At 69.3% G+C, this 114777-nt stretch carries 105 protein-coding genes and 1 pseudogene (2 of these 106 only partly in view); 41 read left to right on the forward strand and 65 right to left on the reverse strand.

Translation table 11 applies throughout. The annotated features are described in order from the left end of the window. The 4 genes from B7P34_RS00520 to B7P34_RS37065 all read left to right on the forward strand — a co-directional run. A protein-coding gene (locus tag B7P34_RS00520; protein WP_146166664.1) for a hypothetical protein crosses the window boundary here: on the forward strand, positions 1–120 show its 3' portion. 834 nt of this gene lie to the left of the window's left edge; the window shows 120 of its 954 coding nt (coding positions 835–954); its start codon lies beyond the left edge, outside the window; it ends in the stop codon at positions 118–120. 1199 nt (positions 121–1319) lie between these two features. Beyond that, on the forward strand, positions 1320–1634 hold the full coding sequence (locus tag B7P34_RS00530) for a hypothetical protein (RefSeq protein ID WP_106673736.1): 315 nt from the start codon (positions 1320–1322) through the stop codon (positions 1632–1634). 10 nt (positions 1635–1644) lie between these two features. After that, positions 1645–2718 carry a M14 family metallopeptidase gene (locus tag B7P34_RS00535; RefSeq protein WP_106673737.1) on the forward strand — a complete coding sequence of 358 codons (1074 nt, stop codon included), beginning with the start codon at positions 1645–1647 and terminating at the stop codon, positions 2716–2718. A 603-nt stretch (positions 2719–3321) separates the two neighbouring features. Next, a complete protein-coding gene (locus B7P34_RS37065; protein ID WP_189382282.1) occupies positions 3322–3477 on the forward strand; it encodes a hypothetical protein in 156 nt (51 codons plus the stop codon). A 992-nt stretch (positions 3478–4469) separates the two neighbouring features. Here the strand turns inward: B7P34_RS37065 and B7P34_RS39595 are convergent. Both B7P34_RS39595 and B7P34_RS36565 read right to left on the reverse strand, forming a co-directional pair. Continuing rightward, positions 4470–4760, reverse strand: a complete 291-nt coding sequence (locus B7P34_RS39595) for a DUF4253 domain-containing protein (RefSeq protein ID WP_353620221.1) — start codon at positions 4758–4760, stop codon at positions 4470–4472. Between the two features lie 491 nt (positions 4761–5251). Beyond that, a complete protein-coding gene (locus tag B7P34_RS36565) occupies positions 5252–5698 on the reverse strand; it encodes a hypothetical protein (protein ID WP_146166665.1) in 447 nt (148 codons plus the stop codon). Positions 5699–6742: 1044 nt separating this feature from the next. On the opposite strand from B7P34_RS36565, the gene B7P34_RS00550 reads away from it, so the two are divergent. Next, positions 6743–7333: an SMI1/KNR4 family protein gene (locus tag B7P34_RS00550; RefSeq protein ID WP_106673740.1), complete on the forward strand. Its 591-nt coding sequence runs from the start codon at positions 6743–6745 to the stop codon at positions 7331–7333. A gap of 18 nt (positions 7334–7351) precedes the next feature. On the opposite strand, the pseudogene B7P34_RS39600 reads toward B7P34_RS00550, so the two are convergent. The 3 genes and pseudogenes from B7P34_RS39600 to B7P34_RS00565 all read right to left on the reverse strand — a co-directional run. Then, positions 7352–7849: pseudogene (locus tag B7P34_RS39600) on the reverse strand (IS5 family transposase); the annotation flags it as partial. Between the two features lie 52 nt (positions 7850–7901). Continuing rightward, complete coding sequence (locus tag B7P34_RS00560) at positions 7902–8555, reverse strand: hypothetical protein (protein WP_223267339.1); 654 nt, start codon at positions 8553–8555, stop codon at positions 7902–7904. A gap of 413 nt (positions 8556–8968) precedes the next feature. Beyond that, positions 8969–9520: a YciI family protein gene (locus tag B7P34_RS00565; protein ID WP_106673741.1), complete on the reverse strand. Its 552-nt coding sequence runs from the start codon at positions 9518–9520 to the stop codon at positions 8969–8971. Between the two features lie 203 nt (positions 9521–9723). Here B7P34_RS00565 and B7P34_RS00570 point away from each other — a divergent pair, with 203 nt between their 5' ends. After that, positions 9724–10944 carry a hypothetical protein gene (locus tag B7P34_RS00570; protein ID WP_223267340.1) on the forward strand — a complete coding sequence of 407 codons (1221 nt, stop codon included), beginning with the start codon at positions 9724–9726 and terminating at the stop codon, positions 10942–10944. Between the two features lie 696 nt (positions 10945–11640). Here B7P34_RS00570 and B7P34_RS00580 read toward each other — a convergent pair. The 3 genes from B7P34_RS00580 to B7P34_RS38090 form a co-directional block, all read right to left on the reverse strand. Further along, positions 11641–12165: a hypothetical protein gene (locus B7P34_RS00580; RefSeq protein WP_106673742.1), complete on the reverse strand. Its 525-nt coding sequence runs from the start codon at positions 12163–12165 to the stop codon at positions 11641–11643. Positions 12166–12406: 241 nt separating this feature from the next. After that, positions 12407–12955: a GNAT family N-acetyltransferase gene (locus B7P34_RS00585; RefSeq protein ID WP_106673938.1), complete on the reverse strand. Its 549-nt coding sequence runs from the start codon at positions 12953–12955 to the stop codon at positions 12407–12409. A gap of 10 nt (positions 12956–12965) precedes the next feature. Further along, positions 12966–13190 carry a hypothetical protein gene (locus B7P34_RS38090; RefSeq protein ID WP_223267341.1) on the reverse strand — a complete coding sequence of 75 codons (225 nt, stop codon included), beginning with the start codon at positions 13188–13190 and terminating at the stop codon, positions 12966–12968. Positions 13191–13516: 326 nt separating this feature from the next. On the opposite strand from B7P34_RS38090, the gene B7P34_RS00600 reads away from it, so the two are divergent. After that, complete coding sequence (locus B7P34_RS00600; protein WP_223267342.1) at positions 13517–13924, forward strand: spore-associated protein A; 408 nt, start codon at positions 13517–13519, stop codon at positions 13922–13924. Positions 13925–14262: 338 nt separating this feature from the next. Here the strand turns inward: B7P34_RS00600 and B7P34_RS00605 are convergent, their stop codons facing one another. From B7P34_RS00605 to B7P34_RS00645, 9 genes are all read right to left on the reverse strand, one after another. Further along, complete coding sequence (locus B7P34_RS00605; RefSeq protein ID WP_106673744.1) at positions 14263–14781, reverse strand: GNAT family N-acetyltransferase; 519 nt, start codon at positions 14779–14781, stop codon at positions 14263–14265. A 43-nt stretch (positions 14782–14824) separates the two neighbouring features. Then, positions 14825–16024 carry an MFS transporter gene (locus tag B7P34_RS00610; protein ID WP_146166666.1) on the reverse strand — a complete coding sequence of 400 codons (1200 nt, stop codon included), beginning with the start codon at positions 16022–16024 and terminating at the stop codon, positions 14825–14827. Between the two features lie 112 nt (positions 16025–16136). Beyond that, positions 16137–16568: an Rrf2 family transcriptional regulator gene (locus B7P34_RS00615; RefSeq protein ID WP_106673746.1), complete on the reverse strand. Its 432-nt coding sequence runs from the start codon at positions 16566–16568 to the stop codon at positions 16137–16139. 562 nt (positions 16569–17130) lie between these two features. Continuing rightward, positions 17131–17781, reverse strand: coding sequence for a hypothetical protein (locus tag B7P34_RS00620; RefSeq protein ID WP_223267382.1), 651 nt, complete (start codon positions 17779–17781; stop codon positions 17131–17133). A 118-nt stretch (positions 17782–17899) separates the two neighbouring features. After that, positions 17900–18271 (reverse strand): glutaredoxin domain-containing protein, encoded by a 372-nt coding sequence (locus B7P34_RS00625; RefSeq protein ID WP_223267343.1) that lies wholly within the window; start codon positions 18269–18271, stop codon positions 17900–17902. 111 nt (positions 18272–18382) lie between these two features. After that, positions 18383–19318 (reverse strand): hypothetical protein, encoded by a 936-nt coding sequence (locus B7P34_RS00630; RefSeq protein ID WP_146166667.1) that lies wholly within the window; start codon positions 19316–19318, stop codon positions 18383–18385. 304 nt (positions 19319–19622) lie between these two features. After that, entirely contained in the window at positions 19623–19814 is a 192-nt protein-coding gene (locus tag B7P34_RS36570; protein WP_146166668.1) for a hypothetical protein, read from the reverse strand. 468 nt (positions 19815–20282) lie between these two features. Continuing rightward, positions 20283–21482: an NAD(P)/FAD-dependent oxidoreductase gene (locus tag B7P34_RS00640; RefSeq protein ID WP_106673751.1), complete on the reverse strand. Its 1200-nt coding sequence runs from the start codon at positions 21480–21482 to the stop codon at positions 20283–20285. Beyond that, positions 21479–24487: a LodA/GoxA family CTQ-dependent oxidase gene (locus tag B7P34_RS00645; RefSeq protein ID WP_223267344.1), complete on the reverse strand. Its 3009-nt coding sequence runs from the start codon at positions 24485–24487 to the stop codon at positions 21479–21481. The genes B7P34_RS00640 and B7P34_RS00645 overlap by 4 nt, the downstream gene beginning before the upstream one ends. Positions 24488–24776: 289 nt before the next feature. Here B7P34_RS00645 and B7P34_RS00650 point away from each other — a divergent pair, with 289 nt between their 5' ends. Beyond that, complete coding sequence (locus B7P34_RS00650) at positions 24777–26156, forward strand: hypothetical protein (RefSeq protein WP_106673752.1); 1380 nt, start codon at positions 24777–24779, stop codon at positions 26154–26156. Between the two features lie 45 nt (positions 26157–26201). On the opposite strand, the gene B7P34_RS00655 is transcribed toward B7P34_RS00650, so the two are convergent. Together B7P34_RS00655 and B7P34_RS00660 are read right to left on the reverse strand one after the other, a co-directional pair. Continuing rightward, positions 26202–29075, reverse strand: coding sequence for a peroxidase family protein (locus tag B7P34_RS00655; RefSeq protein WP_106673753.1), 2874 nt, complete (start codon positions 29073–29075; stop codon positions 26202–26204). 182 nt (positions 29076–29257) lie between these two features. After that, positions 29258–30340, reverse strand: a complete 1083-nt coding sequence (locus tag B7P34_RS00660) for a ferritin-like domain-containing protein (protein ID WP_106673754.1) — start codon at positions 30338–30340, stop codon at positions 29258–29260. A 541-nt stretch (positions 30341–30881) separates the two neighbouring features. On the opposite strand from B7P34_RS00660, the gene B7P34_RS00665 reads away from it, so the two are divergent. Then, positions 30882–32291 (forward strand): Dyp-type peroxidase, encoded by a 1410-nt coding sequence (locus B7P34_RS00665; RefSeq protein ID WP_106673755.1) that lies wholly within the window; start codon positions 30882–30884, stop codon positions 32289–32291. 75 nt (positions 32292–32366) lie between these two features. On the opposite strand, the gene B7P34_RS00670 is transcribed toward B7P34_RS00665, so the two are convergent. The 4 genes from B7P34_RS00670 to B7P34_RS00685 all read right to left on the reverse strand — a co-directional run bounded on the left by B7P34_RS00670 (position 32367) and on the right by B7P34_RS00685 (position 37278). Beyond that, entirely contained in the window at positions 32367–33560 is a 1194-nt protein-coding gene (locus tag B7P34_RS00670) for a ferritin-like domain-containing protein (protein WP_106673756.1), read from the reverse strand. Beyond that, positions 33557–35500, reverse strand: coding sequence for a GMC family oxidoreductase (locus tag B7P34_RS00675; protein ID WP_106673757.1), 1944 nt, complete (start codon positions 35498–35500; stop codon positions 33557–33559). Before B7P34_RS00675 ends, B7P34_RS00670 begins: the two co-directional genes overlap by 4 nt. Beyond that, positions 35497–36132: a hypothetical protein gene (locus B7P34_RS00680; protein ID WP_106673758.1), complete on the reverse strand. Its 636-nt coding sequence runs from the start codon at positions 36130–36132 to the stop codon at positions 35497–35499. Before B7P34_RS00680 ends, B7P34_RS00675 begins: the two co-directional genes overlap by 4 nt. Positions 36133–36498: 366 nt before the next feature. Then, entirely contained in the window at positions 36499–37278 is a 780-nt protein-coding gene (locus B7P34_RS00685; protein WP_106673759.1) for a class I SAM-dependent methyltransferase, read from the reverse strand. A gap of 398 nt (positions 37279–37676) precedes the next feature. On the opposite strand from B7P34_RS00685, the gene B7P34_RS36575 reads away from it, so the two are divergent. Together B7P34_RS36575 and B7P34_RS37070 are read left to right on the forward strand one after the other, a co-directional pair. Beyond that, positions 37677–37910: a hypothetical protein gene (locus tag B7P34_RS36575; protein ID WP_146166669.1), complete on the forward strand. Its 234-nt coding sequence runs from the start codon at positions 37677–37679 to the stop codon at positions 37908–37910. Between the two features lie 314 nt (positions 37911–38224). Further along, positions 38225–38383, forward strand: a complete 159-nt coding sequence (locus tag B7P34_RS37070; RefSeq protein WP_189382284.1) for a hypothetical protein — start codon at positions 38225–38227, stop codon at positions 38381–38383. Between the two features lie 338 nt (positions 38384–38721). On the opposite strand, the gene B7P34_RS00695 is transcribed toward B7P34_RS37070, so the two are convergent. After that, positions 38722–39567: a class I SAM-dependent methyltransferase gene (locus B7P34_RS00695; RefSeq protein ID WP_223267345.1), complete on the reverse strand. Its 846-nt coding sequence runs from the start codon at positions 39565–39567 to the stop codon at positions 38722–38724. 556 nt (positions 39568–40123) lie between these two features. Then, entirely contained in the window at positions 40124–41539 is a 1416-nt protein-coding gene (gene gltX, locus B7P34_RS00700; protein ID WP_106673762.1) for a glutamate--tRNA ligase, read from the reverse strand. A gap of 676 nt (positions 41540–42215) precedes the next feature. Between gltX and B7P34_RS37075 the strand changes: the two genes are divergently transcribed. Then, entirely contained in the window at positions 42216–42383 is a 168-nt protein-coding gene (locus tag B7P34_RS37075) for a hypothetical protein (protein WP_189382286.1), read from the forward strand. A 73-nt stretch (positions 42384–42456) separates the two neighbouring features. Here B7P34_RS37075 and B7P34_RS00710 read toward each other — a convergent pair whose 3' ends face one another. Continuing rightward, positions 42457–42936, reverse strand: coding sequence for a diadenosine tetraphosphate hydrolase (locus B7P34_RS00710; RefSeq protein ID WP_106673763.1), 480 nt, complete (start codon positions 42934–42936; stop codon positions 42457–42459). 174 nt (positions 42937–43110) lie between these two features. On the opposite strand from B7P34_RS00710, the gene B7P34_RS00715 reads away from it, so the two are divergent. Next, positions 43111–43764, forward strand: a complete 654-nt coding sequence (locus B7P34_RS00715) for an HAD family hydrolase (protein WP_223267383.1) — start codon at positions 43111–43113, stop codon at positions 43762–43764. Between the two features lie 713 nt (positions 43765–44477). Then, positions 44478–44786 carry a hypothetical protein gene (locus B7P34_RS00725; protein ID WP_146166671.1) on the forward strand — a complete coding sequence of 103 codons (309 nt, stop codon included), beginning with the start codon at positions 44478–44480 and terminating at the stop codon, positions 44784–44786. Positions 44787–44840: 54 nt separating this feature from the next. Here the strand turns inward: B7P34_RS00725 and B7P34_RS37080 are convergent, their stop codons facing one another. The 3 genes from B7P34_RS37080 to B7P34_RS00740 form a co-directional block, all read right to left on the reverse strand. Beyond that, positions 44841–45317: a sporulation protein gene (locus B7P34_RS37080; protein ID WP_189382288.1), complete on the reverse strand. Its 477-nt coding sequence runs from the start codon at positions 45315–45317 to the stop codon at positions 44841–44843. A gap of 203 nt (positions 45318–45520) precedes the next feature. Continuing rightward, the gene (locus B7P34_RS00735; RefSeq protein WP_106673767.1) at positions 45521–45778 is read right to left on the reverse strand and encodes a hypothetical protein; all 258 of its coding nucleotides are present in this window, start codon (positions 45776–45778) and stop codon (positions 45521–45523) included. 136 nt (positions 45779–45914) lie between these two features. Further along, positions 45915–46961, reverse strand: a complete 1047-nt coding sequence (locus B7P34_RS00740; RefSeq protein ID WP_353620222.1) for a phosphotransferase — start codon at positions 46959–46961, stop codon at positions 45915–45917. 151 nt (positions 46962–47112) lie between these two features. On the opposite strand from B7P34_RS00740, the gene B7P34_RS00745 reads away from it, so the two are divergent. Next, entirely contained in the window at positions 47113–47634 is a 522-nt protein-coding gene (locus B7P34_RS00745) for a hypothetical protein (protein WP_223267346.1), read from the forward strand. Between the two features lie 102 nt (positions 47635–47736). Here B7P34_RS00745 and B7P34_RS00750 read toward each other — a convergent pair whose 3' ends face one another. From B7P34_RS00750 to B7P34_RS00760, 3 genes are all read right to left on the reverse strand, one after another. Next, on the reverse strand, positions 47737–48144 hold the full coding sequence (locus B7P34_RS00750; RefSeq protein ID WP_106673769.1) for a DUF1992 domain-containing protein: 408 nt from the start codon (positions 48142–48144) through the stop codon (positions 47737–47739). Between the two features lie 225 nt (positions 48145–48369). Then, positions 48370–48945: a hypothetical protein gene (locus B7P34_RS00755; protein WP_106673770.1), complete on the reverse strand. Its 576-nt coding sequence runs from the start codon at positions 48943–48945 to the stop codon at positions 48370–48372. A gap of 570 nt (positions 48946–49515) precedes the next feature. Next, positions 49516–50445 (reverse strand): LysR family transcriptional regulator, encoded by a 930-nt coding sequence (locus B7P34_RS00760; protein ID WP_106673771.1) that lies wholly within the window; start codon positions 50443–50445, stop codon positions 49516–49518. Positions 50446–50578: 133 nt separating this feature from the next. Between B7P34_RS00760 and B7P34_RS00765 the strand changes: the two genes are divergently transcribed. Beyond that, positions 50579–51478, forward strand: coding sequence for an NAD-dependent epimerase/dehydratase family protein (locus tag B7P34_RS00765; RefSeq protein WP_106673772.1), 900 nt, complete (start codon positions 50579–50581; stop codon positions 51476–51478). Here B7P34_RS00765 and B7P34_RS37085 read toward each other — a convergent pair. After that, positions 51459–51617 (reverse strand): hypothetical protein, encoded by a 159-nt coding sequence (locus B7P34_RS37085; RefSeq protein ID WP_189382290.1) that lies wholly within the window; start codon positions 51615–51617, stop codon positions 51459–51461. The two genes, B7P34_RS00765 and B7P34_RS37085, sit on opposite strands and share 20 nt — an antisense overlap. 7 nt (positions 51618–51624) lie before the next feature. Here B7P34_RS37085 and B7P34_RS00770 point away from each other — a divergent pair, with 7 nt between their 5' ends. From B7P34_RS00770 to B7P34_RS00805, 8 genes are all read left to right on the forward strand, one after another. Next, positions 51625–52506 carry an aldo/keto reductase gene (locus tag B7P34_RS00770; RefSeq protein WP_286157433.1) on the forward strand — a complete coding sequence of 294 codons (882 nt, stop codon included), beginning with the start codon at positions 51625–51627 and terminating at the stop codon, positions 52504–52506. A 218-nt stretch (positions 52507–52724) separates the two neighbouring features. Continuing rightward, complete coding sequence (locus tag B7P34_RS00775) at positions 52725–54071, forward strand: Dyp-type peroxidase (protein WP_223267347.1); 1347 nt, start codon at positions 52725–52727, stop codon at positions 54069–54071. Beyond that, a complete protein-coding gene (locus B7P34_RS00780; protein ID WP_223267348.1) occupies positions 54068–55216 on the forward strand; it encodes a catalase family protein in 1149 nt (382 codons plus the stop codon). The genes B7P34_RS00775 and B7P34_RS00780 overlap by 4 nt, the downstream gene beginning before the upstream one ends. 37 nt (positions 55217–55253) lie before the next feature. Next, on the forward strand, positions 55254–55811 hold the full coding sequence (locus B7P34_RS00785) for a hypothetical protein (protein ID WP_106673774.1): 558 nt from the start codon (positions 55254–55256) through the stop codon (positions 55809–55811). A gap of 380 nt (positions 55812–56191) precedes the next feature. Further along, entirely contained in the window at positions 56192–56929 is a 738-nt protein-coding gene (locus B7P34_RS00790; RefSeq protein WP_106673775.1) for a pentapeptide repeat-containing protein, read from the forward strand. Between the two features lie 228 nt (positions 56930–57157). Beyond that, positions 57158–59839: a pyruvate dehydrogenase (acetyl-transferring), homodimeric type gene (gene aceE, locus B7P34_RS00795; RefSeq protein ID WP_106673776.1), complete on the forward strand. Its 2682-nt coding sequence runs from the start codon at positions 57158–57160 to the stop codon at positions 59837–59839. Positions 59840–60075: 236 nt separating this feature from the next. Further along, complete coding sequence (locus B7P34_RS00800) at positions 60076–60708, forward strand: DUF998 domain-containing protein (RefSeq protein ID WP_189382296.1); 633 nt, start codon at positions 60076–60078, stop codon at positions 60706–60708. A gap of 91 nt (positions 60709–60799) precedes the next feature. Then, the gene (locus tag B7P34_RS00805) at positions 60800–61597 is read left to right on the forward strand and encodes a DUF1963 domain-containing protein (protein WP_106673778.1); all 798 of its coding nucleotides are present in this window, start codon (positions 60800–60802) and stop codon (positions 61595–61597) included. A 167-nt stretch (positions 61598–61764) separates the two neighbouring features. Here the strand turns inward: B7P34_RS00805 and B7P34_RS00810 are convergent, their stop codons facing one another. The 4 genes from B7P34_RS00810 to B7P34_RS00830 all read right to left on the reverse strand — a co-directional run bounded on the left by B7P34_RS00810 (position 61765) and on the right by B7P34_RS00830 (position 64851). Further along, a complete protein-coding gene (locus B7P34_RS00810; protein WP_106673779.1) occupies positions 61765–62046 on the reverse strand; it encodes a hypothetical protein in 282 nt (93 codons plus the stop codon). A gap of 196 nt (positions 62047–62242) precedes the next feature. Then, positions 62243–63187: an ATP-grasp domain-containing protein gene (locus B7P34_RS00815; protein WP_106673780.1), complete on the reverse strand. Its 945-nt coding sequence runs from the start codon at positions 63185–63187 to the stop codon at positions 62243–62245. 364 nt (positions 63188–63551) lie between these two features. After that, on the reverse strand, positions 63552–63734 hold the full coding sequence (locus B7P34_RS00825; RefSeq protein ID WP_106673782.1) for a hypothetical protein: 183 nt from the start codon (positions 63732–63734) through the stop codon (positions 63552–63554). A 217-nt stretch (positions 63735–63951) separates the two neighbouring features. Further along, entirely contained in the window at positions 63952–64851 is a 900-nt protein-coding gene (locus B7P34_RS00830; protein ID WP_106673783.1) for a helix-turn-helix transcriptional regulator, read from the reverse strand. Between the two features lie 104 nt (positions 64852–64955). Here B7P34_RS00830 and B7P34_RS00835 point away from each other — a divergent pair, with 104 nt between their 5' ends. From B7P34_RS00835 to B7P34_RS00850, 4 genes are all read left to right on the forward strand, one after another. Beyond that, entirely contained in the window at positions 64956–66422 is a 1467-nt protein-coding gene (locus B7P34_RS00835; protein WP_106673784.1) for an MFS transporter, read from the forward strand. Positions 66423–66608: 186 nt separating this feature from the next. Further along, entirely contained in the window at positions 66609–67364 is a 756-nt protein-coding gene (locus B7P34_RS00840) for a MerR family transcriptional regulator (protein WP_435693940.1), read from the forward strand. Then, a complete protein-coding gene (locus B7P34_RS00845) occupies positions 67361–68575 on the forward strand; it encodes a glycosyltransferase (protein WP_106673786.1) in 1215 nt (404 codons plus the stop codon). The genes B7P34_RS00840 and B7P34_RS00845 overlap by 4 nt, the downstream gene beginning before the upstream one ends. Positions 68576–68740: 165 nt before the next feature. Then, the gene (locus tag B7P34_RS00850) at positions 68741–69385 is read left to right on the forward strand and encodes a hypothetical protein (RefSeq protein WP_223267349.1); all 645 of its coding nucleotides are present in this window, start codon (positions 68741–68743) and stop codon (positions 69383–69385) included. A 68-nt stretch (positions 69386–69453) separates the two neighbouring features. On the opposite strand, the gene B7P34_RS00855 is transcribed toward B7P34_RS00850, so the two are convergent. Beyond that, the gene (locus tag B7P34_RS00855) at positions 69454–70329 is read right to left on the reverse strand and encodes a LysR family transcriptional regulator (RefSeq protein ID WP_106673787.1); all 876 of its coding nucleotides are present in this window, start codon (positions 70327–70329) and stop codon (positions 69454–69456) included. Positions 70330–70483: 154 nt separating this feature from the next. On the opposite strand from B7P34_RS00855, the gene B7P34_RS00860 reads away from it, so the two are divergent. The 3 genes from B7P34_RS00860 to B7P34_RS00875 all read left to right on the forward strand — a co-directional run bounded on the left by B7P34_RS00860 (position 70484) and on the right by B7P34_RS00875 (position 73737). Beyond that, on the forward strand, positions 70484–71191 hold the full coding sequence (locus B7P34_RS00860; protein WP_106673788.1) for an SDR family NAD(P)-dependent oxidoreductase: 708 nt from the start codon (positions 70484–70486) through the stop codon (positions 71189–71191). Positions 71192–71352: 161 nt separating this feature from the next. After that, positions 71353–72381: an AAA family ATPase gene (locus B7P34_RS38095; protein WP_223267350.1), complete on the forward strand. Its 1029-nt coding sequence runs from the start codon at positions 71353–71355 to the stop codon at positions 72379–72381. 93 nt (positions 72382–72474) lie between these two features. Beyond that, the gene (locus B7P34_RS00875) at positions 72475–73737 is read left to right on the forward strand and encodes a PQQ-binding-like beta-propeller repeat protein (RefSeq protein ID WP_223267385.1); all 1263 of its coding nucleotides are present in this window, start codon (positions 72475–72477) and stop codon (positions 73735–73737) included. 86 nt (positions 73738–73823) lie between these two features. Here the strand turns inward: B7P34_RS00875 and thpR are convergent, their stop codons facing one another. After that, positions 73824–74399: an RNA 2',3'-cyclic phosphodiesterase gene (gene thpR, locus B7P34_RS00880; protein ID WP_106673790.1), complete on the reverse strand. Its 576-nt coding sequence runs from the start codon at positions 74397–74399 to the stop codon at positions 73824–73826. A gap of 138 nt (positions 74400–74537) precedes the next feature. Further along, positions 74538–75002: a hypothetical protein gene (locus B7P34_RS00885; protein WP_106673791.1), complete on the reverse strand. Its 465-nt coding sequence runs from the start codon at positions 75000–75002 to the stop codon at positions 74538–74540. Positions 75003–75205: 203 nt separating this feature from the next. Between B7P34_RS00885 and B7P34_RS00890 the strand changes: the two genes are divergently transcribed. Beyond that, positions 75206–75685, forward strand: coding sequence for a hypothetical protein (locus B7P34_RS00890; RefSeq protein ID WP_106673792.1), 480 nt, complete (start codon positions 75206–75208; stop codon positions 75683–75685). 73 nt (positions 75686–75758) lie between these two features. On the opposite strand, the gene B7P34_RS00895 is transcribed toward B7P34_RS00890, so the two are convergent. From B7P34_RS00895 to B7P34_RS00935, 9 genes are all read right to left on the reverse strand, one after another. Further along, a complete protein-coding gene (locus B7P34_RS00895) occupies positions 75759–76292 on the reverse strand; it encodes an SMI1/KNR4 family protein (RefSeq protein WP_106673793.1) in 534 nt (177 codons plus the stop codon). 146 nt (positions 76293–76438) lie between these two features. Continuing rightward, entirely contained in the window at positions 76439–79783 is a 3345-nt protein-coding gene (locus B7P34_RS00900) for a DUF4132 domain-containing protein (RefSeq protein ID WP_223267351.1), read from the reverse strand. 141 nt (positions 79784–79924) lie between these two features. Further along, entirely contained in the window at positions 79925–80131 is a 207-nt protein-coding gene (locus tag B7P34_RS00905) for an HIT family protein (protein WP_106673795.1), read from the reverse strand. A gap of 40 nt (positions 80132–80171) precedes the next feature. Beyond that, positions 80172–80660, reverse strand: a complete 489-nt coding sequence (locus B7P34_RS00910) for an NUDIX domain-containing protein (RefSeq protein WP_189382300.1) — start codon at positions 80658–80660, stop codon at positions 80172–80174. A gap of 182 nt (positions 80661–80842) precedes the next feature. Further along, the gene (locus B7P34_RS00915) at positions 80843–81907 is read right to left on the reverse strand and encodes an NUDIX hydrolase (protein ID WP_106673944.1); all 1065 of its coding nucleotides are present in this window, start codon (positions 81905–81907) and stop codon (positions 80843–80845) included. A gap of 105 nt (positions 81908–82012) precedes the next feature. After that, positions 82013–82369 carry a hypothetical protein gene (locus B7P34_RS00920; RefSeq protein ID WP_106673797.1) on the reverse strand — a complete coding sequence of 119 codons (357 nt, stop codon included), beginning with the start codon at positions 82367–82369 and terminating at the stop codon, positions 82013–82015. Then, positions 82366–82809: an NUDIX hydrolase gene (locus tag B7P34_RS00925; protein WP_106673798.1), complete on the reverse strand. Its 444-nt coding sequence runs from the start codon at positions 82807–82809 to the stop codon at positions 82366–82368. Before B7P34_RS00925 ends, B7P34_RS00920 begins: the two co-directional genes overlap by 4 nt. A 732-nt stretch (positions 82810–83541) precedes the next feature. After that, positions 83542–84162, reverse strand: coding sequence for a hypothetical protein (locus B7P34_RS00930; protein WP_106673799.1), 621 nt, complete (start codon positions 84160–84162; stop codon positions 83542–83544). 482 nt (positions 84163–84644) lie between these two features. Continuing rightward, the gene (locus B7P34_RS00935) at positions 84645–85409 is read right to left on the reverse strand and encodes a GNAT family N-acetyltransferase (protein ID WP_106673800.1); all 765 of its coding nucleotides are present in this window, start codon (positions 85407–85409) and stop codon (positions 84645–84647) included. A 256-nt stretch (positions 85410–85665) separates the two neighbouring features. On the opposite strand from B7P34_RS00935, the gene B7P34_RS00940 reads away from it, so the two are divergent. Further along, positions 85666–86082: a contact-dependent growth inhibition system immunity protein gene (locus B7P34_RS00940; protein WP_106673801.1), complete on the forward strand. Its 417-nt coding sequence runs from the start codon at positions 85666–85668 to the stop codon at positions 86080–86082. A 163-nt stretch (positions 86083–86245) separates the two neighbouring features. On the opposite strand, the gene B7P34_RS00945 is transcribed toward B7P34_RS00940, so the two are convergent. Continuing rightward, positions 86246–87154, reverse strand: a complete 909-nt coding sequence (locus B7P34_RS00945) for a LysR family transcriptional regulator (RefSeq protein ID WP_106673802.1) — start codon at positions 87152–87154, stop codon at positions 86246–86248. Between the two features lie 140 nt (positions 87155–87294). Between B7P34_RS00945 and B7P34_RS00950 the strand changes: the two genes are divergently transcribed. Next, positions 87295–88347 carry a YncE family protein gene (locus B7P34_RS00950; protein WP_106673803.1) on the forward strand — a complete coding sequence of 351 codons (1053 nt, stop codon included), beginning with the start codon at positions 87295–87297 and terminating at the stop codon, positions 88345–88347. 100 nt (positions 88348–88447) lie between these two features. Here the strand turns inward: B7P34_RS00950 and B7P34_RS00955 are convergent, their stop codons facing one another. After that, positions 88448–89242, reverse strand: a complete 795-nt coding sequence (locus B7P34_RS00955) for an aminotransferase class IV (protein WP_223267352.1) — start codon at positions 89240–89242, stop codon at positions 88448–88450. A 269-nt stretch (positions 89243–89511) separates the two neighbouring features. Then, positions 89512–90150 carry an SRPBCC family protein gene (locus B7P34_RS00960; RefSeq protein WP_106673804.1) on the reverse strand — a complete coding sequence of 213 codons (639 nt, stop codon included), beginning with the start codon at positions 90148–90150 and terminating at the stop codon, positions 89512–89514. Between the two features lie 231 nt (positions 90151–90381). On the opposite strand from B7P34_RS00960, the gene B7P34_RS00965 reads away from it, so the two are divergent. Beyond that, positions 90382–91035, forward strand: coding sequence for a TetR/AcrR family transcriptional regulator (locus tag B7P34_RS00965; protein ID WP_106673805.1), 654 nt, complete (start codon positions 90382–90384; stop codon positions 91033–91035). Between the two features lie 251 nt (positions 91036–91286). Here the strand turns inward: B7P34_RS00965 and B7P34_RS00970 are convergent, their stop codons facing one another. The 6 genes from B7P34_RS00970 to B7P34_RS00995 all read right to left on the reverse strand — a co-directional run bounded on the left by B7P34_RS00970 (position 91287) and on the right by B7P34_RS00995 (position 99256). After that, the gene (locus tag B7P34_RS00970; protein ID WP_106673806.1) at positions 91287–91826 is read right to left on the reverse strand and encodes a hypothetical protein; all 540 of its coding nucleotides are present in this window, start codon (positions 91824–91826) and stop codon (positions 91287–91289) included. Positions 91827–92282: 456 nt separating this feature from the next. Further along, the gene (locus B7P34_RS00975) at positions 92283–92945 is read right to left on the reverse strand and encodes a M15 family metallopeptidase (protein WP_106673807.1); all 663 of its coding nucleotides are present in this window, start codon (positions 92943–92945) and stop codon (positions 92283–92285) included. Positions 92946–93132: 187 nt separating this feature from the next. Then, the gene (locus B7P34_RS00980) at positions 93133–93630 is read right to left on the reverse strand and encodes an NUDIX domain-containing protein (RefSeq protein ID WP_189382304.1); all 498 of its coding nucleotides are present in this window, start codon (positions 93628–93630) and stop codon (positions 93133–93135) included. Between the two features lie 183 nt (positions 93631–93813). Then, positions 93814–95973: a NucA/NucB deoxyribonuclease domain-containing protein gene (locus B7P34_RS00985; RefSeq protein ID WP_146166672.1), complete on the reverse strand. Its 2160-nt coding sequence runs from the start codon at positions 95971–95973 to the stop codon at positions 93814–93816. A gap of 248 nt (positions 95974–96221) precedes the next feature. Continuing rightward, a complete protein-coding gene (locus B7P34_RS00990) occupies positions 96222–98612 on the reverse strand; it encodes a protein kinase domain-containing protein (protein WP_106673810.1) in 2391 nt (796 codons plus the stop codon). Between the two features lie 218 nt (positions 98613–98830). Beyond that, positions 98831–99256, reverse strand: a complete 426-nt coding sequence (locus B7P34_RS00995) for a nucleoside deaminase (protein WP_189382306.1) — start codon at positions 99254–99256, stop codon at positions 98831–98833. A 448-nt stretch (positions 99257–99704) separates the two neighbouring features. On the opposite strand from B7P34_RS00995, the gene B7P34_RS01000 reads away from it, so the two are divergent. Further along, the gene (locus B7P34_RS01000) at positions 99705–100205 is read left to right on the forward strand and encodes a VOC family protein (protein WP_106673812.1); all 501 of its coding nucleotides are present in this window, start codon (positions 99705–99707) and stop codon (positions 100203–100205) included. Between the two features lie 149 nt (positions 100206–100354). On the opposite strand, the gene B7P34_RS01005 is transcribed toward B7P34_RS01000, so the two are convergent. Continuing rightward, complete coding sequence (locus B7P34_RS01005) at positions 100355–100885, reverse strand: GNAT family N-acetyltransferase (protein WP_106673813.1); 531 nt, start codon at positions 100883–100885, stop codon at positions 100355–100357. A gap of 472 nt (positions 100886–101357) precedes the next feature. Between B7P34_RS01005 and B7P34_RS01010 the strand changes: the two genes are divergently transcribed. Both B7P34_RS01010 and B7P34_RS01015 read left to right on the forward strand, forming a co-directional pair. After that, positions 101358–103835, forward strand: a complete 2478-nt coding sequence (locus B7P34_RS01010) for a discoidin domain-containing protein (protein ID WP_286157434.1) — start codon at positions 101358–101360, stop codon at positions 103833–103835. A 513-nt stretch (positions 103836–104348) separates the two neighbouring features. Beyond that, complete coding sequence (locus B7P34_RS01015) at positions 104349–104624, forward strand: RICIN domain-containing protein (RefSeq protein ID WP_353620225.1); 276 nt, start codon at positions 104349–104351, stop codon at positions 104622–104624. Between the two features lie 126 nt (positions 104625–104750). Here B7P34_RS01015 and def read toward each other — a convergent pair whose 3' ends face one another. Continuing rightward, a complete protein-coding gene (gene def / locus B7P34_RS01020; RefSeq protein ID WP_189382308.1) occupies positions 104751–105410 on the reverse strand; it encodes a peptide deformylase in 660 nt (219 codons plus the stop codon). A 105-nt stretch (positions 105411–105515) separates the two neighbouring features. Between def and B7P34_RS01025 the strand changes: the two genes are divergently transcribed. Next, positions 105516–106172 carry a winged helix-turn-helix domain-containing protein gene (locus B7P34_RS01025; RefSeq protein WP_223267353.1) on the forward strand — a complete coding sequence of 219 codons (657 nt, stop codon included), beginning with the start codon at positions 105516–105518 and terminating at the stop codon, positions 106170–106172. 250 nt (positions 106173–106422) lie between these two features. Then, on the forward strand, positions 106423–107634 hold the full coding sequence (locus tag B7P34_RS01030) for an MFS transporter (protein WP_223267354.1): 1212 nt from the start codon (positions 106423–106425) through the stop codon (positions 107632–107634). 179 nt (positions 107635–107813) lie between these two features. Here the strand turns inward: B7P34_RS01030 and B7P34_RS01035 are convergent, their stop codons facing one another. The 5 genes from B7P34_RS01035 to B7P34_RS39605 all read right to left on the reverse strand — a co-directional run bounded on the left by B7P34_RS01035 (position 107814) and on the right by B7P34_RS39605 (position 112593). Beyond that, positions 107814–108929, reverse strand: a complete 1116-nt coding sequence (locus B7P34_RS01035; protein ID WP_106673947.1) for a methyltransferase domain-containing protein — start codon at positions 108927–108929, stop codon at positions 107814–107816. A gap of 346 nt (positions 108930–109275) precedes the next feature. Next, positions 109276–109845 (reverse strand): hypothetical protein, encoded by a 570-nt coding sequence (locus B7P34_RS01040; RefSeq protein ID WP_106673818.1) that lies wholly within the window; start codon positions 109843–109845, stop codon positions 109276–109278. A 611-nt stretch (positions 109846–110456) separates the two neighbouring features. Beyond that, a complete protein-coding gene (locus B7P34_RS01045; RefSeq protein ID WP_106673819.1) occupies positions 110457–111203 on the reverse strand; it encodes an ATP-grasp domain-containing protein in 747 nt (248 codons plus the stop codon). Positions 111204–111344: 141 nt separating this feature from the next. Then, entirely contained in the window at positions 111345–111956 is a 612-nt protein-coding gene (locus B7P34_RS01050) for a hypothetical protein (RefSeq protein WP_106673820.1), read from the reverse strand. Between the two features lie 271 nt (positions 111957–112227). Beyond that, entirely contained in the window at positions 112228–112593 is a 366-nt protein-coding gene (locus B7P34_RS39605) for a 2'-5' RNA ligase family protein (RefSeq protein WP_223267355.1), read from the reverse strand. Between the two features lie 376 nt (positions 112594–112969). On the opposite strand from B7P34_RS39605, the gene B7P34_RS01060 reads away from it, so the two are divergent. Beyond that, on the forward strand, positions 112970–114777 hold the start of the coding sequence (locus B7P34_RS01060; protein ID WP_223267356.1) for an nSTAND1 domain-containing NTPase. The gene runs 2161 nt beyond the window's last position; 1808 of the gene's 3969 nt are visible here — the first part of the coding sequence; it begins with the start codon at positions 112970–112972; its stop codon lies beyond the right edge, outside the window.

Here is a 114777-nt window from a genome sequence, read left to right on the forward strand (position 1 = left end):
CTCGAACAGCATCGCACCGACCTAATGGCAGTGGCAGGAGTGCCTTTGGATCTGCAGACCGTCGCGCGGGTGAGCCACCCCCACCACACGATCGTCTCCACCGGCGTCCCCAGACCCTGAGCTGTGATGGCATCTCGGTCCGGGCCTCAAGCCGGAGATCCTTCGCATCGTGACCGGGTTTCCGATCGTGGCGGAGGCCGAGCACGGGGAAGCGGTCTTGGAGGGCCATCCCGAGCCGTTTCTGGGTCCGGCCGGTCACGGTCACCAGGGAGGCCGTCCAGGCCTTGGGGCTCAGTAGCTGTCCCGCCAGGTTCCGCGAGGACGACGGCGGGCTCCTCACAGGGGTATCAGCACCACGCCCTTGACAGTGAAGACAGCGGGGCCCGGGCGTAAAAAATGGGATGCCTATACGGCTGACGTCAGCTGAAACTGACACCCAGCACTGTTGCCAAGAGGAGTTACGCCAATGGGTGCTTACGTGTCGATCAGGGGATGGCTGGAGTGCGACGAGGGACAACTCATCGCTGCGCGAAAGATCATATCGTCCCACGAAGACGATCACTATTCGCACGGGTGGGGCGCGCCTCGCCGACACGTCAACTGGACCTATTACCTCTTCTACGGCGCCAACATCCGCGAGTCGGCCGTGAACTGGTTCACTGGCCAGCTCAGAGAGATAGCCCGGATCTCTGACGCCGACGGATACTTCGTCCGGGGTCTGTTCCTTGCCAGTCACGAAGTCGCTGGAATGACCGAATGGCAGGTCCGCGAAGGCTGGCTCTTCACCTCGCCAGCCGACACCATACCAGTACCTCGACGAATAGCCCGATCTATGAATCGTTGTCCGTCTGCTCGGCGACGCAGACAGTTGCCTTCACCGTACGCTCGGGGCGGGCAGCGCTCACCCCGAGCGTGATCTCGGAAACGGACTGCGACTCCTCCTGCCCGTCCAAGTACGACAGCAGGACCTGACTCCATATCGTTTCGCCCCGGCCGGCCTTCATCGATTCACAACGGCCGGCTCGGGTGGACGCCTGGGATGAGACTGCCGCGGCTCGCCGAGCACCGACGACGGGCAGGAACTGATCGCCGGACTCGACAGCCTCCTGAGCCGGATGCTCGAGACACCTCTTGACTCGTTCTACGGCAGGAGCGCACGCTGAGAATACGAGGTGTACACATCCGATGTATGTGTACATGCCGCGCATGCATGCGCCGAGGGCTACACGCTCACCCGTCCACTCGCCGCGAGCGCGCCGTCCCCGGCCGGGTCGGCACGGCCGATCTCCGAGTCCGACGGCGCCCGAGAGGGGCCCGTCATGTCCAGCGAGTACACCATTCTGCGTGTCCGCGTCACGGCCAAGGATGCCGACACCCTGCGCGCCCTGCTGCGCGACTCCCGCCCCGACGTCGGAGGCCAGATCCGTCAGAACGAAGACGGCAGCTTCACCTTCGACGCCTACGTGTCCCCCGAGCAGGGCGAAGCCCTGACCCGCGAGGGTGTGTCGGCCGAGGTCATCGAGGACGCCACCGCCACCGGACGTGCCCGCCAGGCCGAGGTGGGCGAAGGAGACCGGTTCGCCCCCGAGGACGCGGTTCCGCAGGGACTCGCCCTCAAGGTGCAGGGCAGCTAGGAGGGACGCCATGCCGTACCTGAACATCACCGAGGTCGAATCCGGTGTGACCAGCCTGGCCGCCGCCTTCCCGGCGACGGACCTCATCGAGCTGCCCGAGCCGACCTTCGAGGGCCGGACCTGCCACGCCCTGCGGATCGGCACGCACCGCCTGGAGCCGAAGCCCGCCGTCGTCCTGATCGGCGGGGCGCACGCCCGCGAGTGGGGCAGCTGCGAGATCCTGGTCAACCTTGCCGCCGATCTGCTGCACGCGCACGCCGGCGGCACCGGCCTCGCGTACGGCGGTACGAGCTTCACCTCCGCCCAGGTGCGCGCGATCATGGAGAAGCTCGACGTCGTCGTCTTCCCGCTCGTCAACCCGGACGGCCGGCACTACAGCCAGACCGTCGACCCCATGTGGCGGAGGAACCGCAATCCGGCCCAGTCCGGCGGCAATCCGGCCGCGGTCGGCGTCGACCTCAACCGCAATTACGACCACCTCTTCGACTACCGGACCGCCTTCCACCCCTCCGCTCCGGTCCAGGTCTCGGACAACCCGGCCAACCCCGACCAGGTCTACCAAGGCCCCGAGCCCTTCTCCGAGCCGGAGCCCCGCAACGTGCGCTGGCTGCTCGACCACTTCGTCCGCACTCGCTGGTTCGTCGACGTCCACAGCTACACCCAGAAGATGCTCTACGTGTGGGGCGACGACCACAACCAGTCCGTAGACCCGGCCAAGAACTTCCGCAACCCCCTCTTCGACGGCAAGCGCGGACTGAAGGACGGCCTGCTCTACGCCGAGTTCATCGAGAAGGGCGACGCCGACGACTCCGCCGTGCTCGCCGAGAGGTTCTGCGAGGCTCTCAAGGGCGTACGCGGCAAGAAGTACAGCCCCGAGCCGGGCTTCGACCTGTACCCGACCTGCGGAACCAGCGACGACTACACCTACGCGCGCCACATCGTCTCGGGCCAGGAGGAGGAGAAGATCCTCGCCTTCACGGTCGAGTGGGGAATGGACTTCCACCCACCGTGGGCGGAGATGGAGAAGATCGTCCTCGATGTCGACGCAGGCCTCGTGCAGTTCTGCCTGACTGCTCTCGCCTAGAGGGCGTGGCAAATGGCAGCCGGGTCGTCGGCGGAGTGGGTTGAGACGGCGGTACGGCGAGCCGGCACGGCCCGCCGCGGAGTCGCCGGAGGACGCTCCACAGTGCGCGTCGTCCCGGGCTCGGCGTCATCGACCGGAGAGCCATCGGCATCCCGGATTCCGGGGGTCTATGACGACCGTCACGTGCGGGAACGTTGCGATCGCGAAGGCTACGCGGGAGGGTGCGGGGGTGGGCCTACCGAATGTGAGTGGGCGTTGTCTACCAGGACCGTTCATGCCACTTTGGTGCCTGATTCCGGCTGCTGTTGGCGGGAACCCTGGACCGATTGCAGGGATTTTTTGATCGCTCGGGTCAGCCTGCCCATTGCGGATCGTAATGTTGGCGTATCGCAGGGTGGGGGCGGTAGCGTCCGGGGCAGAGAAAGGGCCCTGACGGCAGGTCAACCAGTTCAGGGCCTTTCACTGTTCGCTACGATCGTGGAGGGCGCAATGCCTCCTGACCGCATGCTGCCCACGTCCCGTACGAGGGGCGGGGAACAGCGAGATGACCGTAACACTTCGCGTGCCGGCTGCGCTGGAACACTGGTGGTCCATCACCTGACGTTGACGCTGTCGATAGGTGGATTCCTCGCGCTGGTGGTCCTGGGCGTGCTTCTGGTGTCGCCGCAGGTCGCTCCCATCGTGCCCGGCATCCTGCTGGCCGTCGTGCCGGCGGCGAGCAGATCCCGGCTGCACTATCGCTACCTGCGCTCTTCCTGACCAGCCAGTCGTCGGGCCGGTCGCCCACCGACCGGCCCGACGGCTTCCACGGCCGCCTGCCCCTGAGACCAGGAAACCTGTGCCCACACCAAGCCCTCGCGGTACCGGCCACCCGTCGTGCTCGGACCCTGGGTGTGGACATCGCCGGCGACACCGTTTCCTCAGTAGCACACCCCGAAAGGGCCACCTCGAATGACGAACGGCGCGGAGCACGTCTCCTGCCGCAACCCCGGCTGCCCGAACCCGGTCACCCCGTCCACGGGCTCCGGACGGCCGCGGAAGTACTGCAGCACCGATTGCCGCACCGCATTCCACCGCACCCGCGGCCAGCGACCCGCACCCGACACCACGCGTCATGACGACTACGTCCGCCAGATCCTCGACGAGGCCGTTGAGCGCCTCGAGGCACTGCGCGACCTCGCCCACGCGGATCGCACCGAGCTGACCGAGGCTGCCCTGCTGCGCTCCCACTCGCTTGCCTTGCTCAACGGTGCCGCCGAGCTGGGCAAGGACCTCTCCGACCTCGACGCGGCGATCGTTCAGCAGGCCCGCGACCGGGGCATGAAGGTCGCCGAGATCGGCCAGGCCCGCAACATCAGCGCGGACAAGGTCAGTCGCGACTGGCCCGCCGACAGCATCGACCGCCGCATGCAGCAACGCCGCTACCGGCCCCGCCCCAACCGCCGCCTGCGCCCAAGGATCAACGACTGGAGTGTGCTGGATGACTGCACGTTCCCACCCAGCTTCCTGACGGGGGAGCAGCCGGAGCCGGGCTCTCCTCCCGACAGGACCGACGCCACCGAGGGCCCTCCGCCTTGGTCGATTCTGAGGAGGCTGGGGGCATGTGTGAAGAGGACGGCCGTTATGCCGCTGTCGCCCGGCCGTCGATGCGACGGTTCGATCCGGCTGTTCACAAGTGGCGCCGGCCGGGATACACGGACCGCTTCAGGACCGCTTGCCCCGGGACGGGTACGCGTTTCCTGGGGAGATGATCAGTCCCACCAGAAGTCCCAGCGGGGGTGGGAACCGGTGATCCGCTCGGCGTATGCGGCCAGTGTGTGCGATCGGCCGCCCTGCCGAATGGCGTCCGGACAGAAGGCGAAGTGCTCGGCCGCAACCAGCGGAGCCTCGTGCTCGCCCACCGGTGGAGTGACGACACTGAGGCGAAGCGTGGAGAACCCGACTGCCATGACCCGGGCTCCGAAACGATGTTCCCAGTCACGGACGACCTCGGAGAACTTCGGGGTGTCATTGTCGTAGTCACAGGGCCCGGCCCATCCCACGGTCGTCAGCGCTTCGGCACCGGACGCCGCGGCGACCAGCCCCAGCCGTGTCTCCGCGCGGCTTGCGAGGAGCGCCCGTGCGTACTCGGCCGCCGATGGTCGGGGCTCGTCGCCGGCACGTCGCCGCCGGTGCCCCCTGTTCGCCCCAAGTCGGGGTCCGAGAGATCAACTTCTGGAATGGTCTGAGTGACGGACGCTAGTACGTCGTGTCGCCGGCCGAGCGGGTCCGGGGTGTGGGCGGTGGGGATCTCCTGCACCGAAGTGACGTCGTCGGGCAGGCGGAGGAGGAGTACGTCCTGCTCATGATGGCTTTCCGGACAGCAAATTGGGCAGCGATTACGATGAGTCATGTCAGGCTGATCTGATCTTTGGGCGACCGCGGCCGGAGCACTTCTGTAGGCGGCGGATTGCGCTGGCGAACCCGGAAGGTGCGGTGGACCGGCTCCTGGACAGTGTGGGGGTCGCGCGGGGCGACCGGCCGGTGAAGCCGCTCACGCGTCGGCGGGGAAACGACGTGAGCTTGGAACGGCTGGCCCGGTACCGCCGGGACGGTTCAACGTGACCACTGTCTCCGTGAGACACGTTGTGCCGACCCGGGATTCGGACGGGGCGAGTCTCAGGTGATGGCGCCGGGGGAGGGGGCTCCGTTTACGCCCGGGGCTGGTCACGGAGAGTGCGAAGGACAGGGTGATACCGGCCCGAGTGACGATCATGTGGCTTGCATCCTCGTATTGGGGGCGGCCTCCGGTGAGGTAGCGCGGAACGTCGAGGATCTTGATCCACTCCAGAACCGCTCCAGGGACCTGTTCGTGCAAGATCCCCGCGATGGAATCGCGCACTGCGACGGCGGGCTGTTCACCGAGCGAGTCCAGCCAGGACTTGGAATCCGTGAGCTTGGCGACGTCGTCCTTGGGCGGGCCGTAGTTCGGATTCTCCACGAATTCGCCGGTCAGCTGCCCGTCCTCGCCGACCTGCCGGACACCCTTGACCGCTTCCCCCGGGGACGTAGCCGTTGGGATCGCTGATGAGGTCAAGGCCGGTCACCGCGACCGACCCGGATTCGCTGCCGCCTTCGCGACGAGCTCGGGTGGAGTTGACTGCAGAGTGCGACGCCGCTCGGCTGATATGTCCCCCATGTGGGCAACCCTTTGCCTGGTTCCTCCAAGGAGGTCAGTACCACCCCGCCTGGGGCATATTTTCCGTGTGCGCTGTCGGTTGACGTCTCAGGGGCTGGGTTGAGCTGCTTCTCACTGCGGATCACGCGGCGGAGGCTGGTGCGAGCGATCCACGCCCTTTCCGCGGGTCCCTCGCTCGGCGCAACGCCGACCTCCCGCATTCGTAGTCCTATGGCTGAAGCATCCAGTAACCCGTGCGTCGTCCCCGAACGCGTCACCAAGGCCGGTCGCCAAGGCCGCCGCATCGACCTCTCGGGCGGGATCCTGGCGGACTACGAGCCGGAGGAGCTCGAGCAGGTGCGGGCCCGGATCGGCGAACCGTACGCGGTCTATGTGTCGTGCCGGTCCATGGACGCGGCCCGGGCCTTCCTCCACGACGTCCTGCCTGGTGTGGACGGTCTTGTCGACACCAACCACCGAGAGATCCTGCAGACGAGTGACTACGTCACGCTGACGGACCGTTACCCAGGATGGGACTGGCGTCGCCGATCGAGCGCATACCTCCATAGGCCGGCTCACATCAGTCTCCTGTCAGCTGCGGGTCCAGATGATGATGACGGCCAGGTGCAGTGCGGCCTGGTAGGCGACAGCAACGTTGTCCGTCCGCCTTGGCGAGGCCCGCCACGTTTGATCCGAGTGATGCAGCGACCCTTTTATGTAATCTGTCCGGTGAGTTTCCTCACCGGACAGCGGCAGGCGGGCACCCTGATTCCCGGCCGTGTCTCTTGGAGCAGCCTGACTCGGCCATGGCGCTGGGGAGCGCGTGAGCGGATCGATGGTCTGCATAACGCGGGCTAGGCTCGCCCCATGACAGAGCCGCCCCTCACTGAAGCCGAGATCGTCGAGGCCGAGCGTGAACTCGGTGTGTCCTTTCCCAAGGAATATCGGGCGTATCTGCGCGAGGTGAGCGCGGGTGGGGAGCTCTTCCGGCTTGAGCGGACCGGATGTGGTTGGTGGTGGGCCGGCAATGATGAGTGGCGACGGGAGCTGCTGGCTGTTCCCTTTCCGCATCCCGACTCCTATGCCGAGAGGGACGACGAACTGATGGCACGTGAGCCACAGGCTGAGGCATTCGAGGACGATGCCGCGTATCGAACAGCCTGGCGTGCCTGGGACCACGAGGCCGACAGGTTCGAGGACCAGAAGACGGCCGGTGCGGTCGTCGTCCAGGAGCACGGCTGCGGCTTCTCCACCCTGTTGGCGCTGACCGGCTCGCTGGCCGGCACAGTGTGGTGGGACGGACGGGCTACTTGTGATCGGATCGTACCGCTCTCTTTGGACCACGCCACTGGCGCCCGGCCCGTCCAATTCCGGGAGTGGTTGGAACACGGCTCGTGGGCTCTGTTGCCGCCGGGCTGGGGGCCACGCCTTGCGCCGGGCCCTGTTGTTCACCGCTAGGTTCTGTCCTTTGGCCGGCATGCGGGACATCACCGTCCCGAAGGCGGGTGCATCACCTGCCTGGCCTGCGGTAACGGTGAACGCGAGAGGCCATGCGCGGCCGTCTGCTGCCAGGTGGACCTTGGTGCTCAGCCCGCTGCGGGAGCGTCCGAGAGCGTGATCGGCGGGCTCGCCGGGGTGGCGCGCCCCCTTTTGAGTGCTTCGGCAGCGTGCTGGTGGGCCCGGACGACTGTGGAGTCCACTGCCACCGTCCAGTCGATGTCGTCGTCGGCGTCCGCAGACGCCGAAGCGGCGGCGAAAATCATCTCCCAGGTGCTGTCTGGCCCATCTGATCAGCCGCTTGTGAGCGGCCTGGAATGAGCCGAGCTCCTCGGGAAGGTCCCGCCAGGGCGAACTTGTGCGGTACTTCCAGGCGATGGCTTCCAGGGTGCGACGGTGGTCGGCCCATCGCCGCCCGCGGACCGGATCTGCCGGCATCAGCGGCTCGATCCGGTCCCACATCGCATCAGTAATCAATAATCGGACGGATATATCCGATCAACTGGCCAACCCAGCAAAGAGACATGCGCTATCCCCGGCGGCGGAACCAGCGGCGGACGCCGGAGCCGGAGGGGCCGGCATCGAGGTCGCTCGCAGAGACAAAGGGCGGCAGCGCTTTGAACTCCTCGTGCAGGGTCAGGGTGGGAGTTATTCGTTCGAGCGTGGTCCGTACGCGGGTGAGTGGATGGTCGGGGAAATGCGCGTCCCATTGCTCGTGGTCACCGACGTGGTAAGGCAGGCCGCCGGTGATGTCCGGGCCGTACGGGTGAGGACCGGAGCACTGCTCCGGTTCCGTCCGGCTGAAAGTGACGGCCTCACGCACACCAGTGATCCCGCCCTCGGCGGCCTGGACCTTCACCACGGTGCTGCACCCGGCTCTCGGCACCGTCCACGCCCCGAGGAACACCAAGCCGTGGCCGCCGGCCGGCGGGATCTTGATGAACTGTCGGACGGCCGGGAGGGTGTCCACCTCGCCGAGTACGGCTTCGATCAGACCGCCGCCGACCTGGACGGCGAATCGGGCCAGGCCGTACCGGAGCCGGTCCAGTTGTTCAAAGGGAGCGGGCAGGTCCGGAGCGATGTCGAAGAAGTGGACGGAGAGGACGAGGCCCTGCTCGTCGGTCCACACCCCGGGCTCTCGTTCCGTGAAGCCGGTGAGGTCCATGCCGGTGATCGGTGTCATGGGCCTCATCATCCGAGCCTGGTCACGATCGGACATTGAAGATCGAAAAACCTGTGCGTCGTCACGGCTCACCCGCGCCGAGCATCGGGGCCGTCGTCGGGTGCGAGACGCGTGTATCGAAGACGACCAAGCTACGGCGCTGAAACGACCCCGTTGGGTGCGGGACGACGTGTCACCAGGCGTTGAACAGGTTCCGGTGGCTGGACGGAACATCAGGAAGACGGCTCAGCAGGTGTCAGGCAGGCCCCGTGCAGCAACCACCGGAACAGAGTGGCAGCTGACAGTGGCCAGTTAGTTTTCCCCGCCCGCGGCCACTTCAGCTCCCCGTCGTGACCACTCGAATTCCCCACTGACGGCCACTGTGTCTACGGAGCGTGACGTCACGGCCGTGGCGTGGGCTTGGCTGCCCTCGTTCATGACGGCCGCCCACCGAACTGCCAGTTGTGCACCTCGATGTCGGCGTACCGGTCCAGTGTCAGGACGGCACGTGCCGCATCCGGGTCCTGCGCCCGGACCAACGCCGCCGTGCCCAGCCAGGTGGCGCCGTCGTCGGACAGCAGCGGCCCGTAGGCGATCAGCTCGTCCCGGTCGAATGGCAACGCGAGGTCGGCGGCCTGCCCCGTAGCGAGGCCGAGCACGAGGTACCGGTTGCCTCCGGTCCGGCCGCCGGGGAAGTCCCACATGGTGCGCCCCAGCGTGTTGCGCCACCGCCGCAGCAGCACGTCTCGGTAGGCACCGGCCTGGTAGTTCGGCTCGTCAAAGGCGAACGCGCGGGCAGCAGCGGGATCGGGCAGGTTGACGATGTGCACACTTCCGGTGAGCGTGTCGCCGTCGTCGGCGAAGGTCGGCCCCCGGGCGATCATCTCCTCCGCGTACCCGTCCATATAGGCCCAATGCTCTTCGAGCAACTCCTCACGCAGCGGCAGGGAGCCGGTCCGGTCGCGGTGATAGCAGAGGAAATCCATGCCCGCAGTGTCCCTTTAAGGAGGTGACAAGGGCGAGCGGGTTTCACTGCGATGACCGCTCGACGGCCTCATCCGAGGTTAGCCAGGACCGAGACTACTGAGTGTGACTGCCAGATGGGGAATCGAGCTGGCCGTACGCGGGGATTTTCCACTGGCCGCCGACAGGCAGCATCAATGTCAGACCCTGCAGGCATGCTGTGGCCATGCGGATACTCTTCCAAGGCGAATTCCACGTGGCCTACGGCCAGATGTACATCGATGGCCGGACCCGTGCCGAGTTGGACGAGGGGCCTGAAGCCGGCCTCCACGACTGTTTCATGGGGCAGAAGGCAGGGCTGTGCGGAGCGGCCGTCCCCGGGTACCTGCACCTGTCGACCGGTATGCACACCGGCTCCGTCCCCTTCACCGTCGAACTGCATCAGAAGGAGCCGCCTTTGGACTCTGACAACTGGGAGGACATCGTGGAGGCGTCGTTCCGTACAGCTTCCGATGACACGAGCCTGAACGACTGGGACGGAGGATGGCGGGACCTCGGCCTGCCCTCGGGTACGTACCGGGCTCGCTACCACTGCCGGGGCATGGAGGAGGCCCGGGCCTGCGTGCGCAGTGCCGGTGAGCCCGTGCTGGACGAGTACCTTCTCCAGTTCTGGCCTGCCATGCCCGAGCCCGACCGTGTCGTGAAGGAGACGACCCGCTCGGCCGCGTACTGGCACGGGTGGGCGAGCGAACTGCCCCCGGCGCCCACACCTGAGGAACTGGCCGAGACAAGGCGTCTCGCCCGCGAGAGGGAGGAGCGAGAAAGGCAGGAACTGATAGAGCGTGCTGAGAAGAGGCAATGGGGTGGGCGCCTGCCCAGCGACCGGCTACGGAACGTCGGAGGCAACGTGGCCGGGATGGTGGACCTCGACGTCGCCCTCGTGCACGCGATCGACGAGGCCGGCCCGGACGTCCAGCGCGCGATAGCCCGCTGGGCCGCACACCAAGCCTGCGACGTGGCCGGGCTCAGCAGCGTGGACTGGATCGCCCGCGGCCTGGCGGAGCTGGTCCAGGGCGTGTCCTTCACCCCACCGCTGAACGACACACAGCAGTCATGGGATCTCCTCCTTTCCGATCCCCAGGTTCCCAGCACCACCATCACGCTGCCCCACGGCACCCCTAACGCCTCTCAGCAGGCCATGGCCTTCCCCGCCCTGACCGGGGCGGCAGACCCCGACCCGCTCCGAGCCGCGCTGGACGCGCTGTACGCTGCCTCCATCGCCTACGAAACCCGGTGGTATGACCTCTTCTCCGAGGTCCGCACCGCGTTCCCGCATACCGCCCACGCTCCACTGCCACCAGAGGACCACCCTCAGCGCCACGCAGCGGCCGCCAAGGCGAACTGCATCGTGTGGCGGCAGTCTCATGAACCGCCGCACAAGCACTGACCCGCGGCCGCGACGCGTCAAAGACAGGCCGCCACGTCGTATGCGCTGCTTGGCGGGTCGTGTTACCCGGCGCGAGGTGAGTGACGGGCGTGGTCCCGGCTCGGCCGAGGCGGGGAGCGAGCCTCGGGTGCCGTCGCCTCGGCCGGCGTCCGCCGTCGACGAAGCTGGTGCCAGTTGTGCCAGTTGCGCCAGCCGCGCCGGTCCGCTGCTCAGAGGTTCTCGCCAGTGGGGTGGAGCACAGCCTCTGCGATTGTTCGCACGCGCTCCCACGCGATGCCCGTCCACTGTTCGACGGCGAGAGGATGGTCGGTGGGTTCGCGCTCGACGAAGGGGCGCTCATCGACCGGGCGGGCGTGGACGTCGGGTCTTCAGATTGAGGGTCGTGGGCGAGTAGGCCGGCAGCTCCGCGTGGCGCGCGCCGCAGCACGAGCAGGTGAGCCGAGGTCATTGGGCATGACGTGGAGCTTAAGGATCGACTTGGATCCCGTTCGTCCCGGTAGGTACGCCGGCTGGTAGCGCGTTTGTCAGGAAGGAAGAGAGATGCGTGTGGACCATGCGGGCCCGGGAGCGGCGCGGACGTCTGCCTGCCTGCCCTGTCGGCGATGCCGACGCACTTTCTTCTACCTGCGCACCGCGCCGTCGCGGCTGCGGCACACCGTGCTCCGCGCGGGAATGCCGGTGACGGGGGAGCACTACTCAGGGCTTGATCAGTGGGTTATAGGGCTCGCCCTCTGGTGTGAAGATCAGGGTGAAGTCCCTGCCTGCCTCGGTGGCGACCTTGTGCAGGCGAGCCAGGACATCGGTCTCGGGGGGAAGGTCAATGCCGAGGGCTGCGGCCGCACGGTCCCGCTGGGCTATCAGATCGGGCGTGTCCTCCAGATACTCGGCAGCCAGCTCGCCGCTCTCCTCCGCAGTGAACACGCGGCAGTCGCGCCACCAAGGGACGACCAAGAGCAGCTGAAGCAGCTCCTTCAGACCGATCGCGATCAGCGCCGCGCCGCCTTCAGAGTCCGCATACAGAACCGGACGCTCTTCACCGCCCTCGCCGCAGAAGAAGTACGTTCCCCCGGCACCGTCACCCGCGAAGCCCTCCAGTGCAGCACCCGAGGCAAGGTGGACATCTTCGACATGGTCGCTCCGGTCGAGGTCGAAGTCGCCCGGCCAGGCCAGGAAGTCGGCGGCTTCGTCGTGCGAGGCAATGGCAGTGATCAGTGAGTGCATGCGTCGCACCTTAGCGACCAGGACTGACAGTTACGTGCTCGCGGGCGTCGGCGGCCGTCCGAGACGGCGGCGCAGTCGTGCCGTGCGCGGACATCGCGGCCGGTCCGCATTCTTGGATCTCTGGCTTTCATTCCGTGCGGGCCTGCTTCAGGCAGACATTCGGCGAGATCCCGGGTGAGCCCTCGTGACGTTGGTGGGGGCGGGGGCGGGGGGCGAACGGACGCCGCCGCTGAGTACGAGCTCAACCGGACGGCGTGTCCGAGGACCATATGCCGAACCACTGCTCGGCGCCGTACTCCTGGAACCGCTCCACCTCGGTGAACCCCAGCTTCGCCGCGAGGCGCATTGCCCGGTCGTTGGCGGTCCGGGTGCAGAGCGCCACCGGCTCGCCGGGAAGAGCGTTGGCGAACCAGTCAAGTGCCGCTGCGCACGCCTCAGCGGCGTAGCCGCGTCCCCACGCCTCCGGCTGGAACATGTAGCCGAGCTCGGCCTCCCCGCCATTCGGACGAACGCGCCCCGGACGTTCTGCGTCGCGTCGATCGAGCGTGATCATGCCGATCATCGTTCCGTCGAGATCGATCACGAAAAGGCCAGGGCGCCGCCCAGGCACTTCGGGCACCGCGAGCTCAAGTTCATCACGCGGTCGCGGGCCACCGATGTAGGTGCCCACCTCTGGCGATGCGAACAGCTTGATGAACGCCGCACGGTCCCGGGCCCCGGACTCGCGGAGCACCAGCCGCTCGGTCCTGATCGGAGCAGGTGGCCATGCGACGGGGCCAAGCTCAGTCATGGCGGGCAACCTATCGCATGCCCGCTGGGCGATGCGTTCCCGTCTCGTTCCTGGTCATGAGCTCCGGCGCATACCTGGGCCGGCTTGCGGCGCCGATCGTGCTCGCCGTAATCCGCCGCATCCAGGGCCGCGCGCCGTCCGGTAACTGATCGGGATCGTCCGGCCGGTCCTCGTCGTGACGCAGCATCCGGCCCGCGACGCGGCCGTGCCGGGCGGAGTCTCCGATGGTGAACATGACGGCTCCGAGTTGTCCGAGTCGATCGCCTGACACGGGGTGAGGGGCAAGAACTTACCTACTGCCCCGCGGTCTGCCGCGGCCGTTCGCTCGGGTGGTGGGGGCGGACAGGGCGGGTCGCTGGGGCTGCGGGCCTGCACAGCCGTCCGGCGTGGTGGCCGGTTCTGCATTGTGGGGGTGAAGGGGCGCACAACTTCTTTGGGGCGTGGCGTGTCTGTGTGGGCACGGAGACGGCCGTCCCGCGCACATCCATCAACCGGCACCATGCGACTTCCACGGAGGACACAGTGAAGCGTGCTGTACGTACCCGCGTTGCGGGAGCTGCGGTGCTCGCCGCCACCACCGTCACCGCGCTGGCCGTGGGCACCGGAACGTCCGTCGCCGCTCCGGCCCCCGCCGCCGCCACGTACAACAAGGAGTGCGGCGCCGGATACGCGCACGTCAATCAGATCCCGATCCCGGGCCGCGGGACGGTCTTCCTGGCCTATAACGCCGCCGCGGGCAAGAACTGCGTGGTCACCAAGCGGGACACCTCGTCCGGCTCGCCGCTGTGGGTGGGTTCCTGGCTGCAGCGCAACCAGGAACTGAAGTCGAAGCAGGAGCAGTACGGCTTCTTCACCTCGTACTCGGGGCCGGTCTATCTGGACGCCAAGGGCAAGTGCGTCGACTGGGGCGGCGAGATCGACGGCTACGTCGTGGCCCGGTACAAGACAAACTGCGGCACCCTGGTCTAGTCGGCAATCGGCAATCGGCAGTGGGCACCCTGGCCTGGTCGGCAATCGGCAGTCGGTCCGCTGACCCGGGGCCGAGGCGGTGGGCGGAGCGACAGGCAGGATGTACGACCCTGCCTTTCGCTCCGCTCCACGCTCCCGCGCACGGGGCCGGGCAGGTGCCCGGCGGTCGGATCGGCGCCATGAGCGTGCCGGCCCTGGACCCGTCCGGAGGCGGCGTGCGGCGCCGGGGCCGCTCTGGTTGTCACCGTCGATCCCGTGCTCCTCTCGGCCGCCGGGCCGCGGATCGCTCCGCCCGCAGAGGCGGCAGGGCTCGTGCTGCGCCGCCCGCCCCGCCTGGGTCAGTGCCTATCGGGGGAGGGATGGTCGTCCCGGGCCAGGGCGTAGACGGTGCAAGGGCGGTTGAGGACGGAGTCCTCACGCAGGGGTGTGAATCCGAGGCGTCGGGCGACGGCGGACGAAGCGGTGTTGCCGTGATGGATCATGGCGGTGATCTGTGTGAGCTCCAGGGAGCCGAAGCCCCAGGCGAGAACGGCTTGGGCCGCTTCGGTGGCGTAGCCCTGTCCCCAATGGGCCCGGGCGAACGTCCAGCCGATCTCGGTCTCGCCGAAGTCCTCCCACCAGTGCAGGCCGCAGCGTCCGATCGTCTCTCCGGTGCTGCGCAGTGTGACGGCGCACAGTCCGTGGCCACGCCGCGTCCACTGCTGCTGTATGTCGCGCAGGCGCGCTGCGGCCTGCTCCCGGGTATAGCCGCCGACGAACCGTTTCACTTCTTCGTCGGCGTGGAGTCGCACCCACCAGTCGACGTTGACGTCGGTTTCGGTGAGCGGGCGCAGCCGGAGGCGTTCGGTGGTGATCACTGTGGCTTGGTCCTCGGTGTCGATAAGTGTTCGGGACGGAACGCTACTTGGCCGGTGACGGCTGCTGCGCCTGTGCTGTGAGGGCGGGCTGTGGCACGTGCCGGCGGATGACGGTGTGCGCTGCTTCTGCCGCACCGAGGCCGAGCGCGATGAACGCCGCGCCGACGGGGCCGAGCCAGTAGGGGCCGAACCACGCCATCGCGACTTGCCCGACCAGGGGGGCGACCGAGACGCCGACGTAGACCATCGCCGAGGCGAGGCCGGTGAGCAAGGGCGCCGCCGTGGGCAGGGCGGTGATCAGGCGGTGGGTCTGCGGTGCCAGCAATCCCCATCCGCACACGCCCCAGACGAGGAGTGCCACGACGGCGGAGGGCAGGTGTGCGCTCGTCCACGGCAGCAGGGCGAAGTCGATCGCTGCCACGGTGATCGCGACGTTGATGACGCGGCGGCTGCCGAGGCGGTCGATGAGGCTGCCGGAGCCGAGGGTTCCTGCGGTGGCGGCCAGGCCCCACACGAACAGGAGGGCGGCGAGGGTGGTGCCGCTGCCGCCGGTGGCGCGGTCGAGGGATGCGCCGATGAAGGAGTAGACGGTGAACAGGCCGGTGTAGACGAGGAAGGTGGTGAGCAGGGTCAGGCCGATGCGGCGGTCGGCGAGCGGGGCGACGCGGGTGCGCAGTGGGACTGCGGGTGGTGTGGGGAGGGCGGGCAGGAGCAGGGTGATGCCCACGGCGGCGAGTATGCCGAGTGCGGAGACGAACATCATGGTGGCGCGCCAGTTGCCGGTGAGGCTGCCGATCGCCGTGCCGATGGGTGCGCCGAGGGCGGTCGCGGCGCTGAGGCCGGTCATGACGGTGGCGATGGCGCGGCCGCGACGCTCCGGTGGCGCGAGCGCGGCGGCTGCGGCGACCGCGGCGGGGGTGACCATGGCGCCGCCGAGTCCGGCGAGTGCTCGCGCGGCCAGGGCGACGCCGAAGACGGGGACGAAGGCTGTGATGAGGTTGCCCGCGGTGAAGATCACGAACCCGGTGAGGAACAGCGTGCGGCGCGGCCAGCGGGTGGTGAACGTCGCCATGACGGGGCCGAGCACGGCGTAGGTGAAGGCGTACGCGGTGAGCAGCCAGCCGGCGGTGCCGACGGGGATGCCCAGGGAATCCGCCGCGTCCGGCAGGATGCCGGCGATGACGAAGCTGTCGGTGCCGATGGCGAACAATCCGGCGGCAAGGACGATGAGTGACCGGTACACGGGGGAGGGGCCTCCGGGAATTTGATGTAACAGAAATGGTTACGACAATGCTCCGAAAAGAGACCGGCCCTCAGGGACCGGCCGATGTGAACTGTGAATCGAACCGCTGATGTTAGGGGGCAACCGTCTCCCTCAGCACGTCGGCGATGGTGACGGCGGCCAGTTCGCGCTTCATCGACTCCTCCGCGCGGTCGTACGCCTCTCGCAATACGGGCGGGATGCCGATCCCGATGGGGCACTTCTGGTTGGGGGTGGCGGGGTGCAGGGCGAGGAGCGGCTCGTGTTCGACGGCGAGGTAGACATCCCTCAGGGTGATCGACTCCGGGGCGCGGGTCAGCAGCCAGCCCGCCCCCTGACCTCGCCGCGACTCGACCAGGCCCGCATCGCGCAGGCTTCCAAGGGTGCGGCGGATGACGACAGGGTTGGTGTTGACGCTGTCGGCGATCTGGTCGGAGGTGACGATGCCGTCCGTGCGCTTGGGGCAGACCAGGGCCATCCACGTCAGCGTGTGCGTGGCCACGGTCATGCGGCTGCTCGCGCCCATCGAAGTCCCCCGTCTCCCGTCCTCTGTGTCGCAACTGATTCTGTTACGACTCGGGGTCGTGTGTCCAGCCCGTGCGTGCCATCGCCGAACCGTCGCCGGGGATGGGCGGGCGCTGGTGCTGCGGACACGTCCTTCGCACTCAAGACGGTGACGCCCACGCCGGACGGCGGGTACGTGGTGCGGTGGGACCACCTCACAGTGTGCGTCACGACCAGACGCTGGCCTCGCTGACGGCGAGCGGGGTGGTTTCGGCTGAGAGCTCGCTGAAGGTCACGGGAGCGGTGATGGCCGAGAGCACGCTCGACGTCACAGGCCGAGAGCACGCCCGACGTGACAGGCACGCTCACGGCGCCGGTCCGTAAGAGGCGACTCGATCAAGATGTACGTCACCAACGACGACACGTCCATCTGGTTCAGCAAACTGGCCGTGCAGCTTCGGCGGCGGCCGTACGGGGAGGACTCGGGGCTCGCGGGCCTCAGCATGATCGCCGAGGAGTGACCCGGCCGGCCGGCGAAACGCATCGGGATCGTGCCTGTTCAGAGGCACGAGCCCAATGTCGTGTCAGAGTCGCCCCACTGACCGCGGCGGGCCCGGTATGACCGGCGCGGGAAGGTCGAGAACGCGGGCGAGGGCGGCTGTGAGGGGAGTGCAGTAGTCAGGCAGGCACTTGGCGGCCCAGCCGGCTGCAAGCGCGAGGAAGCCGGTCAGGTCGCGCTCGACACCGGCGAGCAGGGGACGGAGCTCGGTGGCGGACAGCTCGATCACCGGACTGTCGCTCTGCTCGGCGTTGACGGTGAGCCGGACGGTGTCGCCGAAACGCTCCGCAATCGGTGACACGGGGTCGTGGCCGAACCCGAGCAGGCTGCCGCTGTCGACGAGCTGGTGCCAGTCGCGCCAGTCCTCCAGCCCGTCGCAGCGCCCCGGCAGGAAGATGACGCCTGTGGAGCCGTCGGTGACTTGCAGGCCGCCCGGTGCGAGAGGGGCGTCGGAGGTCAGCAGTCCGTGAAGAAACGCGTCACGCGCCTCGGCCGGACGAGGCGGGCAGTCATCGTCGGGAGCGGCGTCGTTGTAGTCGGCGATGCGCATCACCGCCGCCCCGACCTCAGCAGGTGAGAGCTCACCGCTGAGAGGCAGGAAGCCGAACGACTCGATCTCGGCGACAGGCCAGAGGTCGAAGCCGTCGGGGGTGTAGATCTCCAGGACGGGCCGCATCACAATCACCGGCGAAGTGTTCCGCACTCCCCGCCGCATCGCATCCCGGTTTCGCGGGGCGCTTTCGGTCTCGCTCGCGCCCGGAGATGCCGGGGAACCCCGGCTGGTGGCGCGTTCGTCAGGAGGAGAGCTGCGCGAGCACCCATTCAGGACCGGGGTTGACATGCGGACGGCCCGCCACCACGACGGTCGGCACCGTCTCATTGCCGTCGTTGGCCGCCCTCACCGCCTCCGCCCCGGCCGGATCCCGCCAGATGTCCACCCAGTGCAGCCGACGGGCGTTGCGGCCCAACCGGATCCGCAGCCGCAGGCAGTACTTGCAGCCCGCCCGCCAGTAGACGACCGGCCGTCCGTCGATCGCACTGCGCTCCTGCGCCTCCTGTGCACCGATCGACCGTGGGAACGCCAGCGGCGAGTGCAGCCCCGCGAGCAGGGCGAACACCACCAGCAAGGGAACGGCCACGCCGGGCGAGCCCCTGGCGACCAGCATGGCTGCAACGAGCAAGCCGCACGCCACGAGCAATATCGGCAAGGTCCAAGAGCGCGTCATGAGGCCGCAGGCTACCGGTGGCACAGACCGATCTGACCGACGGCCCCGCGTTCAGGCCCGCCCGTCGAACGCCGGCCCCAGCAGAACCTGGGCCCAGCGTGCCGGTCCCGGGCCGGGGCCGCTGACGCAGAACCAGAGGGTGCAGGTCCCTGCCGGGTCGTCGAGCGCGGTGAATTCACCGGCCTGGCCGTTCTTGGGGAGCCTGGGGCCGCGCTGGCGTTCGTTGACGAGAACCGCCTCGGGCGTGGTCGGCACAGTCGGGCCAAGGGGACTCATTCGGCGGGGAGTGAGCCGCAATTGCGCCCCCTTCTCCGACTCGAACACCCCGCCGTTCCCGCTCCCAGGGCCATTGCCCATCACGCCGGGAGATCCCTCCCCGAAGACGCCGGCGGCCCGTTCGCTCGCACCGCGGACCCCGGAGGCAAGGGTGCTTTTCCCTTCGACCCCGAAATTGTTCTCGCTCTCCCCGCGGACCCCACCGTCATCGCCTTTCCCGCGGACGCCGATGCCTGTGGCGCGCCCGCACACAGCCGACGGATCGGCTGCCTCCCAGGCGACGTCCCTGGCCGCGTCCTGCGAGTAGCCGACCACCCCGGGAGCGCCGCGGCCGAAGACCCCGGGCGAGGCAGTGGTGCCGGCGCCGAGAACGCCCGCATGTACTTGCTGCTCCTGCAGCTTGTCGCGGGGTGCGTCATGTACGTAGCCGACCACGCCGTTCGCTCCGACGGCGACGAGGCCGTTGCCCGGCGGAAGGGTGCCCAGAGCCCCGCCGGTGGGCAGGGGGACGGTGCCTGACGCATGAACGGCATCGACGCCCTCCGGTACGTCCCTGAGAACCCGGTCGTTCTCGATCGCCACACGCAGCACGTAGTCCTCGCCGTAGCCGTCCTCGTCACCACCTTTGGCGACGAGGACGGTCCGCTCTTCGCTTTCGTTCGTCCGGCCCACGACCATTTTGTCGCCGGCGTTGTCGGCTCCTGCACCCATAAGGGGTCCCCCTCCTCAGGACGGCCTGGATTCGATGGTCCCATCCATCGCCCGGCGAGGCGGGGCCGTTGCGCAGGCGGAGTCCTCCAACCCGTGCCGTTCGGGGAAGCGGCCAGGGATACATCGATCAGAAGCGCCTGTCACAGGGGAGTCCCCGGCCTGTCGGGCAGGTCCCTCCACGAGCTCCGGCGGGAACAAGATCCACGTGTCTGATGCTGGTACTGGCATGACTATGACATTGCACTGGGTGGCAGGCTTCCGTTGCGCTCTGATCAGCCCTTACGAGACCTACCGGCTTTTCCCGTCAAGGAACTTCACCGACCAGACCGTACGCCAGGTCCTGCGTCTGGACGGCGGTGGCGAAGCCGTTCGCATCCACCTGAGCAATAGATAAAGCGAGTTCACCCTCGCAGCCGGAGAGGAAGGCGTGAGCGACCCGGTGCCGGGCCGGGTGTCCGCCGGGGAGGAGCTCGCCCTCAGCCTGTACTTCCCGCACGACACAGGGCTCGCGGCCTTCTCCGCGATGGCCTCCGAGACCGGGTTCCTCGCCTCGGGCGACGTGACTGCTGCCCGCTCCCTGGACGGCGCAGAAGAGCTGGGGCTCTCCCGCTACTTCGTCTCCGGCATCGATGTCCTCGCCCCCCGAGGGCACCGCGGTCGCGGTGGCCTCCATCGACCCGCACTCCCGCAGCCGCTACCCACTGCCGATGAGCTCATCAATGGATACATCGAGTTGTCCCGCAGGCTGTACGAGGCCGGACTCACCGTCATCGCCCATACGATCGGCCCCTACGCGGGCACCGTCTTCGAGGGCTACGACACCGAGGAGGGCCGGGCCGTCCGCCGCAAGGTCAACGAATGGATCCGCACGACCGACGTCTTCGACGCCGTGACGGACGTCGCGGCAGCGGTCGAGGATCCGGCCGGCCGAACCGGCGGGCGGGCCCGGGCTGTCTCCGGTTTGTCATGCCGGGCGTTGCCCGGGAGCCATGGGGGAGTGGGAGGAGTTGGTGCGGCGCTTCCAGAAAGGGTGCGCCGTCCAGCGACGTTCCTGGCCGTAGTAGTACGCGTGGTGGCCGAGGTAGGCGTCGGCGATGCCGTCGAGGAACGCGGTGTACTCGGTGAGGGCCTCGGTGACGGTGCCGCGCAGGCACAGGTCCACGGTGCGGCCCGCGTGGGCCCCGGTGTGCAGGGCGGTGAGGATGCCCTGGGAAGAGAGCGGGTCGAAGGCGAGGGCGGCGTCTCCGGCGGCGAGCCACCCCGTCCCCGCCGGTGGCGAGAGGCGCAGGCCGTGAGCGGCGGTCCAGCGCGGGGCGGCCGGGGGCGGGGCGTAGCCCTCCAGCCGGGTCCGCAGGTGCAGGGTGCGGGAGGCGTGGGCCAGGAATCCGGTGGGCGTGCGCAGTGCGGGAGGGGCGAGGTCGGCGTCGGTCAGATGTGCCACGAGCCGGCCGGCGGGGATCCTGACGGTGTACCACCAGCCGCCGGGCACCGCCTCGACGAGCGTCCGCAGGTCATCGTCCGAGCCCCGGCCGTGCGGCAAGCGGCGGTCGAAGAGGGTGTAGGCGGCGACGAGCCGGTCCTGGCGGTGCCGGACGGCCCGGCGGCGGCCGATGACGCAGCGGCGACCGGTCGCGTCGACGACCCAGTCGCAGGGCAGTTCCTCGACGGCGCCCTCCCGGCGCAGCAGGACATGCCGGCCGGATGCATGGGCGCGGTGGCCTACGACGCCGGCCCGGCGGAACTCGGCGCCGGCTGCGAGGGCGGCACTGCGCAGCGAGGCGTCGAAGCGAGGCCGGTCGAGATGGCGGCCGTGGCCGTTCGGGTCGAGGACGTCACTGCGGTCGTAGAGCTCCGGCGATCCCCAGGAGGCGAGGATTCCGGTGGACCGCAGGTGCCGGTCGGCCGTGACGTGCGGCCACAGGCCCAGGTCGTGCAGGAGCGGCCGGGCTGCGGGTGGGAGGGTCTCTCCGATGGTGAACCGTGCGGTGGCCTCGGTGGCCTCGGTGGCCCCGGTCGCCCCGGTCGGGTCGGCGTGCTGGTCGACGAGGAGGACGCGGCGGCCGGCCCGGGCCAGGACCAGGGCCGCCACGGCGCCCGCGGGGCCGCCGCCGGCCACGACCACTTCGAAGTGCCCGCTCGCCGAGGGCGCGGTGCGGGTGTTCATGGTCGGTCCTGGTAGCGGACGATCTTCTCGAAGTAGCCCGCCAGCACCTCCTCGTCGGGGCGGTCCACCGTACGCAGGGCGGCGTCCACCGCTTCGTCCCGGTGGGCGGGGTCGGCGGCCTCGGGCACGTGCAGGAACACCAGGTTGCGCCGGTCGGGAGGGGGCGTGCTCGGGGTGAAGCTCACTTCGGACTCCACCAGCACGGCCCGGGGCAGCTCCGGGTCGTCGGCCGGTCCCTCGCGCCGTTCGACGAGGCCGAGCTTGCCGAAGTCCTTGACCATGGCGTTCATCTGGGCGGCGGGGCTGGTGGCGGGCAGCCACCTGTCCCACACGGCGCGGTTCTCGAAGGCGGTCCGGCGCTCCTCGGGGGTGCGTGTGGTGTCGATGACGGTCTTGTAGTCCGCTTCCGTGAGGACATGGTTGGGGACGCGCGCCGGCCAGAAGGTCGGCAGGTAGAGGTCGTAGCGGTGGTTGTAGCCGGAGCGGCAGCGGGCGGTGTCGGTCTGCCAGGGAACGGCCATCCACCGGGTGAGGTCTCCCGGTCCCTGTGCGTGCAGCGGGCCGTCGTCCGCGACCGCCTGCTGGGGCGTGAGGGTCGGACCGTACGAGGGTTCGGGTTCGGCGGGGTCGCGGTGCCGCAGCCGGAAGGGTGCGGCGTACATGGTCAGGTGGCGCATCGGCCAGGTGAACTCGCAGCCCGGGTGGAAGGCGTCGGCCAGGCAGAAGGACAGGGCGGCCCGGTCCAGAGCCCGGGGCCGCTCGGTCAGTGGCAGGTCGTCGAGGGACGCGGGCGCCGTGGCGGCCGGGTCGTAGTCGGCGTGGAAGTCCCCTGCGGCCCAGCGGTCGAGCAGCCGGTACTGCAGTGGGGTGAGCGCCAGGTGCTGCCGCGGGGAGGGAGGGCGCGTGCCCATGGCGTCCCCGTAGATCGCGGGCCACGGAACGGGAGAGGCGGCGTCGCGGTCCATGTCCCGCATCGTCGCCCAGATCTGGTGGCGCAGTTCGGCGTTGCGGTCGCCCGGGTCGCCGGGGTGGTCGCTGGGGGAGGCCAGCCTGGCGAGCCGCTCGGGTGCGAGGAGGTGCTCGCGTCCGGCGTGTCCGAAGTGGGCCGCGAAGCCGTGGTTGACCCATTGGAGGTCGCACAGGCGCCGCAGCAGCGGCAGTACTTCGCGGGTGAAGGAGACCTCCTTCGGAGGTGCGAGGGTGCCCGCGGACACGAAGAGGTCGCGCAGCAGGTCGTACATCGTGCGTACCGACTTGAGCTCCGGCGCGTAGTTCGGGGGAGCGACCACGACCCAGGCGGGGTCGACCGGTACGGGGCGCCCGTCGATGCGGACCTCGGCGGTCACGGGGCCGTCGGAGACGTCGTCGTGCCAGGTGTCGTTGTTGGCGAAGTGTCCCGCGGGGGTGTTGGTGATGGAGGCGGAGACCCCGCGGCCACCGAGGAAGAGCAGCCGGCCGGCGGCATCCGTGCGCAGCTCGCCCAGGTAGACGGGTCTGTCCATGAAGGTGCCGGTGTCGAAGACGTACTCGGGCTTGCCCGAGCGGTTGCTGCCGCGGATGGACCGGGGTCCGGGGTCGATGACGAGGCGGTGCCGTTCGGTTTGCGGGACGTCGGCGTTGCGCAGGGTGGTGGCGGGGGCCTGGGCCGCTTCCGGGATGTCCAGTGCCAGCTGGAACTGGTACCAGGCGGCCTTCTTGTTGGCCACGTGCACGGTCCACTTGAGGTCGGCGCTGTCCGAGGTGAGCTCGGCGACCACGTCGCCGGCGGCGTTGTAGCCGTACACACGGAAGCGGGCCGCCTGGCGTTTGAGGGCACCGGTCGCGTCCTTGTAGCTGCCGGTCGGCAGCGGAGGGGCATCTTCCATCTCAGGGCCGAGGAAGAACTCCTCGGTGCTGTCGCCGATCCGGGCCACTCCGATCGCGGGGTGGATCGCGGCACGGACGATCCGGGTGTCGCGGCCGGGTGCTTCGGCGGACGCCGGACGCGCCGGGCCGGGCTCCACCACCGGAACCCCGTTCGCGTCGCGGCGGCGGGCGGCGGAGGCGGCGTAGACGATCTTGCGGGCCTCGCCGAGGCTGCCGACCGGCTGGTGCTCGGGCAGGCTGTGCCAGGGGTTGCAGGCGAAGTTGTCCCCGTAGGCCTCCTGGCCGCGGGCCGTGACGTCCTGCCGGTGCAGGGTCAGCCTCGCCACCTTCACCGGCGCGCTCAGCGATTCTTCCCAGCGCACGGTCGCGCGGTCCAGCGGCATGCTGTCCGGGTCCGTGCGGAACTGCAGCAGCAGGTCGAAGGCGGCCTCGCCGGTGGCCAGCCGGTAGTGCAGATCACCGCGGAGGAAGGAGGGGTTCTCGTCCGCCGGAGTCGCGTGCGGGTCGCCCTGCGCGCAGCCGGCCGGTACGAGCTTGTACTTCACGTGCCGGTCCGTGCCGAAGGCGTACGGGAGCACACCCCAGTACGTGGCGGTCAGTACGCTCTCCTCGGGCTTGCGCATCTCCCGCAGGATCCGGTCGGTGGCCGGATGGTCGCGCCGGTAGGCCACGGGGTCCTGCTGGAACTCGCACATGTCCCGGGCGGTGTCGACGAAGAAGACGTCGTGGTTCTGCAGGACCAGGTCCTGGGTGTCCGCCCGGCTCTCCTGCTCCATCAGCTTCGGGCCGGGCACGCCGAACAGTTTGATGCCGGCGCCGGCAGTCCTGCGCAGGTCCGGCCGGTCCGGAAGGACGTCGCTGGAGAAGCGCACCCAGGCCGCGAGGCCCTTCTGCTCCTTCGCGGCCCGGAGGAATCCGATGCTCAGGTCGGGTGGGAGAGCAGGGTCGACCATGAGTACGCCGCGGGCGGCACCATGGAATTTGACGAAGACCGGCCGCAGGACCGGGTCCTGCCCCTGGGCGATCCTGCCTCCCATCCGCTTGTCCACGAACTCGGCCACCAGGGACGTGACGGGATCGGTGGCACAGTCGGGGAGCGCCTCCGGGGAATCCCCGGGGACAGCGGACGTCCCGCTCATGGTGTGGCCCTCCTGCCGGCGGAGTCATGGGCTGTGCGGGTGACTTTCGGCATCCGTACGGGTGCCCTCGCGTCGGATGCGACCGGAGCGACGTGTTCCGACGACTTCGTCCTGCTTATCTCATAAAGTTCAGCATGAAATGCTCCTATGTGGCATAAATCGCCCCCATGGGTCAAAGTAAGGTCCGATGCGCGACCGGCAGGGTCTCCAGGGCATGAACGAGGAGCGCCGAGGAGGGTTTCGAGGCCGTTCAATCTGTTCTCGACCCATACCAAGGAGGACCCGGCCCATGCAGACATACGGCCACGCCGGTCTCGACGCCCTCATGACCCGGCCGCTGCTCACCTCGGTCTGGCATCGCCGCACCCACCGGGTCAGCCGCGGCAGTTCGGTCGAGGCCGGCTCGATGAGCTGGGCCTCCACGCAGCCACGCACGCCCCTGACAGAGCTCGAAGAGGCCGTCCTGATCGCCATGACGGGATGCACCGGCCTCACCATGCCGGACCGCCCGTTCGCCGACCCCCGTGACGGCAAGCCGATCATGGCCAAGCCGAACCTCAACATGGCCGGACGGACCGCGGGCAGCCCCGACAACGCCCAGGGCACGCACTTCTTCCTGATCAACGACACCGGCACCTACTTCCTGCGCAAACTCCCTCCTCCCGCCGACGGCTCACCGGCGGTGTCCGACACCGAGACCCTGTGCGCGCGTGCCGCCGAGGCGAAGGTGCGGCTGCTCGACCACCGCATCGACGTGCCGCACGGGAACCGGGACTTCCCGGCCTACCTCGACTCCAACCGGTTCCTGTCGAACCTGCCGGGCACCACTGTCCTGTTCCCGGTGGTCGACCTCTCCCGGCAGTACATCAACGGGATGATGTACCTGCTGACCCAGCCCGAGGGAGCACGGCCCACCATCGTCGACGATCGCAACTTCTACCGCCCCGCGGGTGTGAAGAAGTGGATGAAGTCGGGATTCCTGAACAAGGACATCAAGCTCCCCCTCGGCGCCATCTGGGCGATGCGCACACAGATCGAGGCGGACCTGCTGCTTCAGAACCTCATGCTCACCGCCGACGCCATGGGCCTGGGCGCTTGGATCCACGCATCGCTCGCCCCACCGGTCATGCTGGGCGACCCCAAGTTCCGCAAGACCTACGGTGCGATGCTCGGTTTCGACTGGGCCACCCCTCGCTGGAAACCCGCGGACCTCCTGCGGTGGCACGTGCCCCTGCCCCGCTTTTCCGGCCTGCGAGCGACCACCGTGGGCCTGCGCCACGACGGAGAGCACCTGATCAAGGCGATGTGCCCGCCGAACTACGCCTCGATGGCCGACGCGGTCGACGCCGTCGTGGCGGACAAGTTCGGGCCGAAGGGCATCTACTCCGACGAGGGGCTGTTCGCACGCATCTACCGAGGCGAGTTCGGGTCCCAGTACCTGCGCCAGGCCAGTGACTACTCCGCCGACGTCATCGCGTGCACACGCGACATCTGCACCTACATCTACGAGACCCACGGGCGATTTCCCGCGCACTGCGACACGATCCACGCCCCGGGGGTCTGGCTGCAGGCGCATCACGTCGAGAACGACTACTACGAGCGCTTCTTCCGCAACGGGCTGACCGAGGACCACCGGCTGCACGACCAGCGGTGGCACACAACCGGGTGAGCCGTGCGCAGCCGTCAGCCGCCAGTGGCTGGTGACCGTGCCTTCTCAGTCGCTGCCGGGCCCGGAGTTGTTCCGGGCGGGCTCGACCGGGCGCCACGGCGCGAACGCACTGGCCGAGCGGGGCAGGAAGCTCGCCAGCTCGGGGCAGTGCCGCAACAGGACGCTCGTCATGCCGTTGCGCTCGATCCAGTCCATGCCGAGGGGCGTGTACACCTCGGGGCGGAAGTCGACGGTGAGGAAGCGGTCGCTCTGCAGCCGTCTGCTGGCCATCACGATGAAGATGCGGAAGGCCGTGTCGCTGAAGCCGAAGCCCCGGGGCGGGTTCTCGGCGAAGAGGCCGACCATGGTGTCGACGTCGTCGACGGTGCGGTAGACGTCCTTCAGCCGTGCGAGGGTCTCCGGCTCGGTGGTCAGCTCCTCGAACCGCTTGATGCGCGGCTTGTGCAGGCCGCTGCGGAAGTCGTTGTAGCGAGGGACGCCGCGGCGCCGGGTGCGTACCAGATCGACCACGGACAGGTCGATCACCTCACCGTCCCGTTCGAAGGCCTGCAGCGCGCGGGGGAAGTTGTGCAGGGTGATCGCCCCGGGATTGGCGATCCCGAGTGAGTACAGCGCGTTCGCCAGTCCGGTCTTGCGGATGAGGGGCTCCGCGGCGGCACCCTGTACGGCGTTGAAGTCCAAGGTGTCGATCCGGTGACCGAACCTGTGGTCGACGATGTCGAAGTCGTCCGGGATCAGCGGGTGCATCCGGTAGACGGTGACGAAGTCCTCGGTGAGGGAGTAGGGCGCGGCGTGGTGGTCCGGCAGGGTCTTGGGGATGCCGGTGAGGGAGTGCGCCTCGAACATCCAGAGACCCAGCTGGGTGAGCCAGTTCTTCGGAGGGCCCTGCCAGTTGGTCCGCAAGGAGATGTCGATCGTCTCCGTCGCCAGGATCGCCGGGGTCCATTCCACGGTGTGGATCTTGGCGATGAGGGCGGAGACGATGAGGCGCGCCGTGTGGTACACCCGGTTCTGGTCCATGTGCGGGTATTCCCGCCGCAGCGCTTCGCACACGGCGTTGTGCTCGCGCGCGAAGACGGTGTGCATGGCACTGAGGCCGAGCCACCAGCTCTCCCTGAACCCGGTCAGCGGGATGCCGTCGGGGCCGAGCGGCAGGTGTCCGTCCTCCAGGCGCAGTGCCGCGCCACCGCCCGGCTCGCGCAGCGACATCGCGGCCTGCTGGTCTCCGCCGTAGACTTCCGAACCGTCCCACCAGTGGGACGCGACGTTGCCGAAGAGAGCCGGCGGTGCGAGGCCGCCGGGCGGCTGCACACCCTTGTTCTCAGCGAACCGCATGACGTTCTCGGGCGGTCCGCCGGGGGAGTTGCGCCAGGTCATGCCGGGCGGGAGCGGCACTTCCACGCTCCGCGTGCCGGCGGGGTGGCGCTGGTGGTTGACCCAGTCGTGCACCTGGAACTGGATCCACGCGGCAGCGAGGATGTTCAGCGACCGGGCGGGGATGAAGGCGTCACGGTGGAGCAGCTGCCTGCTGACGGTGACGGGATTGGGGCTGTCGAACAGGTCGGGGCGGTAGACCGGTGCGAGGTTGCGGCCGAACGTGGCGCCGACGGCGCCCATCTTCGGAGCGGACAAGTCGTTGTACGTACCGTCGTAGCTGCGCTCCACCCGTAGCCGTTCGTCGATGAGCGGAGGCACCGGCTGCGTCTTCGGCGGAGCCTGGTGGACCTCCGTGTCGATCAGGTTCTCGCGGCGCAGGGTCTGGCGGAGCGCGACGAGGTTGAGCAGACCGAGCCGGGTCGGCAGCCGGTACCAGGGGACGAACCGGTTGAGGGCGCGGAAGCCGGCGCGCAGCGGGACGCCGAGCACGGCGTTGCGACGGGGTTCCTCGGTGACGAAGCGATGCCCCAGGCGCAGGGCACTGCCGGCCTCGTAGGCGGCTTTGCGGGCCCGGTTGAGGTTGCCCAAGGGCCGGAAGGCCTCGGTGGTGTTCCACGGGTTGAAGGCGAGCTGCTCGACCCGGGTGGCGGTGGCACGCGCCGGGGAGGCGTCCAGGTCCTGGCGTGGGATGGTCAGCGTCGCCACGGGGATCACCGGCGTGGCGGACTCCTTCCACTCGGCCGCGCCGTCCTCGATGGGCGTGAGCCTGCTGTCCACGTAGCGTTGCACGCACAGCTCGAAGACGACGTCCGCGGTGCGCAGGCGCTGGGCGAGCTCGTGCCGCAGGTGGTCGGGGTCGGTGCGGGAAGGGGGCGGTGCGGCTGCCGAGGGCGCGTCCGGGTCGGGGCGGAGCTGATAGCGCACGGGCCCGGCGTCGCCCCAGAGGACGGCTCCACGGCTCCAGTACGTCTCGTGTGCGAGGCTGCGCACGGTGTGCCGGGTTCCGGCGCGTACGTTGCGGCGCATGCGCCTGGCCGTGGGCCTGCCCACGGCCAGGGGCAGCCTGACGAACAGAGCGAATGCCTTGCGGGGCATCGAGTCGGCCCCGGCCATGGCCTTCGCGAACGCCACGAACTCGTGTGCGTTGCGGGCGTGGGAGGCCGGGAAACTGGTCATCAGGAGGTCGTGGGACTCGTCCGGCCCGGTCCGGATCCGCAGCGCCGCCCCTCGCAGATCGGGGGCGTGATCGGGTTGCCGGGCCCCGCTCGCGTTGGACAGCCGGACGGTGACGGGATAATCCGCTCCGGGCCGTACGAAGCCGGCCCGCAGATCGGCGGGGAGGTCGTCGCGGATCGTCAGCCGGGCGTTCTCGATGCCGAGCGCCGCCTTCGCGTGGAAGGTCCGCGCGATGCCGGCGGCTCCGCTGCGCTTCTTGACCTTGATCTGCACCCGCATCAGGTCGTGGACGAGCCGCTCGACGAGGATGCGCTCGGCCTCGGGGGACCCACCGGCGTAGCGTTCGTACTGCCCGGCATCATGCATCGTTGCTTCTTTCCGAACGTGACGCCCTCGGATGAGGGGGGAGGGGAGAGGCGGTCACGTGTATTGATTCTGCACTCCAGTGGTAGCCGATGCCGAGCGTTGCGGGGCAGACGGGTGCATGGGCTCTCGACGCCCGGCGGCTGGGCCGCGAACCGCACTGCCACGACAGGCGTGTCCCTCTGTCACTCCACGGCCTCGACGTACCGGAATTCCGGACCAAAGGTCCTCCCGCTGCTACCCGGCAGCGGGAACTGCATCAGCTGCCGCGCCGGATCCTCCAGCTGGAGCATCTCCCCGACGGCTTTGTTCAGCAATTGTGCCGGTGTCGGCGTGCTTGACTGATCCGCCTGCCAGGCCTTTTCGAGGAACCGAAGCATGGAGCTGTAGTGCTGATTGAAGGAGTCGAGGGGCACACGCACCTCACTGGAGACGGGAACCCCTCCCTGCTCCCAGCCGCCGCTGGGGACAGTTCCCATGCGGGAGGTCCGTGGCATGGGAATGTCGGCGCCCTGGAAGTCGAAGCGCTGTGGGTCACTCGACACCTGGATCAGTTTTTTGCCGTGGAAAATCTCCCGGAAGGAGTAGAAGTGGGCCAGCTCCCCGGGCTGTCCCGGGAAGGGGTTGTCCGGTGACGCGGCAGTTCCTTCGCCCTGTTCCTTGATGATGGTGATGGCGGCCTCTACGTCTGCCAGTGATGTGAGTGCGACGACGTCGTTCCCCTTGCCGTGGGACGACATGTTCCTGGTGATCTGCTTGGTTCCCTTGATGAGCTGCGGCTGCTTCCGGAATGCTTCAAGGATTTGCGTGTAGAAGGCCCCGATAGATGTGTGGACTTCCGCATCCTCGACGACAGGGTCGTCGGGCCTCTCGATCTGGGAGTACATGTCGAGCGCCTCCTTGCTCAGTCCGGTGAGGGAAACGCAGAGCTCAGGCCGTACGCCGCCGGGCAGTGCTCCGGGGTACTTCGGCACCAGCGCCGCGTCGGCGAGCCGGGGGGTGCCGCCGATGGTGGTGAGCATGTTGCAGACCAGGCCCATGTGGGACATCTCGTCGAAGATGATTTCCCTGATCGTTTCGGAGACTTCGCCGTCACGGTCCGGATCCTCGATCGACCAGAGACCGCACAAGTAAGGGGGGAGCGTCGCCAGCTCCAGCAGGACTGCCTGCTGCAATGCGTCTTTGAGCCACGCCTCGTCGTGTTCCTCGGCGGGCATCCGCATCAGTTCGACGATCATGTTGCTTCGATAGTTGAGGACTGTAGACATGGCGCTCTCCTTCTCGCATGCGGGAATCCTGATGCATTGTGAAACACGGCGCGTGCGCCTCACCGGAGGCGGAGACCGGGCCGGCGGATTTCATTCATATGGTCGGCGTGGGTTGCGATGCGCCGGAGCGGTGCTCGGGAAGGGGGTTCCTGTAGTCCGGTGAGAGTTCCCGTGGTGGCCGCCATTGCTGTCACCTGTTTGGCCGAGGTTCGTCGGAGCGCGAACCGATGCGAATGGATCGGCGAGCGTTGTGGGTGCCGCCGCACAGCGGGAAACAGGCCTCGTGCCCAGGTGAACGCAATCCGGCAGCCGGGAGTAACCGAGTACGTGATGGCTGCAGCGCAATGGCCAAGTCGCGCATCACCAAAGAATCCACCAGGCTGTACGTCGGGTCCTGCATCGCCCATGACGACCTACCGCTGCCTCCGACTGATCCGGATCGGACGGCCCCGTCCACGGTGAGGGCTCCTGTTCCGGCACCGGCCACCCTGCAGGCCGGCCCGGAAGACGTCACATTTCAGGCTCGATGAAAGGGGCCGGCATGCCCGTAGATCTCCAGAACCCCCTGTCGTTCAAGAACGCCACCGGTGATGCCGACACGATGCTGCAGAATCTGCAGGCCAACATCCTGAAGGGCCATGTACGCGAGCATCTTCACATCCTGCTGCTGCAGTTCGGCCAGGGCACGGAAGGCACTGCGGAGGCACGGGCGTTCCTGACCGGGCTGGCCCCGCTGGTGAAGTCGGCCAAGACGCATCTTCAGGAAGTGAAGGCCTTCAAGGAGAACGGGCCGAACGACGCGTCGGACGTGCCCTATGTCGGTGTGGGGCTGACGTTCGCGGGCTACGGCCGGCTGGAACTGGCCGACCGGGCCCCCTCCGACGAAGCCTTCAAGAGGGGGATGCAGGACGACGCGACCCGGCAAAAGCTCGGAGACCCGGAGGTCGCGCAGTGGGAAGCCGGCTTTCAGGAAGCGATCCATGCCGTCGTCCTGGTCGGCGGCGCCGAAGCCGGCACGGTGACCACCAAGCTCCAGGAGGTCGAGGGCCTGCTGACGGGCTCGATCCGTGTGCTCGGCAGGGAGGAGGGCCGCGGCATGCACAACGCGAACCATGACGGGATCGAGCACTTCGGCTATGTCGACGGCCGCAGCCAGCCGCTGTTCCTCACCGAGGACCTGGAGGAAGAGCGTCGCCGTACCGACGGAATCTCCGTATGGAACCCGGCCCAGCCACTGGAACGCGTACTGGTCGCGGATCCGGCCGCCCCCGACCCCGCGACGGACTTCGGCAGCTACTTCGTGCTGCGCAAGCTGGAGCAGAACGTCCGGGCGTTCAGGCAGGCCGAGGAAGCCCTCGCCGATGCGCTGAAGCTTGAGAACGACGACCGCGAGCGAGCCGGTGCGATGCTCGTCGGCCGCTTCAAGGACGGTACTCCGCTCACCCTGCAGGCCACGCCCGGAGCACACGGCCCGGTGATGAACAACTTCACCTACGACAGCGACAAAGACGCCCACAAGTGTCCGTACCAGGCACACATCCGTAAAACCAACCCGCGCGGGTCCGGCGGCTTCGGGCAGCCGCCGGAGGCCGAACGGCGCCACTTGATGGCGCGGCGCGGGCAGACCTACGGCGAGCGGACCGAAGGCGACCTTCCCGAGACCGGTGTCGGCCTGCTGTTCATGGCATTCAACTCCGACCTGAACAAACAGTTCGAGTTCACGCAGCACACCTGGGCCAACAACCCCGGCTTCCCGCAGCCCGAAAAACAAGATGATCCGGACCCCGGCCTCGACCAGGTCATCGGGCAGGGCGACCGCCCCCCGGCGACCTGGCCGAAGGTGTGGGGCGAGGAGGAGGGCCAGGAAGTCCCCGCCATGGCGCAGGCCGTGACCATGAAGGGCGGCGAGTACTTCTTCATGCCCTCCCTCCCCTTCCTGCGCGGTCTGTGACCGCCGCGCACCACCATCACGAGAGGCGGCCCGCAAGGCCGGCGCAGGTGGCAATCGCGTGCCGGCTGCGTCCGCTCAGGCGAACGTCTCGCCGGTGGCAGGGGTGAGGGCGGACAGGTCGACGGGCTCGCCGGTTTCGAAGCCGGCCAGGGCGATGTCGGTGTCGACCGCTTGCGCGGCGGCGTCGAATTGGGGCCGGCCGAGCTCGAAGGTGGGGCTGGCGAAGACGCCGAGCGCCGCCAGCGCCGGATCGGGGTGGGGGTTGTGGTGGAGCTGTCCGGCCCGGTCGCGCAGCTCCAGCATGGTGGGCACCGCCAGCGCCATGACGCGGGGCTTGCCGTTGAACGCACGGTCCAAGCAGGTGAGCAGGGCCGCGTACCGGGAGTTGAACTCCACGGCCCGGGCGTAAACGTCACTGGTCGAGGCGAACCGCTCGTAGTCGGCGACCTTCGAGTCGCCGTGGATGGGACGGGTGTCCTCCCAGCTGACGTCGATCAGGGGTCCGCTGGGCAGGTCCTTGGGCCGGTCGTGCGGGCCGTAGCTACGGCCTGTGCAGATCTCGTTGAAGCGGAAGTAGTGGGCGAGCGTCCGTTCCTCCTTGAAGATCAGATCGTTGCTGTCCCAGATGGTGTCGCTCACCCCCTCGCCCTGCTCGCTGATCACCCGCAGCGCCAGGAGCGCGGACTTGGTGTCGTGGACGGCGAAGACCTCGCCACCGGAGTTGTAGAAGTCGTCCGGGCCCACCTGTAGGTGCTCGCGGCCCGGAGGGAAGACCGCGCGCTCGCCCTCCCTGTCCACGATCTGCAGCACGCCCTGCCGCAGGGCGTCGTAGAACTGCCCGATGGAGGTCCAACCGGAGCCCTCCTGCGGCGGGGGTGTCATCGAGCGGGGTTGCTCGATGCGCAGGAACGTCCTCAGCGCCTCGGGGGAGAAGTGCTGCAGTGGCACCGGAGGCAGGTCGTCGCTGCTGAAGGGGAGCTTGGCCGGGTACTTCCCCACGAACTCGGCGCGGCCCACCCGGGGACGGCCGCCGACCGCGTTGAGCAGGTTGGCGGCCAGCGTCATGTGCAGCATCTCCTCCATCAGGACGCTGCGGATGGCGAAGTAGGCGGTGCGGTTGGTGCCGGGGCGGATGGTGTACATCCCGGTCATGTAGACGGGGATGGTCAGGTGCTCGACCTCCATCGCGGCCTGGAGGAAGGTGCGCAGTTCGCCGAGGTTCCGCGGGACGTGGAAGCCCTTCTCGTGCAGTTCGGTCGCGGTGATCACGCCGTCGCCTCCGTCGTGTCGGGGGTGCGGATCACGACGGGCCGGCGGGCGGTGGCCAGGGAGTCGTGGATCCGTTCGGCGCTGCGCAAGGCCAGCGCCATCATGGTGAGCGTGGGGTTGCTGGTGCCGACGGACGCCATGCTGCCGCAGCCCACGGCGTAGAGGTTGTCGAACTCGTGGGTCTTCTGGTCCGCGTCGACCACCGAGGTCGCCGGGTCGCTGCCCATGATGTGGGTGCCGGCCCCGTGGCCCGCCCCGCTGTAGGCCAGGTCCGTACCCTTGTGGACGAAGTGCCCCAGCGGGGGGACACCGTCCCGTGGAGCGTGGTTGGTGAAGTCGTCCGCTCCCATACGGCGGAAGATCTCCCCGGCCACCGCCCGGGCGGCCAGTGCGCCATCGCGTACGTGCTCGCTGAGGTCATAGGTGATGACGGGGCGCGGGTTGCCCATGGCGTCGCGGTGGCGCCCATCGAGGGTGACACGGTTGCCGGGGTCGGCCGGCTGCTCCACGGCGAGCTGCAACTGCAACTGGCGGCCGACGCTGGAACCCAGCAGCCGGCGCAGCTCCGGGCCGAAGACACCGTCCGGCCGCACTTCGCCGTGCTCGTCGCCGCCGATGCCCAAGGCGGTGGCGACGTTGCTCATCGGCGCCCCGGTGGCCCAGCCCCAGCCCCAGTTGCCGATCTCGATGCGGAAGGGAGCCCGGCGGCGGCGCCCTTCGCCGAAGCGGAAGACCTCCCAGCCGGAGGTGTGCCCCGGCCCCCGGAACGGCCCGACCGGTCCCTTGCTCTCCGCACCGAGGGCCCAGCTGAGCACGGTGGGGTGGTCCATGAGGTTCCGGCCCACCTGGCCGCTTCCGTTGGCCAGCTCCGAGAAGAGCAGCAGCCGGGCGTTCTCGATGGCGTGGGCGGCGAGCACCACCACGTCGGCCTCGACGACGTACGAGCGGCTGACGGGCGAGGCCGGGTCGGTGTACGTGCGGTACTCCACCCCGGACACGCTGCGCTCACCCGACCTGCGCACCCGGGTGACCACACAGCGGTTCGCCACGGTGACGGAGCGCGGGAAGGCCGCCTGGATGCGCAAGGGCAGGGACTTCGCCTGCACAGGGCAGATCGGTACGCAGCTGGCGTTGCCCACGCAACGCTCGCCGAAGTTCGGCAGGCCGACCGCGCCCCGGACCCGGAAGGGGGGATCGGTACGGTAGCGGGGGTTGGGCGTGGAGTTGCGGGCCTGCGGCAGGCCGTAGAGGGTCAGCGTGTAGTCCCGCTCGGCCACCGGATCGGTGATGACCTCCCCCTCCACCGCCTCTTTGCAGTACCGGTCGATGTAGCTGCGCGGGATCTCCTGCATCGGGTACTCGTAGCGGGAGTCGTGGACGACGCCGAGGTCGTACTGCTCCTGCCCGTGCCCGGCGGCGCCCAGAAGCCGTTCGGCCTCGGCGTACCAGGGCTGGAGCTCCGCGGCGCCGATGGGCCAGTCGCGTCCGTACCCGTAGCGCGTGCGAGTCTCGAAGTCCTCGTCCCGCATGCGGGGGACGGCACCCAGCCAGTGCATGGCGGTACCCCCCAGAGCGCGCAGGTAGTCGGTGCCGTACGGCAGCGGTCCGTTCTGGACGAAGTAGCCGCCCGCGGTGAACTCGGGCTCTCCGGGCCGGGGGTTGCGCACCGGTGCGAGATCCAGGACGTTGGGCGAGGGTGCTGCGGCGTTGGGCCGGTAGGCGGAGTTGGGCACTTTCGCGACGGCGGAGCGGAAGGTGGACAGGGTGTCCAGGAACCCGGGCCAAGTGTCGGTGTCGCCGTTTCCGGCCTCCAGGACGAGGACCTGCCAGCCCTTGTCGCCCAGCCGCTGGGCGAGCGCGCTGCCGGCCCAGCCGGCGCCGACGATGACGATGTCGTAGCGGCGCCGGGCCGCGGCGTCGGCAGTGACGTGCTCCGTCATACCCTGCCCTCCTCGATCGTGCCGGGGACCGTGGCCACGGGGACCTCGGACGGGGGGACGTGACGCCCGGACCGGAAGCCGGGCAGCAGGTGGGCGGGGATGTCCTCGGGCGAGACCTCGGCGTCGAGGCCGGTGCGGTAGGCGACGTCGCGCACGCCGAGTCCGGCGCGCAGCTCCTCGACCTCGGGCGGTGCGGGCGGTCTGACTCCCCAGGTGCCGAAGCCGGGCGGTTTGGCGCCCGAGGGATGGCCGTGGAAGGTCCGCCACACCAGCCCCTCCACGTAGGCCTCCGGTGCCACGACGAACTCCGTGTTCGCCTGCTCGCGCCGCAGGTCGGCGTGGGCGGCGGGGGCCAGCCGGGGCCAGGCGCCGGTATACCAGAGGTAGACCAGGGCGCGGGCCACCTCCCGGTGGGTGGGCGCCAGGTCCTGCGGCCCGCCGCCGCCCGTGACCGCCTGTTTCCACGCGGTCCAGAACGTATCGAAGCGCTCCGGCCCCACCTGGCGGCGCGCGGTGTCCAGATATGCCCCGGCCATATCGGTCGCGTACAGGTCGAATGCGGTGAAGCCGGTGAGTGGCACACAGAACTTCACGAAGTCCTGTACGTCTGCCGTCGCCGCCGGATCGGCCATCGCGCTCCTCCTATCGGGAAAGCCCGGTCCCGGGTCCCATTCAACTCTGCCAGGGGCGGGAGAGCGGTCTGTCCCGGCCGCCACCAACGGGTGAATGCCGAGGGTGTCTTTCCAGCCAGTGTGGGCAGAGCGTCGCCGAACGGTGAGAATCCTTGCCCTGCACGAGGGGCTATCAGGGAGCCCTGTGACCAAGCCCTGTCACCGGCATGTGCGCGCGTACGGAGTCGCCGATGTGGCGACGGGGTCACTGGACTGGCGGGACGACTGGCGACCGGCATCCTTCACGCCTTCCTCAGATTCCTCGGATTCCTCGGAACGCACGCCCAACCGCGACGCGCGGAAGCGGAGACCGGGCGATCGAGGGCTTCACAGCTGCCGGGTGCGCAGCACGCCGGTCCGCATCGGCAGCGTGAACTCGCCGCCGGCGGTCTCCGGCGTGCTCGCGAGGAACGCGCGGATCCGCTCCAGTGCCGCCTGTTGTTCCTGTTCCGGCATGACCAGCATCCCGGCGCGCGTCGCGAGGGTCGCGACGAGGGAGTCGGCGGTACGGCGCTGTCCGTGCGGGAACTCGGCCTGCTCCGGCGAGCCGAACCGGGCGGCCGCTCCGGACTTCGGAAGGTGCATGCCGGCCGTCTCGGTACGCCAGCTGGAAGGCGTGTCGCGCGGGCCGATCGCCGCGCTCCCACCGACCCGTGCGAGCCCGGCAACCCACTCGACCTGGTCGTCCATGAGGTTCCACAAGCCGGCCAGAATGCCGCCGGGCGCGAGGACCCTGGCGATTTCGGGTCCCGCGACGGCCATGTCGAACCAGTGCATGGCGTTGCCGGCCAGCACGGCATCGACGGAACCGTCCGGCAGCGGGATCTCCTCGGCACTGCCCGACAGGGCACGGACACCCGGCAGCGAACGGCGCAGCTCGGTCAGCATGGCCGGGTCGGGCTCGACCGCGATGACGTCGGCACCCAGCGCGACCGGCGTGGCGGTCAGCATGCCGGTTCCGGCGCCGAGGTCGAGCACGCGCGGACCGGGCGCGGCTTCGAGCGCCCAGCGCACCGCGGCCTGAGCGTAGTCCGGGCGGTGCTCGGCGTAGGCAACCGCCGCTGCACCGAACGACGGGGCGTGCAGCGGCGGTTCATCGTGATCCATGCGGTCACCATAATCTGTAATCTGTGCCGAATGCGGAGAGCTGGGTGATCGTGAATCCCGGGTGATCGTGAACCTCGTGATGCCTTCATCGGCTTCCAGACCGCGGCTCCATCGTCCCGGAATGCGGTGCATCAGCGTCCGGCTTCGGCTCGAAGGGGGGCTTGTCCGCGCAGGCCGTCGGCCGCGCCTTCGCACCGTCGACCGTCGTCGACGACGAGCGCACCGGTCGGGGAACGGGCCCTGGCCATGCTGCCCTCCGGCTGGGAGCGACCCTTACGGGCAGCTGTCGTCACGGGCAGCACGTCGTCCGACCACCCGGATTCATCGCCTTCGGGTTCATCGCCATCCGGCTCGGCAAACGCACCATGTCCTGGATCACGCACCTACGGTTCCGATGCATGACCCCAGCGGACGTCGCGCATGACCGGATCGCTGATCGAGTGCGGCAGAGCCACCACCGTGCAGCCCATGGGGACCACGACCTCCTTGAGGCTTTGGCCTCAGGAAAGCACTCGCTCGACTCCTTCGTGCCGATCTCCCTCGACGTCCCCGTATTGGAGGTCGACACCTCCGACGGCTACCAGCCGGGCATGGAGGACATCGTCTCCTTCGCTCAAGGCTCCACACCGTGACTCCGATCATGCCCTCTCCCGGGGAACCTGATCCTCGCCCGAACGAGAGGAGCGGGCCCTTTGTTCTGGTTGAGTGCATGGTCCGGACGAGTGGGTATGCGAGCAATCCGGTGCTGCGCGAGCTGGACGAGAGAGGGCGTACCGTCAGGCGATCGCCTCGCGGCACCCGGTGCGGGCCCCGCTCGCCCGGCAAGGGATCGCGGCGGCGGGCTGTGAGCTGCTGGAGTCGGCCGCCGCCTCGGACTCGCCGGAGGCCCTGGACATCGCCCGGCGCCAGCTGGGGAAGATGGCGGCGGACGCCTCCGACCTGGCCCTTGGGCAAGGCCCGCCTGGCAGCGGTACGGCTGAGCCGAGGGGACACGGCAGCGGCGCTGGAGCTGTTCGCCGAGCCGCTGACCCCCGAGGAACCCGAGGGCCTGACCGCCGCCTTCCTAAGGTGCGGCATGGAGCTCGTGGACGCCGGCGAGATCTGAGCCGCCGAGCAGTACCTCGGCGGTGCCCTCGGCTTGGACGAGCCGGACGTCACGCCCGGGCGCGGGCGGGCTTGGGCGTGGCGCGGCTCGCCCGCCGCGAGTTTGCCCCGGCCCGGCCCGGCCCGGCCCGGCCCGGCCCGGCCCGGCTGGAGCAGGCCCTGCGCGAGGCGTTGACGGCAGGGGACATGCCCGTGGAGTGCCTGGCGCGGCGTTACCTCGGCAGCGCGCTCGCCCGGCTGGAAGGCGGAGTCGGTGCCGTACGCCGAGGCGCGGCAGGCAATGGGACGGTGGCCGCAGAACAGCGCCACAGCTGGAGGCTATCCGGCGCCCTGGAAGCATCATGGCTTGCTGGCGATACAGATGTTGTACCGCCATGTCTCCTGGTGCCGGTACATCTCCACCCCGCTCATCGCGTTGACCAGCCTGTCGCCGCGGCCCACGGCGCGCGCGAGCGCATAGGGCAGCCGTCCGAGCACCGAGAAGCACCGCAGCATGGGCAGGACCTTCTCCGTCGCGTCATAGGCCGATTCGACAACGAAACCGGCCTGCTGGAGAAGCCGCTCCAAGTGGCCGTGGGTCATCGTGAGCATGCCCGGCATACCGGAGAGCTCACAGACCCTGATCAGCGCGGACCGCGCCTGCGGCAGCAGATGAGCCTGTGGAGTGCTCGAATACTCGGACATCACCAGCCTCCCGCCAGGGCGCAGGACGCGGAAGAACTCGGCGAGTCCCTGCCGAGGGTCGGGGGAGTGGACAAAGGACTCCATCGTGTAGACGCCGTCGAAGGAGGCATCGGCGAACGGCAGGGCGTGATAATTGGCCAGGAGGAAACGCGTGCGCCCGCCCAGCTCACCGGCACGGGTCGACCGCTGCCGCGCAATGACGACGTCCGGCTCGATCCCGTCGATCCCAGTGACGTACACCCCGCTCGCCCGTGCAATCGTGCGCGCCGTGTCGCCGACCCCGCACCCGGCATCGAGCACCGACGACCCCGGAGACAGGGCCAGCTTCCGGGCCAGGACGAGCTCCATCCGCCGCATGGCTGCCGCGAATCCCCAAGGGGAATGGCCCGGCTCGTACCAGCCGAAATGACGCGTGCGACCGAGCAGCGCCGCATACCCGAAGCGTGACTCGAACGCCCGGTAGTACGGCATGACGTGCTGCCGGTAATGGACATCGGTCACGTGAGTCATCACGCCGCCCCCCTAGCCGGTCGCCCCGTGCCATCCGAGATCTTCACGGAGAGCAATGACCGGGTGTTCCCGCGAGTCGGACCGCACCACCTTGAAGGTCAGGCGAGCACCGACGCCACCAGTGAGGTGCCGGCGACCAGGGCCTGCACGGTGGCTCTGACACAGCCCCCTGTGAGTCTTTCCCTGCCAGTGATGCATGAACCGTGCGAGCGCGGTGCGCTGGAGTGCCCTCATGCGCCGGGTCGGGCATCTTGCCCTCGGCGGTTGCCGGGTGTGTCAGCGGAAGCCATGACCGGACCTCTGCCTCGCACCGTGGTGATGGCGCCTGGGCTCTGCCGGTGCTCGGCCACGGGCTGTGACTGCTGCGCGGTCCGCTCACGTTGCTGACGTCCCTGGCCGGCTGCATCACGACGGACCGGAGAATGAACGGGCTCACGCACTCGGAACCAATAGCGAGGTCTCTCCCGTACTCACGAAGAGACCACATCGCCTCCGAGCCCTCCGAGTGCGAGCTCCAGATCCTTACCATCCGCCCGCCGTGGCCCCCTCACGCAGTCTCGGACAACCGCTCGATCGCCGCCTCAATTCGGGAGAGGGCGCGCTCGCGCCCCAGGATCTCCACCGACTCGAACAGAGGCAGGCCCACCGTGCGGCCGGTCACCGCCACACGCACCGGAGCCTGCGCCTTCCCCAGCTTGAGTCCGTGCTCCGCTGCCACGCTCTCCAGCGCCGCCTTGAGCCCGTCCGCCGTCCAGTCGCACGCACCCCACTGAGCCCGGACCGACACCAGGACCTCTCGGGCCCCCGCCTTCATGGCCTTGGCCCACGACACCTCGTCCTCGGGCGGTGCCTCCAGGAACAGCCAGTCCACGTACTGCGTGATCTCAGAGAGCACCGTCAGCCGCGTCTGCGCCAGGCCGGCCACGGCCTCGAACGCCCGTTCATCGAACCTCTCGGGCGCCCACGGCGCATACGGGGCCTGAAGCCACCGACGGCACTCGGCGACGAACCGCTCCGGAGAAAGGCCGCGGATGTATTCGCCGTTGAAGGCCGAGAGCTTCTTCACGTCGAAGAACGCCGAGCCCTTGTTCACGTCCTCCAGGCGGAACAGGCCCTCCAGCTCCTTGAAGGGCCGGATCTCCACATCGTCGCCCGGGCCCCAGCCGAGGAGCATCAGGTAGTTGACCATCGCATCCGAGAGGTAGCCCTCGGCCAGGTAGTCCTCCAGCGCCACTTTGTCGCGGCGCTTGGAGAGCTTCTGACGCTTCTCGTTGACAATCACGGGAAGGTGCGCCCATACCGGGGGCTCGGCCCCCAACGCATTCCACAGGAGCTGCTGTTTCGGGGTGTTCGACAGGTGCTCCTCACCGCGGATGACGTGCGTGATCCGCTCACGGATGTCGTCCACGGCATTGGCCAGCACGAAGACCGGCGAGCCGTTGCCCCGTGCGATCACGAAGTCCTCAAGGGACGCGTTCGGGAACTCGGTCCGCCCGCGGACCACGTCGTCGACGACCGTCGCCCCGCCATCCGGAGTGCGGAAGCGCAACGCACGGCCCTCCACGTACGCCAAGCCCCGCTCGCGGCAGAAGCCGTCGTACCCGAGGTGCTGCGACCTGGTGCGCGCGACCAGATCCTCGCGCCGGCAGTCGCAGTAGTACGCCTTGCCCTCGGCGTACAGCCTCAAGGCGGCATCGCGCTGCGCTTCGGCGTTGTACGACTGGAAGTGCGGTCCCTCGAACGCAGGATCGTCCTTACTGATCCCGATCGCCGTCAAGGCGCTGATGATGCCGTCCACCCACTCAGGACGGTTGCGCTCGGCGTCCGTGTCCTCGATCCGCAGAACGAACCTGCCTTGCTGCTGTCGCGCGAGAGCCCAGTTGAACAGGGCGGAGCGAGCGCCGCCGACATGGAACATGCCCGTCGGTGACGGAGCGAATCGGACGCGGATGGTGTTGCGCATGGCCCAAGGCTAGTGGTCTCAGCCTGCCCACCAACCCCTTTTACAGGCTGCGACGGAGGGCGTCTCGCGCGGACCTGCGCGATCGCCGGCTTGCTCCGATTGGAGGCGGCTTTCTCCGTCCGTGATATCCCCCAAGGCATTGTGCGCGTCCCGTCCCGGCGTCCAGCATCGAGGCGCTCCAGCAGCATCGTTGTCTGCGGGGCACTGAAGACCCCGAGCCGGCCGTCGTGCAGCGCGAACGCCTCGCCCGTCGGGAGTCCGTAGGCACTCAGGCAGGGGGCATGACCAGACAGGCCCTCGGCGTGAAGGAGTTCGTCTGAGGGCACAACCACGCGGCCGCGGTCACACGGCTCCGTCGTGCCCCTGGGAAGGTGCGTGAATGCCACGCCGAGCGTGTTCGCAGGCCTGCCTGGTTCGTCGCGCGCGGATGATCTCCGACGAGAGGGACAGCGCAGTGGCGATGACACCGAGAACGGCATTGACGGATAAGAGGATCGTGTCCATGGCAGTGGTCCGATCTCCGGGCCTTGCCGGCACATGGACACCAGCCCGGATGCGACGTTCCGCGTCGACGGCCCCCGGGAGGTTTCCCTGGACTTCATGATGCCGATCCCGGCCCGCTCGCGCCACCCCCTGCCGGCTGCTGCAGCAGCTCTGCAGGACGGTAGGTGCGGCCGTGCAGACATCGGCCGGGCGCGCGATGCAGCAGCCGTATGCGCTGTCAGTGCTGGACGCAGGCCTGCTGCTGCTCGCGCAGGACCGCGACCGTGCGCTCGCACCAGTCGCGGTTGCCTTGTTCGAAGGCGAGCGGTCCTGGCCGGGCTCGACCAGGACGGCCTGGTGAAGGCCGAGGGCTAGCAGGGGGGTAGAGGGCAGCCGCCGTCGGCATGACGAGGCCTGGGGGCCTCGCCCGACCATCAGGAATCGTCGCGGCCGAGCACAGCATCGAGCTCGGCCGTGATCGCTTCCCGCATCTGCTTGTGCTCGGACCCGAGGGTGTGCTGCGGGTCGTGCCAGCGACCGCGCGGATACGCCCACACCGGACGCGCGATCATGTCGGCGGGCTCCCAGTCGTAGCGGGGCCACACGTGGGCATGGACGAAGTGCTCCGCGTTGCCGAGGATTTCGAGATTCAGACGGCGGAATGCAGGATCCTGCTTCCGGCAGGCCAGTTCGACGGCCTCGGCGAGGGTGTCCATGTCGGCGAGGAACGCCAGCCGGCGAGCCTTGGGCAACTCGGAGAACTGCTCCACGCCGGGATCGTCGAGGAGCAGGACGCAGTACCCGGGCAGGAACTGCACATCCCCGATCGCCGCGAACGAGGTGTGCAGGCGGCGCAGGACCGTGGGGTTCTCCCCTCGTCGTGCACTGCCGATCCGGTCTGCCTTGTACGTCATGGGCGGACCCTACAGGCGGAGCGCGGTCCGCGTCCGTCATCCATTCGGACCACCCCCGTACTGGAGTTCAGTGGCGGCCATCCTTGCCCGCCCCGGCTGAACACCGCGGTACTTTCGACACGACGTTCTTCACCGGGGGAGAGGGGTCGCTTCGTGGAGGCTGCGAGGGTGACCATGGCTGACTTTGTAGGGTTGTTCGACCTGGACGACACCCTGGTCCGGCGCCGGGAGACGTTCGGACGGTGGGCAGCAGAGTTCGCTGACGATCACGGTGTGCCGCTGGAATGGCTGCTGAAGACGGACCTGGCGTACTCGTCGCGGCGGGTGGAGTTCTTCGAGCTGGCGAAGGCCGCATTCGGTTTGAAGCCTCCGGTGTCGGAACTCCACGCCCAGTACCGGCGTCGGATGCCGGAGCTGGTCGAGCCGGACCCACAGGTGTGCGCAACGCTCGCCCGTCTACGGGCGGCGGGCTGGCGACTGGGGGTTGTCACGAACGGCATGGTGGACAACCAGACCAACAAGCTCCATCGCGCCGGGCTCTACGACTTGGTGGACACCGTCGTCATCTCCGACGCCGTGGAGATCCGTAAACCGGACGCGCGGATCTTCCGCCACGCCATCACGAGCCTCGGCGCCGAACCGGGACCACATGTGGTCATGGTCGGCGACAGCCTCGAGAGCGATATCGCGGGCGCCCAGCGTGCCGGCCTCACTACGGTGTGGGTCTCCCACGGCCGACCGCTCCCCGACGTCGAGGCGCGCCCCCACCACATCATCCAGACAGTTACTGAAGCAGCTGCTGTCTTGATGGAGATGAAGACGGGTTGATGAGCCACCGGTCGATGTTGAGTTTTAAGATCGCCGACCTTAAAACTCAAACGTCAACGGCAGCCTCCACGTCCCCTTCGTAGCTTCCGAGAATTCCCAAGGACACGGCCGTCAGGTTCCCGAAGCTGCCCGTCGGCGGTGACGGTCTCCGGATGGTGATCGTCCCGTGATGGCTTGTGTCCTGGACGTACCGTTCGACGATTCAGGTGCACTGGAATTGCCGGTCCAAGCAGGCTGCGAATCGGTCGGGGCGGTGCGCGGCCGCACGCCGCGGTTCCGGCGCCAGGACCCCCTTCCCGCCTTGGTCGGATTGCCCGGAAGGGGCGGGCATGGCCACTCTGACCGTCATCCAGGACACGATCCGCACCGCCGCGCCCGGGCAGCGGACCGTCTTCACTACGAGACTGCCCATGGCGTCATTACAGGCAAGCTCAACCACCGCCTTGGGTGTGCGTGCGCCCGGATCGGGATCGATCACCCTGAGTACCGCACCCGCGCGATCGACATCGGCGAACGCCTACAGGTGCTCAAGGACTACCCGGCGTCCCCGGGCTGCACGTCTCCGTTCGTGCCCGTCTGGGTCAATGAGATGGTGCGCCGACAGCACGAGAAATAGACAGACACGAGAAATGGGTAAATAGGACGGTCCGTGCCGACGCCCGTGCCAGCGAATGGGGCGTTGTGGTCATCAAAGCCCGTGCGGGCATCGGCAGGTGTACGACGAGGGCCAGGAACATGACCTGGCAGGGGTGGTGCCCTTCGGCCCGCTCGATGAACGCGATGAAGAGGCGCCGTGCCCGTTCGCGGACGGCGGGGTCAGCGGTGTGCAGTGGTTCGGCGAAGCCGTAGTCCAGGGTGCGCCGCCAGGCTTCGGCGAGGTCAAGCAGGGACTTGGATGCCTCCCATGCCGCCCGCTGGAGGCCCTCAGCCACCGGCGCACCGACCGCCACCTCAGCTGTGACTCCACCGACCTGGTCAACCCCACCACCCAGGCCACCTGGCGTATCGATCGAACTTTCTGAGACCCGCAGCAGCGGAGGCGCAGATGCGGTTCCGGCCGCCCGAGGGCGACCTGCTCACCCAATACGGCGCTTGGTGAGGCGACGCGCGAGGAGTGGAAGGGCGGTGCCTGCCAAGAGGGCGGCGACCGGTAGCGCGACATCCACCCAGGGATTCCGGAGTGGTCTGTACGCGGCGGTGCCGTCCTTGATTTCGATGAAGCCGCGGGGCCGGGCCATGACTCCTCCTCCTCCGCCGCCTCCTCCGCCGCCTCCGCCTCCGCCTCCGCCTCCGCCTCCGCCTCCGCCTTCGCCGGTCGTGGCTGCGGCTCCGACCGTGCGCGCCGCGCCACCCCCGAAGCCGAACCCGATGCCGATCTCGGCGACCGGGATGACGGTGATGCCGTCGGTCGTGACGGGCTCGCCGTACACGATCGTCTTCGAAGCCCGGCTGCCGAGCTCGCCGGCCAGGCGCTCCAGCAGGGCGGCGGAGGCGTGGGCAGCAGGCGTGTTCTCGTCCGGGACGGGCCGGGCGGTATCTTCCGGGGCAGTCATCGGTGCCTCCTTCGGCGCTGTGTGCGGCGGTGCTGAGGATAACGAAGCCCATCGAGCCGTCTACTGCTCACCGCCGGGCCACAGCCTGACGCCCGTCTCGGCGGTACGCGCCCGAGGGGAGGCCACGGTGCTGTCGGGGGCGCCGTCGATCGTGCGGTCCTTCGCCGTGATCTGCAGGTCGTCGGTGCGGCACAGGCCGCGGTTTATCCGGTGGGCTTGAGGGCGTGGCCGCAGATGGTGACGACCAAGCCCACGGCCAAGAGGATCCAGGAGTAGGTGAGCAGGCTTGCCACCTGGAACAGGAGGCCCAGCCCCCACAGCCGGGGATTGCGCACGATGCGGCGCAGCGGCCGGCCGGGCACACGATTGCGGGTGAAGGCGTAGATGCCCAGCGAGCCCACCCCCACGGAGACCACAGCGGTCAGGCCCATGCAGAACAAGAGCAGTGAACCGAATGCCATCGCGCCCTCCCCGCCCCAGGTTGTCCTGCTCGGGATACTACGTCTGACCGGGACCGTGTTGTCCGCCGGGCGAGCATCAGGGCGAAGCACCCTCCTGGTGCCGGCGGACAACCCTCTAAGGCCGGCGGAGAACCCTCTAAGGTCGCTGTGCAGGCAGTGGCTGAAGTGCGGGCCATCGGGTGAGCATGCTCTCGCGCATGGCCGCGGCCAGCTGTCCGAGCCGGCTGAGCCCGCCGCCCTCTGCAGTCATCCGGCTGACAACCCCAAGGCGGTGCACCAGCCGCTGACGAGCGGTCGCAGTGCCCCATTCCCAGTCACGGTCCGGGAGCTCGCCCAGACGGTCGGTGACCCCGCGCTCGGCCCGCTGGACCAGAGCGTCACCCCGTAGCAGCCAGCCGGCGCACGCATCGGTGAGATCGCCCGGGACCTCGGTGCCGGTTGCGGTACGCCATGCCGAGCGGTACGCACTCTCTGCCGCGTCCAGCAGCTCCGGAGCCGGAGCCGTGGCGCACCAGCAGGTCGGGAAGCCGATACGGAGGTAGGCAAGCTCCGTGATCCCGCTGCCCAGCGCGGCCTGTTCGAAGTCGATGAACCTCACGCCTTCGCTGGTGTGCATGTCGTTGCCGGGACAGGGGTCGCCGTGCAGCAGGGCATGGCCCGGAGCGCCGGCCAGGCGGTCCACAAGGCCCTCCAGCTCGGTTCGCACGCCGGACGGCAGCACCACGCCGAGCGTTCTGGCGAGCCTGAGGAAGGAGCCGATGTCATCCAGCGGCGGGCCCGACCAGGTCGGAAGACTGCCCACGGTGTCGGCAACGGCAGCCGCATGGAGCCGGGCCAGCGCGTCCGCGTAGTCGACCACCCAGCCCTCGCACGGCTTTTGGCGGTCCACGTGCTCGAGCACCAGCACCCGCTCGCCCGGATCGGTGCCGAGAAGCTTCGGCACCACGGGCGGGTCGACCCGGGAGGCAATCTGCAACGCAGCCGCCTCCCGGGCGTAACCGTCGGCGGCTCCCGGGCCGCCGACGAGCTGCTTGACCACCACAGGCGTTCCGGACAACTCGGCCCGCCACACGCGTGAACGCGGACTGCTGCTCAGCCTGCGCACCCGCCGGGGCGAACCCAGTTCGGCTTTGAGTCTCTCTCCGAACGGCAGTTGTGACCACATGGACCGACCTTTCCACATGCCCGAGCGCTATTGCCGGCGAGATTGGTTGCTGGACAGCTCACGTCGCGGGCTTCGGAGCACTTGACCCCGAAGCTGCGGAGGGCGGCCCGCGCCGAACTCGCCGCTCTCCACAGCCTTCGCTCATGGTCGGCCGGACGGTTTTCCGGACGTGGTCAGCGCATGGTTCCGGGCCCGGGCCACGGCCACCCGCAGCACCCAACCCGGCGGACCGGCCGTCGCCACAGCCGCAGCGCACTACCGCGCCGACGACGACGCCCTCAAGACCGCCGGACTGCCGGGGCTGCACCGCGGACTGCGCCCACTCGCCCTGCCGGGCCTGCGCCTGCTGCACGACCGGCCCATGCCCACCGACCCGCGCCTGGACTGGGGTCCGTACCGCCCATGGGCCCAGCCGCTCGTGCTGCTCGCCCAGGACCGTGCCGACGAGGCCCGTACCGCCCTCGCCACGGTGCCCGAACCACCGCGTGATCACTTGCAGGAAGCGCTCTGGTGCCTCACCGCCCGCGCCGCCGTGCGCCTCGGCGAGCCCGAACTCGCCGCCCGTGCCGCAGCGGCCCTGCGCGATGCCCGCACCGAAGACGCCGGCGCCGCCAGCGGCATGCTGACCCTGGGTCCGGTGGCGCGATACCTGGCAGAGGCGGAGGAGGAGGCATGCGCGGGGGCGGAGTGAGCCGCATCGGGTCGGGCGCCGGAGGCTGATCGCAGGGCGTCAGCGCAGTGCGGCGACCGGCGGTCTGCATGCCGCCGGCGCCGTACAGCATCCGCCCCAGCCCTACGAGAGGCCCTGCTGGTTCTCCCGCCACGTCGTGAGGACGGTCTCGATGTCGTACGGGGAGAGGTTCAGCGGTGGGCCGGGCGGAGGCATGCGCAGGGCAGCGGTGATCTTGTCGTTGATCTCGGTGATGATCTGCCGCACCTCACGCTCCGTCCTGGCCTCCACGGCGGCGGCGAGGGCGTCCTCGGCCTCCTTGCGCAGGGCGAGCGAGGGCGGGAGGAAAGAGACCTTCTCGCGCCGCATCTTCTCCTTGATCCACCAGTCCTCGTCGTAGGGGCGCTCGAGGCCGGGCAGTGGCTTGCCGAACCCCGGCAGGTCCTTGAAGCCGCCGCGCTGTTCGGCTTCCCGGATCTGGCGGTCGGTCCACGTCTCGAAGTCGATTCCACGGGGTTTGCGCTCGGTCACTGGTCGCTCCTCCACCGCTCGGCCCTTCCTATTCCTCCTTTCCAGGATCGCAGACACCGGTCCGCCCCCACCCCGGCCGAGGCGGCAGTGCCTGCGCCTCACGGCAACGGCTCGGCCGGCGCCGCCTCGCCGCCCGCGCGCTGCTCCGGCACCGGCAGGACGACCTCGACCCGACCAAGGCACTGCCGCTGCTGGAGCGGGCCTGCACCGCGCCCGGCAAGCGCCCTACGCGCCGGTACGGGGCGGCATCCAGTGGGGGGTAGTGAAGTCGCCCTTCTCCAGGGTTTCGAAGGGAGCGCTGCTCACGCACTTGCCGACGCTGTTGATCGGGAGTCCGTCCATGGCCCAGCTGTAGCCGAGCCGGTCCTTCTTCCCGCCTTTGCCACCGTCGAGGATCGTGAAGCCGAACCGTTTGCCCTTCAACTCTTCGGCGGAGGGCATCGGGATCCCCGGTGCGACCTTGACCTGGGCGTCGGTGACGATCCCCGTCGCCACGGCGACCGGTCCGCCGGTCAGCAGGCAATCGATGCGGCCCTTGAACCGCACGTCGAATTCCTTGCCGTACTGGTGGCTGACGTCGAAGGTTCCCCGGGCCTTGTCGGCGAACCCGTGCGCGTCGATGGCAAAGTGGACGTCGTCACCGGGACTCCGCTTCAGCTTGCCGGAGCCGACGACAGAGGGCTCGTCCTTGGTCTGCGCTGCGGCTGTTCCACCGGCTGTCGTCACGCCGGCGACAGCAGCGGCGCACACGCCCAGCGAGACAGCGGCGGTGGCAAAGGAGCGGCGGCGTATGCGGGACATTGATCCTCCTGCTCGTAAGAGAACTCGTAAGAGAACTCGTAAGGGATGGGGCCGGGTCCGTTTCGGTCCGCGTTTCGCGTGGCCTCCCGGCCGCTCACCTTCAGCCTGCCGTTCCGCACAGCCCGACCACATCACCTCTCGGATGGTCTTGGCTCCGCCGCGCGGTGGAACGGCGTTCCTCCTCCGCGACGACTCCGGATCCACGACAGTGCGGGCCCTGTCCTTCGGCGCCGCCGCGGCCGCCTACCAGCGCGGACGCCCGCCGTATCCGGCTCAGGCGCTTGACTGGATGGTCCCGGCAACCACGCGCCGCATCCTCGGCCTCGGCGTCGGCATCGACGCCGTCCAGCCGCCCTTCGCGCCCCCCAACACCGCACCGTCGAATGGTGCGCCGACAAAATCACCATGCCGTACATCACCCACTGCTACCGCACCCACCTCTGCTGAGCTCGGCAGTCAACCTGGACTGCCGGGCGGCCGCCTGGTCGTCCGCGGGGAGTGGCGATCCGGGAGCCGGGACGCGGGCACAACGCCGACCGAGGAGTTGCAAGGCGGCCACCCGCCGTTCGATCACTGGCGCGCCGTGCCCTCCGCCTGTTCGGCGATCAGGGACGCCAGCTGCTCGGCCAGTCGTGCGGCGGGGCCGCGACGGCGGCGGGAGAGGGCCAGGCCGAGATGCCGGCGAGGGCTCGGTTCGGCGAGGGGGAGCGCGACCAACTCCGGGTGACGGGTCAGGCCGATCTCGGGGATCAGCGCGACACCGATGCCGGCGCGGACGAGGGACTGGGCGAAGTCGTAGTCCGTCGCCGTGCACGAGATCTGCAGTTCGACACCGGCCAGGTCGGCGTGGCGGGCGAGCTGGTCGGCGGACTTCCGGCAGCCCAGGATCCACCGCTGGTCGGCGAGCTCGGCCAGATGCGGCGGCTCGGGCCGGGCCTGGTAGCGGACCGCGGCGGGGTGGAGGTGACCCAGCACGACCCGTAGCGGATCCGTGCCGAGGGGCGTCCAGTCCAGACCGGACCGGTCGCCGGGCCGGGCGGGCGGCGGCCCGTCGAGATGGTAGGCGAGGGCGAGGTCGGCCCGCCCCTCGCGGACGTCGGGCAGGCTCTCCTCCGGCTCCGCCTCCAGGATCGTCAACTCTACTTCCGGATGGTCGGCGACAAAGGCGGCCAGGGCCGCGGGCAGCAGCCGCCGGCCCGCACTGGCGAACGTGGCGACGGTGAGGGAGATCCGCTCGGCGGCCAGCCGCTCGATGCGCTGCTGAGTATCGGCCAGTTCGGCCGCTATCGCGTCGGCAGCCTCCACCAGCAGGCGGCCCGCGTCCGTCAGCGTCACCCCTCGGGTGGAGCGTTCAACGGCGGGCGCGCCCAGGCTTCGCTCCAGCGCGGCGATCTGCTGTGAGACGGCCGAGGGCGTGCAGTACAGCGCCTGCGCCGCCTGATTGAAGCTGCCGTGGCGGGCCACCTCACGCAGTACGGCCAGCCGCTGTACGTCGATCAACAGTTCTCCTTACGACGAGGCACAGCAATCGATACTACTGCTATTGATCAACATCGAGCAGGCTGATCACCGCAGACGCAAGGAGCGTGGCCGGCGCGAAAGCGCGAGGAGACGGACCAGGAGGGCCGACGGCATGGACGTGTGTGTGATCGGAGGGAGCCGCTACTTCGGGCGGCGGCTGATCGAGGAACTGCGGGATACGGGCGCAGCGGTCACCGTCATCAACCGCGGGTCGGCACCCGCCCCGCAGGGCGTGACCCACCTGCGCGCCGACCGTGACGACGAGTCCGCGCTGCGCACCGCACTCGCCGGCCGGTCCTTCGACGTCGTGATCGACCAGGTCTGCTACTCGCCCCTCCAGGCGGCCATCGCCGCCCGGGTCTTCGCCGGACGCACCCGGCGCTACGTGCTGACCTCCACGGTCGAGGTCTACGCCGAGCTCGGCCGGCCGGGCGGGGGACCGGGGGCGGCCCTCCCGGAACAGGCCGTCGATCCCTCGACCTGGCCGGTGGACCTGACACTGCCCTGGACGGAGCCGCGGTTCCTGGAGGGCCACTACGGCGAGGGCAAGCGCCAAGCGGAGGCACTGCTGACCCGGGAGGCGCCCTTCGACGTCGTCACCGTCCGCACTGCGCACGTCCTCGGCGGGGCCGACTTCACCGGGCGGCTTGCCCACTACATCGAGCGGATCGAGAACAGCCTGCCGGTCTCCGTCCACGCCGCACCCCGGCCCGCGTCCTTCATTCACGCGCCGGAGATCGCCCGCTTCCTGGCCTGGGCCGCGACGGCGGACTTCGCCGGCCCCGTCAACGCGGCGTCCCACGGGACGCTGGACGCACGCCAGTTGTGCGAGGCGATCGGCCGTGCGGTCGGTACGGAGCCGACGCTGGTCACCGGGACGGGGGAGCCGGTCTCGCCGTTCTCCTTCGAGCGCAGTTACGTCATGGACACCGGCCGGGCGGCGCGCCTGGGTTTCCAGTTCTCGTCGGTCGACAAGTGGCTGCCGCTGGTTCTCAAGGAGGCCCGGGCGTGAAGGGCTTGATGAAGAACGCGATGAAGAACGCGATGAAGGACGCGACGAAGGACACGACGAAGGAGATGGCGATGGAGATGGCGATGGAGACGATGACGGAGACGACGATGGAGAGGACGAAGGGCACGATGAAGGACATTCCAGTAGTGCACGCCGCTGCCCGCACCATCGGCGGCGTTGCGGTGGGCTCCGTCGGACTCGGTGCGATGCCGCTCTCCGTCGAAGGGCGCCCGGACGAGGACCAGGCGATGGCCACGATCCACGCCGCGCTCGACGCAGGCGTGCGGCTGATCGACACCGCCGACTCCTACCACTGGCACGCCGGCGAAGTCGGCCACAACGAACGCCTGATCGCCCGTGCACTGGCCGCCTACGGCAGAGGCTCGGAAGAGGTGCTGGTGGCGACCAAGGGCGGTCGTGGCCGTCCCGGCGACGGGTCATGGACGGTCAACGGCGACCCGCGCCACCTCCGGCGCGCGGCGGAGGCCTCGGCGGCCCGGCTCGGTGTGGAGGCGATCGGCCTCTACCAACTGCACAAGCCGGACCCGGCCGTCCCCTTCGCCGACTCGGTCGGCGCGCTGCGGGACCTGGCCGACGCCGGCACGATCCGGATGGCCGGACTCTCCAACGTGGACCGTGAGCAGATCGGCATCGCTCAGGAGATCCTCGGCCCGTATCTGGTCTCGGTGCAGAACCGCTTCTCCCCAGCGCACCAGTCCACCCGGGACACCCTCGACCTCTGCACCGAGCTCGGCCTGGCCTTCCTGCCGTGGAGCCCGCTCGGCGGGATCTCGCTGAGCGCCGTCGACGATCCGGGAACCGGCGCACCGACCCCGGACTCGCCCTTCCACGCTCTCGCCCGCGCCCGTGGCGTCAGCCCGCAACAGGTCTGCCTGGCCTGGCATCTGGCCCGGTCGCCGGTCGTGGTCCCGATTCCGGGCGCACGCCGACCGGCTTCCATCCGCGACTCGGCCGCGGCGGCCGGGCTCACCCTGTCAGCGGAGGAGGTGGCGGGGCTGTGCCTGTAGGGCGGGTTGGCTTGCTTCTGTTCGGCTTGCCTCCGTTCGGCTTGCCCCCGTCCCCCTTCGCGACACAGCAACCGGATTGCCGCGGAGGCCGACGACAGTGATGCATAGTATATGTGCGTTTATAACGATACGAAGGAGCCCGTCATGTTCCTGATCGTGTGCCAGTTCGAACCGCTGGGCTGAGTGGGTCTCCCGTGTGCGCGGTGCCGAGCCTGGAGTTGGACGATATCCAGGGCACGGTGCTGCGCCGCCGCCCGGACGACTATCAGGGCGCCTACCTGCTCTACCGCATCGACGACCCGGCCGCGGCAAAGCGGTCGTTGCGCGAGGTTCTGCCGAAGATCACCAGCGCAGCGGACTGGGAGCTGCCCCGTCCGTTCACCCTCAACGTCGCCTTCACCTACCGCGGGCTGGCCCGGCTGGGCGTGCCGCAGGAGTCACTCGCTTCCTTCTCCGAGGAGTTCCGGGCCGGCATGGCCGCCCGCAAGGAGGTGCTCGGCGACCTCGGGGCCAACGACCCCAGTAGCTGGAACCCGCCGCTGGGCGGCCCCGACGTCCACATCGGGGTGATGATCATCGCGAGGTCGCCCGCGGAGCTTCGCGAGCCGGTCGAGACAGCCGGGCGTCTGGCCGGGGTGAGCCTGGTGTACCGGCTCGACGTCGGTGTCCCGGTCACCGGGCGCGAGCACTTCGGGTTCCGGGACGGCATCTCCAGCCCCCACCTGCTCGGCAGCACCTGCGAGCCGCTGCCCGGCCAGGACAGTGTCCAGCCCGGTGAGTTCCTCTTCGGCTACCCGGACGAGTCCGGGGCACCGCCGAAGGGGCCGGTCCCGGACGCGCTCGGCCGTAACGGCTGCTACCTGGCCTTCCGCCAGATGCACGCGGACGTCGCCGCGTTCCGCAGGTTCCTGCGCGATACCGCCCGCTCTCCCGAAGACGAGGAACTCATCGCCGCAAAGATCGTCGGCCGCTGGCGCAGTGGCGCACCGCTCGCGTTGACGCCGGACCACGACGATCCGGAGCTGGGCGCCGACCCGATGCGCAACAACGACTTCCACTATCAAGACGACCCACAGGGCTTGCGCGTCCCGCGCGGCGCGCACATCCGGCGCGCCAACCCGAGGGACGGTCTCGCGGACACGGTGGTCGAGACCCGCATCCACCGTGTGCTGCGGCGCGGCGCGGCCTACGGCCCGGTGCTGCCCGACGGGGTCCTTGAGGACGACGGTGCGGAGCGCGGGATCATCTTCGTCTTCCTGGGCGCCAGCCTGTCCCGGCAGTTCGAGTTCGTGCAGCAGGTGTGGCTCAACGACGGTGACTTCGCCGGCCTCGGCGCCGAGCGTGACCCACTGGTCGGCGACAACGGCGGTACGGGCAGTCACACCATCCCGGCCCGGCCGGTCCGCCGCCGGCTCACCGGCCTGCCCCGGTTCGTGACCGTGCGCGGCGGCGAGTACTGCTTCCTGCCCGGCCTGGCAGCGCTCGAATGGCTCACCGCGCTGCCCGACCCGGCCGGGGCCCCGGCCGCCACGCCACACTCGCCGAATCCGGAGGACGACAGGTGACACCATCCGAGACGACCTTCACGCCTGTGCGGTACTCACCCGACGTCGCGCCACCGGAGCCGGACTTCGACCGGAATCTGCAGCAGGTCATCGACATCGTCGAGGACTTCGAGAAGGGCTCGGTGGAGGGAGAGGGCGAACACCGGGCGGTGCGCTTCGCCCACGCCAAGGCGTACGGACTGGTGCGCGGCACGTTCGAGATCCTCGACGGCGTTCCGCCCGAGTACGCCCAGGGCATCTACGCCGGACCCGGCAAGCACGACGCGCTGGTCCGCTACTCCAACGGGCTGTCCCACCTGGGCGCCGACCGGATGCTGGGCAACGTCGTCGGCATGGCCACCAAGGTGTTCGGGGTGGATTCCACCACCACCCTGCCGGACGAGTCCGCGAGTCACACCATGGACTTCAACATGATCAACGGGCCCATCTTCTTCTGCAACACAGCGGCCCACTACACATTCCTGGCAAAGCTCTTCATCGACCTGCCCCAGTACCGGCTCGCAGGCCGCCGGGGCAGCCACCAGATGTTCCACGACTGGGTCACCGGCTACGGCACGCTGCCCGCGTCACAGTGGGCTTGGGACGAGCTCGGCGCGATGCTGCGACTGGGCGAGCGGGCCCGCTGGCAGAACCTCCTTCTCAGCTCCTTCTTCTCGATGGGAGCGGTGCGGCACGGCGACTACATCGCCAAGCTGCGCATCCGCCCGACGAACGAATCGGCGGCCGGCGTACAGGCCCGTGACCTCGACCCGAAGAGCGGCGACGAGGTCTTCCGTCCCGCTCTGGTCAGTGAACTGGCAAGAGCAGAGCACGAGTTCGACTTTCAGGTGCAGCTGTGCGCGTCCCTGGAGACCATGCCCGTCGACGACCTCACCGTCGAATGGGAGGAGCACGAGTCTCCTTTCGTGACGGTCGCCAGACTGCGCTTCGCCCGCCAGGACATCGGAGGCGAGAGCAACCTCGCCGCCGCCGACGCGCTCTCCTTCACACCATGGCGTTGCCCACCGGAGCACGTGCCGATCGGTTCGATCCAGACCGTGCGCAAAGAGGTGTACCGGCGCTCGTCGTTGCTGCGCCACGAGCTGAACGGGCAGCCCCGCACCGAGCCGGCGTCGGCGGCCGACGTCCTCCCCGACCCGGCCTGACGCGGCCCGGCCTGACGCCTCCCCGGAAGGAATCCCGATGTACGAATTCGTCCCGTCCACCTACCAGCCGATCTCCCCGGACGTGCCGGTCGAGGAGATCGCCAAGCACTTCCAGAGCCCCCGCCCGCAGACCGACGGCGTCGGCCTGCGAGCAGTGAACCGCAGCGAGTTCACGCTGGTGGCGCCGGTCATCCAGCCGACCGGACCTGCCGTCTTCCTGGAGCGCGCCGAGAAAGCCTGCATCGAGGCCCCCTACTGGGAGAACCGGCTCGGGACGGTTCACGACCTGCGGGTCGCGCTGATCAACGATGGTCAGCAGGTTCTGTTCTGCGCGACCTACAGTGACGAGTTCAAGCCCTACGTCGTCGACGTCATCCGCTTCGCCACCCCCTGGATCGACTACATGTTCACCGACGTCGCAGTCGGATACCCGGGCCTGGCCTCCGACGACGCGATCGCCTACATCGCCAAGCACCAGATGCAAGCCAACGTCTGGTACGGCGGGCCGAACCCGGAGGCCAGCCCCAGGGACATCGCCAAAAGCATCGCGGTGGCCACCGCGCTCGACAATCTGCTGGATGCCACCCAAGGCTGACAAAGCCCAGGAGGCTCTTCTCCGGCAAAGCCATCGACACGTTTGTCCAGGACGGCGCGTGAGCGAGATCCGCAGATCCGGCGATCATGAGGTGAAGCGCAGAATCAATTTCAGAGAACTGCGCTTGCGGGCAATGGCCGGCCGCCGGTCCGTAACCGCAGGCACCGCAAGTCCCCGGCCCAGTGGTCACCTTGGCGTCCGGAAAGAGGCCGGGACAGGGATCCCACCGCCCCGCGGGCCGGAAAAACATCACAACGGCAACGTGATTAGATGTCCCATTTCTTGCTATTTATATAGCTTCCGAGGCGAGGCTCGATCGGCTTTCGGAGCGGTCTCCCGACCTCGCGCCGATTGGGCAAAACCAGGGGAGCGGCGTCAGCATGAGGCCCTTCCCCTCGCAGCAGGCCCCTCAGGGTCGTAGCGAGGGCTGCCCACCCGCGCCGCCCTGGAAGGAAACCCGTGCGAGTCCGTACCCCCGTGACCTGAACGCCCTGCCCTACGCGCAACACCTTGAGCCCTTCACCGGCGAGCTCGAACCCGCGGGCGCCTACGAATGGCTGCACTTCGACGGCTCCGCCTTCCAGGGCGTGGAAGCCGGCAGTTCCCTCTTCAGCCAGTCGGCCTTCTCCTCGGTCACCTTCGACCGCGGCCGCCTGCGCCGCTCGCGGTTCGACGAGGTGTGGCTGCACACCGTCCGCATGGTCGGCACCAACCTCGCCGAGACCACCTGGCTGGACAGCGAGTGCACCGCCGGCGTCTTCGCCGGTACTGAGGTCCACGGCAGCGAGATGCGCCGCATCGTCTTCCACCAGTGCAAATTCGACTCGGTCAACCTGCGCGCGACCTCGCTGAAGGACATCGTCTTCGTCGACTGCCTCCTGCGCGACGTGGACTTCGGCGGAGCGAATCTGGCCGACGTCAGCTTCCCCGGCTCGGCCCTGGACCGGGCGCGGTTCGACAAGGCCACGCTGACCAGGGTCGACCTGCGCGAGGCCACCGCGCTGGGCATCGTCTCCGGGATCGGGTCCTTGAACGGCGCGACGATCAGCACCGCCCAGCTGTTCGACCTTGCACCCGTCCTGGCGCAACACGTCGGCCTCACCGTAAGCGATCGATGATCGATCATTACTGGCCGGTAGGTGTTGACCGCATTGACTTCCCGCTCCTAGCGTTGTGGGTGACGGAAGTAAGGTTCCATCACGCGGAATCGCAGTGGAATCAGAGCAGTGGAATCAGAGGTGCCCGGCCGTGCGCCACCCACCGCCCGAGGGCACCACGCGCCCGAGGGCACCACGGCACACACGCAGCACCCCGTCCCCACCCGGGATCGTGAAAGGGGATCACCCGTGTCCCAGCTTGACCAACTGCCCGACAAGGACCCGTCAGAGGTCGCCGAGTGGCGCGAGTCCCTGGACTCCGCCGTCCGGTTCGGAGGAGCCGACCGGACGACGTACTTGCTGCGCCGCCTGCTCGAACACGCCGAGCGGTCCGGGCTGGACCTCCCTCCGCTCCTGGAGACCCCGTACCTCAACACCATCCCGACCTCTGCCGAACCCGACTATCCGGGCGACGAGGAGATGGAGGCCCGGATCACCGCCTGGGCCCGCTGGAACGCGGCCGCCATGGTCACCCGCGGCAACCAGCGCGCGGGCCTCGGCGGCCACATGGCGACGTACGCCTCCGCGGCCTGGCTCTACGAGACCGGCTTCCAGCACTTCTTCCGCGGCAAGGCGGGCCTGGGGGACCCGGCCGGGGGAGGATCCGGCGATCAGCTCTACATCCAGGGCCACGCCTCGCCCGGCATCTACGCACGCGCCTTCCTGGAAGGCCGCCTGACAGAGGGGCAGCTCGACCGCTTCCGGCAAGAGGCCGCCGGCGACGGGCTCCCCTCCTACCCCCACCCGCGCCGGCTGCCCCGGCTGTGGGAGTTCCCGACCGTCTCCATGGGACTGGGCCCGCTCTCCGCCATCTACCAGGCACGCTTCAACCGCTACCTCGAACACCGCGGCATCAAGGACACCTCGCAATCCCGCGTCTGGGCCTTCCTCGGCGACGGCGAAATGGACGAGCCGGAGTCGACCGCCGCCCTCGCCCTCGCGGGCCGGGAACGCCTGGACAACCTGACCTTCGTCATCAACTGCAACCTCCAGCGCCTGGACGGCCCGGTCCGCCCCAACTTCAAAATCGTGCAGGAACTGGAGGCCCAGTTCCGCGCCGCAGGCTGGAACGTCATCAAGGCGCTGTGGGGCACAGCCTGGGACAAGCTCTTCGCGCAGGACACCGAGGGCACGCTGGTACGGCGCCTGCGCGAAGTGCCGGACGCGCAGTTCCAGACCTACGCCACCGCCGACCCGGCCTACCTCCGCACCCACTTCTTCGGGGCCGGGGGCCCCGGCTCCCCGCTGCACGCGCTCGGCGCCGGCCTCGGCGACGATCAGCTCCTGGAGCTCTTCCGCACCTCCCGAGCAGGCCACGAGCCGCGCAAGGTCCACGCCGCCTACCGGGCCGCCGTCGAACACCGCGGCGCGCCGACCGTCGTCCTCGTGCAGACCGTCAAGGGCTACACACTCGGCCCGGGCTTCGAGTCGCGCAACGCCAACCACCAGATGAAGAAGCTCACCGGCAAGGAATTCCGGGCCATGCGGGACCTGCTCGACCTCCCGATCCCCGACAGCGCCCTCGACGGTGACATGGTGCCCTACGCCCACCCCGGCGAGAACTCCCCGGAGGCGCGCTACCTGCACGAACGCCGCGCAGCACTCGGCGGCCCCGCCCCGGCCCGCAAGGTCGTCGCCAAGCCACTGCCCGAGCCCTCCGCCAAGCCCTTCGAGGCCCTCCACAAGGGCTCGGGCAGCCAGGAGATCGCCACGACCATGGCCTTCGTCCGGCTGGTCAAGGAGCTCATGCGGGACGAAGAGACCGGCCGGCGCTGGGTCCCCGTCGTCCCCGACGAGGCCCGCACCTTCGGCATGGAGTCACTCTTCCCCTCCGCCGGCCTGTACTCCCCGGCTGGCCAGACCTACGACCCCGTCGACCGCGACCAGCTCCTCTACTACAAGGAGGCCAAGGACGGCCAGATCCTCAACGAAGGCATCACCGAAGCGGGCTCGCTGGCCGACTTCACGGCGGCCGCCACCTCATACGCCACGCACGGCGAGCCGATGATCCCGTTCTACATCTTCTACTCCATGTTCGGCTGGCAGCGGACGGCCGACCAGTTCTGGGCACTGGCCGACCAACTGGGCCGCGGCTTCGTCATCGGCGCCACCGCCGGCCGCACCACCATGACGGGCGAAGGCCTCCAGCACGCCGACGGCCACTCCCATCTGATCGCCTCCACCAACCCCGCCGCGATCTCCTACGACCCGGCATTCGCGTACGAGATCGCCGTCATCGTCCGCGACGGCCTGCGCCGGATGTACGGCCCCGACGCGGAAGACGTCTTCTACTACCTCACCGTCTACAACGAGACCAAGATCCAGCCGCCCATGCCCGAAGGTGCCGAAGAGGGCATCCTCAAGGGCCTCTACCGCTTCAAGGAAGCCGCCGACGCCCCCGCCGAGGCCCCGCGCCTCCAACTCCTCGCCTCCGGCACAGCCGTCCACTGGGCCCTGGACGCCCAGCGGTTCCTGGCCGACGACTGGGGCGTGGCCGCCGACGTATGGTCCGCACCTTCCTGGACCGAGCTGCGCCGCGACGCCCTGTCCTGTGACGCGGCGCGGCTCAAGGGCGAGGACCGGATCCCGTACGTCACCCAGGCGCTGCACGGTGCGCCGGGCCCGGTCGTCGCCGTCAGCGACTGGATGCGGGCGGTCCCGGACCAGACCGCCCCCTGGGTCGAGCAGGACTGGACCTCCATCGGCACGGACGGCTTCGGCCTTTCCGACACGCGGGAAGCGGCGCGGCGCCACTTCGGCGTCGACGCCGAATCGGTGACGGTGGCGGCGCTCGCCGCGCTGGCACGACGGGGCGAGGTCAAGCCGGAAACGGTACGTGAGGCCGCACGGCGCTACGGCCTGCAGGACTGACCCTTACCTCCCACGAGACGCGGTGAAGGCCTGACAACGGCCGCAGAAGCCCATGGAGCACACCCGTTCGTAGGGTCTGCCCCACCCCGCTCCGGGGGCTCACCGGAGTGCCTGCGGCCAGAGCTTCATGATCCGCTAGCCCGTACAGGAATCGTGCGGCAGAAGGCGGACAGGTGAAGGCTCGGATCGGACATCGGACCGGACATCGGATCGGATATTGGGCATGGATCGCGGGAGTGGTGCAGTTCTTCGTGATCCACGGGATCGTCGAGTCAGCCTGGGCAAAGCCGTACAGCTGGGCCCGGAACAACATCAGTGACCTGGGCAACGCCCACTGCGTCATGCAGCAGGAACCCGAGCTCCGGTATGTCTGCTCGCCCGAACACGGCCTGATGAACGTCTCGTTCGTCGTCCTGGGAACGCTTCTCGTCGTCGGCGCTGCCCTGACCGGCCCCCTCTGGCGTCGGGGCGCGACCGCCGCCGCGGCCCGGGTCCTCCTGGCCGGTGCCGGCCTGGGATTCGCGCTCGCCGGGCTGGCGCCTGCGGACGTCCACGAGAACCAGCACGTCCTGGGCGCCCTGCTCATCATGGGAGCGGGCAACGTAGGACTTCTTCTGGCGGGGGCCGGCCTGTCCGACGACGTTCCGGCTCCGCTGCGGTGGGCCACCAGCCTGCTGGGAATCACGGCGATCACGGCCTTGGGCCTGTTCCTGTCCCGCCACTACCTGGGGCTGGGCATGGGAGGCATGGAGCGGGTCGCGGCATTCCCCGTCCTGCTGTGGACGCTGGCTGCCGGTGCCCGCGGTCTGTTCCGGCGGGCAGCCCGCAGGCGGGAGGCGAGCACTTCCGTGACACTCATCGTGGGGTGACGGCCGGAGCCGGTACGCCCGGGCCCGGGCAGGGCCACCGCACAAGTGCCCTGGCGAACCGACGGCAAGTGCGCGCTGAGAAGATCCCGGCATGCAATTCGATGATCCCGCCGGCATGCGCCGGGTGTGTACGGAACGGCTCGGCGAGAAGGCCGGCCGGCAGTTCGCGGCGATGGCCCGTCCCGGCTTCCGGCTGACCCAGCCGACGGACGACGCCCCGGCCGCCGGCCGGTCCCGGCTAGGCGGCCCGGCCCTGCTCGAACCCGGCACCCCTTGGCCCGGCATCGACGGCGTCCCGCTGTCCCTGCACGCCGTACTCGACACCGATGCCCTCGCCGCCTGGCTCGGGAACGATCTGCCGACGCGCCCGGGCCTGCTGAACTTCTTCTACCTCGATCCGGACGTGCCGTACGAGGAATACCGCAAGCTCGACGCATCGAGCCCCGAGGCCTGCCGTGTGCTTCCCGCAGATCCTGCCCGGGCCCTTGAGACAGCGGCACCCGAGCCGGCGCGGAGATATCCGGCTCGACCCGTTCACGCAGCTGAGGTGATCATGCTTCCGGACTGCTGGGACGTCGAGGACGACGACGTCGAGTTCGACCCGGACGAGCACTGGGGCGCGCCGTCGCTCATCCTCAGCACGATGGACGACTTCGACGGGAACACCGCCGGCCACCACTGCGCGTTCGGCTGGCCCGACACCTCCTACGGGACCGGGGTGTCCTACCGGGACGCCGACGGCCCCGCGGTCCATCTGCTCCAGCTCGCGGGGGACGAGGACCTCGGCTGGGGCTGGGGCGACGCCGGAACGATGTACTTCACGATCCCCGCGAAGGCGTTCGCGGCAGGGGACTTCAGCAAGGCCGAGGCGCAAGGGCGCTGCTGCTGAGCCGCACACGAAATGTCGTGTGCGCCCAGCCACCCGGCGATGGCCATGGCCTGCCCGGGCGCCGTGGTGCGCCCCCAGGGCCAGGCATCCGCTCCGGCAGTAGCCGGCATCAGCCGACACACGCGGGCAGGCTCGGTGCCGGCCGTCGCCGAGTGCGGGTCGGGCCATCAGACCTCGTCCTCCAACACAGCGTCGCAGGCGCTGCAGACCCGGTCGGCGTATTCCGGGGCGTACCACGAGGAACCGGGGTGCTCCGAGGGTTTCCACGAGGCCGCCTCCATGGCGAAGCTGTCCTTACCGCAGAACGTCCGGGGACCTGGAGCCGATGAGCCGGGGGCGGCCGGCGTCGCATGCACCTGGCGGACAACCTGAGCTCCTTCACCAACGGACGCTCCGCCGGACACGGCCGGAGCCCTGTCGAACTCGTACACCACGATGATCTCCATCATGTGTCCGACGGTAGACCGCCGCGCGGGAGAACGCCGTGTGGACGCCCACTGGACGACGAATGCGGATGCCCTGGGTGTGGCCTCCGGGATGCGGCCGACCACCTGCCCGAGGCCGACGCGACCGCACGCCTCCGGCAGGGTGACGGGACGGCGGCCTGTGTGCCGGCCTGCTGCACGATCACCGCCGTGAAGCTTCTCACCGCCGTGAAGCTTTTGCGCTGGACAGGAGAAAGTCGAAGAAGTGGTCGGCCAGCGGTTCCCCCAGCAACGGCTCGAGGAAGAGGAACTGCCCCTGAGGGTTCACTTCCAGCCATACGGGTTCGCCGTGTGGTGTGAGCTTGATGTCGATGATCCCCATGCGCAGGCCGAGTCGTTGCAGCACTGACACGACTCGCCGGGCCACGTCCGTCGGAACGCTCCACCTGGAGATGGGGACATTCAGGTCAGGGCGCCAGTCAAGGCTGTCCGTCTCGATCAAGGCGGCGTAGAAGCGGTCACCGAAGCAGTTGAGCCTCACGTGCCGCCGACCGGGAATGTACTCCTGGTACACGGCAGGGCATGCGGTGAAGGACTCCTCGGGAATGGCGGACGGGTCGTCGATGTACTGCGTGAACATCAACGGGCCGCTCGCACCCACCACTGGCTTGACGATGATCCGTCCCACCTGCCGAGCGAAGTCAATGACGTCCTGACGGGATTGGGAGACGAGGGTCCGTGGAACGCGGAATCCTGCTTCCTGCGCCACGGAAAGCTGGTACAGCTTGTCCGCGGCGCGGTCGGTCGCTTCCGGTGGCGATACCCACAGGCCTCGATACGCCGCGGCGAGGATACCGCCGAGAGCGCCACGGCAATCGTTGTTGACCAGGCGTCGCTGAAAGTCGTCCGGCGTCTGGGCCGAGACCTGCTGGTTCGCCCGCATTCTCCGCCACCACAGCACCGAGACATCCGTCAGAGGCAGGGCAACCCCATCGGATGTCAGGACCGTTGCGGACGAGTCTCCGTGAGAACTCCATGCCAGGCTGCGCCGCCCGCTGATCCGGTCGCACTCCATGATGTGGAAATCAGCGTACCCACGGCGGGCGGCGGCTTCGCGGACGGCAAGGGTGTGGAGATCGTCCCTGACGGAGACCGTGAGGATCATTGCTCAGCGCAGTCCACGCAGCAATCGTCGCTGCAACCGCAGGAACAGGACTCGGACGCCGACCCCGCCATGTCGCGGGCATCGATCCTGAGGCCGGTGGTGGCGCGAACGGCCTCTTCCCATGCCTGGAGTTCCTCGGGAGTCTGCAGGCGAACGTAGGAATCGGGCTGTGCTCTGAGCACGACCGGGGGAGGAGCCGCAGAACCGATGCTCGTCAAGCCCTTCCTGCTTACGGATTCCCCGAGTTGGAATGTTGCCATCGAATTCACCTCCGGGGACGGTGTGAGGCGTGGCTGGGATGTTCCCCTGAGTCCATGACAGCACCATCGCTGTGCCGCTGCACGTTTCGCTGTCGTGGGATCGGTCAGTCGGGCGGGTAATCCTTGCGGTGGCCCCAGCCGAGGACATCCTGCTCGGGCGGGGTCTTGTAGACGTCGTCTTTCGTCTCTTCCCTTGCCTTCTTGGCTTGTGCCGCCTCGTCCCGCCGCCGGTGCTTGTCCTCGGCGGAATGGGCCTCCTTGTGCTTCCTCTTCGGCAGCCAGGTCATGGCTCCCATCTCATCTCTCTCTTGCACTTCCTCATGCACTTCAACCCCGTTTTCAGGTTCACACGCGCACCCGGAACCCGCATCCGCCCCGATGCCCTCCAACCCGGCATCGTTGCAGTCGGGATTCACTGAGCGACTGAGAGTGACTGACCAGTCCGGCGCTTTGGGGGAGGCGGCATGGGACAGCGCATCGTCACTCGTCAGCCATCGGCAGCCGCTACCTGTCCAGATGCTGGGCCGCCCCGGCGTGGACGGCCTCCGGCTTCTGCTGATCGACGACCTGGTCGGACAACAGCCGCAGCGCGTCGGCCGAGGCGGGGTCGTTGGGTGTGTAGACCTCGAGTCGATGGTCAGGGCTCTCGGGCTGCAGCCACACCTGGTAGTCGACGTCGGCTCTCCCGACGGTCGGGTGCTGCAGCCGCATGGTTCCTACGGTGCAGTCGGCGACGTCGCCCTTGGCCCACAGCGCGGCGAAGGCCCGGCTGCGCATGGCGAGTTCGCCGATCAGTTCGGCCAGGCGGGCGTCGGTGGGATGGCGGCCCGCGGTGAGTCGCAGGTAGGCGACGTGGATTCGGGCGAGTTCGTCCCAGTTCCGGTGCAGGTCGCGGGTGAGGGAGTCGAGGAAGAACATGCGGGGGATCGACGGCCGTCGCGCGAGATCGTGGGGCGCGTCGAAGTCGACGTGTTCTGCGACGAGGGCGTGTCCCGTGCGGTTCCAGGCCAGCACGTCACCGCGGCGGCCGAGGATGACGGCCGGCATGGCCTCGCCCAGAGATGCCAGGAGCGTGAGTACCCGCAGGTGCGGTCTTTCCGGGCGGGGGCGGATCAGGCGTGGGGTGGCGGGCTGCCGGGCGAGGTTGTGCAGGTGAGCCGTCTCGGCGGGATCGAGCCGGAGCACACCGGCGAGTGCGTCGAGGACCTGCTGGGAGGCCGTGCCGGCCTGTCCCTGCTCCAGTCGCGTGTAGTAGCCGGCGCTCACGCCGGCGAGCTGGGCGAGCTCCTCGCGGCGCAGTCCCGGTACGCGGCGGGCGGTGCCGTAGGCGCGCAGTCCGACGTCGGCGGGGGTGACCCGGTCTCGGCGGGTCTTGAGGTAGGCACCGAGGCTCTCCAGCTCCATGACTTCGAGCGTAGGCGACACAGATGGTGTCCGGGTGTCCCTGTCAGGTGTACCCACGACGCGGGGATGGTTGCGGCCGCCGGCGGTGCCGCACCGTCGGGGCCATGAACGAACAGTGTGTTCCTCACTCACCGGGCTTGCGGGCGTGGCTGGGTCTGCTGGTGGTCCTCGGCCCGGTCCTGCTGGTCGCGATGGACGGCTCGGTCCTGTTCCTGGCGATGCCGAAGGTCTCGGAAGCGCTGTCGCCGACTGCCGGTCAGGCGTTGTGGATCCTGGACGTGTACGGGTTCGCCGTCGGGTCTCTCCTCATCGCGTTCGGCAACATCGGTGACCGGTACGGCCGCCTGAAGCTCCTGACGACCGGTGCGGCAGTGTTCGGCGCCGCCTCGGCAGGAGCGGCGTTCGCCCCCGGGCCGGGATGGCTGATTGCCGGCCGGGCCCTGATGGGCGTGGCCGGGGCCACGCTGTTGCCGTCCGCCCTTGCGGTGATCAGTGAGCTGTTCCCCGACCCGCCTCAACGGGCGAAGGCGATCGGCATCTTCGCGGCCACCTTCGCCGCGGGCTTCGCGATCGGCCCGGTCATCGGTGGGCAGCTGCTGAACAGCTTCTGGTGGGGATCGGTCTTCCTGATCAATCTCCCTGTCGTCGTGGTGTTCCTCGTCCTGGCCCCGGTCCTGCTTCGCGAGGTGCGCGCCACCGGGACCGGACGCGTCGATGTCCTGAGCGTTCTGCTTTCCGCCGCGGGCATCCTGCTGACCGTCTACGCGGTCAAGCACGTTGCCGCGGCGGGGCTGACCGGGACACCGGTCGCCACCGGTGTCATAGGCGTCACTGTCCTGGGGTGGTTCGTCCGGCGGCAACTCCGCCTCGGACATCCGCTGATCGACTTCGGCCTCTTCCGCGACCGGGTGTTCACCGTCGCGGCCATCACCGGGCTGCTGCCGCTGGCCGCATGGTCGGCGACGGCGTACCTCGGCGGCATCTACCTCCAGTCCGTCCTCGGACTGTCCGTCCTGGATGCGGCTCTCGTCGCACTCCCCGGCGCCGCCGTGCTCACCGTCACCTGCATCGCCACACCGGCCCTGGCCGTGCGCGTCGGCACCCGGGCGGCGCTCATCGCCTGCCACTTCCTCATCGCTGCAGGCGTGCTCCTGCTCTTGGCCACCACTACCTCCGGGGGCGTCGGCTGGTACGTGGCCTCCACCGTCATCGCCGGCACCGGCTACGGAATCTCCTTCAGCGTTGTTGCCGACACCGCCGTCGCCGCGGTTCCTGCGGAGCGCGCCGGGTCCGCAGCAGCGATCGCCGAGACCAGCAACGAGGTCGGCAACGCCCTCGGCATCGCACTCCTCGGCTCGCTCGCCGCCCTGATCTTCCGGCTCCAGGGGCCCGGCCTCGCCGGCACCCTCAACGAGACACTCCGGATCCCTGGTCTGGGGACCGCGGTGATCGGCGAAGCGAAGGCCGCCTTCGTCACCGGCCTGCACGCCGCTGCCGCCATCGCAGGACTCCTCCACGCCGCACTCGGCGCCTTCGCCCTGCGCCACCTGCCGAGGGCGTCCACACGGTGAGCCGGGCAGGCGGGCGAGCCAGGGTTCTCGGCTGGACGGGAGAGCCGGAGCCGAGCAGCAGGCCGCCCCGCCGGCCGTCCGGCGAACTTGACCCTCCCCTTACGTCAGGCTTAAGGCTGATGCCGACGAAAGGGCAGGTGGATGAGCTACTCCGTGGGGCAGGTATCGGCTTTCGCCGGGGTGACGGTGCGTACTCTGCATCACTACGACAAGGCCGGGCTGCTCTCGCCCAGTGAGCGCAGCCACGCCGGATACCGGCTCTACAGCGACGCCGACCTGGCGCGACTCCAGCAGATCCTCTTCTACCGCGAGCTGGGCTTCTCCCTCGACGAGATCGCTGCGATCTTCAAGGAGCCGCAGGCGAACGCCGTGGAGCACCTGCGAGCCCGCCAGCGGCAGCTGAGTGAGGAGATCGCCAGGCTGCAGCGCTTGGCCGAGGTCGCGGAACGAGCCATCGAGGTCCAGCAGACGGGCGTGTCCCTGACTCCCGAGGAACGCTTCGAAGTCTTCGGCGAGATCACCTTCGACCTGAGCTACGCCACCGAGGCAGAGCAGAAATGGGCGCACTCGGAAGGCCGGCGCGAGGCGATGGCGCGCGCTGCCGCCCACACCAAGGAGGACTGGCGCCGGCTCATGGGAGAAGCCACGGCCTGGCGCGCGGAACTGCTCGCGGCCTTCGACGACGGGGAGCCGAGCAACGGCGAGCGCGCCATGGACCTCGCCGAAGAGCACCGCCTGCACATCTCCCGCTGGTTCACCACCTGCCCACCTGACATGCACCGGCGCATCGCGGACGACTTCGTGGCCGACCCACGAGCCTTCGCTCTGGTCGTGCCGCCGTCACAGCAGCGCCCGGGCCTGGCCGCCTACATGTGCAAGGCGGTCCACGCCAACGCCGCCCGCCACGCAGGCGGCCCCACCGACTCCGAGGAGCACCGATGAGGATTCTGATCGCGGCGGCCGGATCGCGCGGCGACGTCGCGCCGTATACGGGCCTGGGCGCCGCGCTGCGCCTGGCCGGTCATGACGTGGCCCTCGCCGCCACGGATGCCTTCGCACCCCTCGTACGCGCCGCCGGGCTGGAATTCCGCAGCCTCCCCGGCGACACCCGGGCGCGCGGCGACATCACGGACAGGCGTGAGCTGATGCGCACCGCCGCCAGGTTCATCACCGAACTGGGCCAGGGGTTCGCCGACGCAGTGGACGACGGGACGGATCTGCTCCTGCTGTCGACCACCACGGCCCCGCTCGGCTGGCACCTCACCGAAGCCACGGGCATACCGAGCCTCGGCGTGTACCTCCAGCCCACTGCCCCGACCGGCGACTTCCCGCCCGTCGTCACGAGCTCCCGCTCACTGGGCCGCCTCGCCAACCGCGCGACCGGACGCTTCGCTCTCCGCATGACCGACCGTGTCTTCGCGCAGGCAGTCACAGAGCTGCGCCACCGTCTCCAACTGCCCCCGCTCTCTCCCTCCGCGGTGCGCCGACGGCAGGAACAGGCGAACTGGCCCGTCCTGCACGGCTTCAGCACGGCACTGGTGCCCCGCCCTTCCGACTGGCGTTCCGGCCTGGAGGTCGTGGGCAACTGGTGGCCCCACCACGATGCGGCCCAAAAGCTTCCCACGGAACTGGAGGACTTCCTTCACGCCGGTCCCCGGCCCGTCCTCATCGGCTTCGGGAGCATGGCGGCCGGGGACGGGGAACGGCTGAGCGAGATCGCCGTACGAGCCCTGCGCCGCGCCGGGCTGCGCGGCATCCTCCAGGGAGGCAGCGCCGGACTCGCAGCCGACGCCGACGACGTACTCACCATCGGCGACGTACCGCACGCCCTGCTGTTCCCACGGCTGGCGGCGGTCGTCCATCACGCCGGAGCAGGAACCGCGGCCGCCGCGCTGCGCGCAGGAGTCCCCGCGGTCACCGTGCCGGTGACTGCGGACCAGCCGTTCTGGGCGGGACGGCTTGCCGCCCTCGGCGCCGCCACCGACCCGATCCCCTTCCGGTCCCTCACCGCCGAACGGCTCGCCGACTCACTCACCCGGGCAGTGAAACGGCAGACATACTCGCGAGCCGCTGCGAAAGCGGCGCAACACATGGCCACCGAGGACGGGGCAGGCCAGGCCCTCAAGGCCATCGAGCGGCTGACGAAAGGCTGATGCCGGCCCATCCACTCGGCGCTCGTCATCAGGCGGGGCGCACACCTGGCCTTGCCGGGTGAAGCCTCGTCGTACGGTTGCCTCGTCGTACGGTTGCCACGTCGCCTGTCCGACCACGAGTGCCCCGCGGACGGCCCACGCCTCCCGGCTGCCTATGCTGCACTGATGGCTGCAGTGAACATGAAGAAATCGCAAGGTGGGACCGTGGACCGGGGTGTCTACCTCCTGCTCACGTTCGTCGTGGTGGGACTCGGATGGGTCATCGCCGCGGCCAATACGGGCATCTCCTACCTCGTGCTCAGCATGGACTGGATCGCGATATCCACCGGCCTCCTTGGATGCGTCGTCTTTGCCATAGTGCTGCGCTTCCTCCACTGCGCGTGGTGGCTCGCCGTCGTCTCCCTCGCGCCGGCGGTGTTCGTCCTCGTGGGCTCGGTCCAGTACGCCCCCGAGGAAACGCTCGACGGCCGGGGCATCCGCGAGAGCGTCCTGATCACCGGGGACAAGGCCGCCGAGGGCGGCAAGAACCACCGCTTCATCCTCAACGGCCGCTCGGGAAGGCTCAAGGAGACACTCGACTACAACGGAGACTCCCCCCAGTGGAAGGCAGGCGACCGGGTCGAGGTCATCTACGACCCGAAGGGCGTCGTCCCGCTGGCAGTGGCCTCCGACGTTGATCCGGACTCGAAGCTGGAGATGCTCGCCATGGGCCTCACCGGATGGACCGGCATCACCTTGCTCGCCGGCCGGCGCGGATTCGTACGGCGCAGTGCCGGCCGCCGCCCAGTATTCGACGACACGGGTCTCTGAGCCGGATTCTCCAGCTGCTCTTGTCCTCAGGCCCGGTGCGCGGAGCACAGCTCTCGGTCAGTTCGCGGTCAGTTCGCGGACGCCGCGGGCGTCCGGCTCGTGGCCCCGGGCATCTCCTCCGCCTCCGAACCGCCGGTGTGCCGGCGCAGCGTCGCGGTGGCGATGTCCAGGAAGTCCGGTGCGAGGCCCGGGCAACTGCTCTCCGGCACTGCCAGGCACGTCTCGACGGGCAGGGCGTCGGTGACGGTCCGGTAGACGAGGTCGGGGCGGGAGTACGAGTTCGCGATGCTGACGGGGACGAGCGCGATGCCCTGCCCGGAGGCGATGAGCTCGAACTTCTCCTCCAGCGAGGATGTCCGCCGCGTCTTCGCGTCGAGGATCGGCTCACCGTCGAGATCGGCGGATGCGAGGGCGCGGCGGCCGGCCAGCGGATGCGTCACCGGCAGGCACGCGACCTTGGTCTCGTGACCGATGGGGACGGTGCGCAGCCCCGAATCATCGAAGGGGCGCCGGAGGTACGCCACATGCGCGCGGCCGTCGCGGAGCGGCGCGTCCCGTTCCCACCAGCGCAGCGGAAAGACGTCGATGACGACCTTCGGGTGGCTCGCCGTGAACGCCCGGATCGCGTCCGACACGTGCAGGCCGGGCGAGAAGGCGACGACGAGCCGCTGCTCACCCCGCTGGGCTTCGTACACGCGCTGCAGCGCCCCGTCCACCACCGTGGTGATCCTTGACGCCTCGTCATACAGCTGTTTCCCCGCGGGGGTCAGCTCCACGCTCCGCGTGGTCCGCGTGAACAGGGGGCATCCCAGCTCCTGCTCGAACGCGCGGATCTGCCGGCTGAGGACCGGCTGCGCGATGAACAGCGCCTGTGCCGCCCGGCCGAAGTTCCGGTGCTCGGCCACCGCGACGAAATAGCGGAGCTTACGCAGATCCAGATCCATGCCGTAACGGTATCAATGCGGCCCGAAGGGTATTGGACGCCCGGCCGAACCGCTCGGAGACTTGCAGCGTGATCGCCACACTCACTCCGGCGGCCGACACCGCCGGCCGATTGCTGTGCCCTCCGGCGGGCCGCTTCAATTCTTAAGGAATCACGTGAATAGCACGCCCAATGACACCCGCAAGACGGCCGTCATCATCGGAGCCTCACGAACCCTGGGCCTCGGGCTCGCCGCCGAGTACCTTCGTCGCGACTGGGACGTCATCGGCACGGTCCGCGGCAGCCGGCGCACCGGCCTGCACGACCTGGCCGAAGCATCCGGAGGGCGGCTGACCGTCGAGTCGCTGGAGATGACCGATCCGGAGCAGATCTCGGCACTGCGCGACCGCCTGGCTCAGCGCACTCTCGACCTGCTCTTCGTCAACGCCGCCATCACACGCGGCGACATCCCGATCGGCGAGGTTCCGACGGACATGTTCACCGACGTCATGATCACCAACGCACTCAGCCCGATGCGCGTCGTGGAGACCCTCCGCCCGCTGGTCGCGCCGACCGGAACCATCGGCGTCATGTCCTCCGACCAGGGAAGCATCACGTTGAACACCGAAGGCGGACAGGACCTGTACCGAGCCAGCAAGTCCGCACTGAACCAGCTGATGCGCAGCTACGCCGCCCGCCACGCCGGGGACACGCGGACACTGCTGCTCATGGACCCGGGCTGGGTCCGCACCGAACTCGGCGGGCCCGAAGCCGATCTCAGCGTGGAGGAAAGCATTCCCGGGGTGGCGGAGACGATCGAACGCCACCAGGGCAAGCCCGGTCTCCACTTCGTCGACTACCAGGGGCAGGTTGTGCCCTGGTAGACCGTGGTCGTGTTTACCTTCAGGCCGGCGGAGACCGCTGGCACAGCGGACTGATGAACAGCGACTACGATCCACTCAAAGCGCACTGACCAGCGGCGGGGTGCGCACCCCGCGGCCGTCCGCAGGGCCGATGCCGCCCTGATGGGCGAAGGGAGAAGGCCATGCCGGTGACCGGCACCCCGTGTGGCGGGCGCCCGGAGCTGATCGTGCTGGTCGGCCTCCAGGCGTCGGGCAAGTCCACCTTCTACGCCCGTACCTTCGCCGGTACGCACGCGCACGTGAGCAAGGACCTCTTCCGCCGGGCCCGGCACCGGCAGCGCCGCCAGATGCGCCTGGTCGAAGAGGCCCTGGCGGAGGGCGTGCCGGTGGTGGTGGACAACACCAACCCCTCGCCGCACGAATGGGCGCCCCTCATCGCAGCCGGCCGCGCCCATGGCGTCCGTGTGCTCGCCTACTGGTTCCCGCCCGACGTCGCGGGCGCCCTCGCCCGCAACGCCGCACGGCAAGGCCCCGAACGAGTTCCGGACGTCGGCGTGTACGCGACGCTGAAAAAGCTCCGCAGGCCACGACGGTCCGACGGCTTCGACGCGGTGTACGAGGTCCGATTCGACGGCGAGGGCGGATTCCTGGTGGATCCCGCGGAGGAGCCCGGGCCCGGACATGAGGCCACATGGGGCCTCGACGTGCCCCTCTGGCCCGCCCCCGGCACGGAGCCACGGCCGCTCGCCGTCTTCGACCTGGACGGCACGCTGGCCGACGTCCGCCACCGGCTGCATCACCTGAAGAGCCGGCCGCGCGACTGGGACGCCTTCTTCGCCGCCGCCCGGCAGGATCCCCCGCTCGCCGAGGGAGTCGCCCTGCTCACGGCCGCCGCACAACGGTGCGAGGTGGCTTACGTGACCGGTCGCCCGGAGCACTGCCGCCAGGACACCCTCGACTGGCTCGCCCGGCATGACCTGCCCGAAGGCCCGCTCCTCATGCGCAGCCGGGGCGACCGCAGACCGGCCCGGGTCTGCAAACCGGAGCTGCTGCGCGGGCTCGCCCGCGACCGCGCCGTCGCGGTGGTGGCCGACGACGACCGCCAGGTGTGCGACGCCTACGAAGCCGAAGGATTCCAGGTGCTGCGGGCCGCCTGGATGGCCCGGCAGCCTCTCCTGGAACGGGTCCAGGAGAGCGAGGGCCGCACCTGAGCGGCCACGGGCAGGGTACCTGGATCGGTTGACGTTCCGGATGTTGCTGAGACGAGCTCACAGAGGGCGTTTTTCTGCCACTCTTTGGTGTTCATGAAGTCCATGCGTTCCGCGAACGGGCGCAACGCCGTGCGGTGCCCACTACGTCTGCTATCGGTCGTCCTCGCCGTCCTGTTCGCCGTGGCCGGGTGCGGAGGCGGACATCCCCACAGCGGCAGTAGGGCAGTTGACCCGAAGGCGCCGCCCGAGGCCTTCCCACAGGACCCCACCGCAACGATTCAGGGTGATTGGCCTTCTCCGGGCACCGGACACGATCCCGCCGACGTGGTGGCGTTGGGCGCGCGCCTTGCCTACGCCTACGACCAGGACGACGACACCGGCATCACCGCTTTCCGGCTGGACAACGGTGACGCCGCCTGGCACACCACCGTCCCGGAAGGGAGCTCCGTCGCACAGGCGCCCCGCCTCACGGGCAACACAGTGATCGGAGCCTTCGCCACCACGAAGAACGGCTCAGGGACGTACGCCGACCGGCATGGCATCAGCGTCGCCGCCATGGAGGCCGACACCGGAAAGACTCTCTGGACGCGAGAAATCGCCACTGACAGCGTCTCCGACAACACGGCGGGGACCGCCGTACCCCATGTGGTCGGGGCGGATGCTCAGCATGTACTCGTCGCCTCGTACGAGCAGGGCTTTTCGGAGACGCCGCCGTTGTCCGTCCTCCTCGACACGCGCACGGGCCGGGTCATCTGGACCGACACCGACTTCAAGGGAGTCGACCTGGAAGAGTCGGTGGCGGTCGGTATCCGCGACGACGGCGACTTGGCGGGCAAGTCGACCTCTGACGGCAGGCAGCAGTGGAGCCGCGACCTTCGGCTCGGCGAGATCAGGACCATGGATCCAGGCCCCGGACTGACCTTTGCCGACGGAACTGCCGCGGGCGGAACCCTGCTCATTGACGCCGCGACGGGCACGACCCGCCTGAACTCCGGAGACACGTCGCTGCTCGATTGCCACTACGACGGATGGAACACGACGATCTGCGCGGGAGCCGACGGATCCGGCAACGCCGTTGTATGGGCGGTGGACGTCCGCACTTCGCACGTCCTGTGGCGGCTGCCCGACCCGTCGGCGAACCGTGTCGCCCCCGAAATCACCTCGGCATGGCACGGAGTCGTCTACGCCCAAGCCGATCAGGCCATGACCCTGGACACTCGTACAGGCAAAGACCTGCGCACGAACACCGGCCCCATCTCGCCCACCATGGCGAACGACGGCTACGGCCTGGTCTATGACGACTCGGACCGAACGATCGACGTCTACCGGGCCGCCGGCAGATCCGTCTCCGACTGAGCGCCTACCAGAACCAGCGGCAAGAGGAAGCCGACCGGCTGCGCAGACCTCCGGCCCTGCGCATGCGCCGGATGCAACCAATCTGCTCAGGGGGCCCGCCGGGTGCCGAGGGGCCAGGCCGCCACGGTTTCGTACCGCGGGCGCCCACCGACGCCCCCGCCCAGGTGACTGCGCACCAGTTCCAGGCGCTCGACGCGCCACCGGCGGCCCCGGAACCCGGACAGTTCCTCCGCGTACGGGCGGAGGTTCACCCGCCCGGCGACGCGGGCGAGGGTGAGGTGGGGCCGGAAGGGGCGGGCGTCGTCCATGTGCACGCCCGCCTGCCGGGCCGCGACGATGGTGGAGCGGGCCAGGCTGCCAACGGTCTCCAGGGAACCGGTCGCCCCGACCCACAGGACGCGGTCCCCGAACCGGCCGCCGCCCGCGAACCGCAGCTCGTGCGCAGGATGCCGGTGGGCAGCGCGAGCCAGGTGCTCGCCCAGACCAGGGAGCAGGGCATCGTCGACTTCGCCGAGGAAGGCGAGGGTGAAGTGCCACGTGGCAGGGTCGGTCCAGCGCAGCTGGCCGCGGCGCTCGGGAAGGGCGGCGCGGAGTTGTGCCACTTCAGCCGCCAGTTCCTCGATGGCGGCTGGGGGAGGGATCACTGCGGCGAACAGTCGCATGGGGGTGAGTGTGACGCGGCCCGGCGGCGTTTTCCTGCTTCCACGCGGTGGTACCGGCACTGGCGGTGGCCGGAGGGCCCTCGGAAGCGGGCGGTGGACGAGGGACATCAGGCCCACCGGCGTCCCGCACCATGGGCTCTACAGGGGCGGCTCGATCTCCAGCCAGCGGTGCTGACGTGCTCCGCGGTACTCCAGAGCCTGCCAGCCGAGGTCCTGAAGGGCCCGCATGCAGTGCTGGAGCTGCTGGTGCTGCTGGAGGACGGCCTTACTGCCGGGCGGGCCGAGCCATTCCACGCGGACGATCCCGTCGATGAGGCTCACGCGGTAGCCGGTGGTGGTGCGCCGGCCGTCGGGGCCGAGGGCGGATGCGGAGATCCCGGCCGCCTCCAGGGCGAGGGCGACGGCGCGCAACGGCTGGCGGCGTTCCCATTCCGCTGGAACGGAGACGGGCCGGCCGTCCGCCGGGTTCATCACCTTCCGGATCTGCCGCAGCCCGTCCATGGCCCGGCGTACGGCGGTCGCCCGGTCCTCGCCGCTCCGGCCGAGGCCGGACGGGTCCTCATCTCCGGTGGCCGCGTGAAAGCGTTCCGCACCCTCAGTCACGGTGTTTGCCCCCCATCAGTGTGAGATCCGGGACCGGGCATGACGTCGGGTCCCGCTGGGATCCCATCGTGCCGTGAGGGTCTGACACGCCGTGGCCCGACGGGACCGTTGACGCCGTGTGCAGGAACATCGGGCTCGGTGGCAAGGGGGCCATCGGTAGACGAGAGCCCGCCTGTCAGAGGCGAGCACTAAGGTCTGCGAACATGGCTGACCTTTTTGAGCTCACGCTCACGCTGGACCTTCTCGATTCCTTGTCGGAGGAAGAGCTCACTGAACTGAGATGGCATCTCGGTCTGGGCCCCGAGCCGGACACCCTTCGTATCGTGACCAACTTTCCGTTCGTGGTGGAGGACGAGCACGGGGAGCCGGTCGTGGAGGACCATCCCGAGCCGCTTCTGGGCCGCCATGATGAGGCGGACAAGACGGGTGGTGTGCTGGTGTCGGCTCTGATACGCAGGCAGGACACCCGCAGTGGTGCCTGGGCGCTCACGAGCCGGCAGGAGATCCACCCCGATGATTTCGAGCGTACGGGCGAACTGCTCAGCTGGCTCGCGACCAAGGCTGTCGATGCGCACCGGCGCTTTGATGACGGAGACGTCCATCTTGGGTGGATCCGGTTCTGCGAAGAGATGCAGCCCAATCCACTGGTGGTGCGTGACGGGGCAGTCGTCTGGCCGTCGTAGCAGCTGACCTCTTCGAACGCGAGGTCAGCCGGGCCTGACCTCGCTCAAGCCTTGTTCGATGTGCTTATCGAGCTCAGCGGCAGAGCGCCATCATGTAATCGTCGAAGCCGGGGAACTCGCGTGTGGCCTGCTCGATCACGACGGCTGCCGGCGCACGATGGTCGGGGGCGAATCGCTCGGCGATGGACGTCAGCTCATGATTTGGGCGTGCGACCCAGTCGGGCCCGGGGTCGTATGACGTGGCTGCTTCCCAGGGACCAAAGCCGTCGGCCAGCAACCACAGGAAGGCTCCCAGGTGGCGGGCGACGACGCCGGTCTCCCCTTCGGAGCCGAGGAAGACGACAGGCTGCTCGATCAATGCCTGGCCTGGACGGATCAGCCAGAAGGCGGCGGATCCGCCGGTGCCGTCCTGCCCGAACACGCGGAAGCCGTCGCCGGTCAGCTCGCGGTTGCCGGTCCATGATCGCAACCAGTCGGTGGTCTCATCGGCGGTCAGGAAGGCCTCGAAGGGCTCGAAGTCGACACCGTCCTCGCCGATGCAGCCGAGCCGGACCGCCATGGCAGCGGCAAGCGGGGGAGGGAACTGCTCGTCCTCGTTCGGCGTCACGCGAACAGATTAGCGATCTGTTGAATTCGGATGGCACAGTTCGAAGATGTTTGTCACCGCACAACCAGGAGTGGCCGGCGGCCACCCAGTGCCGGACTCTCCCGCGCACCGGGTGTTCGCGTTCGAGCAGGTCGCAGACCGCGGGGCTACGGTGCCGTGAGCTCCGTGAGGTTCGACAGGAGCTCGGACGCTTCAACGTCGTCGAGTTCCCCGAACCGGAGTGCGTGCTCGCGGAGGGGGAAGTAGTCGGCCGGCCTCGTGTCGAGCCAGACGGTCTCGAGTGTCTGTTCCGAAGCGACGTCGATCTGGCCCACCGATATCCCCTCGTGCAGGGCTATGACCACGAAGCGGTCCGCCCCGAGCCGCTTGGAGATCCAGCGCTCGACGCCGGCGTCCATCGGCTCGCCCCGCTCCCAGCCGTGGCGCTGGAGGCCCAGTACCTTGCCCGTGGGCACGGTGATCCCCTCGAAGCGGACGAGCCGCCGGCTGTCCGCTTCCTCGGGTGTCAGGTGGCACACCGCGCGATGGAGTTGCGGGAAGGGCTGGCCGATCCCGGCATCCGCGAAGTGCGCCGTCCAGGCGGCGAGGCCGTCGCCCAGGTGCAGCGGGTGGGGGAGCCGTACCGTCGCCGACTCGGTCAGGGGCACTTCGCGGCCGGTGAGGTCGTGCGCCGTGCCGTCCTCGTGCACCCGGAACGCCGTGCCGACGCCGTCCTGCCACACCAGGCGCCGCACCAGGTGCCCCAGCAGGGGGTGCCGGACCAGGTACTGAACGAACTCGGGAGCCTCCCACACGCGCCCTGCAAGCATGGCTGACTCCAGGCGCCCCACCTGCGTCGAGGAGACGGCCCGCACCTCCTTCTTCAGAACGGTGAAGCGCTTGCGCTCCGCCGCGGCCAGCTCCGCGTCGTCCCGCCCGGCCGGGGCGGGCAGTGCCTTGCGCAGCTTGCCCGTCTCGTCCCGGACGTACGGCTGGAGCCGCTCGTCGAAGCCGACGGTGAAGCGGCGGGTGCCGTAGTCGATGACTGTGGAGCCCGTCGCGTCGAGGTCGAGGGTGGGCACCAGCCGGTCCGCGAGCCGGTCACCGGTCAGCCCGAGCTCCTCGGCCACCTCGTCGATCTTCTGCTGGGCGCGGGCCTTGAGCGCCTTGAACTTCACGCGGTCGGCGACGCGCGTCAGCTGGGACAGGGCGGTGTCCGTGCCGATACGGGCCAGGACGTCCAGGCCCGCCACCGCGCTGTGGTGCGCGCTCTCGCCCGGCCAAGCCATGATCAGCGGAGTGAGCCGACGGGCAGTCTCGTCGTCGCCGAACACCCCGAGTGCGTGTAGGGCCCAGTTCTCCTTGGCGGGCATGCCGTGGAGCCGCCACTGCTGAAAGAGGCCCCACGCGAATTCCGCCAGCGACTCCGGTTCGCAGGACTCCTGGAGTACGGCGAGCCCGGGATATGCCTCGCCGGGCGCAGAGAAGGCCAGCATGGTCACCGTGTTCCGCACCGCCTCCGCGGGCAGCGCGCCGCCGTCCCGCAGCACGATCTGCGGCAGCACCACCGGGCTCGCCCACGCGGGGACCGTGGGCATACGGGTGGGCAAGGCGCACACCAGCGGGTCTGTCACCAGGAGCTCGCCGACGGCCTCGGCCGCCGCGGGCCCGTACGCCGCCGCGGCGTCCCGTACGGCCTGGGCGCCGTGCTCCGCGGCGATCAGCCGCAGCGCCTGCTCGGCGCCGCGCCGAGCCGCGCCGGGCTTGCCCACCGCGTCGGGCACCAGCAGCGCGGCCGCCTCGGCACCGTGCCGGAGGAACCAGGCCCGCGCGACGGCCGACGCCGACCTGAGCCGGATCAGCCAGTCGGCCATCAGCCGGGCGACGCCGAGGTCGACGAACGGGAGCAGCAGGGGTCCCGCGCTGACCGGCCGGCGCGACGCCGCGTGCATCACTGGAGCCAGAGCGGCGAGTTCGAAGCGGGCCGCGATGGGCCTGTAGGCATCCGCGTCCCACACGTCGTCCGGAGTCCACTCGTTCAGCAGGGGACGCACTGTCTCGGCCGGGAGATGGAGGAACGCCCCCGCTGCGTGCACCGATGTCAGGAGAGTCCCGCTCCGCAACACCTCCGTGCTCGGCGTCTCCCTCGACCAGTTCGCCGCCACGGCCTGCCCGGTCCACCAGGTCTCCGTGGCCGCCCAGGCCTCGCGCTCGCCCGGAAGCCAGGCGACGCGCGATCCCCCGGCCGGAGCGGGCACCTTCATGGACGTGGCCTTGCGCGGCTCGGTTGCCGTCCACGGCGGGTTCCTCAGCAACTCCGGCACGGAGCCGTCGGGTGCTGCCGGCAGGAGGCCGTTGCCGTGGACGAGGGGCGCGACCAGTGCCGCGATGTCGTCAGGGAGGTCGGGCAGCAGGGACATGGCGAGCGGACGGTGGGAGCGGACGTGCGTGGTGAACAACTGCCGGACCAGGGTCGGGGTCTCCTTGGGCGCGGCACACTCCTCGCCGAGCAGCCGTACGGCCCGCGCAGGGTAGCGGAGCGCGGCGTCGAGAAGAGCGGGGCGGACGGACGCGTTCCCGGCCTTCGCCAGCAGGGTGCGGAACGCCTCGTCGGACGGGATCTCGGCCAAGGCGCCGCTGAGGAACTTGAGCTGGTCGGTGAAGACGTGGTCCGCGTTCAGATCCTGCGCGAGGAACGGGGCGATCTCCGGACCGATGACCTCCGCGAGACTGGCGAGCGTGGGCAGGTCCCAGCCACGCCACATGTCGTCGTTCTGCCCGCCCAGCTGCACGACCTGCTCGGCGGTGGACACTGAACACAGCACCATGCGAAGGATGGTGTAGTCCCCCTTGATGCCGGGGCCCTCGTCCGTACAGCACTCGGCCAGCCACCCCGCCTCGCCGGGCACGAGGTACGAGACGACGGCGCGGCGTCTGCCGTCCGTCCGGTGGGCGGCCAGGGCGGTCACCGCCCTCGCGTACGTCTCCTCGTCCGCCACCGCGAGCAGGGCCCGGACGCGGTCGGCCGCAGGCCGGTGCAGGTGGGAGATGTAGGAGCCGCTATCGGTGCGGCGGACGACCGGCGCCCCGGGCAGCCCGTCGCAGGAGGGCGCCACACAGAGGTCGAAGAGCTCCACCACGGCCTGGGCCGCGAACGGCAGGCCGTGGGCCTGGGCCCAGGCGTCCGCCCGCAGGTCGCGCGGCACGCCCTTACCGCTGTCCAGCACGGCCAGGACAGCGGCACCCAGAGGGCTCGCCTCGCCGCTCTGCTGGGCCCGGGCCGCGGCAACGAGCTGCTGGTCGCTCCGCGGGTGGGCGAGGACTTTCTCGGTCCACTCCGCCGCGCGTTCGGCCAGCTGCACGGCCCGTTCCGTTGCGTCCGCCGCCACCGGGGCAACCGGCGTGGACAGGCCGCCCCTGCGGGGGTGCCGCTCGCGGCGCCACGCATCAGGCATGATGAACGCGGTCTCGTCGTGCGGCGCGGCGCCGTTGGTGTGCTCACTGAGCAGCACAGTTCCCCCTGGATCACAGTCTGTCATCGGATGTCCCACACTAAGGGCACCCACTGACAACAGCCTCCTGGAAACTGAGCACCACACTGCGCGGCGCTCGACAGTTCTGCAGGGCACAGGCGTGACTGCCCGGCGTGTCGGTCAGTGAGGGCCCCGGACGGCGTGCTCGATGTGCTGCTTCGGTGCGATGAGAACCTTTCCGGGAAGCGTCGGCCACCGGTCGAGGAAGGCGACGTGCTCATCGTCCTGTGCGATCACGTGGTGCTCGTAGTCCGGATACCCGGAGAGGAACGCGCAGATGAAGCAAGGCCCTGTGCGGGCGCGCTCTGTGCAGGCACCGAGATCCATAGGTTCGCGCACAGGCCTACGACCGGGCTGCGGGAAGGGCTCACGCATAGGTGTCGCCCAGGTAGACAGCGCCCCGGCCCGGGCCGGCGGCTAAGGCGTCGGTGATGACGGCCGGCAGGCACGGCGGCAGTGTGGGGAGCCCGGCGAGCTTGTCCAGCGCGACCCACTCGACCCCGAGCTGTACGGAGTCCTCCACGGGCCCACCGAGCACCGCCGGCTCCTGGAGGACGCGGCACCGGAACATCGCGTCGACCCGGTGCCCGCTACCGGACAGCATCCGGTGTCCGCCAGGATGGTTGGCCTGGATGTACTCGCGCAACACCACGAGCTCCTCAGACTTCACGCGCACTCCCGTCTCCTCGAAAACCTCCCGCTCCGCACAGGCCGCCAGGGTCTCCCCGGCCTCCTGGCCGCCGCCGGGCAACCACCAGGTCCCCGGGCGCGGCCTGTCCCCGTGCACGAGGAGTACGTGCTCGTCCCGTACGACCAGGCCGCTCGCCGCGTTCCTGATTCGTCCCTGATCCGTCATCCGCGCCGCATCCTCTCGCTGTTCGTCCTGGTTGAATTCGAAGCCCGCAAGCTTGACAGCGTGGGGTGTCCGAAGGGTCACATCCGTGCCCCGGGGCGGGCCGGCTCGTGCTCCGGGGCCGCGCGCTCTCCCGGGCAGTTCCGTCGCAACCATGCAGTGGTAGGCGTTCTGGACATCCCGGACTACCGAGCCGGAGCGGTTTCGTTGGGCTGGGGAGGCGGGAGTTCGGTGATCGGTTGCCGGGCGGGAGCCGACAGGCCGAGCTCCTCGCGGGCGCTGTGAACGGCGGCGAGCTGGGAAGCCGCCTCGCCTCCCCAGTCAAAGAGTTGCGCTGTTTGCTCCGGTGTCGCCAGGAGCCGGGTGTAGGTCTGGCCGGTTGCCTCGTCACGGCCCGGCGGTTCCCATCCGGTGATCCGGGCCGCGTACCGGGCCCGGGCGCAGCGCCGGCTGCCGGCGTCGTCGGGGTGGTAGCCGAGGTAGAGCGGATCGCTGATGTGTACCCGGGCCTCCTCCCAGGCCTCCCTGCGGAGGGTTCGTGCCGGAGCGCCGTGATCAGCCGCCTCGACCGTGCCGCCGGGCAGGCATGCGGAGCCGGTGTCCTGGCCGATGAGGACGAGGACCCTGCCGTCCTTGGCGAACAGCCAGCCCCAGGCTTGCCTGACCGGCAGTCCAGCCGGAACGGGGCCTGGATGCCAAGGCCAGAGCTGGGGTTTGCGTGGGGTGCGCAGTATCTGGAGGTCGTCCAGCCGTGTCGGGTCCAGGGGACGGCCGTCTTCGAGGATCGCGGGACCGGTGCCGTTGATCCGCGCACGGAGGGCGGCCAGAGCACGTCGCGCGTCGCTGGGGGCCATGTGGCGGGGGAGGAGCGCTGGTTCGACACAGCGGATGCCGGTGACTTCCCCGCCCGGCAGGCGGATCTGGGAGAGGTCAGCAGCGGTCAGTGTGCCGCCGTCGAACACGTAGACTATTTGGCCGGGGAAGCCCCGTGGGTAGCCCGGTGTGCCGGGAGGAACCCAGTCGACGGCCAGGGCGTGGACGAAGCGTCGGGTGAGGCCGAGTTCTTCGTGGACCTCGCGGGCGACGGCGAGGGAGGGCGTTTCGCCGGCGTCCACGGCGCCGCCGGGAAGCATGCAGACGGGGCGGTAGTCGACGTCCTCAAGGATCACGCGGCCGCGGTTGTCGGTGAAGAGGACCGCCGCGCCGAGCCACACTCGGCTGCGGCCGGCCACGTACTGGGCATCGGTCATTCTGCCCGGCATCGGGCTGATGTCTCCCTCAGAGTTCTGGTTGCGCAGCGCCATGGGCGACGTCCCTTCGGCCGGTGAGAGGTCTGTCCCCACAGGGTGGTGCAGTCAGGGCCGACCGGGGAGGGCGTGCAGAAGCGCGGCCGCGCCGTCATGCGGGAGTTGCTCGGCGGCGCGGTGGCTCACCTCCTCCGGTTGCTGGACCGATCCCGTGATACGGGTGCGGAGACAGGCGTGGCCGTCCGGGGCGAACACCGCGGCGTGCAGGGCCATGTCGGCGTCGGCGAGGGTGGCGTGCACGGAGGCCGCGGTCGTGCAGTTGCCGTGCAACATGGCCGGGGCAGCCCGTTCGGCGGTGTACGCGGTGTCCGTGGCCGGATGAGCCTGGCCTAGACGGTGCAGCCCGGCGTAGGCGACGAGCAGAGCGTCGAGTCCAGCGCCGGCCGGGCGTGGGGCAGACCTCACCGGGGCCAGCCCACGTCCGTGTACGGCCAGCCGTGAGCTATGCCCTCCAGCGCCGCGACCGTGTACTCCACCGTCGGCTCGGGAAGGGCGTGCAAGGGCCACCACCGCCACTCCACGCACCGGTCCGGCTCCATCAGACGCGGCTCGCCGTGCCACCGGTGTACGCGGAAGAACAGTTGCAATCGAGGTACGGCGTCGTCGGTGTCAAGCAGGTGAACGGCGTGCACGAGCTCAAGGTCGGGTTCAGTAACGGTGACACCGAGCTCCTCTCCGGCCTCCCGCACGGCGCAGGCCCGCGCGCTTTCCCGCTCCACATGGCCCGCCGGCACGTGCCAGACATTCGCTGCGAACAGCGCGTCCGGCGGTCGTAATCCCAATAGGACGTGGCCTTTTCGCTCGAACAGCAGGTGCGCGCCGACGATGTTCGGCTGGAACGACACGGGATCCCCTTTCCTCTGATACGGGTGCGGCTCGGTGATACGGGCACGGACCGGCGGCCGCGTGGATGCTTCTGCGTGACATGCAGGTCGTTCGCCGGTTGCGTTCGACGGAGCGGCTACGGGAGTACGGGCCAGCGGCCACGCTCAGTCGCTTTGTCACTTGTCACTTGTCGCTTCGTCGCTTCGCCAGTTCGTCACCTAGCCACCGTCACAACGCATCGAATGCGCGGACGAAGGAACCGTCAACCGTGTTTGTCTCTCCGGCCAATCGTCCGAGGAGTGGAGCTCGAACGTGACACACGGGCTGGCGGTGCCGACCGCAGGAGTCATGAGGCCTCCATGGGCGAGCAGTCGAGGCGGGCGTCCAGAACAACGGTGCTGATCAGAGACCCGTCACGGGTGCGGCCGGGCGACAGGTGGAACGAAAGTTCGACGATCTGTCGTGCTTCAAGGAATATCCGAGGGTCAGGGGCTGGTGGCGTGTTCGAAGCCGCCCAGGAAGAGCGCCTCACCCCTGCGAGGGATTGCGTGGCTCGCACGCGTGATCGCTTCCCGCGCCCTTGCTGGGCGGCCGCATCATCGCCCGCGCAGGACCGCTCTCCTGACCGACGCCCGCGCCGTCTTCGGACCGCCCGGCATCTGGGTCGACCTGCCAGATCGCGACGTGGCCGGCACACCTGAGAGGCGTGCCGGCCACGTCGCGAGGCCCTGGGCCGGTGACTGCCCCGGCCGCTATGCGGACTTGGAAGACTTGACGTCTTCCTGCTTCTGCTCAGGCTGGGCCGCCCCGCCCTGCCGGGGTGCCATGCTGTACGCAACCGACCGCGCCTGCTTGCTGCGCTGCACCTTGCCCCGGGCGACGAGTGCTTCCAACGTGTTGCGCACCACGGTCGCCTGCACCGTACGCGCGGGATGAGCGGCACTCACGCCGTTCGTGATCTCCGCAACCGACTGCGGGCCCTGCTGTTCGGCCAGGTAGGAGAGGAGGACCTCACCCCATGTGGCTTCCCCCGGGGCTGCCTTCTTGCCGCGGCGATCGGCTCGTGCCCGCGCGGGTGGCTGCGAGGAGCGCGGCCGGGGCACCTTGGCTCCGGCCTTCTTGCCGGCCTCCTCCGGTTCTGCAGCGGTCCCGCTCGGCGACGGTTCCACCGCCGCGACCGGCGCGACCGGCTCACCGGTGAGGGTGGCCCGCAGCTTGAGCAATTGTTGATGGTCGGATTCCAGCGTTCCCAAACGCTGCTGCAGCGCCGAGATCTCCGCGCGCACCTGTTCCCGTTCTTGGGACACGCGCTCGATGTCGGCGGTGACTCGGGCCGCGTACTGGTCCGTGAGGGAAGTGGCAATGTCAGGCATGAGGCTGTCCTCGCTCCGGTTGCCGTGTGTGAGCCGCGATGTTACCCATGTCGGCGGCCAATCGTCACTGCACCAGTACACAGAGGTGACAGGGGGAGAGGAAGAACGCGTCGAATGCAGGCCTACGGAGGTGGGAACGCCGGTCGCGGGCTAAGCGAAACCGTCCACCGCCCGGCTTTGCCTGTGGCACTTTGTGCGCGGCAGAGGCCCAAGTCCGGCGGCAGTGCGATGGTCCCGCCGCGGCGCGACTGGAGAGCACCCACCCCACACCATGCTGGCATCCCATTCGTAGAATGATCTGGAAGGGCAGTGAAGGACAGAAGGACAGTTGGGGAGAAGGATCGTTGCCGGCAGAAGGCTGCAGGCAGTCATCGTGCAACTGCCTGCTACGACAGCCGCCGGGCCGCGCCAACCGCACCGCCCCCACCAGCGAAACTCTGTGTCGCACAACCCCACTTCGATACCTCGTTGAAGCACTCCGCTCATGGCTGCGCGAAGTACGCCGCCCCGAACAGACGCTTGGCCATGCCAAGGCGCTCGTACGCGGCAATGGCCGGCGCATTGCCGGCATCCACCATGAGGGCGGCCCGCCCGCGGCGACGGACCAGGGAATTCACGACAAAGCCGCACACGGCCTGGGCCAGCCCGCGGCCGCGGGCAGCCGGGTGAGTGACGACTCCGGCCACGAACCCGCAGCCGGACGCAGACCACGCATCCGCCGCAACTGCCAGAGGCTCAGGGCCCGCTGCACCTGCCACCTCACCGGAGGTTCCGGCCCACCGGCGGACGCCCAAGCTTCCCGGCTGTGCGTAGGAGTCGGGGAAGAACCGACCGAACAGCGATACGGCACGCTGCTCCTGCTGAGCATCCAGCCACCGGACCCCCGCGTCGGCAGTGCCTGGCAGAGCCGTGGTCTCCATCCAGAAGAAGTAGGGGACCGGCAAGAGGCCGGGCACCTCTCCCACCAGCGCATCGATCAAGAGCGCTTTCCCGAAGGGCCGGTACGACGGGCCGACTTCGTCCAGCACCTGCTGCCCCAGAACGACTGCATCAGGACCGTCACCCGCGATGGCAATCCGATCACGCTGCGAGAGCCACGGGCTCGCCACGGCCACGGCCGTGCCATGGCGCCAGGCCCGCACACCCGGCCCCAGGCCATGCTCAGTCTGCCCCTGGGCGGCCCAGATCAGGTGTCCGTCGTCTGCCGCGGCCTGCTTGATGTCGCTGAGTCGCGTAAGTTCTTCCATGCGGCGTGGATTACCCACCCGTCGAGACGGTGACCGCCCGGCGCGGCGGCATCGCCGACGTATTCTCGGTACGAGCATGCCCCCCTTAGGAGGCCGAGCCCAGCCACTGGCGGATGCCGTGGCGCTCAGATGTCCCGATGCCCGGATCCAGCTGCCCGGGTGCCGCGTCGTGGTGCCCTATCAACACAACGTGACGCGAGCTACGGCGGCGCCCGGGTGGGCAGAGGATTGCCGGTCGATGGCTGAGAATGCAGCCATGGACAATCTGCTACACCTCAATCGCACCCTCGACGAGCTGGACCCGCCCCGCTGGACCGCCCCGGCAGCCGACGCGACCCACCTCGTCCGCAAGGTGCATGAGTTGCGGCACGTGCCGCTGGGGGAACTCCGTCCGGCCGATCTGCGAACGCTCATCGCGCAGCAGGTGGCCCTGCCGTACGTCCTGCCGCTCGCAGTGCGCCTGCTGATCGAAGAGCCGCTGCTGGACGCGTACTTCTACGAGGGGGACTTGCTGCTCGCAGCCGTCGAAGCGCCGTCCGCCGCCTGGTCCGTGCTGCCGGAGCTCGGCGAACGGCTGCGCACGGTGATCAAGAGTCTGCCGGAGGCAGCGATCGCCGAATTGCCCCGCGGCGCAGCCGAGGCGCTGGCCCGCTTTGTCGAGCAGCCCAGCTGATCGCCCCAGCTTCCCCCGAGTGTCACCAGCCCGTCCCCGTAACACGCAAACGCCGATACGGAGGGTCGGTCGGCGCAGCCGGGACCAGCGTATCGACGGCCTCGCCGGATAATCCCGACCGAGTCGCTTCACCTCGCCCCCGCAAAGCATTGCCCCTTGAGCATCACGCACCGTCCACCGGCCTCGACGAAGCCAGCACCGAAGCCGCCAGGTGATCGCGGAACCAGCGGTGGCCGGGGTCGGTCGAGTTGCGGGGATGCCAGGCCATACCGATGTCGAGGGGCGTGAGGTCGAGGGGGATGGGGAAGGTACGCAGCCCCAGCGCGGCGGTGGTGCCGGGGAGCCAGCCGGCCACGGTGAGCGCGACCAGGTCGGTCTCGCGGGCGAGCATCATCGCGCTGACATGACTGGGCACGATCACCGCGATCCGGCGCCGCAGCCCGAGCCGCGCGAGCGCATGGTCGATCGGTCCGTCGCGTTTGCCGTGCCGGGATATGCCGATGTGGCCGGCCGCGGCGAAACGGCGGGCGTCGATCCGCCGGTCGAAGAGGGGATGACCGCTGCGAGCCACGCCGACCAGAGTCATCCGCGTGAGCTGCCGGCTCCGGGTCTCCGGATCCAGGTGCCCGAGGACGCCCAGTTCGACGTCCACCCGGCCCTGCCGCAGCGCGGGGCCGCCCTCGATCGCCTCCGGCAGGAAGACCACGTCCACGTGAGGGGCTTCCGCGTGGATCCGATCGGTCAGGGTCCCGGCGAGTCCGCTCAGGAGCAGTTCGGTGGCCTGCACGGTGAAGGTGCGCTGGAGATGCACGGGGTCGAAAGCGGCTCCGGGCCGCAGTACGTTGTCGCAGCCGCGCAGCAACACGCCGACCTCCTCGCGCAGTTCCTGGGCACGCGGGGTCGGCACCATCTTCTGGCCCGCGCGAACCAGGAGCGGGTCACCGACGGCCCGGCGCAACCGGGCAAGGGTGCGGCTGACCGCCGCCGGGGAGGTGCCGAGTCGCTCCGCGGCACGAGTCACGCTGTTCTCCTGGAGCAGGGCATCCAGGACTCTCAGCAGGTTGAGGTCCAATTGAGCTCCTGAGCTGCATCATTACGCCTGAGTCAACTATTGCGTGCCGGTTTCCGCATTGTCGCGGAATCCCCCTCGCGCGGACAGTGGAGGTGCCCGCAAACGTCTCGAACCCACCCACGGTGGCGAAGGAGTCCGTGATGCAACAATCCCCCCGCGACGGTCGAGAAGGCGACGTTCTGGCGGTCGTCAGCCAGAGCGGCCCGGCGGTCTTGTTCTTCGACGCCGCCTGTGACCGGCTGCTCGGCAGGGTGGAAACCCTCGCCGACCCGCACGAGTTGTGCTTCGACCCCACGCACCGCCTGCTCTGGTGCACGATGACCTACTACTCGGGCGCGTACCACGCGAACACAGGCCGCCGCACCGAACTGACCGTCATCGACCCCGACACCCACCGCATCGTCGAAATCGTGAACCTCGCCCCGGAACACGCCCCCCACGGACTCGCACTGGACGCCGAGCGCCGCCGCCTGTACGTCACCGTGGAGGGCGCGTCGGACGGGCCCGGTGGTGTCGTGGTGATCGACACCGCGACCCGTAGGCCCGTGGGCAGGATCGACACGGGCGCGCCCGGCTCCCACTGGGTCGCCCTCGATCCGGCACGGCAGACGGGGTACGTCGCCAACAAGGAAACGCCGTTCGTGTCGGTCATCGACCTCGAACAGGGCACCCTCACGGCAAAGGCCGAGGTGCCCGGCAGCGAGGGGCTCGCCGTCTCCGCCGACGGGAAGCACGTCTTCGTCGCCGCGCCCTACGGTGGCTCATTCGCCGATTCCGACGGACGGCCGGCCCCGGGAATCAAGGTCATCGATGCCCGGACGGCATCCGTCATCGAGACCCTGCCCACCGACAACCCCGTCGTGCCGATGCACGTGGCCTCGACGGGAAAGCTCCTCGCGGGCGAAGTGTGCACACAAACCGATCCGGACTCCGGAACCGTACGCATGGCACCAGGCCGCCTCACGGTGTTCGCCGCCGACACCCGTGAGCACGTGGGGTCGTTCGAGGTGGGGCTGTGCCCGCTCACCATCACCTCGTCACCCGACGGCCGGATCGCCTACGTGTCCTGCTACGCCTCGGGCACCGTCGACATCATCGACCTGGAGACGCTGCAGAGCCTGACCTTCCTCTCCGGCTCCGAACTCGGCGAGTCCGGTGCCCACGGCCTGGCCTACCTGCCGCGCCCGGCCTGACCCCCGGGCGATCTCGGCGGGCGTGGCCTTCAGCGCCGTCGCGGCGGCCGGCCGGGGGAGCGACGCTTTCTGTTGATGGTATGGATGGGGAGTAGCCGCATCAGGCGAGCACGTCCCACGGCACCTGCTCGTACAGCTTCGGAAGCACACGAACGAGGTAGTCGTCGTGGGGGAAGCTGATGTCGTCGATGCGCGCGATCGGCGCGATACCGGTGGAGTTGGAGACGAAGGCGGCGTCGAAGCGGGCGACGTCGTCGAGGCGGACCGGTTGCTGTCGCCAGGTCATCCCCGCCTGCTCCAGCTCCCGTCGCAGCAGCAGCATCGTGATGCCGTCCAGCGAGGGCCCCTCGGGCCAGACCACGGCGCGGCCCTCCACGAAGCCCACGTTGGTGATCGCTCCCTCGGTGACCAAGCCATCGGCCCCCACCAGCAGTGCCTCGTCGAAGCCGCCGGCCTGTACCCGGCGCAGGTGGTGCGCCTGTCCGAACACCCCCACGTGCTTGAGGTGGGCGAAGGGACGGACGTACGGGACGCTGCACAGGCGCTGCGGGCTCGTCGGCGCGGGAACCGGGGGCCGTACCACGACCGTCGTCACCGGGCTGTCGCCGTCCGGCGGCGCATACACATAGACGCGCACCGACGCGTCCCGTACGCCCGCCTCATCCAGGGCCTGCCGCATGCGGCCGACCACGATCCGGCCGTCGAGCTCCTGTCCGAACAACTCCCGATTGGCGGCCTTGAGCCGGGCCAGGTGGAGTCCCAGCCCCCGCACGCTGCTGTTCCTGACCTGCATGGCGGTCATGTGTCCGTAGCCGCCCATCAGCATCGTGGGCAGCGGATCGGGGACGATGGCATGCCCGTTCACCTGGACATACGGCAGCTCAAGATCATCCATATCGGTCACCCTAACCCGGCTCGGCCCGGCGTCAGGCAGCAGACACACCCCCGCGAAGCCCAACCCCGGTGCCTCCTGGCAGAGCGCCGGATGCCTGCCGCGAACGACCGGCCGGAGAAGGCCGACTGGGGCGACTTCAAGGTCGACTACCTGAAGCGACACGTCCGGCGATCACACCGACCGCCCCGCGTGCTGCCTTGCCGCCATCCTCACACGTGGGGCTGAGGAGGACGGCAGCGCGGGGCCGGTCGTCCGGTCCGGATCGTGCTTCAGCGCGACAGGTCGTGGTTGGTGGATTCGGCAGCGCTTTTGAGGCCGTGCAGCCATGCTTCGAGGCCCTCGCCGAGGGTCCTGGTCGCAGTGGGAACGTCCGCTTCGACCTGGGCGCCGGTGTGCGTCTCCTCGGTACTCACACGGACGCCGCCCTTGACCTTGGTGAAGTTCCATACGTGGACGCCGTCGATGTGCACTCCTGCGGCGACAGCGGGGCCGGTCCAGCGGATGCACGAGTGACGCTTGAGCTGCTCGACGGTCGAGGTGATCTCCAGGCTGGTGGCGGGAGCCGTGGGGTTGGGGGGTATCGGCATCGTCCACCGGAAAGCCGAACCCTTGCGAAAGGGGCCCTGGTCGAGTCGGTCCGCGGCGGTGACGGCGCCCTGCCAGGTCGGCCAGTGCTCGACGTCGGTCTGCAGCTTCCAGATGGTGCGCAGCGGGGCGTGGATCACGGTCTCGGTCCGGTAGTGGACGAGGGCGTCAGGATCGACGCCTTCCCCGTGGCAGGTGAGAGGCGTGATGCGGTGAGCGGTGGTGGCCCCGGCCGGTAAGGCGGCGGTGCCGAGGACGCCGATGGCGGCAATCGGGACGGTGAACAGGGCGGCGCGACTACGGGAGCTGCGAATGCCGAACATGATGTTCCCCCTGTCAGGTGGTGAGCGAGTGTTGCCTGATTGAGAAGAGAGTTCGGCGCGGGCCGTAAAGGGCACGCTTGCGCAACCGCCCCCCGCGCCTTACACGCCGAGCTAGAAGATTGATTGTTCGTTAGAAGGTATAACGCGAGGGTGGGTGGGGGTCAACAGGTTCGTGATAGCCTCTAACAAAACTTTGAGTATGCAGCCATGCGAAGGGGGAGGCGGCAGGTCATGGCGAAGACCGAGGCGAAGAGCCCGAGGGAGCGCTATCGCGTCCAGGTGCGCGCGGAGATCAAGGAGCGTGCCTGGGAGCAGATCGCCACGGCGGGGGCGTCCGCGCTCTCCCTCAACGCGATCGCCAAACAGATGGGCATGAGCGGCCCCGCTCTCTACCGCTACTTCGCCAGCCGCGACGAGCTGATCACCGAACTCATCCGCGAGGCATATCAAAGCCTCGCCGGGACCTTTCGCACGGCCGTCGCTACGGGTGCCGACCTGGCCGGACTGGCACACGCCCTGCGCGGCTGGGCCGTGGAGAACCCGCAGCGGTACCTCCTCATCTACGGCACTCCCGTCCCCGGCTATCACGCGCCCGAGGACATCACCGGCATCTCCTCCGAGATCATGACCGCCCTGCTCGACGCGTGCACGGCCCTTGCCCCGACCGGCTCCGCTGCACCGTTCAGCGCCCACCTGGATGACCACCGAGACTGGGCTGACGGCCACCCCGCCCCACCCTCGGCCCTCCACCGCGCCCTGGCCTTCTGGACCCGGCTGCACGGTGTGCTGTCCCTGGAACTCGCCGGCCACTTCACCAACATGGGCTTCGACCCGGCCCTGCTCTTCGCCGCCGAACTGGACGACTTGCTGACACACCGAGCTTGACCGGGGCCGCACTGCCCTTGCCTCTGGCCGATCGGCAGCGAGGCTGTCCTGCACCTGCTCGGCAGGGGCACAAGCGCCCACGTACCTGCACGAGCGTCGTTCAGACCGATACGCCCGCGCTGCAGATTTCCGCACTGGAGCCCGGCCATGCGCAGCCGTGCATCGGAGGCCCAGCGTATGGTCACAGGCTCTCGATGCGCTGCCGACAGCCGATGGGAGACCTTCGCACCGCTTACGCTACCTGATGTGGATCAGGAGCGATCCGCAGTCAGGGCGGAGGGCCTTGCTCCCCGCCAAGGGATCCAGACAAACCCCGGAGCGAACGACGTAGAGAGGCTGACGGCTCCGAGGCTATCGCGGAGCCGCTCCGAGAGCACCAAGCCGTCGAGGGCCCCCCTTGCCAACTCGTCGGCCCACTCCGCACGCAGGCAGTCCACATCGACCAGCGACTCGGGATCCCAGCCGACTTTCGCCGCCTGGTACCCGTCGAACTGCGTGAGCAGGTCGTACAGGCCACGCCCCAGCTGAGTGAACTCCACGGACGTCAGAGCGGCCTGCGGAAGCGCCCGGTCCAGGGCTACCCCCATGCCCACCCCGACCGGGACAACCGACAACTCTGCATACGTCCCGTCCGAGTACTCCGAGGAAACCCGGTCGAGCGCTGCCGGGTGCAGGCCAATGCGGTGGCCGCCTGCCGTGAGCGCAGGCCATCCGGCGGCGATCGCACGTGCTCTTTGCGCGGCCTCGACGTCGTGTCCGAAGTTGACCACCAGCTCGAACGCGATCGCCATAACACCCTCTGCGCGCAGTAGAAAATGAGACGTGACGCAGCATAGGAGGCGGCGAATATCGCTCACCAACGAGGTGCCGGAAGGCTATGGGATTGGTAGCCGCTCGCCGCCTGCTGGGTGACTCCGCCAGGGCCACCAGCGAACCGGTGTGCAGCCGCTCAGGACTTCCGTGCAGGAGAAGTCGCTCATAGGCCGGGCCCCGCCCAGGTGGGCGCTGTTCTCCGCTGCTCCGGCATGTTGCTGCTGATGGCTGCGCCTTTTCCAGCCTGGAATCCTGCTCGGCGACGCGATTGCCGAGCGCCTGGCGCGGAGTCCAATCCCGCCGCTCCTCGAACCGGTACTCATGTACGTTGCTGAGTTGCTGAAGGCCGAGTCGGCCAGGATCTCACCGTGGGTCGGTGGCGGAGAGAAGGAACCATGCCGCGGTTCGCTCGGCGGCTGCGGCTGCGGCTGCGGCTACCCCTGCTGAGCGGGCAGGGAGCACGGGCCGTACAGCGCGGTCGGGGATCCGGTCTTCACGGCCCAGTAGCGGTCCCCGTAGCTCCAGTGCCACCACTCGGTCTCGTAGTTCACAAGCCCCGCACCGGCTAGGGCATGGGCGAGAATGCGCCGGTGGTAACGCGCCTTGGCGCTGATGTTCTTGGCGTCCATGTAGCAGGCGCCGTCGCTCTCCTCAGGAGTCGCGTTCGTATCGGTGCCCAGGTCGAGCTCGTGGCCGTTCGCGTCGGCGAGGGTGATGTCGACGGCTGCCCCGGCAGTGTGCGGAGCGATTTCCGGCGGAGCGACGAAGCGGCTGGCGGCCCTGTGCACCTGGGTGCCGGACCACTGCGGGTTCGCGGCCCGCAACCACGCGACGTACCGCTCGAAGTACTGCTCCTGGAGGGCCGGCGGACGGTAGCCCTCGACGAGCAGCAGCCGCACTCCGTCAGGAAGTGCCGATTGCGCGCGCTGAAGGCGTTCGAGGACACCTTCCCGAACGTGTGCGAAGGCACCCTCTGCGTCCTGCCGGCTGCGATCCACCAGCAGACGGCTGTAGCGCACGTCCCTGAGCCGTTCACCGCACTCACGGACCGGTATCGCCGCGACGCACGGGTCACACATCAAGATGATGCCGGGCATGAAGGCTCCCCTTAGGTATCGGTGTTGCCGCCGGGCCACTGCCGGACGCCCAGCGCCGCCGGGGCCGAGCAGCGCAGCTGAAGGGGACGATCTTCCGTGGGCGTGCATCGGCAGCGTCTGTACTCCTCAGGCGGCACCCACTGATTCGCCATCGGCATTCCCCTCCCCTGTAGTCCTGCCGCGCCCACTACCGGACATCGGCCAAGTGACTGGCCTCGCGCAGATAGCGGCACCGCCCGCCCCGCAGAACCTCGGTCGCGACGGCCAGCACGCGAGCCTGCTCCGGATGCACCAGGGGCGCCCACTCTTCGGCGGTGAGCATGCGCCAGTCGTCGTGCTCGTCGGACAGCTTCACGTCGACCGTGCTCGCATCGACGAGCGGTCCCTTGAACAGGGTGAAGATCTCGGGGATGCCTTCAGGGTGCAGGCCCCAGTCCACGGCCAGCAGCTCAGGGTGGTCCGGCATGGCCAGGCCGGTCTCCTCGTACGTCTCGCGCACCGCGGTGTGCCACAGATCCTCGCCCTCGTCGTGACCGCCACCGGGCAGCTGCCACTCATCGCTCCACGAGGTGTGCAGCAGCAGGATCCGCTCCTCGGCGTCGTGCACCAGGGAAGCAGCGCACCCCAGGATCCGCGCACGGCGGGCGAGCCAGTCAGCCCGGGGAAGCTGCGGGTGTTTCGTCAACCTTTCGACCCCCTCCATCAGGACGCCTACCCCTTCGGTGCGTTGATCCGATAGGGGTTGGACTCAAAGCACCCGTTGATTAACGCTGCCGGCGGAAGGAAAGTCACGGGCTCCGAACCTCGCCGGATGCCGCTCCTACGTGCCTACGTGCCTACGTGCCTACGTGCCTACGTGCCCACCTGCCTACGTGACGTAGACGACCAAGCCTTCCAGCCCGCCGCCCCGCCAGCCCGGCGGCACGGGGTTGTAGCCCTCGTGGACGTCCTCGCGCTGCCCGCGCACGATGGCCTGTACGGGACAGTCGGCCTGGAGCAGGTAGTCGGTGGCTCGGGCGACCGCGGCGGTGGGCAGGGACGCGGGCAGTTCGTGCTCCGCGAGGTCGGCGCAGCGACCGGTGACGACTTCGACGGCGGCCCCGCGGGTGTCGTGGAAGGCGAGGCCCCAAGAGCCGGGGGTGGGGAAGCGGTCGTCGGCCGGTTGCGCTGCGCCGGGGCGGCGGTGGGCGGACGGGGTTGGGGACGCGGTTGCGGAGCGCGGCGGGGAGGTGTTCTCGCCGAGGAAGGTGACGCTGCTGTAGTCGGGTTCGATGATGACGAAGCGGAAGCGGTCGCCGGGCCTCATCCCGTAGGCCCGGAACTGCTGACCCATCAGTCTGCCCGCGCGCTGGTTGTCCTCGGCGTCGAGGTAGACGACGCTGGCAGATGCGCCGCCTTCCGCGCTGACGGCGGGTGGGTACTCGTCCCGGTCGAGCATGCCGACGGGAGCGCCTTGCCGGGGGCCGGAGACCACGTCGAGGACCTGGGTGAAGGCGGGGGAGCCGCTGAGTGCCGCACGGCGGCGTGCCGGGGCGCCGTCCGGGTCGTAGGTGAGCCGCCACGGGTGCCTGTCGGCGACGGCTTCCTCCATGTGGGCGATGACGCCCGGGGTGTCCTCGCGGTAGAGGTAGATGAGCCAGGTGCCGTCCTCGTCCTGGCGCGGCACGTCCACGGGCAGGACCGGCGGTCCGGGGCGGCGCGGAGGCGGGGGCGCGGTGGGCGGGCGGGGGCGGAGGTGATAGCTGATGCTTGCCTGCAGCGCGGATGCCGCGGCCGCCGCGGCGGCGAGGTTGACGTTGTTGCAGCCGGGCGGGCCGTTGTGTACGAATGCCCCCGCGGCCAGTTGGAAGTTGTGTACGGAGTCGATCTCGAGGTTGTAGAGCGCCATGGCGGCCGGCTTGTCCGTCGTCACCTCGGTGATGCCGACGGAGCCCGGGCGCCCTTCCCTGTCCCAGGAGAACAGGGGAGCGGAGTTCCACAGCCGGCTCGCCCGCCAGTAGCCCAGGGCGGTCACGGGCGGCGTGGACTGCTCGCGCCAGATGAGGAAGCGTTCGCCGGCCGCGGCGCGGATGGTGCGTCCGAGGCCGTCGGGCGGGCTGGTGACCTTCATGGAGGTGAGGGCGACCGCGGCCCGCTCCTCCTTGAACACCTTCGTGACCTTGTGCAGGGCGAATCCCCGTGACCGCCCGCCGGATCCGGTGTTCATCGTGCCCACCAGGTCACCGGTCCGCACCGCGTCGATGCGGACCGGACGGGACCAGTACGTCCCGTCGAGGACGCTCCGGCTCCAGACGAGCACTTCCGTGTCGGCGGGCAGCCCGCGGTCGCAGGACGGAGCGTCCTCCAGGTCGTCCAGCTGGTCCACACGTCCAGGGCGCTGCCAGTACGCGTCGGGGTCGTCGTTGTGATTGGGAGTGATGGTGTACACGTCGCGGTCGTTGTCGGCTACGGGGTCCGTGGTGTCGGACGTCACCCAGGTGGTGAACCGGCGGTCGGTGAACACGTTCCAGGGCGACATCGTGAAAGTGGCCTGGACCTTCACCAACGTGCGTGCTGGGAGGTCACGCAGCGGGCAGACCAGCAGCCAGGTGTCGCTGTACGGGTTGTTCCCGCTGTCGTCGCTCTCGTCGTACGCGCACTGGTTCACCTCGTTGACCCAGCCACCGCTGGGCGGCTCGGACGGACGGTCCCCCGAACGGATCTCCCTGGAGAGCAGCTGCACGTGGTCGAAGACCATGCGGTAGGTGTACGGCACGCGCAGCCTGATGCCGCGGGCGGTGCCGGGCCCGGCGTTGTAGACCCAGATGTCGACCTTCTCGGTCTCACCGGGGTCCTTGCCGTTGTTGTAGACGGCCCGCAGCGACGCGACACGCAGGTCCGCTGTGGTGCTCAGCTCCTGCGCCCCGGCGGCGGGGAGGATCCCGGCGGCGGGGAGGGCCCCGGCGGTCAGGCACCCCAGAATGAGGCCGGCCACCAGCAGGCGCCACCTGCCGCGCCACCACCGCCGCACCACAGCAGGAACCGGCATGCCACCCACCGCCACTCAGGAGACGAGATCAGCATCTCCCGGTATAGGTCATAGGTCGACAAATAGGATGGTCGACATATCGTGTCAGGCGGAACCTGATGTCACATTCACGCGAATTGCGGAGCGGACGGCCCCTGCTCGGGCACTTCGGTGGGGTAACGACCTGCACGGGCGTACGTACGCCCGCCGCTGGCATGGTCCGGCCCGCTCGGGAAGCCCGGCTACCCCGGATCCGTCAACTCCACCAGTCACGCACTCGTACCCTCCGCCGACAGGGCGACAACGCCGTCCCGGGTGGAGACGTAGAGCCGCCCGTACCCCGCGGCCGCATTGAAGGGACCTGGTGGGACGTACTTCCAGCGTGACGTTCCGCCGGCGGCGTCCACGGCCCAGACGAAGGGGTGCAGGACGGGGTTGTTCCCGTCGATGTAGGAGTCCTCGTCGTACTCCACGTTCACGACCTGCCCGACGAGGACGTACAGCGTGGAGCCGTCGATCAGGAGATTGACCGGGCCGGGCTTCTCCTGGGAACCGATCTCGGCGGCCACGGACGAGCGCCACCTCTCCTTCCCGGAGCGGGGGTCGAGAGCCTGCAGCGTCAGCGCGGTGACCCGCTTGCCCGACTCGGCCGTGTCCCGGATCCGGGAGACGACGTAGACGAGCGAGCCGTCCGCGCCGGCCACCGGAGTGCTGAATCCGTCGTAGCTGCCGGAGGGCTGTTCCTTGGTCCACAGGCGCTCACCGGACTCGGGGTCGAGGCAGACGAGGCTGCTGGACGCGTAGATGAGCGCATTCTCCGCCGCGCACAGGCTGGGCTGGTCGCTGACGTTGCCGAGTGCCTCGGGCAGCGCGGCCTTCCAGCCCTCGATGTAGCTGTGCGCGGCATCGAACGCCTGGAGTTGCGCTTCCTGGCCCGCGTCGTGCGAGGAGGCCAGGTGGAAAACCCGGCCCCCGAAGCGCGGCACGATCAGGGTGCTGGACGCCCCACGGCGGAGGTTCTTCCTCTCGTAGCCGGTCTCGCACCGCCAGACCTTCTGGCGCGAGGCGATGTCCACCGCCCAGAGCACGGGCCGCGGACCCCACGTGGTCGTGGTGCTCGTGGCGTAGAGGCGCCCGTCCTTGATGCCGCAGATCGCGTCGACGTAGCGGGGCGGCTCGTCGAGCTCCGCCGACCAGGCCCGGGTGCCGCGTGCGAGATCCACGGCGACGACCTGGGTGGGCACCTTCTTCGAACCGCTGACGTAGCGTGGCCCCGAGCCGCCGAAGTAGAACGTGCCCTGGTCAACCACGCCCGAGCCGAGTCCTCTCGATCGTATGACGGCGAGGTCGGGCAGCGGCAGATGCCAGGCGATGGTCCCCTTGGCTCCCAGGTTCCACAGGGCAGTGCGTTCCCTGATGGAATCCTCTGGCTCGTAGCCCGTGCAGAGGACGCCGTCGGGGTGTGCGGTGAGCGCGGAGACGGTCGGGATGTCGCGGCTCTGCCAAAGGGGCCGGGCTGTTGGCACGTTGGTGAGGGGCGTCGGGGGTTTTTCGTCGCCATGGTCCTTGCCGCTCAGCCGGGTCGCGGCGATCAGGCCGCCGCCGACGAGTGCGAGGGCACCGCCGGCCAGGCCGAGCACCCGGCGACGGCCGAGGCCCTGAGGGGCGGGCGGAGGGGCGCCGGGCGGCGTCGCGGTCTGCGGGGTCTTGACGGTGGGCTGGGTCGCAAGGGGCAGTGTGGCTGATGGGGGCGATGGGGGCGATGGGGCTTCGCGTGCGGGGGCGTCGGAAGCCCTGGAAGCCCCGGAGGTCCCGGGGGTCCTGGATGTCCCAGAAGCCTCGGAAGCCCGCGGCCGCCCGGTGGCCGGTCCCAGCACCGTCAGCAGGTCAGAGGCGGCCGGGCGGTCGTCCGGGTCCTTCGCGAGGCACGCCTCGATCGTGTTCCGGAGCGTTCCCGAGACCTCGCCGAGCTCCGGTGCCTCGTTGAGGATGCGATGCACGATCGCCGGGATCGTCTCCGCGTCGAACGGTCCACGGCCCGTTGCCGCGTAGGCCAGCACCGCGCCGAGCGAGAAGACGTCGCCCGCTGCATGGGCCTGGTCCGCGCGCACCTGCTCCGGCGACATGAACGCGAACGTACCGATGACCACACCCGCCGAGGTCAGCGAACTCGCGCCCACCGGCCGGGCGATGCCGAAGTCGATGATCCGCGGGCCGTCATCCGACATGATCACGTTGCTGGGCTTGAGGTCCCGGTGGACGAGCCCGCACGCATGGATCGCGGCGAGCCCCTCGGCGAGCCCCGCGCCGAGCGCGCCCACCGTCTCTGAGGCGAGCGGGCCGTCGCTCGCGACCACCTCGTCCAGGGAACGGCCCGGGATGTACGCGGTGACCAGCCAGGGCGACTCCGCTTCCGGGTCGGCGTCGATGACCTGAGCGGTGTGAAACCCACCGACCTGTCGTGCGGCCTCCACCTCCCGGGCGAAGCGCCTGCGGAACTGCGGGTCGGCGGCGTGCTCCTGCCGGATGAGCTTGACCGCCACCTGCCGCCCACCAGGGGAACGCCCCAGGAAGACCTCACCCATACCGCCGGCGCCGAGCCGGCCTTCAAGACGGTACGGGCCGACGCGGTCGGGGCCGGTCGGCGACAGAGCGTCCATCGGGTTCTCCAAGGGGGAGGTGATGTCTCGCAGAAGCGGCAGGTTGCTCGTGTGCAGTCAACTGGAGTGTGCCAGACGGGGCGCATGGTGGTGATGATCTCGACGAGCTCCGGTCCACCGGGCGAGGTAGGCGCCCATCTGGGCTCGGGACGCGCCGAGCCGGGCCGGAGGCTTCTCCTCGGCGCCTGGATCCGCGGACGGGCGAGCCGCCCCCGATCTCACCTCGGGAGGCCGCGATAGAGGGGATCCGTCAGATCCGTTCGCACGTCACCGGCCACCGCGGGCCGCCGCTTCAGCAGCGAACGCCGCACGACTTCGTCGAAGGACAGGTCGATCTGCGCCACACCGAACGAGATGAGCTTCGCGACGGACGTGCCGTAGGCGACGGCCCGCACCCCGCTCCACAAGAGCGCGCCCGCGCACATGGCGCAAGGCTCAGCCGTGGTCACCACCACGTGAGAGGGCAGGTGCAGCTCCGCCTCGGCCGCCTCGCGCAGCAGGTTGAGCTCCGCGTGCTCCGTGGCGTCACCGGTCTTGTCCGTGGTGTTGCGGGCCCCGGCCACGAGGGCGCCGCTGCCGGCGTCGAGCAGCACCGCACCGAAAGGCCGGCGCGCGCCGCGAGCCCACTCCACGGCGACGGGCATGGCCCGCTCCACCGCATCCTTGAGGTGCTGAGGCCACTCGCCGGTCCAGCCCTCCAACTGCCCCGCCGAACGATGGGGCGACCGCGACCCGTCGGAAGTGGCGGCCCTCGCGGCAGGCGAAAGCGCCGCCACCGCCGGCAAAGGGGCGGCGACCGCGGCCGCGGTGCGCAGGAAGCGGCGCCGGGATGCATGTGAGAAGGTCATTCCGTGTATATAGCAGCCCGGTTGATCTCCTGACCGCCGATCGCCCGGATACGTGGATGTGCCCGGCCCTGGGCAGGGCGGCACGGCGACGCCGGCCGGGAAACACGGCCTCCGGCCACGTTCGGCCAGGGCCAGGCCAGGCGGTGAGGCTCGTCTCTTCTAGGACACGAACTGACCTATACCGCGATTAGCCTCATCGCCACATCGAGGCACTCGCCCTCTCGCACTCCAGGAGGCAGTTCCCATGCCCGTCAAGCCGGTTCCCGAGGGCTGCAGCACCGTGACGCCGTGGCTCATCTCCCGCGACACGGTCCAGCTCATCGACTACATGAAGCGAGCCTTCGGCGCGGAAGAGCTCGCCTGCCTGGCGGGCGAGGACGGCAGCATCGAGCACGCGGAGGTACGGATCGGCGACTCGGTGGTGATGATGTTCGACGCGCGGCCGGAGTGGCCGCCGACTCCCGGTTTCCTCCGCCTGTACGTCGAGGATGCCGACGCCGTGCACCGCCAGGCAGTTGCGGCCGGCGGAACCTCCGTCACAGAGGTCACTCACCTGTTCTTCGGCGACCGGGTCGGCCGGGTGCGTGATCCGCTGGGCAACCTGTACTGGATCCAGACCCGGGTGGAGGACCCGGGTCCGCAGGAGATGGAACGCCGCCTCAGTGACCCGGAGTTCACCAAGGCCATGGAATACGTACAAAGCGCTGAGTTCTTTCCCAGCGTGGTCGGCGGCCTCGACCGATGAGCGTGGCCGGAGCCGGAGCCGGAGCCGGAGCCGGAGCCGGAGCCGGGAGGCGGCTTGCTGCGGTGGTGGCGCCGCCTCCTCCTACCTCCCTGAAGGCAACGGGGCCACTTGACAGGTCGTGTCGCGATCCGAGGACTTGGCGGCGTCCGTCAACCCACCCGGCGGGCCAGCACCTGTCCCGGCCAGGACCCGGACAAGAAGCGGTCGGTGCGAGCGAACCCGTTGCGTTCGTAGAACGAGACCAGCTCGCCCCCGCCACCCGCCCAGCAGTCCACCCGTAGCAGCTCCACACCGGCCCGCCTAGCCTCTTCGGCAGCATGCGCCAGCAGCGCCGCCCCGATGCCCAGACCGGCGTACCGCCGGTCGGAAACCAGCAGTCGTACGTACAGCTCGGGTTCCCCGGCCGCCGCGATCGGCATCTGCGGGCTGGGCCCGGAGTCCAGCACCAGGGCTCCGGCAGGCGCCCCGCCCAGCTCCGCAACGTACGGGATGTTCTCGGTTGTGTACTGCTCGACCCGCTCCGTCCCGCCGGGCCTCTGTGAATAGGGCGTCGTGCCCCACTGCTCGGTGTTGCCGCGAGCGTTCATCCAGACCACCGCGGAGTCGAGCATGGCCAGAATGGCCGGTGCATCGGCCAAGCTGCCCGGTCTGATTCGTATGCCATGGGTGCTGTCGTTCACGGCGGAAGTCTAGGCGCCTACGGATCCGGGACGGGGGCTCCGGGACGCGGAAACAGCCACGGTGTGCGGAGTGCCCGTCCCCAGCCCCAGAGGGTTACTCGGACCCTCGCCGACACCCGGAGTGTGTCCTTCCCCGCAGTCGGCCGGATTGATGTCTTTACACCCCTCCTCCCGGCAAGGAAAGTGACCTCTTCTGTCCGAGTTCAGGGGCGTCGTCTGTGCTGACTGACCGCCTGACTTTAGACAGGCCTGACACACCTCGCACACCTGACAACAGACCTCGCAAACCTGACCTTCCAGATCTTCCAGGCCTTCAAGATCTTCCGGATCTTCCAAGTCTTCCACATCCCCAGGAGTCGATGTGTTAACCGACCCGTCCCGTCGGACCGGCATATCCCACCGGACCGGCCTGCTCCGACTCTCCCGTCTCAGATCCCGCCTCAGATCCCAGGGGCTCATCCTGCTCGCCCTCGTGGTGGTTCTCGTCGCCTTCCTGCCCGTACTGGGCACGCACGGCGGTGGGGCCGCCGCCGAGGACACCGACGCCCGCCGGTCGCGCCCGCACCACGCCGCGGCACCGGCCTCGGCCATGGAGCCGGCGGCCCCCGTTCTCTCCCGGGCGGGCTGGACCGCCTCCGCGAGTGACGAGGAGACCGCGAAGGCCGACAACCGCGCCGCCAACGTCCTGGACGGCAAGGCCGACACGATCTGGCACAGCCGGTGGTCGGCCGACGCCGCCCCGTTCCCGCACTCCCTCGTCATCGACATGCACCGCACCGAAGTGGTGTCCGCGCTCCTCTACCAGCCGCGCACCGACGGCGCCAACGGTCGGATCGGCGAGTACGCCATCCACCTCAGCACCGACGGGAAGAACTGGGGCGCGGCCGTTGCAAGCGGAACCCTGGCCGACGACGCCACGACCAAGACGCTGAGCTTCGCCGCCCGGGGCACCCGGTACGTCCGGCTGACCGCGACCTCAGAGGCCGGCAAGCGCGGTCCCTGGAGCTCGGCCGCCGAGATCCAGCTGCTGGGCGACCCGGGGCTGCCCGCCTCCGTCGTCGAACTGCCCACCACCGGCTGGACCGCCTCCGCGAGTGACGAGGAGACCGCGAAGGCCGACAACCGCGCCGCCAACGTCCTGGACGGCGACGCCGACACGATCTGGCACAGCCGGTGGTCGGCCGACGCGGCCTCGCTGCCCCACTCCGTCACCATCGACATGCACCGCACGCAGACTGTCTCCGCGCTCACCTACCAGCCCCGCAAGTCCGGCGGCGGCGCCAACGGGCGCATCGGCGCGTACTCCGTCGCCACCAGCCTCGACGGCGTCTCGTTCGGGACCCCTGTGGCCGCCGGTGTGTGGAAGGACGACGACACCGTCAAGAGCACCACGTTCACCCGGCCCACCCCGGCGCGGTTCGTCCGGCTGACCGCGACCTCAGAGGCCGGCAATCGCGGCCCGTGGAGCTCGGCCGCCGAGATCCGGCTGAGCGGCCCCGCCGACCCCACCGTCTCCGGCGCCTGGGACCGGGTCACCGGCTTCCCGCTCGTCCCCGTGGCCACGGCCGTCCTACCGAACAATAAGCTGCTGGCCTGGTCCGCGTACGCAATCGACCGGTTCGGGGGCAGTAATGGATACACCCAGACCGCCATCATGGACCTAGGCACCGGGCAGGTCACCCAGCGCCGGGTCGACAACACCGGCCACGACATGTTCTGTCCCGGCATCGCCATGCTCGCCGACGGCCGGGTGCTGGTCACCGGCGGCAGCAACGCCTCCCGCGCCAGCATCTACGACCCGCGCACCGACACCTGGTCCGCGACCGGCGAGATGAACATCCCCCGCGGGTACCAGGCGATGACGCTCCTCTCGAACGGCGACGCGTTCGTGCTCGGCGGATCCTGGAGCGGCGCTCGCGGGGACAAGGACGGGGAGGTCTGGTCCCCGGCGAGCGGCAAGTGGCGCAAACTGCCCGGCGTTCCCGCCAGGGACACCATGACCGCCGACCCCGCCGGTCCTTACCGTGCCGACAACCACCAGTGGCTGCACGCCACTTCCCGCGGCCGGGTGCTGCACTTCGGGCCGAGCAAGCAGCTGAACTGGATCGACACCACCGGCAACGGCACCATCACCCCGGCAGGAACGCGCGCCGACAGCCCGGACGCCATGAACGGCAACGCCGTCTCCTACGACATCGGCAAGCTCCTCACGCTCGGCGGAGCCACCGCGTACGAGAACGTGAACGCCACCCGTCGCGCCTACACCGTCGATCTCGGCGCCGGCGCCGGCACTCCGCCCGTCAGCAAGCGCACCGGCGACATGGGCTACGCCCGCTCGTTCAGCAACAGCGTCGTCCTGCCGGACGGCAAGGTGGCGGTGTTCGGCGGGCAGTCCTACCCCGTCCCCTTCAGCGACGCCACCTCGGTGATGACCCCGGAGCTCTGGGACCCTGCGACGGGGGCCTTCACCAAGATGGCCAGCATGGCGGTCCCGCGCAACTATCACAGCGTGGCGAACCTGCTGCCCGACGGACGGATCTTCTCCGGCGGGGGAGGGCTGTGCGGTGACTGCGCGACCAACCACTCCGACGGGGCGATCTTCACCCCGCCGTACCTCCTCAACCCGGACGGCACCCGGAAGCCCCGCCCGGCCTTCACCAGCACGCCGCCCACCAGAGTCGCGAACGGCGCCGCCCTGCCGGTGACAACCGACAAGCCGGTCACCGCCTTCTCGCTGGTACGCGCCGGAGCGGCGACGCATTCCGTCGACAACGACCAGAGGAGGGTCCCGCTGACCTTCCGGCAGACGGACCGCAACCCAGCGGGCGGCGCCTCCTACGAACTGAAGGTCCCGGACGATCCCGGAGTGGCCTTGCCCGGCACCTACATGCTCTTCGCCCTCGACGCAGCAGGGGTCCCCAGCATCGCCAAAATGATCACGATCGGCTGACCTTTGTCCCCCGCCTGTGGGGCGCTCCTGCAAGGAGCCGCAGGCTGCGACCCGCACACAGGCAGGGTTCCGTCACCCGGGACCGAAGCGGTGCACCCCGAGCGGGTGCACCGTTCTTTCCGACGTCCCCGATCCTCATGCTGTCGTGCGACTCGCCCCAGGCCCAGTGGCACCCCGAGGACCCGGGCGCGCCCGGCGGCCCGCTGCGCTGGCACAACTGCCTCTACCCGGACCTGTGCCTGACCGGTACCGGGAACGAGGAGCCGGCCGTGGCCTTCCCGTGCGGTGACATGCGTTCCCAGCAGTGGTGGGACAACTCCCGCGCCGTGCCCGAGAGCGCGTGGGAGGACAGTGAGGGGCGGGCCCGGTTGCGCGCGTGGAACGGCCTCTACCTGGACAACTTCAGTGGGAGCGGCGCAGACGGCACCCCGCTGACCACCCGCCGGCGGCAACGAGGTCAGCTCCCAGTGATGGGACGTCCAGTACGCCGGCAGCGGCGACAGCCTCGTCCGGATCAAGGGACGCCGCAGTGGATTGTGCGTCGGCATCGGGAACAGCGTCCAGCTCCACCCGGGCGAGCGTGCCGTGCTGCACGACTGCACCGGCCGCGGCAGCAAGACGGACGGCACGGGGCATCGCTGGCAGGCGGAGATGGACGGCGACGGCACCCTCCGCTTCCGCAACGAGGCCGCGCACCTGTGCCTGGTGCCGTCGGCGCCGGAGACGGGCTATGCGACGATCCGCACCTGCAGCGACGACGCCCGTCAGCGCTGGACGATCGTGCCGTGACCGCGTGACCGCGTGACCGCGTGACCGCGTGACCGCGTGACCGCGTGACCGCGTGACCGCGTGACCGCGTGACCGCGTGACCGCGTGACCACCGTGACCGCGTGACCAACGTCCTTGCCCGCCGCGTCACTTGCCGAGCTTCTGAGCCCGAGCGGCACGCCGGGCGAACACCTCGTCCTTGAGAGCAGCCATCTCGCCGAGAGCCGACTTCCGTTCCTTCCGGCCGAGCCGGTCCAGGTAGAGGTGACCGTGAAGGTGGTCCGTCTCGTGTTGCAGGCACCGGGCGAAGTAGCCCCTGCCCTCGATCACCAGCGGCTTCCCGTCCTTGTCGCGGCCCCGGACGACGGCACGGTCCGGACGCGGCACCATGCGGTAGGGGCCGGGGACGGAAAGGCACCCCTCCGACTCCTCCACCAGCTCGCGATCCTCCGCCGGTATGTCGTCGAGAACGGGGTTGGTGATGTGACCCACGTGCCGCACCCCCCACTCGTCCGTGATGTCCCATACGAACAACTGCAGGTCCACACCGATCTGGTTGGCGGCGAGCCCCGCGCCGTCGGCTGCCTGGTTGGTGGCGAACATGTCATCGATCAGGCGTGACAGTTCGGGAGTGCCGAACTGCGTGACCTCTTGGCACCTGCGCGCAAGGATCTCCTCCCCGACGACGGTGATGCGGCGCACCTCGCCCCGTTCCGCTTCCGGGGCGAGCCGCGGGTAGTGCTCTACAGGCTCGCCCTGCACACGCACCCGGCGGTCCTGAGCTACGTGACCGGACTGACCAGTCATGAACTATCAACGCCTTCCGAAGATTCCTCAACTGGCCGGGGCAAGGCCGATGTCCCGGCGCAGTGATCTTGACCGAACACTTTGCAAAGTAGCAGACTTTGCAAAGTGCGTGACATAGAAGACGACAACAAGAGCCCGGGCCCGCTGCCGCACCGCAACCGGCCTTCCTTGCCCGAACACCCCGTACGGATCGCCCTGCTGGACCTGCTCGCCGAGGCCGGCACCGTCACCTCCACGCAAGCTGCCCAACGCCTCGGCCACAGCTCCGGCCTCTGCTCCTTCCACCTGCGGCAGCTCGCCCGGCACGGCCTCATCGAGGAGGCCCCCCACACGGACGGCAGGGCACGGCCGTGGCAGCTGCGGTGGGGGTCTCCCGACGGGATCGAACAGGCCGACCGGGCCGACCGGGCCGACCGCACTGTCCGGGTACCGGAAGGGTTCGACACACTCGCACGCGGCCTGGAAGACGAGAGCTACCAGCACTGGCTGGCACACCGGGGCCAGGCGCCGGCCGAGTGGCGGCACGACGAGAGCTTCAGTGCGGTGGTCCACCTCACCCCGGAGGAGATGACCGAACTCGCCGCCTCCATCCGCGGCCTCCTGGCCGGCTACCGCGAACGGGACCGCATGCCCGCCGCGCGCCCTGCCGGCGCCATGGCCGTAGCCGCAGTCACCCGGTTGTTCCCTCTGCTGACCGACTCCTCGGCGGAACCGGCGGCGCCCTCGGCCGACCGGCACGTTGACCGACCGACGGATTCCTGAGCGCGACCGGCGAGGTCGGCGTCCCTTCGATACAACCAATGGTTGTGGCTTGCTGCTGAATCGGTTGTTTGATCCCTCCATCCACTACTCGCTTTGATGCTGGTGATCAGCTTGTGGTTGTTCAGAGTGGTGAGGGGGCGGCGCGGTGGATATGGCGGGCGGCAAGACAGGCAGAAGGACAGACAGGAAGACAGGCAGAAAGACGGGCAGAAAGGCGGAGAAAAAGGCGCTGGGACGGAGCTTCGGACGGTTGTGGGCGGCGTACGCCGTCAGCTCCTACGGCACCTGGCTCGGGTTCGGCGCATTCCCCCTGGTCGCGATCCTCGTGCTGCACGCCGGCCCCACCCAGGTCGCGGCGCTGGCTGCCGCGGGACGGGCCGTAGGGGCCGTGGCCGCGGTGCCGCTGGGCCCCTGGGTGGAGTTTCGCCGCAAGCGACCGGTCATGGTCGCGATGGACCTGATCCGCTTCACGGCGCTGATGAGCGTCCCCGCCGCGTACGCCCTCGGCCTGCTCAGCTTCACCCAGCTCCTCGTCGTATCCGTTACCGTCGCCGCCGCCAACATCGCCTTCAACGCGGCCGGCGGCGCGTACCTCAAGGCACTCCTGCCACCGGAGGACCTGCTCATCGCCAACGGCCGCCTGGAGTCCACGACGTGGACCTCGACCATGATCGGGCCGCCGCTCGGCGGGGCTGCGATCAGCATGTTCGGCCCGATGACCACCATTGCGGCCGATGCCGTCAGCTATCTCCTCTCGGCGCTGGGCATCCGCGCCATCGGCGGCACAGAACCGCACCCCGCACGGACCGGAGCCCCCCGCTGGCGGCTGCGAGCAGGCGACCTGCTCGAAGGATGGCGCCACATCCTCGCGCACCCCACGCTGCGCCCGCTGTTCTTCAACACGATCATCGTCAACGGCCTGATCATGGCCTCCGAGCCGCTGCTCGCCGTCCTCTTGCTGGGCCACCTCGGGTTCACGCCCTGGCAGTACGGTCTCGCCTTCGCGGTCCCGTGCATCGGCGGCCTCGTGGGCTCGCGCCTCGCGCGCCGGCTCGTGCCACGGTTCGGGCAGCACAAGGTGATCCTCAGCGCGGGGACGCTCCGTGCGTGCTGGTCCGTCGGGCTCGCCTTCGTCCAGCCCGGCGTCCCCGGGATCGTCCTCATCATCGCCGTCCAACTCGGCCTGGTGACCTGCTGCGGCCTGTTCAACCCCGTGCTGGCCACCTACCGGCTCGACCACACCGACCCCGGCAAGGTGGCCCGCACCCTCTCCGCGTGGTCGGTCAGCAGCAGCGCCGCCATCGCGGCCCTGACCGCTCTGTGGGGTCTCCTCGCAGCCCTCACCAGCCCCCGCACCGCCATAGCCGTCGCAGGAGTCGTCCTCCTGGCCACCCCGCTGCTGCTCCCGCGCCGCGAGAACGCGCCCCGGAGCACAGGGGAACGAGCCGCGAGCCTCACATGACCTCACTACGCGGCAGGGTCCGGGGCCACCACCGCATCGCGGGAGGCACGGCCCCGCCCCACGCGCCCCCGTCGCACGAGGCGGGGCAACTGACGGACCGCTCACCTCCATCGTCACCACGCCGCACTGTTGATCGCACCTCGTGCGCGGGCGTACGGACCGTCCAGGCGACGCTCGCTCTACGGGACGTCGGGATCGGTACCGCCGGCGAAGAGCGGCATCGACGTGGACTCCTCTCCCGACCACATCCACTGGCGCTCCGGGGTGACCGTCATCCCCCAGTCGTACAGGTCGGGCTCGCCCGCGGCCGACCACCAGGTCCACGCCTTCTCGAGCTCTCCGGCCAGGCGGCGCGGCCCGCCCTGGCAGACGAGGACAGTGCCGTCGTCCTGGGCGTAGAACGCCGCCCACGACGATGCGCTGTCGTTGAGCCAGGCGTTGGTCCCGTCGGCGTCGGTGCTACTGGAGATGTGCACATCCGGCAGCAGGACGCGCAACGCGAACCGCAGGTGCCAGTCCGTGCGCAGCGGTGACAGGTCGAGGCGGGCGTGGTGCTCGTGCTCGGGATCCCGTCCGGCGCGTACCCGCGAGAAGTCTCCGTCCGGGCCACCCGTGCTCCCGCGGGCAGGCATGAACTGGGCCAGCCCCTGGACGTGCCCGCGCGCGGATTTTCCGTCCTCGGACACGGTCAGGGCCACGAGACCGAGGTGTCCCCAAGGAGTGACGATGCGGCCGCCGGGCCGGGTCTGCTCCACCCACGCCCAAGGGACGGTATCGACGGCGTAGGTGGAGATCACCCGGTCGAAGGGTTCGAGAGCCGCGGCTCGGGGATGGCCTTCGGCGCCGTCTCCGACGACCACGTGGACATCGGACCCGGTCTTCTTCAGGCGCTGCCGCGCGTGCTCCGCGAGGCCGGGGTCGGTCTCGATGCTGACGACGCGCCCGGGCCCTGTCCGGTGGGCGAGAAGGGCAGCGTTGCGGCCGGTTCCGGTCCCGAGTTCGAGCACGTGGTGGCCGGGGCGGACATCGAGGCAGTCGAGCATGTCGGCGACGACGGACTCGCACGACAGGCTGGACGTCGCCAGGCCGCCGATGACCTGGGTGACGGCTGCTTCATAGACGTTGCCGTACACCAGTGCAGCCCACTGCCGCGGATCGGTCTCGCGGTCGACGGGCGCGTAGGCACGGCCGTCCCATTGCCAGAGCCGGTCGGGCGCGAAGCGGTCGCGGGGGAGCGCCGCGACCGCCCGGCGGATCCACGGGGAGCTCTCGGGCCACCCGTGGATCCTTTCCATCTCCGCATCGTGCGCCCGGCGCAGGGAGCTCAGTTCGTGCACCGGAGTCATTTCCTGCGCGTGCCCGACGGCGGAGGCGGGGGAGGCACCTGCCCGTCGGAATTGCCGGGCGGCGGCTTGCCCTTGTCCAAGTCCGGGTCCGGCTTGCGATGATCACCCATGGCCATCCGCTCCGTTACGTGTCGTGTTGCGGGCGGAGGGCATCGTGGCACAGCAGTCAGGAAGGGCACCAGAGGGTGTCAACCCCGCGAGGCAACGCCCTCGTCCTGCGGCAGGTGGTGTGGAACGCATGACCGGCCCGCGGCCCGCGGCCCACACCACACCGCCTCAAGGACGAGTCGACGAGTCAGCGGCCGGTGGGGATGGCGGCGCGGAACTTCTTGGTGAGATCCGCGCCTCGGATCACGCCGTTGGTGTGGTAGGTCAGTCCCCAGGAGTCGATGGTGGAGCCGTCGGCGAAGAGGCACATGTTCCGCAGGTGATCACGGTCGATCGGGTCGCCCGTCTTGATCCACCCGCCGACGTCGCTCTTGTGGTTGCCGAACTGCGTGGTTCCGCCGATCGCGGCGCAGTAGGCGGCCGACGGGTTGCCCTGCGGGTGCTCCGGCAGCGGGGGCTTGCGGACGTAGGCGAGTGCAGCGAGCGTCGGCAGGCCGGCGGCGAGGGTGTCGGTCGCGACGGTGATGCGCGAGCTGTCCTCGGCGGTGAACTCGCACAGCTGCCGTTCACCGCCAAGAGGCGTGAGCTGATGGCCGGCGTCGAAGTAGGGGTGGTACGTGGCGGGCCGGCCGCCCTGGTCGGCGCACCAGCGCGCGGGCGTGTCCGGGTGAGGCTTGGAGGGCTGGGCCGTGGCCTGCGTCGCGGCTGCGGCGACGGCGGCTGTGACGAGAGCGACGGCAAGAACGCGAGCTCGCATTGTGCCTCCCGAGAAGTGTGGGGCACACAGTCTCGGACCGGCTGCGTGTACGCGTCAACAATGTGTCGGGCAATTCGAGCCGGGCGCCAGGAGGAACGCGGCGATGCCGGCCGCCCCCGTGGTCTTCCCGCCGCGTCCCACCGCAACGGCGCCGGCGAGATCCCAGCGGCGCACGGACGCGCGTCGGGGTCCCACTGCTCAGCAGTGCCGGTGACAGCTCTTCCCAAGAGGGGGCGCCGCTTCGTCAGCCGATTCAGAAAAGGAAACGCCAGTACGTCCAGAACCGAGTCGCGATGAGCATGACGATGACGAGGTGTCAGGTCACCGGTACGGCCCATGGGAGCTCCAGCAACCCGATCACGGGCCGGCGAGGGGCCGGGACGATTCCGTGCTTGAGGTTGTGCAGGTGGTGCACCAGTGTGTTCTCCTGTCAGGCCGTCACCGGAAGGTGCGCGCCGGTGGTGTTTGCGCGCCGGTGGTGTCCGTCCGCTCCCGGTCGCCCGGGACACCGATGCAGGGACGGGCACCCCCGGCCGCCCGACCAGGAGATCGCTCGGGACGGCTGGACGGGAAGGGGCCGAACGGCCCCGAACGCCTCTCGGCGTCCGGGCTCAGGAGGGAGGACGGATGAACGGCCTGTCGCGGAGGGCGACGTCTCCCGCCGGCCCGGCGGCGCGCAAGATCACATCAAGGGCGCGGTCCGGGGAAGCGGTGTAGAGCCCGCTGGCCCATGCCGCGTTGGCCTCGACCACGGCCCAGTGCCCGTCGATCAGGCCCACGTCGATGACGATGGCGGAGGGTAGTCCTGCGCCCGCTTCGGCGATTACGTCGGCGCCGAAAGCCCTCGCCGCCGCCGACAACGGCCCGAGTGCCAGACGCCCGCCGTCGGCGTACCGGCTGCCTGTGTGCACCGCCCCGTCGAGGCAGTGGAGCCGGTACTCGGCCGTGAACGTCACGGTGTCGCTGACCAGCACCGGCGTCTCCGGTTCCACGGCGTCCGGCCCGGGCAGCCGCGAGCCGTCGGCATAGACCATCGCTCGTATGCTCTTGTCGTTCGGGGACTTGACGAACGCCGCCCGCCGCAGCGCGTAGGCCTCGGCGATCGGCATCGCGCGCACGTCGCGTCGCGTGAGCTCCTGCGGCAGGCCGGCCAGCCAGTCGTACGATGCCTCGAGCGGCGCGATTCCGTACGCCGGTGCCGCGACGTCCGCGAAATCCGGGCCTGCATGCAGATGCTCCGCGCTGCGGAGGCCGTCGGGGAGCCTGAACGAAGCGGACTGCACGGTTCGCAGTCCGCGTCGGCGAGCTGCTTGGCCGACCGATTCGGCGGAGGCGGTCAGACGAGGGGGAAACAGCATGGTTCTCACGGCGAAGGATCATGTCTCATCCGGCGGATGGCCGCGCGGAATTATCCCTCCTGCCGTACGCCGACGAACCGCACGGATTCGCCGAGCCCGCCGCGGTCAATTGGCTTCTGCTGCCGCCGGGGCCGAAGGCGGCTACGACAGGGGCGGTGTCGAGGGGTCGGACCAAGCCGCCACGAGTGCTTGCCGATCCGGGAAACGGGGACCGAAGACGCTCTCCCGGATGGGTTCACCATTGAGCCAGCACACTTGCTCGGGCGCGCCGTCGCCGGTGTCGAACAGGCAGCACACTCCGCCGCTGTCGGCGGTGAGATCGGTGAACACCTTCCTTATGTTGGCCGACCGCTCGAACAAGCGGCTCATCCCCGACGTCGCGGCCCAGCATTCCACCGACGCGTAGCCAGGGTGCAGGAGGGACGCGAACCGGATCGTGGCGTAGACGTACCCGATCCGGATGCGCCCGTCCGCCTCGGGCTGGAGGCCGCTGGTCTGCGCGTACTCACGCAGTGCGTCATCGACGTCGAACATGAGGGACGTGTCGAGCTCGAGCGTGCTGTCCGGGGAACAGTGAACAGGCTCGCTCTCGAAACAGGACGTAAACGGGAGAACAAGCTGTCCACCGCCGGGCAGGGTGACCTCAAGCGGCGGTACGGCACGGGCCGGTGGCGCCAGCTTGGCCAGATTGGCCAATGCCCTGGCGACGTTCCGAGGACGCAGATAGATGTCGTAGCCGTAGACCAGTCCCATATTTCCCCCTGTCTCAGTGCGAACCGCACCCTCTCACGCCCTGGCCCCTGGCCCCTGGCCTCTGGGCGCTTTCCGGTTTAGCCGGCGGCCACCTCATGGCGGGAGCAGCGGTTCGATCCGTGCACACGAGTCGTCGTTCACGATCCACGGCTGAGCTGTCATACGCCGCGAACGGTCGAACCATCACATCGGTACCGCCCTGCCAAGGCGCCCCACCAAGAACCTGTTTCGAGCTCGTAGCAGCGGAGCAGCCGAGTGCTCTTCATCGGCTTCACTCGAGAAGCGGGAATGACACTCGCGTTTGCCACCTCGCGCCGTCATGCACCATGAGGTCCACTGACGAGACCCGGGAAGCGATGGGGAGGTGGGGGAGAATGCTGGTCTCAGTCTCGTCCAGGACAGCGTCGTCAGGGCCGTCAGCGATGGTCAAGTGGGGCACGACCTCACTGAACTTGCCACCATAGGGCGGCGCCTCGGGCCACCGAGCAGTGATCTCCTCAGTGAGCTGACGCACTTGCGCGTCCGGCACAGGAGCGAGATACAGCACCCCCGGAAACCGTTCGCAGCTCTCAAACAGCAGGTCAAAGGCATGATGCCTGCCGATCACAGCAGTGAGGGGTCGAGCGGACGTGCGCATCTATGCGGTTCTCGTCGAGGAACGGGAACAATACGGTGACGTGTGCTGGAACCCCCTCTCGGGCTGACGGATCGAACCGTTCCCGCCATGCGCTGACAGCGGGCTCTGCGTCCGGGATCCTGGCGATGAGTCCCGTCCGGCCCGCCTGCAAGCTGCTCGTGCTGTCGTCTGCCACGGACGGAATGCTGCCACCTCAGCGGCCGACAGTCGCACGCAATCGAGCGTGAAGGTGTGTGGAACCAACGCATTCCTTCGGCCGGAAGGGTAGTTGAGGAGGCTGCGCCGCCCCTGAAAGGATCTTGCGGTGTCAAACGCGTGGGCGGTCGTCACCATGGGGCGATCACCCTGGTCAGACGACCGCAGAGGGGGCGGGAGAATGGAAGGCGGCAATGATGGACCCGGTGGCGGGGGTCCCGGGGAATCGTCCCCGGGGCCGGAGCAGGCCGGTGAGCAGTTACGCCGGTTGCGCCTCGAACGCGGCGTCTCCCTGGTCAAGCTGGCCCGGCTCGCGTTCTACAGCAAGGGCTATTTGAGCAAGGTCGAGAACGGTGAGAAGCCGCTGACCCTGGAATTGGCCCGCGCGTGTGACCGGGCGCTGGAGACCGGTGGCTCGCTTGAGCTCCTCGTAACGGTTCCGGCTGGAGAGCGCAGCAGCTTGCAGCCGGAGGAAGCCGGGGCGTGCCCCTACCCAGGGCTGTCCCCGTTCGGAGCGGAGGATGCCCGGTGGTTCTTCGGGCGCGACGAGGACACCGCCGCCGTTGTGGCTCAGCTGACGGAGCGGCTCAGCGCTCCGGGCCCTCTGCTGGTCATGGCCCCGTCCGGCGCGGGGAAGTCGTCTCTGCTCAGGGCGGGCATGCTCCCCGCCCTGGCCCGTGGAGTATTGCCGGTCACCGGCTCGCATGCCTGGCCGGCAGTACTGCTCACCCCTGGTGAGCGTCCCGTTCAGGAACTCCAGTCCCAGGTGACGAAGGCGATCGGGGCACCTCATGGGCTCGACGTCGCATTGAAGGAGGGGCCCGGCGCCTTCGCCGCCGCAGTACGCGAGGTGATGAGTGGCCGATGTCCTGCAGATCAGGCCTACGGCTCTGAGCGGGCCCCCAGCCCCCGCAGCATTCCCCGTGACTCGGCCGCCGGGGGGCCCACGACCTTGATCGTCATTGTGGACCAGTTCGAGGAACTCTTCACCCTCTGCCAGGACGAGCAAGAGCGCGATCTCTTCGTTGAAGCGCTCCTCGCCCTGGCCGCAGGGCGAGGAGAGACAGCGGGCGGACTGAGCGGACTGAGTGGAGTGCCGACGGCCCTGGTCGTACTCGGAGTCCGTGCGGACTTCTACGATCGATGCCTGGCCTACCCCGGACTGGCGGCCTCCCTCCAGCGCGGCCACATCACTTTGGGCGCGATGACCGATGCCCGATTACGCGAAGTCATCACGGGACCTGCTCGCGAGGCCGGATTGAGAGTGGAGGCGGGGCTGGTCGAGGTCTTGTTGAGGGACATCGGCCTCATGCCCTGCAACGCCGCGGGCAGCGGCATGTCCCGCGCGGGAGCGCTTCCGCTGGTCTCTCATGCGCTGCTCAGCACCTGGCAGCACCGGGAGAACGCGACGCTGACGCTGGCCGGCTATCAGCTGACCGGAGGGATATCCGGAGCCGTGGCCGCCACCGCCGAGCGCGCCTACCGTTCACTGCCCGCTGACCAGCAAGTGGTGGCGCGGCACATCCTGCTCCAGCTGGTCCACGTCGGCGAGGACAAGGAAACCAGCCACCGTACCCCCCGCGGGCAGCTGCTGGAAGGGCGTCCCGCACGAGAGACGATCGAAGGCGTCCTTGAGGCGTTCACCCGCGCCCGCCTGCTGACCGTGGACGCCGACCACGCCGAGCTCGCCCACGAAGTGCTGCTGGACGCCTGGCCACGCCTGCGGAAGTGGATCGGCGACGACCGGGCCGGCCTGCGTACCCGCCAGCTCCTCACCGAGACGGCTGCTGCCTGGGACGACGAAGGCCGCGACACAGGGCTGCTCTACCGTGGCACCCGCCTGGCCGCGGCCTGCGAATGGGCCGCCGACCCCGCACGTCGCGCCACCCTGAGCCCGCTGGCGCAGGACTTCCTCGATGCCAGCACCGACCACGAGAGCGCACAACGAAGAACGGAGCGTCGCAGCAGCAGGAGACTGCGCCAGTCGCT

Source organism: Streptosporangium nondiastaticum, assembly GCF_003011965.1.
In the GTDB taxonomy this organism is placed as follows: Bacteria; Actinomycetota; Actinomycetes; order Streptomycetales; family Streptomycetaceae; genus Streptomyces; species Streptomyces nondiastaticus.

Coding starts and splice junctions, on each gene's coding strand:
- B7P34_RS00530 (WP_106673736.1), top strand. CDS start 1,320: ATGTCCAGCGAGTACACCATTCTGCGTGTCCGCGTCACGGCCAAGGAT.
- B7P34_RS00535 (WP_106673737.1), top strand. CDS start 1,645: ATGCCGTACCTGAACATCACCGAGGTCGAATCCGGTGTGACCAGCCTG.
- B7P34_RS00550 (WP_106673740.1), top strand. CDS start 6,743: ATGACAGAGCCGCCCCTCACTGAAGCCGAGATCGTCGAGGCCGAGCGT.
- B7P34_RS00560 (WP_223267339.1), bottom strand. CDS start 8,555: ATGACACCGATCACCGGCATGGACCTCACCGGCTTCACGGAACGAGAG.
- B7P34_RS00565 (WP_106673741.1), bottom strand. CDS start 9,520: ATGGATTTCCTCTGCTATCACCGCGACCGGACCGGCTCCCTGCCGCTG.
- B7P34_RS00570 (WP_223267340.1), top strand. CDS start 9,724: ATGCGGATACTCTTCCAAGGCGAATTCCACGTGGCCTACGGCCAGATG.
- B7P34_RS00580 (WP_106673742.1), bottom strand. CDS start 12,165: ATGCACTCACTGATCACTGCCATTGCCTCGCACGACGAAGCCGCCGAC.
- B7P34_RS00585 (WP_106673938.1), bottom strand. CDS start 12,955: ATGACTGAGCTTGGCCCCGTCGCATGGCCACCTGCTCCGATCAGGACC.
- B7P34_RS38090 (WP_223267341.1), bottom strand. CDS start 13,190: ATGTTCACCATCGGAGACTCCGCCCGGCACGGCCGCGTCGCGGGCCGG.
- B7P34_RS00615 (WP_106673746.1), bottom strand. CDS start 16,568: ATGGGCGCGAGCAGCCGCATGACCGTGGCCACGCACACGCTGACGTGG.
- B7P34_RS00620 (WP_223267382.1), bottom strand. CDS start 17,781: ATGCGGCCCGTCCTGGAGATCTACACCCCCGACGGCTTCGACCTCTGG.
- B7P34_RS00625 (WP_223267343.1), bottom strand. CDS start 18,271: ATGCTGGTCGCCAGGGGCTCGCCCGGCGTGGCCGTTCCCTTGCTGGTG.
- B7P34_RS00630 (WP_146166667.1), bottom strand. CDS start 19,318: ATGGGTGCAGGAGCCGACAACGCCGGCGACAAAATGGTCGTGGGCCGG.
- B7P34_RS00640 (WP_106673751.1), bottom strand. CDS start 21,482: ATGAACACCCGCACCGCGCCCTCGGCGAGCGGGCACTTCGAAGTGGTC.
- B7P34_RS00645 (WP_223267344.1), bottom strand. CDS start 24,487: ATGAGCGGGACGTCCGCTGTCCCCGGGGATTCCCCGGAGGCGCTCCCC.
- B7P34_RS00650 (WP_106673752.1), top strand. CDS start 24,777: ATGCAGACATACGGCCACGCCGGTCTCGACGCCCTCATGACCCGGCCG.
- B7P34_RS00655 (WP_106673753.1), bottom strand. CDS start 29,075: ATGCATGATGCCGGGCAGTACGAACGCTACGCCGGTGGGTCCCCCGAG.
- B7P34_RS00660 (WP_106673754.1), bottom strand. CDS start 30,340: ATGTCTACAGTCCTCAACTATCGAAGCAACATGATCGTCGAACTGATG.
- B7P34_RS00665 (WP_106673755.1), top strand. CDS start 30,882: ATGCCCGTAGATCTCCAGAACCCCCTGTCGTTCAAGAACGCCACCGGT.
- B7P34_RS00675 (WP_106673757.1), bottom strand. CDS start 35,500: ATGACGGAGCACGTCACTGCCGACGCCGCGGCCCGGCGCCGCTACGAC.
- B7P34_RS00680 (WP_106673758.1), bottom strand. CDS start 36,132: ATGGCCGATCCGGCGGCGACGGCAGACGTACAGGACTTCGTGAAGTTC.
- B7P34_RS00685 (WP_106673759.1), bottom strand. CDS start 37,278: ATGGATCACGATGAACCGCCGCTGCACGCCCCGTCGTTCGGTGCAGCG.
- B7P34_RS36575 (WP_146166669.1), top strand. CDS start 37,677: ATGACCCCAGCGGACGTCGCGCATGACCGGATCGCTGATCGAGTGCGG.
- gltX (WP_106673762.1), bottom strand. CDS start 41,539: ATGCGCAACACCATCCGCGTCCGATTCGCTCCGTCACCGACGGGCATG.
- B7P34_RS00710 (WP_106673763.1), bottom strand. CDS start 42,936: ATGACGTACAAGGCAGACCGGATCGGCAGTGCACGACGAGGGGAGAAC.
- B7P34_RS00715 (WP_223267383.1), top strand. CDS start 43,111: ATGGCTGACTTTGTAGGGTTGTTCGACCTGGACGACACCCTGGTCCGG.
- B7P34_RS37080 (WP_189382288.1), bottom strand. CDS start 45,317: ATGACTGCCCCGGAAGATACCGCCCGGCCCGTCCCGGACGAGAACACG.
- B7P34_RS00735 (WP_106673767.1), bottom strand. CDS start 45,778: ATGGCATTCGGTTCACTGCTCTTGTTCTGCATGGGCCTGACCGCTGTG.
- B7P34_RS00740 (WP_353620222.1), bottom strand. CDS start 46,961: ATGTGGAAAGGTCGGTCCATGTGGTCACAACTGCCGTTCGGAGAGAGA.
- B7P34_RS00755 (WP_106673770.1), bottom strand. CDS start 48,945: ATGTCCCGCATACGCCGCCGCTCCTTTGCCACCGCCGCTGTCTCGCTG.
- B7P34_RS00765 (WP_106673772.1), top strand. CDS start 50,579: ATGGACGTGTGTGTGATCGGAGGGAGCCGCTACTTCGGGCGGCGGCTG.
- B7P34_RS37085 (WP_189382290.1), bottom strand. CDS start 51,617: ATGTCCTTCATCGTGCCCTTCGTCCTCTCCATCGTCGTCTCCGTCATC.
- B7P34_RS00785 (WP_106673774.1), top strand. CDS start 55,254: ATGTACGAATTCGTCCCGTCCACCTACCAGCCGATCTCCCCGGACGTG.
- B7P34_RS00790 (WP_106673775.1), top strand. CDS start 56,192: ATGAGGCCCTTCCCCTCGCAGCAGGCCCCTCAGGGTCGTAGCGAGGGC.
- B7P34_RS00805 (WP_106673778.1), top strand. CDS start 60,800: ATGCAATTCGATGATCCCGCCGGCATGCGCCGGGTGTGTACGGAACGG.
- B7P34_RS00810 (WP_106673779.1), bottom strand. CDS start 62,046: ATGATGGAGATCATCGTGGTGTACGAGTTCGACAGGGCTCCGGCCGTG.
- B7P34_RS00815 (WP_106673780.1), bottom strand. CDS start 63,187: ATGATCCTCACGGTCTCCGTCAGGGACGATCTCCACACCCTTGCCGTC.
- B7P34_RS00825 (WP_106673782.1), bottom strand. CDS start 63,734: ATGACCTGGCTGCCGAAGAGGAAGCACAAGGAGGCCCATTCCGCCGAG.
- B7P34_RS00830 (WP_106673783.1), bottom strand. CDS start 64,851: ATGGAGCTGGAGAGCCTCGGTGCCTACCTCAAGACCCGCCGAGACCGG.
- B7P34_RS00835 (WP_106673784.1), top strand. CDS start 64,956: ATGAACGAACAGTGTGTTCCTCACTCACCGGGCTTGCGGGCGTGGCTG.
- B7P34_RS00845 (WP_106673786.1), top strand. CDS start 67,361: ATGAGGATTCTGATCGCGGCGGCCGGATCGCGCGGCGACGTCGCGCCG.
- B7P34_RS00850 (WP_223267349.1), top strand. CDS start 68,741: ATGGCTGCAGTGAACATGAAGAAATCGCAAGGTGGGACCGTGGACCGG.
- B7P34_RS00855 (WP_106673787.1), bottom strand. CDS start 70,329: ATGGATCTGGATCTGCGTAAGCTCCGCTATTTCGTCGCGGTGGCCGAG.
- B7P34_RS38095 (WP_223267350.1), top strand. CDS start 71,353: ATGCCGGTGACCGGCACCCCGTGTGGCGGGCGCCCGGAGCTGATCGTG.
- B7P34_RS00875 (WP_223267385.1), top strand. CDS start 72,475: ATGAAGTCCATGCGTTCCGCGAACGGGCGCAACGCCGTGCGGTGCCCA.
- thpR (WP_106673790.1), bottom strand. CDS start 74,399: ATGCGACTGTTCGCCGCAGTGATCCCTCCCCCAGCCGCCATCGAGGAA.
- B7P34_RS00890 (WP_106673792.1), top strand. CDS start 75,206: ATGGCTGACCTTTTTGAGCTCACGCTCACGCTGGACCTTCTCGATTCC.
- B7P34_RS00905 (WP_106673795.1), bottom strand. CDS start 80,131: ATGGATCTCGGTGCCTGCACAGAGCGCGCCCGCACAGGGCCTTGCTTC.
- B7P34_RS00910 (WP_189382300.1), bottom strand. CDS start 80,660: ATGACGGATCAGGGACGAATCAGGAACGCGGCGAGCGGCCTGGTCGTA.
- B7P34_RS00915 (WP_106673944.1), bottom strand. CDS start 81,907: ATGACCGATGCCCAGTACGTGGCCGGCCGCAGCCGAGTGTGGCTCGGC.
- B7P34_RS00930 (WP_106673799.1), bottom strand. CDS start 84,162: ATGCCTGACATTGCCACTTCCCTCACGGACCAGTACGCGGCCCGAGTC.
- B7P34_RS00935 (WP_106673800.1), bottom strand. CDS start 85,409: ATGGAAGAACTTACGCGACTCAGCGACATCAAGCAGGCCGCGGCAGAC.
- B7P34_RS00940 (WP_106673801.1), top strand. CDS start 85,666: ATGGACAATCTGCTACACCTCAATCGCACCCTCGACGAGCTGGACCCG.
- B7P34_RS00950 (WP_106673803.1), top strand. CDS start 87,295: ATGCAACAATCCCCCCGCGACGGTCGAGAAGGCGACGTTCTGGCGGTC.
- B7P34_RS00955 (WP_223267352.1), bottom strand. CDS start 89,242: ATGGATGATCTTGAGCTGCCGTATGTCCAGGTGAACGGGCATGCCATC.
- B7P34_RS00960 (WP_106673804.1), bottom strand. CDS start 90,150: ATGTTCGGCATTCGCAGCTCCCGTAGTCGCGCCGCCCTGTTCACCGTC.
- B7P34_RS00965 (WP_106673805.1), top strand. CDS start 90,382: ATGGCGAAGACCGAGGCGAAGAGCCCGAGGGAGCGCTATCGCGTCCAG.
- B7P34_RS00970 (WP_106673806.1), bottom strand. CDS start 91,826: ATGGCGATCGCGTTCGAGCTGGTGGTCAACTTCGGACACGACGTCGAG.
- B7P34_RS00975 (WP_106673807.1), bottom strand. CDS start 92,945: ATGCCCGGCATCATCTTGATGTGTGACCCGTGCGTCGCGGCGATACCG.
- B7P34_RS00985 (WP_146166672.1), bottom strand. CDS start 95,973: ATGCCGGTTCCTGCTGTGGTGCGGCGGTGGTGGCGCGGCAGGTGGCGC.
- B7P34_RS00990 (WP_106673810.1), bottom strand. CDS start 98,612: ATGGACGCTCTGTCGCCGACCGGCCCCGACCGCGTCGGCCCGTACCGT.
- B7P34_RS00995 (WP_189382306.1), bottom strand. CDS start 99,256: ATGCCCGTCGCCGTGGAGTGGGCTCGCGGCGCGCGCCGGCCTTTCGGT.
- B7P34_RS01000 (WP_106673812.1), top strand. CDS start 99,705: ATGCCCGTCAAGCCGGTTCCCGAGGGCTGCAGCACCGTGACGCCGTGG.
- def (WP_189382308.1), bottom strand. CDS start 105,410: ATGACTGGTCAGTCCGGTCACGTAGCTCAGGACCGCCGGGTGCGTGTG.
- B7P34_RS01035 (WP_106673947.1), bottom strand. CDS start 108,929: ATGGAAAGGATCCACGGGTGGCCCGAGAGCTCCCCGTGGATCCGCCGG.
- B7P34_RS01040 (WP_106673818.1), bottom strand. CDS start 109,845: ATGCGAGCTCGCGTTCTTGCCGTCGCTCTCGTCACAGCCGCCGTCGCC.
- B7P34_RS01045 (WP_106673819.1), bottom strand. CDS start 111,203: ATGCTGTTTCCCCCTCGTCTGACCGCCTCCGCCGAATCGGTCGGCCAA.
- B7P34_RS01050 (WP_106673820.1), bottom strand. CDS start 111,956: ATGGGACTGGTCTACGGCTACGACATCTATCTGCGTCCTCGGAACGTC.
- B7P34_RS39605 (WP_223267355.1), bottom strand. CDS start 112,593: ATGCGCACGTCCGCTCGACCCCTCACTGCTGTGATCGGCAGGCATCAT.